106 protein-coding genes and 2 tRNA genes (2 of these 108 cut by a window edge) are annotated in these 115343 nt (G+C 41.1%); 55 read left to right on the top strand and 53 right to left on the bottom strand.

All coding sequences use genetic code 11. The annotated features are described in order from the left end of the window. The 8 genes from J0654_RS04225 to J0654_RS04190 form a co-directional block, all read left to right on the top strand. On the top strand, positions 1-59 hold the end of the coding sequence (locus J0654_RS04225) for an N-acetyltransferase (RefSeq protein WP_207026408.1). Its footprint begins 1060 nt before the window's first position; only the last 59 of its 1119 coding nucleotides appear in the window; its start codon lies beyond the left edge, outside the window; it ends in the stop codon at positions 57-59. Positions 60-337: 278 nt separating this feature from the next. Then, positions 338-1153 carry a helix-turn-helix domain-containing protein gene (locus J0654_RS04220; RefSeq protein WP_207026407.1) on the top strand — a complete coding sequence of 272 codons (816 nt, stop codon included), beginning with the start codon at positions 338-340 and terminating at the stop codon, positions 1151-1153. Between the two features lie 79 nt (positions 1154-1232). Next, positions 1233-1730, top strand: a complete 498-nt coding sequence (locus J0654_RS04215; RefSeq protein ID WP_207026406.1) for a VOC family protein — start codon at positions 1233-1235, stop codon at positions 1728-1730. A gap of 134 nt (positions 1731-1864) precedes the next feature. Further along, positions 1865-2194 carry a styrene oxide isomerase gene (locus J0654_RS04210; protein WP_470299768.1) on the top strand — a complete coding sequence of 110 codons (330 nt, stop codon included), beginning with the start codon at positions 1865-1867 and terminating at the stop codon, positions 2192-2194. A gap of 86 nt (positions 2195-2280) precedes the next feature. After that, positions 2281-2772: a Cif family virulence factor gene (locus J0654_RS04205; RefSeq protein ID WP_207026404.1), complete on the top strand. Its 492-nt coding sequence runs from the start codon at positions 2281-2283 to the stop codon at positions 2770-2772. Positions 2773-2944: 172 nt separating this feature from the next. Next, positions 2945-3229, top strand: coding sequence for a hypothetical protein (locus tag J0654_RS04200; RefSeq protein WP_207026403.1), 285 nt, complete (start codon positions 2945-2947; stop codon positions 3227-3229). Beyond that, on the top strand, positions 3198-3488 hold the full coding sequence (locus tag J0654_RS04195; protein ID WP_207026402.1) for a M20/M25/M40 family metallo-hydrolase: 291 nt from the start codon (positions 3198-3200) through the stop codon (positions 3486-3488). The genes J0654_RS04200 and J0654_RS04195 overlap by 32 nt, the downstream gene beginning before the upstream one ends. A 90-nt stretch (positions 3489-3578) precedes the next feature. After that, positions 3579-4406 carry a hypothetical protein gene (locus J0654_RS04190; RefSeq protein ID WP_207026401.1) on the top strand — a complete coding sequence of 276 codons (828 nt, stop codon included), beginning with the start codon at positions 3579-3581 and terminating at the stop codon, positions 4404-4406. 24 nt (positions 4407-4430) lie between these two features. Here the strand turns inward: J0654_RS04190 and J0654_RS04185 are convergent, their stop codons facing one another. The 3 genes from J0654_RS04185 to J0654_RS04175 all read right to left on the bottom strand — a co-directional run bounded on the left by J0654_RS04185 (position 4431) and on the right by J0654_RS04175 (position 9065). Further along, positions 4431-5690: a cysteate-C-fatty acyltransferase gene (locus J0654_RS04185; protein ID WP_207026400.1), complete on the bottom strand. Its 1260-nt coding sequence runs from the start codon at positions 5688-5690 to the stop codon at positions 4431-4433. A gap of 124 nt (positions 5691-5814) precedes the next feature. Next, positions 5815-6855, bottom strand: coding sequence for a cysteate synthase (locus tag J0654_RS04180; protein WP_207026399.1), 1041 nt, complete (start codon positions 6853-6855; stop codon positions 5815-5817). A gap of 71 nt (positions 6856-6926) precedes the next feature. After that, positions 6927-9065 carry a S9 family peptidase gene (locus tag J0654_RS04175; RefSeq protein WP_207026398.1) on the bottom strand — a complete coding sequence of 713 codons (2139 nt, stop codon included), beginning with the start codon at positions 9063-9065 and terminating at the stop codon, positions 6927-6929. 103 nt (positions 9066-9168) lie between these two features. Here J0654_RS04175 and J0654_RS04170 point away from each other — a divergent pair, with 103 nt between their 5' ends. Beyond that, the gene (locus J0654_RS04170; protein ID WP_207026397.1) at positions 9169-9495 is read left to right on the top strand and encodes a YbaB/EbfC family nucleoid-associated protein; all 327 of its coding nucleotides are present in this window, start codon (positions 9169-9171) and stop codon (positions 9493-9495) included. 99 nt (positions 9496-9594) lie between these two features. On the opposite strand, the gene J0654_RS04165 is transcribed toward J0654_RS04170, so the two are convergent. Together J0654_RS04165 and J0654_RS04160 are read right to left on the bottom strand one after the other, a co-directional pair. Continuing rightward, the gene (locus J0654_RS04165) at positions 9595-10620 is read right to left on the bottom strand and encodes a threonine aldolase family protein (RefSeq protein ID WP_207026396.1); all 1026 of its coding nucleotides are present in this window, start codon (positions 10618-10620) and stop codon (positions 9595-9597) included. 8 nt (positions 10621-10628) lie between these two features. Continuing rightward, positions 10629-13031 (bottom strand): zinc-dependent metalloprotease, encoded by a 2403-nt coding sequence (locus J0654_RS04160; RefSeq protein WP_207026395.1) that lies wholly within the window; start codon positions 13029-13031, stop codon positions 10629-10631. A 196-nt stretch (positions 13032-13227) separates the two neighbouring features. On the opposite strand from J0654_RS04160, the gene J0654_RS04155 reads away from it, so the two are divergent. From J0654_RS04155 to J0654_RS04125, 7 genes are all read left to right on the top strand, one after another. Next, positions 13228-14694: a circularly permuted type 2 ATP-grasp protein gene (locus tag J0654_RS04155; protein ID WP_207026394.1), complete on the top strand. Its 1467-nt coding sequence runs from the start codon at positions 13228-13230 to the stop codon at positions 14692-14694. Positions 14695-14698: 4 nt separating this feature from the next. Next, the gene (locus J0654_RS04150) at positions 14699-15646 is read left to right on the top strand and encodes an alpha-E domain-containing protein (RefSeq protein WP_207026393.1); all 948 of its coding nucleotides are present in this window, start codon (positions 14699-14701) and stop codon (positions 15644-15646) included. Positions 15647-15686: 40 nt separating this feature from the next. Further along, on the top strand, positions 15687-16544 hold the full coding sequence (locus tag J0654_RS04145; RefSeq protein WP_207026392.1) for a transglutaminase-like domain-containing protein: 858 nt from the start codon (positions 15687-15689) through the stop codon (positions 16542-16544). A 53-nt stretch (positions 16545-16597) separates the two neighbouring features. Next, positions 16598-17699, top strand: a protein-coding gene (gene prfB / locus J0654_RS04140; RefSeq protein WP_207026391.1) for a peptide chain release factor 2 whose coding sequence is annotated in 2 segments (ribosomal slippage) — positions 16598-16660 and positions 16662-17699 — 1101 coding nt in all. Because the reading frame shifts where the segments join, the coding sequence is not laid out codon by codon here. A gap of 10 nt (positions 17700-17709) precedes the next feature. Beyond that, the gene (arsC, locus tag J0654_RS04135; RefSeq protein WP_207026390.1) at positions 17710-18051 is read left to right on the top strand and encodes an arsenate reductase (glutaredoxin); all 342 of its coding nucleotides are present in this window, start codon (positions 17710-17712) and stop codon (positions 18049-18051) included. 68 nt (positions 18052-18119) lie between these two features. Then, positions 18120-18614 carry a hypothetical protein gene (locus tag J0654_RS04130; protein ID WP_207026389.1) on the top strand — a complete coding sequence of 165 codons (495 nt, stop codon included), beginning with the start codon at positions 18120-18122 and terminating at the stop codon, positions 18612-18614. Positions 18615-18715: 101 nt separating this feature from the next. Then, positions 18716-21226 carry a TonB-dependent receptor gene (locus J0654_RS04125; RefSeq protein WP_207026388.1) on the top strand — a complete coding sequence of 837 codons (2511 nt, stop codon included), beginning with the start codon at positions 18716-18718 and terminating at the stop codon, positions 21224-21226. A gap of 176 nt (positions 21227-21402) precedes the next feature. Here the strand turns inward: J0654_RS04125 and J0654_RS04120 are convergent, their stop codons facing one another. Then, positions 21403-21576, bottom strand: a complete 174-nt coding sequence (locus J0654_RS04120) for a hypothetical protein (RefSeq protein ID WP_207026387.1) — start codon at positions 21574-21576, stop codon at positions 21403-21405. A gap of 139 nt (positions 21577-21715) precedes the next feature. Here J0654_RS04120 and fumC point away from each other — a divergent pair, with 139 nt between their 5' ends. Beyond that, the gene (gene fumC / locus J0654_RS04115) at positions 21716-23113 is read left to right on the top strand and encodes a class II fumarate hydratase (RefSeq protein WP_207026386.1); all 1398 of its coding nucleotides are present in this window, start codon (positions 21716-21718) and stop codon (positions 23111-23113) included. Between the two features lie 79 nt (positions 23114-23192). Here fumC and J0654_RS04110 read toward each other — a convergent pair whose 3' ends face one another. Beyond that, positions 23193-24083: a hypothetical protein gene (locus J0654_RS04110; RefSeq protein WP_207026385.1), complete on the bottom strand. Its 891-nt coding sequence runs from the start codon at positions 24081-24083 to the stop codon at positions 23193-23195. Positions 24084-24251: 168 nt separating this feature from the next. Between J0654_RS04110 and J0654_RS04105 the strand changes: the two genes are divergently transcribed. Further along, positions 24252-25049, top strand: coding sequence for an MBL fold metallo-hydrolase (locus tag J0654_RS04105; protein ID WP_207026384.1), 798 nt, complete (start codon positions 24252-24254; stop codon positions 25047-25049). 65 nt (positions 25050-25114) lie between these two features. After that, positions 25115-25795, top strand: coding sequence for a hypothetical protein (locus J0654_RS04100; protein WP_207026383.1), 681 nt, complete (start codon positions 25115-25117; stop codon positions 25793-25795). An 11-nt stretch (positions 25796-25806) separates the two neighbouring features. Here J0654_RS04100 and ettA read toward each other — a convergent pair whose 3' ends face one another. The 3 genes from ettA to J0654_RS04085 form a co-directional block, all read right to left on the bottom strand. Beyond that, entirely contained in the window at positions 25807-27498 is a 1692-nt protein-coding gene (gene ettA / locus J0654_RS04095) for an energy-dependent translational throttle protein EttA (protein WP_207026382.1), read from the bottom strand. Between the two features lie 33 nt (positions 27499-27531). Continuing rightward, positions 27532-27714, bottom strand: coding sequence for a CAL67264 family membrane protein (locus J0654_RS04090; RefSeq protein ID WP_041801594.1), 183 nt, complete (start codon positions 27712-27714; stop codon positions 27532-27534). A gap of 66 nt (positions 27715-27780) precedes the next feature. Continuing rightward, a complete protein-coding gene (locus J0654_RS04085; RefSeq protein ID WP_207026381.1) occupies positions 27781-28764 on the bottom strand; it encodes a Gfo/Idh/MocA family protein in 984 nt (327 codons plus the stop codon). Positions 28765-28828: 64 nt separating this feature from the next. Between J0654_RS04085 and J0654_RS04080 the strand changes: the two genes are divergently transcribed. Further along, the gene (locus tag J0654_RS04080; RefSeq protein WP_207026380.1) at positions 28829-30457 is read left to right on the top strand and encodes an acyl-CoA carboxylase subunit beta; all 1629 of its coding nucleotides are present in this window, start codon (positions 28829-28831) and stop codon (positions 30455-30457) included. 3 nt (positions 30458-30460) lie between these two features. Here J0654_RS04080 and J0654_RS04075 read toward each other — a convergent pair whose 3' ends face one another. From J0654_RS04075 to J0654_RS04050, 6 genes are read right to left on the bottom strand one after another with little or no spacing between them, the layout of a single operon-like run. After that, the gene (locus tag J0654_RS04075) at positions 30461-32176 is read right to left on the bottom strand and encodes a carboxypeptidase-like regulatory domain-containing protein (RefSeq protein ID WP_207026379.1); all 1716 of its coding nucleotides are present in this window, start codon (positions 32174-32176) and stop codon (positions 30461-30463) included. Positions 32177-32193: 17 nt separating this feature from the next. Then, positions 32194-33924, bottom strand: coding sequence for a carboxypeptidase-like regulatory domain-containing protein (locus J0654_RS04070; RefSeq protein WP_207026378.1), 1731 nt, complete (start codon positions 33922-33924; stop codon positions 32194-32196). A 44-nt stretch (positions 33925-33968) separates the two neighbouring features. Beyond that, positions 33969-35315 (bottom strand): M24 family metallopeptidase, encoded by a 1347-nt coding sequence (locus tag J0654_RS04065; RefSeq protein ID WP_207026377.1) that lies wholly within the window; start codon positions 35313-35315, stop codon positions 33969-33971. A 35-nt stretch (positions 35316-35350) separates the two neighbouring features. Next, on the bottom strand, positions 35351-36424 hold the full coding sequence (locus J0654_RS04060) for an AMP-binding protein (RefSeq protein WP_207026376.1): 1074 nt from the start codon (positions 36422-36424) through the stop codon (positions 35351-35353). Then, complete coding sequence (locus J0654_RS04055) at positions 36402-37340, bottom strand: CPBP family intramembrane glutamic endopeptidase (protein ID WP_207026375.1); 939 nt, start codon at positions 37338-37340, stop codon at positions 36402-36404. The genes J0654_RS04060 and J0654_RS04055 overlap by 23 nt, the downstream gene beginning before the upstream one ends. Further along, a complete protein-coding gene (locus J0654_RS04050; protein ID WP_207026374.1) occupies positions 37331-38383 on the bottom strand; it encodes an o-succinylbenzoate synthase in 1053 nt (350 codons plus the stop codon). Before J0654_RS04050 ends, J0654_RS04055 begins: the two co-directional genes overlap by 10 nt. A 45-nt stretch (positions 38384-38428) precedes the next feature. Here J0654_RS04050 and J0654_RS04045 point away from each other — a divergent pair, with 45 nt between their 5' ends. Further along, positions 38429-39223 (top strand): SDR family oxidoreductase, encoded by a 795-nt coding sequence (locus J0654_RS04045; protein WP_207026373.1) that lies wholly within the window; start codon positions 38429-38431, stop codon positions 39221-39223. A 1-nt stretch (position 39224) separates the two neighbouring features. On the opposite strand, the gene J0654_RS04040 is transcribed toward J0654_RS04045, so the two are convergent. The 9 genes from J0654_RS04040 to J0654_RS04000 all read right to left on the bottom strand — a co-directional run bounded on the left by J0654_RS04040 (position 39225) and on the right by J0654_RS04000 (position 48724). Beyond that, positions 39225-41186, bottom strand: a complete 1962-nt coding sequence (locus tag J0654_RS04040) for a histidine kinase dimerization/phosphoacceptor domain -containing protein (protein WP_207026372.1) — start codon at positions 41184-41186, stop codon at positions 39225-39227. 536 nt (positions 41187-41722) lie between these two features. Further along, complete coding sequence (locus J0654_RS04035) at positions 41723-42475, bottom strand: LytR/AlgR family response regulator transcription factor (RefSeq protein WP_207026371.1); 753 nt, start codon at positions 42473-42475, stop codon at positions 41723-41725. Between the two features lie 33 nt (positions 42476-42508). Continuing rightward, entirely contained in the window at positions 42509-43417 is a 909-nt protein-coding gene (gene menA, locus J0654_RS04030) for a 1,4-dihydroxy-2-naphthoate octaprenyltransferase (RefSeq protein WP_207026370.1), read from the bottom strand. A 2-nt stretch (positions 43418-43419) separates the two neighbouring features. Then, positions 43420-44019 carry an SPOR domain-containing protein gene (locus tag J0654_RS04025; RefSeq protein WP_207026369.1) on the bottom strand — a complete coding sequence of 200 codons (600 nt, stop codon included), beginning with the start codon at positions 44017-44019 and terminating at the stop codon, positions 43420-43422. A 153-nt stretch (positions 44020-44172) separates the two neighbouring features. Further along, positions 44173-45003 (bottom strand): CvfB family protein, encoded by an 831-nt coding sequence (locus tag J0654_RS04020; RefSeq protein ID WP_207026368.1) that lies wholly within the window; start codon positions 45001-45003, stop codon positions 44173-44175. Positions 45004-45081: 78 nt separating this feature from the next. Continuing rightward, positions 45082-45423 carry a DUF2853 family protein gene (locus J0654_RS04015; protein WP_207026367.1) on the bottom strand — a complete coding sequence of 114 codons (342 nt, stop codon included), beginning with the start codon at positions 45421-45423 and terminating at the stop codon, positions 45082-45084. Positions 45424-45461: 38 nt separating this feature from the next. Next, on the bottom strand, positions 45462-47204 hold the full coding sequence (menD, locus tag J0654_RS04010; RefSeq protein WP_207026366.1) for a 2-succinyl-5-enolpyruvyl-6-hydroxy-3-cyclohexene-1-carboxylic-acid synthase: 1743 nt from the start codon (positions 47202-47204) through the stop codon (positions 45462-45464). 55 nt (positions 47205-47259) lie between these two features. Continuing rightward, complete coding sequence (locus tag J0654_RS04005; protein ID WP_237685882.1) at positions 47260-48321, bottom strand: chorismate-binding protein; 1062 nt, start codon at positions 48319-48321, stop codon at positions 47260-47262. Continuing rightward, positions 48302-48724: a PaaI family thioesterase gene (locus tag J0654_RS04000; RefSeq protein ID WP_207026365.1), complete on the bottom strand. Its 423-nt coding sequence runs from the start codon at positions 48722-48724 to the stop codon at positions 48302-48304. The genes J0654_RS04005 and J0654_RS04000 overlap by 20 nt, the downstream gene beginning before the upstream one ends. A gap of 61 nt (positions 48725-48785) precedes the next feature. Here J0654_RS04000 and J0654_RS03995 point away from each other — a divergent pair, with 61 nt between their 5' ends. Then, positions 48786-49433 carry an alpha/beta hydrolase gene (locus J0654_RS03995; RefSeq protein ID WP_207026364.1) on the top strand — a complete coding sequence of 216 codons (648 nt, stop codon included), beginning with the start codon at positions 48786-48788 and terminating at the stop codon, positions 49431-49433. A 2-nt stretch (positions 49434-49435) separates the two neighbouring features. Here the strand turns inward: J0654_RS03995 and J0654_RS03990 are convergent, their stop codons facing one another. Both J0654_RS03990 and J0654_RS03985 read right to left on the bottom strand, forming a co-directional pair. After that, positions 49436-50365, bottom strand: a complete 930-nt coding sequence (locus J0654_RS03990) for a hypothetical protein (protein ID WP_207026363.1) — start codon at positions 50363-50365, stop codon at positions 49436-49438. 77 nt (positions 50366-50442) lie between these two features. Then, positions 50443-51699: an NAD(P)/FAD-dependent oxidoreductase gene (locus J0654_RS03985; RefSeq protein WP_207026362.1), complete on the bottom strand. Its 1257-nt coding sequence runs from the start codon at positions 51697-51699 to the stop codon at positions 50443-50445. Positions 51700-51832: 133 nt separating this feature from the next. On the opposite strand from J0654_RS03985, the gene J0654_RS03980 reads away from it, so the two are divergent. Beyond that, positions 51833-53389, top strand: coding sequence for a M28 family peptidase (locus tag J0654_RS03980; RefSeq protein ID WP_207026361.1), 1557 nt, complete (start codon positions 51833-51835; stop codon positions 53387-53389). A gap of 107 nt (positions 53390-53496) precedes the next feature. Here the strand turns inward: J0654_RS03980 and J0654_RS03975 are convergent. Beyond that, a tRNA-His gene (locus J0654_RS03975) sits at positions 53497-53572 on the bottom strand. A gap of 307 nt (positions 53573-53879) precedes the next feature. On the opposite strand from J0654_RS03975, the gene J0654_RS03970 reads away from it, so the two are divergent. Beyond that, complete coding sequence (locus J0654_RS03970) at positions 53880-55916, top strand: tetratricopeptide repeat-containing sensor histidine kinase (protein WP_313783186.1); 2037 nt, start codon at positions 53880-53882, stop codon at positions 55914-55916. Here the strand turns inward: J0654_RS03970 and bshB1 are convergent, their stop codons facing one another. The 3 genes from bshB1 to J0654_RS03955 are packed head-to-tail and all read right to left on the bottom strand — an operon-like array spanning position 55917 to position 59259. Further along, on the bottom strand, positions 55917-56639 hold the full coding sequence (gene bshB1, locus J0654_RS03965) for a bacillithiol biosynthesis deacetylase BshB1 (RefSeq protein ID WP_207026359.1): 723 nt from the start codon (positions 56637-56639) through the stop codon (positions 55917-55919). 6 nt (positions 56640-56645) lie between these two features. Then, positions 56646-57815 (bottom strand): trans-sulfuration enzyme family protein, encoded by a 1170-nt coding sequence (locus tag J0654_RS03960; RefSeq protein ID WP_207026358.1) that lies wholly within the window; start codon positions 57813-57815, stop codon positions 56646-56648. A gap of 34 nt (positions 57816-57849) precedes the next feature. After that, a complete protein-coding gene (locus J0654_RS03955; protein ID WP_207026357.1) occupies positions 57850-59259 on the bottom strand; it encodes an MATE family efflux transporter in 1410 nt (469 codons plus the stop codon). Positions 59260-59490: 231 nt separating this feature from the next. Here J0654_RS03955 and J0654_RS03950 point away from each other — a divergent pair, with 231 nt between their 5' ends. After that, complete coding sequence (locus J0654_RS03950; RefSeq protein ID WP_207026356.1) at positions 59491-60786, top strand: M14 family metallopeptidase; 1296 nt, start codon at positions 59491-59493, stop codon at positions 60784-60786. A 1-nt stretch (position 60787) separates the two neighbouring features. Here the strand turns inward: J0654_RS03950 and J0654_RS03945 are convergent, their stop codons facing one another. After that, positions 60788-63955, bottom strand: coding sequence for a cytochrome c biogenesis protein (locus tag J0654_RS03945; RefSeq protein ID WP_207027969.1), 3168 nt, complete (start codon positions 63953-63955; stop codon positions 60788-60790). 133 nt (positions 63956-64088) lie between these two features. Between J0654_RS03945 and J0654_RS03940 the strand changes: the two genes are divergently transcribed. The 3 genes from J0654_RS03940 to J0654_RS03930 are packed head-to-tail and all read left to right on the top strand — an operon-like array spanning position 64089 to position 65947. Next, entirely contained in the window at positions 64089-64850 is a 762-nt protein-coding gene (locus J0654_RS03940; RefSeq protein ID WP_207026355.1) for a Rossmann-like and DUF2520 domain-containing protein, read from the top strand. Continuing rightward, positions 64834-65361 carry a KdsC family phosphatase gene (locus J0654_RS03935; protein WP_207026354.1) on the top strand — a complete coding sequence of 176 codons (528 nt, stop codon included), beginning with the start codon at positions 64834-64836 and terminating at the stop codon, positions 65359-65361. The genes J0654_RS03940 and J0654_RS03935 overlap by 17 nt, the downstream gene beginning before the upstream one ends. Further along, positions 65354-65947: a Maf family nucleotide pyrophosphatase gene (locus tag J0654_RS03930; protein WP_207026353.1), complete on the top strand. Its 594-nt coding sequence runs from the start codon at positions 65354-65356 to the stop codon at positions 65945-65947. The genes J0654_RS03935 and J0654_RS03930 overlap by 8 nt, the downstream gene beginning before the upstream one ends. Here J0654_RS03930 and J0654_RS03925 read toward each other — a convergent pair whose 3' ends face one another. Together J0654_RS03925 and J0654_RS03920 are read right to left on the bottom strand one after the other, a co-directional pair. Continuing rightward, complete coding sequence (locus J0654_RS03925) at positions 65948-66178, bottom strand: ferredoxin (RefSeq protein WP_207026352.1); 231 nt, start codon at positions 66176-66178, stop codon at positions 65948-65950. Further along, the gene (locus J0654_RS03920) at positions 66178-67422 is read right to left on the bottom strand and encodes a peptidase U32 family protein (RefSeq protein ID WP_207026351.1); all 1245 of its coding nucleotides are present in this window, start codon (positions 67420-67422) and stop codon (positions 66178-66180) included. Before J0654_RS03920 ends, J0654_RS03925 begins: the two co-directional genes overlap by 1 nt. Before the next feature lie 115 nt (positions 67423-67537). On the opposite strand from J0654_RS03920, the gene J0654_RS03915 reads away from it, so the two are divergent. The 3 genes from J0654_RS03915 to J0654_RS03905 all read left to right on the top strand — a co-directional run bounded on the left by J0654_RS03915 (position 67538) and on the right by J0654_RS03905 (position 72924). Further along, positions 67538-68482 (top strand): septum formation inhibitor Maf, encoded by a 945-nt coding sequence (locus J0654_RS03915; protein WP_207026350.1) that lies wholly within the window; start codon positions 67538-67540, stop codon positions 68480-68482. A 92-nt stretch (positions 68483-68574) separates the two neighbouring features. Continuing rightward, positions 68575-71106, top strand: a complete 2532-nt coding sequence (locus tag J0654_RS03910; RefSeq protein ID WP_207026349.1) for a PIG-L family deacetylase — start codon at positions 68575-68577, stop codon at positions 71104-71106. A gap of 111 nt (positions 71107-71217) precedes the next feature. Beyond that, complete coding sequence (locus tag J0654_RS03905) at positions 71218-72924, top strand: sodium:solute symporter family transporter (RefSeq protein ID WP_207026348.1); 1707 nt, start codon at positions 71218-71220, stop codon at positions 72922-72924. Between the two features lie 50 nt (positions 72925-72974). Here the strand turns inward: J0654_RS03905 and J0654_RS03900 are convergent, their stop codons facing one another. Then, a complete protein-coding gene (locus J0654_RS03900) occupies positions 72975-73829 on the bottom strand; it encodes a DUF2911 domain-containing protein (protein WP_207026347.1) in 855 nt (284 codons plus the stop codon). A 175-nt stretch (positions 73830-74004) separates the two neighbouring features. Between J0654_RS03900 and J0654_RS03895 the strand changes: the two genes are divergently transcribed. The 6 genes from J0654_RS03895 to J0654_RS03870 all read left to right on the top strand — a co-directional run bounded on the left by J0654_RS03895 (position 74005) and on the right by J0654_RS03870 (position 81222). Beyond that, entirely contained in the window at positions 74005-74502 is a 498-nt protein-coding gene (locus J0654_RS03895) for an SRPBCC family protein (RefSeq protein ID WP_207026346.1), read from the top strand. Position 74503: 1 nt separating this feature from the next. Continuing rightward, positions 74504-75196 (top strand): SDR family NAD(P)-dependent oxidoreductase, encoded by a 693-nt coding sequence (locus J0654_RS03890; RefSeq protein WP_207026345.1) that lies wholly within the window; start codon positions 74504-74506, stop codon positions 75194-75196. Next, positions 75196-76509: a cryptochrome/photolyase family protein gene (locus tag J0654_RS03885; protein ID WP_207026344.1), complete on the top strand. Its 1314-nt coding sequence runs from the start codon at positions 75196-75198 to the stop codon at positions 76507-76509. Before J0654_RS03890 ends, J0654_RS03885 begins: the two co-directional genes overlap by 1 nt. 100 nt (positions 76510-76609) lie before the next feature. Beyond that, a complete protein-coding gene (locus J0654_RS03880) occupies positions 76610-78037 on the top strand; it encodes an amidohydrolase (protein WP_207026343.1) in 1428 nt (475 codons plus the stop codon). A gap of 70 nt (positions 78038-78107) precedes the next feature. Beyond that, positions 78108-79112: a pirin family protein gene (locus J0654_RS03875; RefSeq protein ID WP_207026342.1), complete on the top strand. Its 1005-nt coding sequence runs from the start codon at positions 78108-78110 to the stop codon at positions 79110-79112. 142 nt (positions 79113-79254) lie between these two features. Next, positions 79255-81222, top strand: a complete 1968-nt coding sequence (locus tag J0654_RS03870) for a tetratricopeptide repeat-containing sensor histidine kinase (protein ID WP_207026341.1) — start codon at positions 79255-79257, stop codon at positions 81220-81222. Between the two features lie 9 nt (positions 81223-81231). Here the strand turns inward: J0654_RS03870 and murA are convergent, their stop codons facing one another. From murA to J0654_RS03855, 3 genes are all read right to left on the bottom strand, one after another. Next, positions 81232-82539, bottom strand: coding sequence for a UDP-N-acetylglucosamine 1-carboxyvinyltransferase (gene murA / locus J0654_RS03865; protein WP_207026340.1), 1308 nt, complete (start codon positions 82537-82539; stop codon positions 81232-81234). Between the two features lie 15 nt (positions 82540-82554). Next, the gene (locus tag J0654_RS03860; protein ID WP_207026339.1) at positions 82555-83202 is read right to left on the bottom strand and encodes a DUF4290 domain-containing protein; all 648 of its coding nucleotides are present in this window, start codon (positions 83200-83202) and stop codon (positions 82555-82557) included. Between the two features lie 82 nt (positions 83203-83284). Continuing rightward, positions 83285-83572, bottom strand: coding sequence for a DUF493 family protein (locus J0654_RS03855; protein WP_207026338.1), 288 nt, complete (start codon positions 83570-83572; stop codon positions 83285-83287). An 88-nt stretch (positions 83573-83660) separates the two neighbouring features. On the opposite strand from J0654_RS03855, the gene J0654_RS03850 reads away from it, so the two are divergent. From J0654_RS03850 to J0654_RS03830, 5 genes are all read left to right on the top strand, one after another. Continuing rightward, positions 83661-84224 carry an AAA family ATPase gene (locus tag J0654_RS03850; protein ID WP_207026337.1) on the top strand — a complete coding sequence of 188 codons (564 nt, stop codon included), beginning with the start codon at positions 83661-83663 and terminating at the stop codon, positions 84222-84224. After that, positions 84224-86116: a RecQ family ATP-dependent DNA helicase gene (locus tag J0654_RS03845; protein ID WP_207026336.1), complete on the top strand. Its 1893-nt coding sequence runs from the start codon at positions 84224-84226 to the stop codon at positions 86114-86116. The genes J0654_RS03850 and J0654_RS03845 overlap by 1 nt, the downstream gene beginning before the upstream one ends. Then, entirely contained in the window at positions 86097-87059 is a 963-nt protein-coding gene (gene fmt, locus J0654_RS03840; protein WP_207026335.1) for a methionyl-tRNA formyltransferase, read from the top strand. Before J0654_RS03845 ends, fmt begins: the two co-directional genes overlap by 20 nt. A 176-nt stretch (positions 87060-87235) precedes the next feature. Further along, entirely contained in the window at positions 87236-87508 is a 273-nt protein-coding gene (locus J0654_RS03835) for an HU family DNA-binding protein (RefSeq protein WP_100818110.1), read from the top strand. Between the two features lie 120 nt (positions 87509-87628). After that, positions 87629-88189 carry a YqgE/AlgH family protein gene (locus J0654_RS03830; protein WP_207026334.1) on the top strand — a complete coding sequence of 187 codons (561 nt, stop codon included), beginning with the start codon at positions 87629-87631 and terminating at the stop codon, positions 88187-88189. Here the strand turns inward: J0654_RS03830 and J0654_RS03825 are convergent. Next, positions 88186-89031, bottom strand: coding sequence for an aminotransferase class IV (locus J0654_RS03825; protein WP_207026333.1), 846 nt, complete (start codon positions 89029-89031; stop codon positions 88186-88188). The genes J0654_RS03830 and J0654_RS03825 overlap by 4 nt on opposite strands. A 54-nt stretch (positions 89032-89085) precedes the next feature. Then, entirely contained in the window at positions 89086-89469 is a 384-nt protein-coding gene (locus J0654_RS03820) for an START-like domain-containing protein (RefSeq protein ID WP_207026332.1), read from the bottom strand. Between the two features lie 209 nt (positions 89470-89678). Between J0654_RS03820 and J0654_RS03815 the strand changes: the two genes are divergently transcribed. Beyond that, positions 89679-89752 (top strand) — tRNA-Met (locus J0654_RS03815). A gap of 86 nt (positions 89753-89838) precedes the next feature. Here the strand turns inward: J0654_RS03815 and J0654_RS03810 are convergent. From J0654_RS03810 to J0654_RS03775, 8 genes are read right to left on the bottom strand one after another with little or no spacing between them, the layout of a single operon-like run. Beyond that, positions 89839-90090: a hypothetical protein gene (locus J0654_RS03810; RefSeq protein ID WP_116183674.1), complete on the bottom strand. Its 252-nt coding sequence runs from the start codon at positions 90088-90090 to the stop codon at positions 89839-89841. Beyond that, a complete protein-coding gene (locus J0654_RS03805) occupies positions 90087-90413 on the bottom strand; it encodes a hypothetical protein (RefSeq protein WP_116183675.1) in 327 nt (108 codons plus the stop codon). Before J0654_RS03805 ends, J0654_RS03810 begins: the two co-directional genes overlap by 4 nt. 5 nt (positions 90414-90418) lie before the next feature. Further along, positions 90419-91072, bottom strand: coding sequence for a hypothetical protein (locus J0654_RS03800; RefSeq protein WP_116183676.1), 654 nt, complete (start codon positions 91070-91072; stop codon positions 90419-90421). A gap of 37 nt (positions 91073-91109) precedes the next feature. Then, positions 91110-91889: a PRTRC system ThiF family protein gene (locus J0654_RS03795; RefSeq protein ID WP_116183677.1), complete on the bottom strand. Its 780-nt coding sequence runs from the start codon at positions 91887-91889 to the stop codon at positions 91110-91112. Further along, a complete protein-coding gene (locus tag J0654_RS03790; RefSeq protein WP_116183678.1) occupies positions 91879-92586 on the bottom strand; it encodes a hypothetical protein in 708 nt (235 codons plus the stop codon). The genes J0654_RS03795 and J0654_RS03790 overlap by 11 nt, the downstream gene beginning before the upstream one ends. A gap of 2 nt (positions 92587-92588) precedes the next feature. Then, positions 92589-93632 carry a hypothetical protein gene (locus J0654_RS03785; RefSeq protein WP_116183679.1) on the bottom strand — a complete coding sequence of 348 codons (1044 nt, stop codon included), beginning with the start codon at positions 93630-93632 and terminating at the stop codon, positions 92589-92591. Between the two features lie 36 nt (positions 93633-93668). Next, the gene (locus J0654_RS03780) at positions 93669-93890 is read right to left on the bottom strand and encodes a PRTRC system protein C (protein WP_116183680.1); all 222 of its coding nucleotides are present in this window, start codon (positions 93888-93890) and stop codon (positions 93669-93671) included. Next, positions 93887-94375, bottom strand: coding sequence for a PRTRC system protein E (locus J0654_RS03775; protein ID WP_116183681.1), 489 nt, complete (start codon positions 94373-94375; stop codon positions 93887-93889). Before J0654_RS03775 ends, J0654_RS03780 begins: the two co-directional genes overlap by 4 nt. 315 nt (positions 94376-94690) lie before the next feature. Here J0654_RS03775 and J0654_RS03770 point away from each other — a divergent pair, with 315 nt between their 5' ends. Genes J0654_RS03770 through J0654_RS03760 form a run of 3 tightly spaced genes read left to right on the top strand, consistent with a single transcriptional unit; the run spans position 94691 to position 97216 of the window. After that, on the top strand, positions 94691-95575 hold the full coding sequence (locus tag J0654_RS03770; protein ID WP_116183682.1) for a DUF488 domain-containing protein: 885 nt from the start codon (positions 94691-94693) through the stop codon (positions 95573-95575). A gap of 4 nt (positions 95576-95579) precedes the next feature. Beyond that, positions 95580-96401, top strand: coding sequence for a hypothetical protein (locus J0654_RS03765; protein WP_067030397.1), 822 nt, complete (start codon positions 95580-95582; stop codon positions 96399-96401). Positions 96402-96412: 11 nt separating this feature from the next. Continuing rightward, positions 96413-97216: an HNH endonuclease gene (locus J0654_RS03760; protein ID WP_116183683.1), complete on the top strand. Its 804-nt coding sequence runs from the start codon at positions 96413-96415 to the stop codon at positions 97214-97216. A 152-nt stretch (positions 97217-97368) separates the two neighbouring features. On the opposite strand, the gene J0654_RS03755 is transcribed toward J0654_RS03760, so the two are convergent. Genes J0654_RS03755 through J0654_RS03740 form a run of 4 tightly spaced genes read right to left on the bottom strand, consistent with a single transcriptional unit; the run spans position 97369 to position 104865 of the window. Then, positions 97369-102273: a helicase-related protein gene (locus tag J0654_RS03755; RefSeq protein WP_067030391.1), complete on the bottom strand. Its 4905-nt coding sequence runs from the start codon at positions 102271-102273 to the stop codon at positions 97369-97371. A gap of 40 nt (positions 102274-102313) precedes the next feature. After that, positions 102314-102763 carry a hypothetical protein gene (locus tag J0654_RS03750; RefSeq protein WP_141673213.1) on the bottom strand — a complete coding sequence of 150 codons (450 nt, stop codon included), beginning with the start codon at positions 102761-102763 and terminating at the stop codon, positions 102314-102316. A gap of 1 nt (position 102764) precedes the next feature. After that, entirely contained in the window at positions 102765-104039 is a 1275-nt protein-coding gene (locus J0654_RS03745; RefSeq protein ID WP_116183684.1) for a hypothetical protein, read from the bottom strand. Then, positions 104026-104865, bottom strand: coding sequence for a M23 family metallopeptidase (locus tag J0654_RS03740; protein WP_067030381.1), 840 nt, complete (start codon positions 104863-104865; stop codon positions 104026-104028). Before J0654_RS03740 ends, J0654_RS03745 begins: the two co-directional genes overlap by 14 nt. A 60-nt stretch (positions 104866-104925) precedes the next feature. Here J0654_RS03740 and J0654_RS03735 point away from each other — a divergent pair, with 60 nt between their 5' ends. From J0654_RS03735 to J0654_RS03695, 9 genes are all read left to right on the top strand, one after another. Beyond that, a complete protein-coding gene (locus J0654_RS03735; protein ID WP_147296615.1) occupies positions 104926-106152 on the top strand; it encodes a hypothetical protein in 1227 nt (408 codons plus the stop codon). 123 nt (positions 106153-106275) lie between these two features. Beyond that, positions 106276-107097, top strand: a complete 822-nt coding sequence (locus J0654_RS03730) for a hypothetical protein (RefSeq protein ID WP_166247891.1) — start codon at positions 106276-106278, stop codon at positions 107095-107097. Positions 107098-107172: 75 nt separating this feature from the next. Beyond that, on the top strand, positions 107173-108729 hold the full coding sequence (locus tag J0654_RS03725; protein WP_067030373.1) for a hypothetical protein: 1557 nt from the start codon (positions 107173-107175) through the stop codon (positions 108727-108729). Next, entirely contained in the window at positions 108726-108983 is a 258-nt protein-coding gene (locus J0654_RS03720) for a hypothetical protein (protein WP_067030369.1), read from the top strand. Before J0654_RS03725 ends, J0654_RS03720 begins: the two co-directional genes overlap by 4 nt. Before the next feature lie 35 nt (positions 108984-109018). Further along, entirely contained in the window at positions 109019-111550 is a 2532-nt protein-coding gene (locus J0654_RS03715; protein WP_166247890.1) for a type IV secretory system conjugative DNA transfer family protein, read from the top strand. 85 nt (positions 111551-111635) lie between these two features. After that, positions 111636-112034: a helix-turn-helix domain-containing protein gene (locus J0654_RS03710; protein WP_067030363.1), complete on the top strand. Its 399-nt coding sequence runs from the start codon at positions 111636-111638 to the stop codon at positions 112032-112034. Between the two features lie 42 nt (positions 112035-112076). Beyond that, positions 112077-112574 carry an ORF6N domain-containing protein gene (locus J0654_RS03705; RefSeq protein WP_067030360.1) on the top strand — a complete coding sequence of 166 codons (498 nt, stop codon included), beginning with the start codon at positions 112077-112079 and terminating at the stop codon, positions 112572-112574. A 101-nt stretch (positions 112575-112675) separates the two neighbouring features. Next, on the top strand, positions 112676-113083 hold the full coding sequence (locus J0654_RS03700) for a hypothetical protein (protein WP_141673212.1): 408 nt from the start codon (positions 112676-112678) through the stop codon (positions 113081-113083). A gap of 181 nt (positions 113084-113264) precedes the next feature. Continuing rightward, positions 113265-113552 carry a hypothetical protein gene (locus J0654_RS03695; protein ID WP_067030354.1) on the top strand — a complete coding sequence of 96 codons (288 nt, stop codon included), beginning with the start codon at positions 113265-113267 and terminating at the stop codon, positions 113550-113552. A gap of 43 nt (positions 113553-113595) precedes the next feature. Here J0654_RS03695 and J0654_RS03690 read toward each other — a convergent pair whose 3' ends face one another. Continuing rightward, a protein-coding gene (locus tag J0654_RS03690; RefSeq protein WP_067030351.1) for a relaxase/mobilization nuclease domain-containing protein crosses the window boundary here: on the bottom strand, positions 113596-115343 show its 3' portion. Its footprint extends 550 nt past the window's final position; only the last 1748 of its 2298 coding nucleotides appear in the window; its start codon lies off the right edge, out of view; its stop codon occupies positions 113596-113598.

The following is a 115343-nucleotide window of genomic DNA, read 5'->3' as shown; positions in this document are numbered from 1 at the left end:
GGAAGCATTTTGACCCCAAGGTGATCAAGCGTAGGCGGACCTACGTAAGAGATCTATAAGCCCTCTTCTTTTCACGTCTTTCGTTGGTCAATGCGACAGGGAGCAGCATCATTTAGAAAAAATCCAATTGGATTTTGTAATTTGACAGCTGTTATCGATTTCCATCGATATTTCCATAGCGCAGCATCCCCTTTACATCTTAAATTCGTGGTGATGAAAACCGTAAAATTGGTTCTGGAAAATCGCACTGGCCTTTGCCGTCGCTCACAAGCCCCAAACCACAACGAAATCATAGCCGAGACGGTTATGCCCCACGCTATGAAAACATCTTGGATAGATGAAGTATCAGACATATAAACCATATAAGGACTTAGCATCCATAGTTAAGTTTTATTGGACTTTGGAAGTGCCTTTTGACCCAAAAAATCAAAAGCAAAAAATTGTGCCTGACGGCTGTATTGAAATGACTTTCAATTTTGGCGACAAGATAAAAAGATATACTTCAGAAAATGACTTTATCCTTCATCCCAATGCAATGGTAATGGGACAGAGAACAAAATCATATGACATCTTACCCGTTGGTAATGTTGACACATTCGCCATCTGTTTCTACCCTGTTGGGTTTGTAAATTTTGTGAAATCACCTCTTGAAAACCTGGTTGATAAGGAAACTCCTATTGCGGAGCTTTTTGGGGAAGCAGAAGCCAATGAATTAGAGCGACAAATGATTCAAGCTATTGACACCCAAAAGAGAATTGATATAATTGAAACCTTTCTTCTAAAAAAACTTAATGAAAGAACCACAATTAGTAATATCGTGAAATCAACAGTTGATACTCTTCTCAAAACAAACGGAACGACTCCAATAAATGTCATTTTGAAGGATGATATTTCAAAAAGAAAACAACTTGAAAGACATTTTAAAAAACAAATTGGCATAAGCCCTAAGCAATTGGGCAAAGCTATTCGACTGCAAGCAAATTTACATTTGTTGCTCAATAAAAAATCAGAAACGTTGACAGACATTGCTTACGAGAATGAATATTTCGACCAAAATCATTTCATAAAAGATTTTAAAGAGCTTGTTGGAGTGACTCCAAAGGAGTTTTTGGGCAATGAAAATATGACTCTATCTGCACTTTTCTACAAATAAATTTTGAGGTGTCGCATTTCTACTATTTTGACTTTTTACCTACCCTTATTTTTGCAATTGAATTAAAATTAACACATCAATGGCAGGCAAAGGAATAATTTTAGCTTCGTTGGTTTCTGCAATATGTTTTGTTTCATGCACCAATTCGGACAGGACAAACTCTAAAGCAACAACAGAAGATACTTTATCAAATTCAAAAGAAAAAGATATGCAAAGCTATATTTCAATGTTTGAAATTCCAGCAACGGATATTTCACGAGCAATTAATTTTTACCAGGCATTATTGGACATCAAAATTGAAAAAATGGATGTTGAAGGAATGCAAATGGGAATATTTCCTTATGAAGGACAAATGGTAACAGGTGTCATAATTCAGGCAGATGGATACAAACCATCAGCGGACGGAGTAACAATGTACTTGAACGCAGGAGAAAATTTGCAAATAGTCCTTGACAAAGTAGAGAAAAGTGGCGGACAAACATTAGTGCCTAAAACCGCTCACGCTGACGAAAGTGGCTATTTTGCAATATTCCTTGACTCTGAAGGAAACAAAATGGCTCTTAACTCACCGAACTAAAGGAGAAAAGAAAAAGCGAACGTACAACAATATAAAAAGTAATAGCGGTTCGGGTGCAAACTCGGACCGTTTTTGCGTTCAATTAAGTATCTTTCTATGTAAATAGCAGTAATCCTTAATTTGCTAATCCGAGAATGGGGGTATCCAGTCACATTGAGGGAATACTTAACGGAATGTTCCTGATCATCCTTGGATTAATATGGAATAAAGTTGATTTATCAAACAAATGGTTAAAGATTACTTTTTGGTCTGCTGTTTATGGAACTTTTGCAAATTGTTTTGGAATTCTAATAGCTGCCATTTTCAATGCAGGGAAAATGCTGGGTATTGCAGCCAATGGACAAGAAGGTACTCCTGTCATTGAAGGAATTGTAACATTTTCACTAATATCATTATCAATTGCAATGCTGGTAGTTTCCGTTGCTGTTCTAGTTGGTTTAAAACACAAAATGAAAAGTAGCTAACACTATATATAAGCCATTAAAACGGCATACATACTAACCGTTGCGCTTTATTATTTTATCAAGATAATTGCCTAAAACCTATAATTATGAATAATCTCAAACTAAATGCACTAACAGTTATCATATCAAGTATCATCATGGTAGGGTGCCAAAACGAATCAAAATCAACTGCTATTGCTCCAAAAAAATCAGAATCCGAATTAAAAGAAATCATAAAACAGCAGGTGGACAGTCTGTACCTGGAATATGAGAAATTCGGTTTTGAGTGGATAGACTTTTATGAAGACGAATTTATTGCCATATACCCAGACAGTCCCGTAAAAAAAGTAACCAAAGACTCATTGATCGCCCAATGGGAAGGCATTTATAAGAAATACGATGTTCAACTTGTATCCAGAGGCAAACCCAATGTTATAGTTTCTCAAGATATGGCCGTTTCATACAATAGCTTTAATGAAATTTTTATCGATAAAACTTCCATGGACACCATAAAAAATGTGGGGACATACATTGTGAACTGGAGAAAACAAGAAGATGGTTCATGGAAAATAGCTTTTGAAACCTTGCAAAACAATTAATCTCTTCATTAAACTTAGCAGTAAGTTATAAATTGAGCTTTATCATGAAAAAACTCCTGTTGCTCTCGCTTTTGTGGTTAATTTCTGGTTGCTCAAAGGAAAATTTGGAAAAGGAGGAGCAAATAAAAACGTATTATGAAGGGTTCAAAAATTCGGATTATAATCAGATTATATGAGAGTGGATCTTCTTTTTGAGAAAACAGCCAACCGTGATGCCTTGTTTGAATTTGCAAAGCGGGCCATTTTATCCCTTGAAAATGTTGCGCCCGAAAGCAAGTTCTGGAACATGCAAAATATGGGTGACCCACAAATAGGCATTGCAGGGCCAAAATCCATCTACAAGAATTATACGACCGTGGACAAAAACAATTTTTCAATAAAGGAAACAAAGGAAGGGTTTAAAATTAGCGGATATCTTAGTTTTAGTGATAAGCAACAACGAGCGATTAGTAAATGAGAGTTTAAAACAGATATCCAGCATATATGGGGAGGACAGGGTGCTACGCTTGCATGGTGTAGTGGCCGATGGACGTAGCGATGATTTTGCCTATTTTCAGCCAAAAGTACCCAGCGTCTACTTTTTTATGGGAGGATCCAATTATGAAAAAGGGATTATTGCCCAAACACACTCACCAAATTTTAACGTGGACGAAAGTTGTATAAAAACAGGGGTAAATCTTTTTTCCTCGCTAATTGTAGAGCGTTTGAACCAATGAACCACTTTATTGGATCAATATATGCGGAACAACTAATTTTATTGTGGAGAAGGCTTCTTTTTGATAGCTTTATGGTATTAACCATTAGCTATGAAAAAGATTGCGTTAACCTTAATCACCATTGTGATTTCAGGATTAAGTTCCTTCGGGCAAAGCTCTGATTTTATCGGGACTTTTGTAAATGACACCCATAGCATTTCCATTCAGTTTAAACGAGTAGGTGATGAATATCATGGCATGCTTGCGGCCGTTGGGGCAAGTTTTGCGATTAGGGCAACCGGATCATTCAATAAAATAAACGGAGAATTATATGGGTTGGACGGCCCTGTGGGTTTTGAGGCCGTTTTGGATGGGACCAATATGAGCGTCCGTGCCACAGGGTACAATGAACCTTTTTATAAATATTCTGATTTGCACAACCTGGGAAATTTTGACCTGAGACCCTACATGAAGGACAATAGTGTTATTGCTGGAAACAATTCAGGAATACGGCCAAGCGGCCCACCTCCATCACAAAACAACAATACGCAGTATCCGGAACTGAACAACCAAGGTTTATTTAATGTTATTTCAGGGAGTCAACTGGTTTTTTATCAGCGTACCTCTTCTGTAAACGATAGTATGGCCAGTTCCATTACCTATGTGAATTTCTGTGCCAATGGAACATTTTCCATGAATACCGATGGCTCTTTCAGTGTTGAAGGAAGTTTTGGCGGAAATGCGCAAGGAACTTCCTATGGGAATAATTCGGGGACATGGCAATTGGTGTCATATCAAGGGCAGCCCGCCGTATACCTACAATACCATAACGGAAATACCAGCTTAAACCCCTTTAACGAAAACGAAGTGCGACAAGGTAGATGGAGACGGGGCAATACCCAATACGCATTGCAGCGGAACAAAGTCCGCTGCAATTAAATATTTTATAAAATATAGGGATTATTACTCTCCCATTGCTGCAGCTACCGCAGCCGAAAGTCTTTTGTAAGTTCCGTTCTCCAGACGTTCCCTGATCGCTGAAAACGCATCAAGGGTTTCCTCGATATCTTTCATCGTGTGGGTTGCTGTTGGAATCAAACGTAGTAGAATCAATCCCTTAGGAATTACGGGATACACTACGATTGAACAGAAAATTCCGTGGTTTTCACGCAAATCCTTAACTAAGGCCATTGCCTCGGGAATACTTCCATTCAAGTAAACAGGAGTTACGCAACTAGTCGTGGTTCCTATATCAAAACCTCTTTCCTTCAACCCATTCTGAAGCGCGTTCACGTTTTCCCAAAGCTTAGCTTTAAGTTCAGGCATGGTGCGCAACATGTCAAGTCTTTTCAACGCCCCTTTAACGTAAACCATGGGCAACGATTTGGCGAACATTTGAGAACGAAGGTTGTATTTTAAGTACTCAATAATTTCTTTATCTGCAGCTACAAATGCTCCAATACCTGCCATTGATTTGGCAAAAGTTGCCAAATACACGTCAATTTCATCTTGTACACCTTGCTCCTCTCCTGCTCCGGCACCTGTTTTACCCAAGGTTCCAAATCCGTGCGCATCATCGACCAAAAGTCTAAACTGGTACTTTTTCTTAAGGTCTACGATTTCTTTCAAAATCCCTTGCTCACCTCGCATACCAAAAACACCTTCAGAAATCACCAAAATCCCTCCTCCGGTCTCATTGGCCAATTTAGTGGCGCGCTCCAAGTTTTTCTCCAAACTTTCGGGATCGTTGTGCTTAAAGGTAAAACGCTTGCCCATGTGCAAACGGACTCCATCGATAATACAAGCGTGGCAATCCACATCGTACACAATAATATCATCTTTGGCCACCAAAGCGTCGATAACCGACATAAATCCTTGATATCCGAAGTTCAATAAGTAAGCTGCATCTTTATGAACGAATTCTGCCAATTCGTTCTGTAATTGTTCGTGATAGTCGGTATGACCGCTCATCATACGGGCCCCCATCGGGTAGGCAGCACCGTGTTCCATGGCAGCTTCACCGTCCACTTTTTTGATTTCAGGTAGGTTAGCGAGACCCAGATAGTCATTGATACTCCACGTTATTACGTCTTTTCCTTGAAACTTCATTCTGTTGGAAATAGGTCCTTCCAATTTTGGAAAAACAAAATAGCCTTCTGCCTGTGAGGCCCATTTGCCCAAAGGTCCTTTGTTCTCAATGATTCTATCGAATAAATCTCTCATCTACATTAATATTAATTCATCTGCAAAAGTATAGATTTTTATGAACCTCGCATAACGAAATTTTCATATAAAAAAACGGCAATGGATTTTCATTGCCGTTCTTGAGGTATTATAAGGTACTGGTTTATTTAATATACTTGATTTCTTCAGGAACCTCGGCATCTTGAATATCAAAAAAGCCTTGGTTGTCCATCCATTCGTTGCTATAAACCTTGCTCATGTATCTTGAACCGTGGTCAGGGAACACAACAACAACATTACTGTCCTCGGTAAATTCTCCTTCTGTGTTCAATTGGTACAACGCTTGAGTAGCGGCACCACTGGTATACCCTGCAAAAATACCTTCTGCATGGGCCAATTTACGGGCCATATGGGCACTTTCACCGTCGGTTACCTTAATATATCTATCAATACTATTGAAATCGGTAGCAGTAGGAATCAAGTTTTTACCCAAGCCTTCTATTCGGTAAGGATAAACTTCATTATGATCGAACTCACCGGTTTCGTGATATTTTTTCAATACTGAACCGTAAGCATCAACACCTAAAATTTTGATTTTTGGGTTCTGCTCCTTCAGATAACGAGCAATACCCGAAATGGTTCCACCAGTTCCGCTACAAGCTACCAAATGGGTGATCTGACCATTGGTCTGCTCCCAAATTTCCGGACCTGTACTGGAATAGTGGGCCTCAATGTTCAACTCGTTAAAATATTGATTGATGTAAATGGAATTCGGTGTTTCGCTATGCAAACGTTTTGCCACTTCGTAATAGGAACGTGGGTCGTCCGCACTTACATGGGCTGGACAAACGTAGACGTTTGCTCCCATAGAACGCAACATATCAATCTTGTCCGGGGATGATTTTGAACTTACGGCCAAAATACATTTGTATCCCTTAACAATACTCACCATGGCAAGGCTAAAGCCTGTATTGCCTGATGTGGTCTCAATAATGGTGCTACCCGGCTTAAGAATACCTTTACGCTCGGCTTCTTCTATAATATGAATCGCAATTCTATCTTTTGAAGAATGTCCTGGATTAAAGCATTCCAGTTTAGCATAGAAATTTCCAGTAAGAGGGGCGGTAATTCTGTTTAGCTTAACTAAGGGGGTACTTCCAATTAAGTCTAGGATATTGCTGTACGCATTTATCTGTGTCTTCATAACTGGTATTAGGTAGGGAACATTCCCATAACTATATTAGAAATGTTCCGTGCAAATGTAACATTTTATTTTTAAAGGGCTTTTCCTTCAAGGTCTAAAATAAACGCATATTCCTTTGCTGTTTCTTTCAAAGCTTCAAATCTGCCCGATGCTCCACCGTGCCCGGTATCCATGTTGGTATCCAAAAACAAGAGGTTGTCGTCCGTTTTATATTCCCTTAATTTAGCGACCCACTTAGCTGGTTCCCAGTATTGTACTTGAGAATCGTGCAGACCTGTGGATACATACATATGTGGATATGCCTTAGCTTCTATATTGTCGTAAGGTGAATAGGATTTAATGTAATCGTAATAATCCTTTTGGTTCGGGTTGCCCCATTCGTCATATTCCCCAGTGGTCAATGGGATGGTATCATCCAACATGGTTGTGACCACATCCACAAAAGGAACAGCTGCAATTACCCCATGGTACAATTCAGGTTCCATATTAATAATGGCGCCCATTAACAGTCCACCAGCGGAACCGCCCATGGCATATAAATGTTCCGAGCTGGTATAATTACGCTCTATCAGATATTTGGAAACATCGATAAAATCGGTAAAGGTGTTTTTTTTGTGCAATAATTTGCCGTCCTCGTACCAAGGCCTTCCCAAATACTCACCACCGCGAACATGTGCAATGGCGTAGATGAAACCACGATCCAACAAACTCAAACGAATGGACGAAAAATAGGGGTCGATGGTAGCCCCGTAAGAGCCATAACCGTATTGCAGCAACGGACTTGTGCCGTCCAAAGGGGTGTCCTTATGATAAATTACGGAGATAGGCACTTTTTTTCCATCCCTGGCCGTGGCCCACAAACGCTCGGTTTTGTAATTATCCTTATCAAACTTGCCGCCCAAAACCTCTTGTTGCTTCATAACCGTTTTGGTTCGGTTTTCCATATCAAAATCGATGATGGCATAGGGCTCGCCCATTTCGTTGTAGTAGTAGCGTAGTACTTTGGTATCAAAGTCCAGGTTGACGGATGGCCCGGCCACATACGTTTCACTATCAAAAGGCAGGTAATAGCTGTCGGAACCATCCCATTTGGCAATCTTCATTTGGTTGAGACCATTGTTACGTTCAGTAACCACGTAATAGTCTCTGAAAATCTCAACATCTTCCAATAGAACATCCTCTTGATGCGGTATAAATTCCTCCCAATGTTCTGATGATGTATTATTCTCGCTTGTTTTCATCAACTTAAAGTTGGTGGCACCGCCCTTGTTGGTAAGCACATAAAAATCACCCTCAAAATGGGAAATGGAATACTCCACTCCCTTTTCTCGTGGTGAGAACACCTTGAACTCCCCTTCCGTATCATCTGCGTCCAAAATTCGATATTCCGATGTAAGCGTGCTACTGGAGCCGATTACAATATATTTTCTGGATTTGGTCTTATACACAAAAGTGTTGTAGGTGGAATCCTTTTCATGGAAAACCAGTTCATCCTCCTCGGAAGAGGTTCCCAATACGTGCTTAAAAATCCGGTCCGAACGTAAGGTGACAGGGTCTTTCTTTGTGTAAAAAAGCGTTTTGTTGTCGTTGGCCCAAACGGAGCTTCCCGTTGTGTTTTCAATGATATCGGGATAAATCTCCCCTGATTTAAGGTTTTTTACCTGAATGTTGTACTGTCTCCTGGAAATGGTATCCGTTCCAAAGGAAGCCATGGTATTATCGGGACTGATGGAAACACCCCTCAAGTTGAAAAACTCGTGCCCCTCGGCCATTTGGTTGCAATCGAACAACAATTCTTCAGCCGCTTCCAAGCTTTCCTTTTTTCTGGAATAAATCGGATACTCCTTGCCTTCTTCGTATCGGGTAATGTACCAGTAACCATCCAATTTGTAGGGAACCGAAGAATCATCTTCTTTGATCCTGCCCTTCATCTCCTTAAAAAGTTCTTCCTGAAATTTCTCGGTATGGGCCGTCATTTTATGAAAATACTCGTTCTCAGCGTTCAAGTAATCCAGAACCTGTTGGTCTTCCCTGTTGTTCATCCAATAATAATCATCGATTCTAAGATCGCCGTGCTTCTCAAGTTGCGTTGGATGCTTAGGGGCCACAGGGGGATTTATATTCATGGATTCGTCTTTATTGTTTTTGCAAGCGGTCGCAAAAATAAGGCATAAAACCAGAATAGAAATTCTTGCATTCGTTTGTTTCATTGGAAAGTGTTTTAGCCAATTTACTACTTTTGATATTACATTTGATAAATATTAATGTATTGCTTGTTTTGACAGTGGTCCGACAAGCCTAAAATTTAAAGATATGTTTGGAGATCTAATGGGAATGATGGGTAAAATAAAAGAGACCCAAAAGAAAGTTGAAGAAACCAAGGAACGATTGAACACCGTGATGATCGATGAAGCATCCTCGGATGGGCTCCTCAAAGTTACCTTGACGGCCAATCGTGAAATAAAATCCATTGCCATTGATGATTCCCTTTTGGAAGATAAGGAGCAATTGGAAGATTATTTGGTACTGACGTTGAACAAAGCCATTGAAAAAGCCACGAAGGTAAACGAAGCGGAATTGGCGGCCGTGGCCAAAGAAGGTATGCCAAACATTCCCGGAATGGATGCTTTTATGAAGTAAAACACCCCTGAAATTATATTAAGGGGCATTTTTATACTTGTCTGGTCGAGCGCAGTCGAGACCTTTTTAGATTTCTCGACTGCGTTCGAATTAACATTCCTAACCAATACTTTTCAAAACCTTTAGGAAATGCTCATGCATGGCATTGGTATAGTCCAAATGGGTAACAATACGCAGTTTACCTTGCCCCATCCCGATAATGGACACTTCGTTTTTGGTCAGTTGTTCCAAAAATGCTTCGGACGACATTTTAGTTTCATTAATTTCAAAAATGATGATATTGGTCTCAATGGGCTCCACTTTTTTGATAAAATCCAATGATTCCAGTACTTCTCCTATTTCTTCTGCTTTTTTGTGGTCTTCAGCAAGTCGGTCGATATTGTTATTCAAAGCATAAATACCGGCAGCCGCCAAATAACCCGATTGACGCATTCCGCCGCCAAACACTTTTCGGATACGCAATGCTTTGTCTATATCCGCTTTGCTGCCCACCAAAACAGAACCTACGGGGCACCCCATGCCTTTGCTCAAACATACGCTGATGGTATCGAACAACTTCCCGTAAGCTTTTGGGTCTTCTTGCTTTTTCACCAAGGCGTTCCACAGTCGGGCACCATCCAAGTGGTATTTTAAATGGTGTTCATCGCAGACTTTTCGGATTTTTTTCAATTCCTCAAAATCCCAACAAGCGCCACCACCTTTGTTCGTAGTGTTTTCTATGCAGACCAACGTAGTCAATGGGCTATGGTAAAAATCCGGCGGATTTATGGAAGCCTCCACCTGTTCGGCTTTCATCATACCACGGTCACCATCTACCAATTTACAGGAAACACCACTATTAAAGCTTACTCCTCCCCCTTCATAATTGTACACATGGGCATATTTATCGCAAATTAACTGGTCTCCAGGTTGCGTGTGTATTTTTATCGCCGTTTGGTTGGTCATGGTGCCGCTTGGAAAAAAAAGGGCGGCTTCCATACCAAAATACTCGGCAACTTTAGCTTCCAATTCATTTACAGTAGGGTCGTTTTTAAATACATCATCTCCTACTTTTGCATTCATCATGGCCTCCAACATTCCTGTTGAAGGTCTAGTGACAGTGTCACTTATCAAGTTTATTTCCATAAAATATTTTAGTCCATGCAGTCCATTCCAATAGGTGAACCATCAGGGATTTTTTCAACAGGTATCAATTTAAATTCAGATGGTTTCTTCATAAACGCATCGATTCTTTTTACCATTTCTGCTGCTACCGCGTTTTTACCATCGCTCAACAATTGGGTTTTTAGATTGTTCAAAGCCTCATTGGCCATGGCATTCACTTGTGGATGCACATCATTGTGGGCCGCCAAATTCATGATGTGATAAAGAACTCTAAAATTGATGGTATGCTGTACTTCTTCTTCGTAATCATTACGGTGAGAAAGGTCAAAAGTACCTTTAATGGTCTCCTCCAATACTTCTTTTAGACCCATTTGGTTTTTGTCCAGACTTTTTTGCTGGATCAATCTTGAAGCACGCTCTGGATGAAGTAAAAGTTCCAAGGTCATATCTGCCGCTGTTTCTGCCGCTGAAAGGGCATCAAAACTAACACCTGTTCTTCCTTTAAAGGATTCCCTGGAACGACCAAAACCAACGGCTCTTGGAGGGAAAAGTTCAAGTTTGTTCTTTGGTATGGCAATAACCTCGGCATCCAATGTTTTTAAAATGGATTCCATTGCTGCTTCCTGCACAGCTTCGTCGACGGGCACCACAGGGGTTTGCCCACCAGCTTTAACAGCATAATTGTAATCCAAACCACCAATAACTTTGGATACCGCTTCGGTCTGGTATCTATGGAAGAAATAGATAGGGACAAAAACATCTTCCAAAACAGAATAAGCTTCACCTGTTCTAACATTGTCTATGGAAAAGTTTTCAATAGCTTTTTCCCGTATTTCCAACATGTCGTCCAATTCCTGACTAGCACTTTTTCCGTTGTCCCATAAGTGGGCCAACAGATGAGCTCCTCCTTTTGGACGGGCATCTTGATCGGAAATATATCGTAACCCATCGTCCTGTGCCTTTTTTAAAATAGCATTTAATGCATCTTGTTCATTGGTGCTATTTGGAAAATCAGAATAGGCATAGGCTACGGTTACCTTATCCCACTCCCCTATTCCTGTATCATAAGCATTGTCAAAACTGATTTCACCGCCTTCCAACTCAAACTGTGGGTGTGGGTAATCCATTACAGATGCTCTATTGTTGGTACTTGCTGCAAAATTATGGGCGAATCCCAATGTATGTCCTATTTCGTGTGCGGAAAGCTGACGGATTCTGGCCAATGCCAATTCCAACATAGGCTCATAATTATCATCCCTTTCCTCAAAAGGCTTGTTCATTAGCGCCTGGGCAATCATAAAATCCTGACGGATACGCAAACTGCCCAAACTTACATGGCCTTTTAAAATTTCTCCCGTTCTTGGGTCTACTACACTGGCGCCGTAACTCCATCCTCTTGTAGAACGGTGCACCCATTGCACCACATTGTAACGGACATCCAAGGGGTCGGCATCATCAGGAAGTATTTTCATTTGGAATGCATCTTTGTATCCTGCTGCTTCAAAGGCCTGATTCCACCATTTCCCACCTTCCAACAAGGCTGAACGCACTGGTTCCGGTGTACCGTTATCCAAATAATAAACGATCGGTTCAACCGCTTCACTAACCGCGGCGTTCGGATCTTTCTTTTTTAATCGGTGTCTTCTAATAAATCTTTTTACCAAAGATTCTTGCACTGGTGTGGCATAGTCGTAATAAGAAAAAGGATATCCTCCACTGCGTGGATCAAAAAGTCGTTTTTCAAAATTATCATCTGGCAGCTCCACAAGGGAATGGTGCTGTGCAACGGTTACCAAACTAGGTGTTGGGGTTACCGAACGAATCCAAGCACCTTGGGGTTCACCTTTAAAGGTAAGTGTCACATCGAACTCCACATTTTTAGGAAACGCTTTGGTACGTTCAAAAGCCCAAGCACTTTTGGACTTGTCCAAACTATAAGTACCCTGTTTAGCTCGTTTTAATCGGTTGGAGACACCATGGGCGTCACGCATTAAAAAATCAGTGAAATCTATGAGGTAACTACCTTTGGACTCTTCCACAATCTCAAAGCCCTGTAAAATGGACTTGGCAAAGGCTTGCTCTACTGATTTTCTTTCCAAATCGTTGTTGGTGATCGCCCTGTAATCCAGGTTAGGCTGAACCAATAGTAGTTTTTTCCCTGCTTTACGGAAGAAAACTACTTGCTCATTCCCCAATTGTCCGCGATCTAGTCCTATATCATTACTTCCTATACCGCTGCTCAATGCATACACGTATAAAAATTCCTTTCCCAAATCATCAACCTGGAGATAGATTTTATCCGTGGAGTCATCATAGTAAAAATTAAAATAGCCATTGAACTTTTGAAAATCCTTGGCCTTTTCAAATGTTTGGGCCCCCAATGAGGAGCATACAAAGTAAAATAATGCGATGAGTGTAGTCGTGTTCTTCATAATCTGGTTGAAATATTGCCTTTAAAATTATGGAAATCATTTTAAATAACCCCTTGAAAAATCTTCTATTCCATTAAACCGTAATTTCATAAAATTTGAAGGTGATTTTTGAATATTCTTTTCTATAACATGCGGATTTTTGAATATTGTTAACCTCTAAAGCCAAATGAATTGCCTATATTAAAAGAAAAACAATATGGGTACATCCGAGGATAAATCTATCTTTTCCAGTTACGTTAAAAAAGAGGGTTTGTATGATGAGGTCTTTGATGAAAATGGAGGGGTCAAGTCGGGCTACCAAAAGCTTTTAGATCTATATGGCACAAGATCCATAGATGACTATGTCTCCCTTAACAACAAAGCAAAATCATCGTTTTTTAACCAAGGCATCACCTTTCAAGTTTATGGCAACAAAAAAAGCCAGGAGAAAATTTTCCCTTTTGACCTTTTCCCGAGAATTATTACCTCAGAGGAGTGGGAAATCATCGAAAAAGGAGCCATACAACGCAATATTGCGCTAAATCATTTTTTATGGGACGTTTATCACGATAAAAAAATCGTAAAAGATAAGGTGGTACCCATTGAGCTGTTAAGTTCTTCACCCAACTATCTTCATCAAATGATGAATGTGGACCCGCCAAACAAGATCTATAACCATATTTCGGGTACGGATATTATAAAACATTCGGATGGCAATTATTATGTGTTGGAAGATAACATACGTTGTCCTTCTGGAGTAAGCTACGTGATTTGTAACAGAACTGCCTTAAAAAGGGCGCTGTTCGGGGTTTTTAACCATTATAAGACCCACTCGGTAACCGATTATGCAGAAAATCTTTTGCATTTGTTGGAAACCGCAAAGCCACATGGGGTAGATTCCCCCGTAACCGTGGTCATAACACCGGGAATGTTCAACTCGGCATATTACGAACATTCCTATTTGGCCAAAGCCATGGGGGTTGAATTGGTTGAGGGACGCGACCTCTTTGTTGAAAATGATTTCGTGTACATGAAAACCACCCAAGGTCCTGTTCGTGTAGATGTAGTTTACCGTAGGATTGACGATTTGTTCCTTGACCCCATGGAATTTAATCCAGACTCTACTTTGGGTGTTCCTGGAATTTTTGCCGCTTACCGCAAGGGCAATGTTACCCTTGCCAATGCCCCCGGAACGGGTGTAGCGGACGATAAGGCCATTTACACCTACATGCCCGACATTATTAAATATTATTTGAACGAGGAGCCGATACTGAAAAATGTACATACCTACCATTGTAGCAGGCCAAAGGAATTGCAATATGTGCTGGATAATATAAAGGACTTGGTTATAAAACCCGTGGATGAGGCAGGAGGATACGGTATTTCCATTGGTAATCGATTAACCAAGGATGAAATTGAACGCGTAAAATCCGAGGTGAAGGCGAATCCCCGTAAATATGTGGCCCAGCCCATTATGTCGCTATCCGTACACCCCACGTATATAGACCAAAAGGAATCCTTTGAGCAACGTCATGTTGATCTAAGGACATTCACCGTGCTGGGCAAAGACGAACAATTTGTATTGAAAGGAGGGCTTACCCGCGTAGCCCTGAAAGAAGGAAATTTGATTGTGAACTCCTCCCAAGGAGGCGGTTCCAAAGATACGTGGGTCCTAAAACAATAATCATATGCTTGCAAGAGTTGCCAATAACCTATTTTGGATGGGTAGATACATAGAACGTGCCGAACACATCGCTCGTTTTATGAACGTAAACTATTTTTCATCATTAGATGCTCCGAACCAACTTTCACATTCGCGGGATTTTGTGTTACAATCCATGTTGTTCATGGTCGGCGACCCCGTTTTAGATCCGCAAAAGGAACTTAATGAAGAAGCGGTGTTGTTCGATTTGGGACTAAACCCCGCCAAGCCCTACTCCATTATCAGTAGTATAAAAATCGCCAGAGAAAACGCGAATAGTTCCCGTGATCTCATATCAACGGAGCTGTATGAAAGTTTGAACAAATTTTATCACTTTGTGATGAATTACCACACGGATACCTACCTTAAAACCAACTTGTACGATTTTACCATGAACATTACGGAAATGACAGCCGTTTTACGTGGTAAAATTAGGGGTACATTGTTACACGATGAAGTGTATGCCATCATCATGATGGGCGTGAACATAGAAAGGGCCATCCAGATCACCCGTATCATCAATACCAAATACAACGATGCCCTCATGGCTAAAGGAAGCTACAAAGATCCCATCGGCAATAGTTATGAATGGAGCACTTTGTTAAAATGCGCCGAATCCTATGATATGATGCGAAGGTTGTACAAAAAAACCCCCAATGGCACATCTACATTGGAGTTTTTATTATTGAACGGCAAATGCCCAAGATCGTTTATGAATTGCATCAACCAAGTTCACAAGCATATTTTGGAAATCGACAAAAAGGTGGAGTACTCCCAAAGTTCCACAGCATTTTTGGTTGGAAAAGTCAAAGCAGAGTTTCAATTTAAACAGATTGATGAAATATTGGAGGATATCCAAGGAAACTTGGACATGATTCTAAATAAAATGTTCAAAATTAGTGAAAGCATGGAGAAAGAATTCTTCAATTACTGATCCTTTTTTGAGTACCTTGGCACGATTGAAATTCACCTAGATGCTGTATGAATATGAAATAGATTATGACACCCGAAACTCTTATGAAAAAGGGTTGAACGAGGCATTCTGGCAGTTTTTAATCATTCCGGAAGAGAATGACACCCAAGAACTTACTTATTGGCATTTTGAGAACGATCTTGACGAAAACAACAGCGTTTCCGAAAATGGACTGGGATTTAAAACCGTGCAGGTACGTTCCAAAAAAGTATTGGACCATATTAAGTTCAATGCACACTTTAAACTCACTAAAAAAGAGGTCAATCCGTTCGATTTTGATCTGCCCTTGGACATTGATGAAGAACGAAAATTAGTGGATAGCTTGGATTTTAGGGTCGATTACGAACCTTACCTGAGAAATACGAGGTTCACTCAATTGCTCGAAGAGCATAAGTCCATTTACGCCTTCGATTCCAAAAAATCAATTTTTGAAAATTTGACCGACCTCAATCACTGGACATATGACCATTTGTACTTTAAAACCGGGGTCACGGATGTCAATACCAATTTGGACGAAATCATCGAAAACCGACATGGTGTTTGTCAGGATTTCACCCATTTATTCTGTGCCATAGCCAAACATCATGGGGTTCCAGCCAGATATGTATCCGGTTATTTACATCAAGGGCACGGTTTTTTTGGGGATTCACAAATGCATGCCTGGGCCGAAGCCTTTGTACCCAACGTTGGTTGGGTAGGTTTTGATCCCACAAACAACGTTTTGGCTAACCAAAATCACATAAAGGTCTGTCATGGAAAGGACTACACCGATTGTGCCCCTTTAAAAGGAGTCGTGTATACACTGGGCGAAAACGAAACGGAATATTCGGTGTCGGTAAAAGCCGCACAACAACAGTAAAATACCTAAGGTATTCTGCAGAAAGAAACTTATTTTTACCCAAAATACATTACATGGTAACTACAGATCAGCAAAAAGATCTTATTGAGCGCCTTGGTGCGTTAAGGAGGTATCTTTGACATTGATGCCAAACTTATTGAAATAGAGAATGAGGAAGAAAAAACCCTTGCTCCAGGTTTTTGGGACAATCCACAAGAAGCCCAAAAACAAATGCAATCCATCAAATCCAAAAAAAAATGGGTAGAAGACTTTGAGGAAGCCAAAACATTGATCGGCGACCTAGAAGTGTTTATGGAGTTTCAACAAGCCGACGAGGTTTCCGAGGAGGAGGTCACCAAACAGTTCGACAAAGCATCAGCTGCCATTGAAAAATTGGAGTTCCGAAATATGCTCTCGGATGAAGGTGATGAGCTTACCGCCGTGCTTCAAATTACGGCAGGAGCGGGTGGTACGGAAAGTTGTGACTGGGCCTCTATGCTGATGCGAATGTATATGATGTGGGCCGAAAAGAACGGTTACAAAATCAAGGAACTCAACTACCAAGAAGGCGATGTTGCAGGAATAAAGACGGTAACCCTCGAAATTGAGGGTGAGTATGCCTTTGGATGGCTCAAGGGTGAAAACGGGGTCCATAGATTGGTACGTATCTCGCCTTTTGACAGCAATGCCAAGAGGCACACCTCTTTCGCCTCTGTTTACGTATATCCGTTAGTGGACGACAGTATCGAAATCGAAGTGAATCCGTCGGATATTGAGATAACCACAGCACGGTCAAGCGGAGCTGGAGGGCAAAACGTGAATAAAGTAGAGACCAAGGTGCAATTGTTGCACAAACCAACAGGAATCCAAATTTCCTGTTCCGATTCTCGCTCACAACACGATAACAGGGCCACAGCCATGAAAATGCTGAAATCGCAGCTGTACGAAATAGAGCTTCGGAAAAAACAAGAGGCCCGTGCGGAAATCGAATCTTCCAAAATGAAAATTGAATGGGGTTCACAAATCCGTAATTATGTGATGCACCCCTATAAATTGGTAAAGGATGTGCGTACAGGCGAGGAAACAGGTAATGTGGACGCTGTAATGGATGGAGACTTGGATGCATTTTTAAAAGCATACTTGATGATGATGGGACAGAAAGAAGAACAAGAATAAAATTATAATCATGATTAAAATATACCATAACCCACGATGCCGAAAATCCAGGGAAGGATTGGCCATCTTGGAAAAATCGGGAAAGGAATTCGAAGTTGTAAAATACTTGGATGATGTACCAAGCAAAGAAGAAATTAAGACGTTGATCGAATATTTGGGAATCGCCCCAATTGACCTGGTCCGTAAAACCGAAGCCATTTGGAAGGAAAAATTCAAAGGAAAAACATTGACAGATGATCAGGTGATAACAGCGATGGCAGAAAACCCAAAGTTAATTGAGCGGCCCATTGTGGTACATGGCAAAAAGGCAGTTGTGGGAAGACCTCCCGAGAATATTTCAAGTTTGCTATAATTCTGATAACCAGTTAGATTTAACAATGAACAGGGCTATTAATCAAACCTAAACATTATATTTACCCCATGAAAACTACGCAAACTCTGTTTTTTATAAGCTTATTAATCGGTGTGTTTGCCATTGGCGAGGTGTCCGCCCAATATGGTTATGGTTCTCCTTATGGATATGGATCTCGCAGTCTGTACGGTCGAGGACGAACTGCTATTCCACAAGCAGGGCCTGTAGATAATCAAAAGGAAGAAACTCCACCTACCGCGGAAGAAATTGTGGATGAGCAAATGCCCTCAATAACTGAAGCTTTGGAACTCGACCCTTTTGAACAAGCCGTTGTGCGTACAACTTTGGTACAATCCGTTCAACAAAGGATAGAACTTCAAATTTTGCAGCTGGAACCGCTAAAAATGAAGTCCGAGGTGGAAAAAATCAAAAGAAGGCAAGACGCGGAACTTAAGGCCGGTCTATCAGAAGATAAATTCAATGCCTTTATGGAGCTACAGGAAAACCGTTTCAAGGCCACAAAGAAAAAGAAGCGCAAAAAGAATAAAAAGAATAAGGATTAACAATTCTTTAAGGTCATTCGCAGGATCAAATATGTTGTTGAGGGATAAATATTTCTTGCCCTCTTATTTTACTCCAATTTTTGCATAGTAAAATTCAAACTATGCATAGGATAATTATCCCGATATTATTTTTGACTCTCTCCATTTTTCAGGGAACGGCACAACAGCAACAAAAACCCATTACAATTACGGGAAAGGTAGTAGATTCAGATTCCGGACAGCCTCTGGAATATGCCACGTTTGTATTGCAAAGTGCGGAAAACCCTGACCAGGTCACTGGAGGGATAACAGATCTTTCGGGTAATTTTGAGGTAGAAGCCAGTCCTGGTACCTATAATATCAGTGTTGAGTTTATATCGTACAAGACATACTCCCTTCAAGGACAAACTTACAATTCCGATACCAATCTAGGGTCCATCACATTATCCCCAGATGTGGCACAGTTGGCCGAAGTTGAGGTAGTTGGAGAAAAAACCACTGTTGAAGTTCGTTTGGATAAGAAAATCTACAATATTGGAAAAGACCTTACCACAAGTGGAGCAACAATAAGCGACGCTCTTAGCAACGTACCTTCTGTTAATGTTGATATTGATGGTGCCATCAGCCTTCGCGGAAACGAAAATGTTCGTATACTTATCAATGGTAAACCTTCTGCACTTGCAGGTTTTGGATCCACGGAAGCACTCCAACAATTACCTGCAGATGCCATAGAAAAGGTAGAGGTTATCACCAGTCCATCTGCCCGATATGATGCCGAAGGTACTGCGGGTATATTAAACATTGTTTTAAAAAGAGAAAAGACCCTTGGTTTTAATGGTTCTGTTAATGTATATGCAGGTCATCCGACCAATGGAGGTATCACCGCCAATGCCAACCTCAGAACTGACAAGTTCAATTTTTTCACCACAATTGGTTACCGATATAGAGAAGGTCCCGGTAACGGCTTTTTTGATACTAGATATTTTGACCCTAGACAGGATGCTTTTTTGGACAGTATTGCCTATGACAGGAATATCGAGGATCGAAATTATGACCGAATAAATCGCGGGATCAATACCAACTTTGGAATGGAGTATTTCTTTAATAAACAATCTTCCATTACCGCTTCGTATTTTTTTAGAGGAGGAAGCGACGAAGATCTTACCACCAACGCCAACGATTATCTATTGGCCAATAATCCTCAGGTGGGTACAACAAGAAGTGAGCTTGAAACCGAAAAAGATAAGACCCACCAAATATCGCTTAACTACATTAACCGATTTGATGAAGATGGACAGGTATTAACTGCAGACTTTCAATATGCCGTAGATTCTGAAGAACAAAATGGTTTTATATCGGAACCCGTTCGCTACAATAATACCGATAACACGGATATCAATATTCCAAGGGAAGAAACTTACGAAACGCAAGATCAAACGGAATATTTAATACAAAGTGATTATGTCTTGCCATTTGGTGAGGACTCCCAATTTGAAGCGGGGTATCGAGGGAACTTTGAAAATGAAGTTACGGATTACCGCCTTCTTCAAGAAAATGCAAGCGGCATTCTTGAGCTCAATGTGAACCAAACGAATATTTTTGATTACACTCAAAATGTACACGCATTATATTCACAATATGGATCAAAATTTGGTGCCTTCAATTTTCTTTTGGGCCTTAGAATGGAAAGCACTCAATTAAAGGGTAAAATAGAATCTGAACTTACCGAGGAGGAGCTGCAGGAAGAATTTTCATTTCCAATAGATACTGATTTTGACAATACGTATACCGGTCTCTTTCCTACCGTTAACCTCATATATGAGTTTAGTGAAACAGAGAATGTTTCTTTGGGATATAACAGAAGAATCAATCGTCCTAGAGGATGGTTTTTGAATCCCTTTCCCTCTAGAAGCAGTAGAACGAATATTTTTCAGGGTAACCCCAACTTACGACCTGCCTTTTCAAATGCATTTGATTTGGGATATTTAAAGCGATGGGGTAAAATGACCTTGACTTCATCCGTGTATTACCAAAGGGAAACCGACGCATTTCAAAGAGTTCAGGAACAGGTGTTCATTACCGGCCCGGGAGGCTCTCAAGTAGAGGTAGTACGTAACATTCCGTTTAATTTGGCAACCAATAACAGAACCGGTGCCGAACTAGGCCTTCTGTATAATCCTTTTAAATGGCTACGTTTAAATGGAAGCCTTAATTTTTTCAAATTCAGTCTTGATGGTGAATTCAATGGCGTTGACTATAGTCAATCCAATAATAGTTGGTTTGGTCGTTTTAGTTCCAAAGTTACATTGCCAGGGAAAATTGATTGGCAAACCAATGCTTTTTACCGTGGTGCATCTGATGAAGTCCAAGGACGATCAGACGGTATCCTATCCATCAATCTAGCTTTTAGTAAAGACCTTTTAAATGATAATGCCACCATTTCCTTAAATGTTCAGGACCTCTTGAACTCTAGAAAAAGAAGCTCGTTCACAACCACGGATTTTTATGATCAGAACAGTGAATTCCAATGGAGACAACGACAGATAAGAGTTTCATTTATCTATCGCATCAACGAACAGAAAAAACGTGGACGACCCGGCAGGCAGGAGGATTATGAAGAAGGACAATTTTAGAAAAATCCCAAGACTTAAATAAAAAAGCAGCCATTATATGGCTGTTTTTTTTTATAATTCCATATTAAATAATGAATATGGGCAAAAAAAAATAGTTTCCATTTGAATCAACGAAAACTATTTTTATAAACAGATTGAAAATAAAAAGAAGCCAATTTGGCTTCCTTTCGTGTATCTTATTCTTCTAGTTGGGCGCGTTTCGCCTCTTTTCTTTCTTTCATCATTTCCCTTAGGTTACCAATCAACCAGTAAGGTACTACAAAGGTCAATAGGAATATCATCAACCAAAAACCGATTGTCAAAATTGTTAGAAAAGCTAAAAAACCTAAATATTGGTCAAATTCGAACATCTTTACTCCTTTTGTTTTAACAAAGATACTTTCTTCTTATCAAAAAAAGCAAATAGATAGGCAAAAAAAGTGTATTTATCATGATCAGCTACCATATAAATGCCCTATATCCTACCTTTGTAGGACAAAATTTTAAACTATGAGTTTCAGGATTGAAAAAGACACCATGGGCGAGGTAAAAGTACCCGCCGATAAATATTGGGGCGCCCAAACCGAACGTTCCCGAAACAACTTTAAAATTGGTGCTCCGGCATCCATGCCCTTGGATGTGGTGTACGGATTTGCTTATTTAAAAAAGGCCGCGGCCTATACCAATCACGAACTGGGTGTGCTAAGCCAAGAAAAAAGGGACCTTATTGCACAGGTTTGTGATGAAATACTCGAAGGTAAGCACGATGACCAGTTCCCTTTGGTCATCTGGCAAACTGGCTCAGGTACGCAGAGCAATATGAACGTGAACGAGGTAATTGCCAATCGCGCACATGAAATTGCGGGCAAAAAAATTGGAGAAGGTGAAAAAACCATTCAACCGAATGATGATGTGAACAAGAGTCAATCTTCCAACGACACTTTTCCAACGGGAATGCATATTGCCGCCTACAAAAAAATAGTGGACGTGACTATTCCCGGTGTAGAGCAGTTGCGGAATACGTTGCAGAAAAAATCAGAAGAGTTCAAAGATGTGGTGAAGATCGGTAGAACCCATTTGATGGATGCCACTCCCCTAACCTTGGGACAAGAGTTTTCGGGCTACGTTTCCCAATTGGACCACGGCTTGAAAGCGTTAAAAAACACCTTGGCACATTTGAGCGAACTTGCTCTTGGGGGAACCGCTGTTGGTACAGGTTTGAACACACCCAAAGGATACGATGTGCTTGTGGCCAAGTACATTTCTGAATTTACCGGAAAACCTTTTATTACGGCTGAAAATAAGTTTGAAGCCTTAGCGGCACACGATGCAATTGTGGAAAGCCACGGTGCGTTGAAGCAATTGGCGGTTTCCTTGAATAAAATTGCCAACGACATCCGAATGATGGCTTCTGGTCCACGTTCTGGCATCGGAGAAATCATTATTCCTGCCAACGAACCTGGAAGTTCCATAATGCCGGGCAAAGTGAACCCGACCCAATGTGAGGCATTGACCATGGTATGTGCACAGGTGATGGGGAACGATGTGGCCATTGGCGTTGGAGGTACACAGGGACATTACGAGCTTAATGTGTTTAAACCCGTTATGGCGGCCAATATTTTGCAATCTGCCCAATTGATTGGGGATGCTTGTGTAAGTTTTGATGTAAACTGTGCCTCTGGTATCGAGCCAAACTACGATACCATTAAAACCTTGTTGAACAACTCGTTGATGTTGGTGACAGCCTTGAATACCAAAATTGGCTACTACAAAGCTGCCGAGATTGCCAACACGGCGCATAAAAATGGCACCACGCTCAGAGAAGAAGCCATTAACCTTGGTTATGTAACCCCAGAAGAGTATGATGAGTGGGTAAAACCTGAGGATATGGTAGGCAGCTTAAAATAAGTTGCTCAAAGATTGAAGCATAAAAAAGGCCCGTCCAATTTTGGACGGGCCTTTTTAGTATAGTGATAGTGTGTGTTTATTACTTCAATTCGAAGCTGGAAGTACCCAACAATTTCAATTTGCTGTCGTACACATTTACCATGTAGTTTCCATCTTGGAAATCTCCACTTGGCTTGTTTATGTAGTCACAAACATCCAAAGCATCGTTTTCGTAATAGAAGTTGGTTCCTTTACTATATGTTAGGGAAGTACCTTCTTCAGTAGTTTTAGTCAAACCTTCGCCCAAAACGTTACCTTGAGGTCCAAGAACTTCAATGTAGAATTCTCTGTCACCAGCTTCGGCAATTACGTTATCAGCAATAGTAAAACAAACTTTGAACTTATCAGTAGCTCTGGCTCTTCTTGTAGAAACCAATTTACCACTGTTTCTTTCCTTGATTGCATCAACACTAATAGTACTTAGGTTAAGTGCAGAACCTTTTTCAACGGCATCGGCCAATTGAGTGTTCTGGATAATCAAAGAATCGTTGAAAACAGTTTGTTGCTCCAATTCAGCAAAAGTACTGTCTCTTTGCATGGCCAACAAGCTGTTGGACTGAGTCAAGGAATCAACTTGCTTCAATAATTGTTCTCTTTCTTTCTTAAGAACGCTTACTTGTCTTCTGTAACGGGAAAGTGTTGCAATGTCAGCTTTCATGCTGCTTACAGAATCAATGTATTTTGCAATGTTATCTCTAGCTGCAACCAACTCTTCGTTAGTGGCATTGCTTTCCAAAATAGCTTTGTCGTATTCAGACTTCAGGTTGTTCAAATCCTCTACAACCAATTCTTTCTCTTCTGTAAGAGCTTTAGTGGTTTGTTTTTTATCTTGATAAAGACTTACAGTGTAAATAATGGTTCCCAAAAGAACTACACCCAACAGACCGGCAATTACTTTCAATCCGTTATTGTTATTTTTTGTTTCAGTCATAACTTTTAGTTTTAATTGATTCTCGTTTATAGTTTTTAATCAATCGTGTTTGGTTTATATACGCATTGGATTCGCTTTTGGATTATTTGGATAAAAATAATCTTGACAAAAATTATAATTCTGCCCATTATCCCTTATTTTTAAAGGGATTTAAAAAAAGAAATTACCATGAAAAAAAATATACTTTTAATTGCCAGTACCTTACTGATCATCTTGGTTTCATGTAAAGAAAAAGAAAAGAAACAAGAGGAAACTGCAGAGGTCAAGACTGAAATGGAAGAAATGGAGGCTCCTTCCCCTGCGGAAATTGTTCCTATTGAACATGCCACTGCAGTGATTGAATGGGATGGTAACACCATATATATAGACCCTGTTGGTGGCAAGGCCGCTTTTGAAGGTCAAGAATCACCGGACATGATTTTTATAACAGATGTGCACGGCGACCACTTTAATCCCGAAACCCTGAACGAATTGAATCTGGAAGGAGTTCAGATTATTGCTCCCGATGCTGTAAAATTACAAATGGAAGAAGGTTTATCGTCAAAAACCACCACTATGAAAAATGGTGAAACCAAAGAAATGGCCGGTTTTTCCGTAAAAGCCATTCCCATGTACAACCTTCGTGAAGAGGCAAAGGACTTTCACGTAAAAGGTAGAGGAAATGGTTATGTGTTCACCTTTGGTGATGAACGTATCTATTTTTCTGGCGATACAGAAGATATTCCAGAAATGCGCGCTTTGGAAAATATTGACAAAGCCTTTGTATGTATGAACCTACCCTACACCATGACCGTGGAAAGTGCTGCAGATGCCGTATTGGAATTTAAGCCCAAACAGGTATACCCATATCATTTTAGGGGAAGACCCGAGGTTAGTGATGTGGAAAAGTTCAAAAACCTAGTAAACGAAGGTGATTCCAACATTGAAGTAGTGCAATTGGACTGGTATCCTAACGAAGATTATTAGTCCTATGAAATAATAACGGGTTTTCCTCGTTAGAACAACAAACTTAATAACCAAAAAACTTGAATATGGCTCCCAAATCCCATGTTTTAGTAGTTTTGGCAATATTTTTTGCCATACAAGCTACCTACGCTAATCAATGTGATAATTTTTATTCCAAAGTAACTTATGCGCTCAGTCATGGTAAAAAAGCCATGGAAGCCACCAATTTTGAGCACCAAATGTATTATGCCGAAAGAGCTTTGACGGCTCTGGAAAAAGGTGAAACATTCATGGCAGATTGCTCTTGCGTTAAAGCAAAGAACAAAACATTGGATGCCATGGAAACATTGGACAAGGCTATTGACCCCGCTGACTGGGAAGCCGGTAGGTTCTTTACCAAAAAAGCATTGGGCGAAATCAACGAGTTGATTACCATTTTAGATCAATGTACGCTTGGAACTACAACCACCGAGCCGACAGTTGAAGCGGAAGTTGCCTATGAAGAAAACCCTGAAACTGAAGTTGTCGAAACCACTTCGGTAGCATCCATGGAACTGGAAATGATCAAAGTGTTCGAAAAACACGCCGATGATAAACTCCAATCCGCAGAACAGGCTATTGAGCAATTGGTGGAACTTTCCAATTCTATCGGTCCGAGTTCTAATAATGACCAGGACCCAAATAGCTTGGCAGCCCACCAAAAGGCTTATTTAGAGAAAGCGAAAAAGCTATTGGAAGAAGGAATCAAAAATCTCAGCGGGAAATAATTCTTCCTTTTTTAACGAATCAATTTTTTGTATTTGATACGCTTGGGCATGATATCCGTTCCCAAGCGTTTCTTTTTGTTCTCTTCGTAATCAGAGAAAGAACCTTCAAAGAAATACACCTGAGAATCGCCTTCGAATGCAAGGATGTGTGTACAAATCCTATCCAAGAACCATCTGTCGTGGGAGATGATCACCGCACAGCCTGCAAAATTCTCCAAACCTTCTTCCAAGGCACGGAGCGTGTTCACATCCAAATCGTTGGTGGGCTCATCCAAAAGCAATACGTTACCCTCTTCTTTTAAGGTCATTGCCAAATGCAGGCGGTTACGTTCACCACCAGAGAGCATGCTCACTTTTTTATTCTGCTCGCTACCAGAGAAATTAAATCGGCTGAGATAAGCACGGGAGTTCACCTGCTTCCCTCCCATCATGATCAATTCTTGGCTATCGCTAAAGTTTTCCCAGATGGTTTTCTCAGGGTCGATATTGGAGTGCGATTGGTCCACATAGGCCAACTTTGCAGTTTCACCAACAATAAACTCCCCTTTATCTGGCGTTTCTTCCCCCATGATCATTTTAAAAATGGTGGTCTTACCAGCACCGTTGGGACCAATAATACCTACAATACCGGCTTGCGGTAATTTAAAGTTGAGATCTTCATACAGTAATTTGTCCCCAAAAGCTTTGCTCACACCCTTGGCCTCAATTACGTTAGTACCCAAACGAGGTCCGTTCGGAATGTAAATCTCCAACTTCTCCTCTATTTGTTTCTGATCTTGGCTGAGGAGCTTGTCATAATTCTTTAAACGGGCCTTTTGTTTGGCCTGTCTACCTTTAGCGCCTTGACGGACCCAGTCCAACTCACGTTCCAATGTTTTTTGACGCTTGGAAGCTTGTTTGCTCTCCTGCTCCAATCGTTTTGCCTTTTGGTCCAACCAACTGGAATAGTTTCCTTTCCATGGAATTCCTTCTCCACGGTCCAGTTCCAAAATCCAACCAGCAACGTTGTCCAAGAAATAACGGTCGTGCGTTACGGCAATCACGGTTCCTTTATATTGCGCCAAATGGTGTTCCAACCAATGTACGGATTCGGCATCCAAGTGGTTGGTAGGTTCATCCAACAACAACACATCGGGCTCTTTCAACAACAAACGACATAAGGCTACCCTTCTGCGTTCACCTCCAGAAAGCACACTTATTTTTTTATCGGATTCCGGAGTACGAAGGGCATCCATTGCAATCTCCAATTTCGTGTCCAGTTCCCAAGCATTTGCAGCATCAATTTGATCTTGAAGCGCTGCTTGCTTGTCCATCAACTTTTGCATCTTATCGGCATCCTCATAAACTTCGGGCAGACCGAACATATCGTTGATTTTATTGTACTCATCCAAAATGGCCACGGTCTCGGCAACACCTTCCTTTACCACTTCAAGAACGGTCTTGTTCTCATCCAACTGTGGCTCTTGCTCCAAATAACCAACAGAATAACCTGGCGAGAACACCACATCACCTTGATAGTTTTTGTCTACACCTGCGATTATTTTCAACAAGGTGGACTTACCCGAACCGTTTAGACCCAAAATCCCGATTTTGGCTCCGTAGAAAAAGCTTAGGTAAATATTTTTAAGTACAGGGGTATTGGCCGTTTTAAAGGTTTTGGTTACCCCAGACATTGAAAAAATGACTTTCTTATCGTCTGACATTTACTGTAAATTAAATTGTTTATGAAAAAGAGGCTACACTCTACCTTTAAGGGCATTGAAAACCCAAGCTACGGCAAAAAATCCTATTCCAACAGCAGCAAAGCCCCATCCTGCTACTTCATCATATTTAAAAGCTCCAAGTGCGATCATTCCCAAACCAACCAAAATCATAATCCATGTGGCATAGGCCAGCACTGTGTTCTTATTCATTCCCATTGTATAATTTTCTGAAGAATTTCAAATATCGTAAAAATCGGTCTAATGTAAAGTTATTATTAAGGATTATGTTTCAAAAGGAAAGCTTACCCCACATTTTTTCCTTACAGTGTCCAACAACTCCGACAAATCCAGACTGTTTTGATGCGACCAGAGTTCACTCTCGATTCTGTTTTCCTTCAAACATTTATGGACCTCCTGTATTTCGTAGTAATAGCCAATACCGGTTAAAGGCAAACTGACTTCATTGCTTTCATCATCCTTGACCAAGGTATATCCGTCAGCTTCGTGCCATCGTGGGTTCAAGAATAGCTCCCCGGCCGTACCGGATATTTCTGCCTCCATTTTAGAATGGCTTGTAAGTCCACTATAGAGTACTGATTGGGCATCTTTATAATCAAAGATCATACTGGTCTGCAGCTCTGTACCGTTTTTATGGAATTTTGATGTGGCCATGATTTCGTCGGGCATACCCAAAAACAAATAGGAAAGGAAAATGGGGTAAATACCTATATCCAATATACTTCCTGATGCCAAATCAGGGTTCAACAACCTGGAATCCAATTCTTTGTCCAAAGCATAGAAAGCAAAATCGGCGTGAATGTATTTTAAATCCCCAATAACACCATCATCAACAAGTTGCTTGACTTTTTGAATCGAAGGATTGAATCGAGACCACATAGCTTCCATCAAAAAAGCATTGTGCTTCTTTGAGGCATTTACTTGTTCCACCACTTCTTCCCTATTCACACCTATTGGTTTTTCGCATAAAACCCCAATGCCATTCTCCAAGGCCATCACAGATAGGTCTTTGTGAAAATTATGTGGCGTGGCAATATAAACCACATCCACTGTTCCCGACGCAAAGAGCTCATCGTAACTTCCAAAAGCATTTTTTGCACCATATTCTTTTGCAAATTCCTGTGCCCGTTCCAAGGACCGGGACGCTACCGAAGTAACCTCGGCATCCTCCACCTGTTGAAGGTCTTCGACAAATTTCCTAGCTATTTTTCCAGGGCCTACAATGCCCCATCTTATTTTGGTTTCCATATAAATCAAAAGTAATAATTATAACTACGTATCTTTAACCAACTAAAATGAATTCTCGAAAAGAATGGATATAAACTTCAATAAAAACGAAGACCAAAATAAATTAAAGCTTTCCGAACTTAAGCGAAAATTGGCAAAAGTAAAACTTGGTGGCGGTAAAAACCGTATCGAAAAACACCATGCCAAAGGCAAAATGACAGCAAGAGAGCGTATTGAGTATTTACTGGACGATGATGCGGAATCCATTGAAATAGGCGCCTTTGCCGGAGAGGATATGTATGAGGAGCATGGTGGATGCCCATCTGGCGGTGTTGTCGTAAAAGTTGGATATGTGCAAGGCAAACAATGTGTGGTGGTCGCCAACGATGCCACGGTAAAGGCAGGGGCTTGGTTCCCCATTACGGGAAAGAAGAATCTACGTGCCCAAGAAATTTCCATAGAAAACAGGCTCCCGATTATTTATTTGGTGGACAGTGCAGGGGTTTACTTGCCCATGCAAGATGAAATATTTCCAGATAAGGAACATTTTGGCCGCATTTTTAGGAACAATGCCGTAATGAGCAGTATGGGCATCACCCAAATTGCTGCGGTAATGGGCAGCTGTGTTGCCGGGGGTGCATACTTGCCCATTATGAGCGACGAGGCCCTGATCGTGGACAAAACGGGAAGTATTTTTTTAGCAGGAAGTTATTTGGTGAAAGCTGCCATTGGGGAATCCATTGACAATGAAACCTTGGGCGGCGCTACCACACACTCGGAAATTAGTGGGGTAACCGATTACAAAGCCAAAGACGATAAAGATGCCTTGGACAAAATCAAAAACATCGTAGATAAGATCGGAGATTTTGACAAAGCAGGGTTCAACAGGGTCGAGGCGAAAAAACCAGCAGAAAATCCTGACGATATTTTTGGACTGTTACCTGCATCACGTAGTGACCAATACGATATGCTTGAAATTATAAAACGTTTGGTGGACGATTCCGAATTTGAACAGTACAAAGAAGGATACGGACAAACTATTTTAACGGGCTATGCACGTATAGACGGTTGGGCCGTGGGCATTGTGGCCAATCAACGAAAAGTGGTGAAGACCAAAAAAGGCGAAATGCAGTTTGGTGGAGTCATCTATTCGGATTCTGCGGACAAGGCCACCCGGTTTATCGCCAATTGCAATCAAAAGAAAATTCCGCTTGTTTTTTTACAAGATGTTACCGGGTTTATGGTGGGCAGTAAAAGTGAGCACGGCGGCATTATTAAGGACGGTGCCAAAATGGTAAATGCCGTGAGCAATTCGGTTGTGCCCAAATTCACCATTGTGATCGGTAACAGTTATGGAGCCGGAAACTATGCCATGTGCGGTAAAGCCTATGATCCACGGTTGATCGTTGCCTGGCCCAGCGCGGAGCTTGCCGTAATGAGCGGAAATTCGGCGGCCAAAGTGCTTTTACAAATTGAAAAAGCCAGTTTGGAGAAAAGCGGTAAACCTGTTGATGCCGAAAAGGAAAAAGAGCTTTTCGATAAAATTAAAAAGCGCTACGACGATCAAATATCACCCTATTATGCGGCTGCACGGCTTTGGACCGATGCCATCATAAATCCTTTGGATACCCGTAAATGGATTTCCATGGGAATAGAGGCAGCAAACCATGCCCCAATTGAGAAAAAGTTCAATATGGGTGTACTTCAAGTATAATCCTTATCTGCTACTTTGCACAAGTCTTGATGGGAGATTAAAATCGAACAAATGTTGGTTGGCCCCTTTTGTTCCCAACCGATATATGTTGATTTCCTTGCTCTGCAACTTGCTACCATAATTTCGATAGATGGTCACTTTAAGGTAAGATGGTGTCAATTGTTTGTTGCCGTGGTATGTGGTATTTACCTTCCATGTTCCCTGTAATTCATCATCCAATAAAAAGTCGGACATGGAGTACCCTAATTTTTTTTCCGATCGTATGCGTTCCGGCATTTCCACCAAAGTATGCTTCCAGTTGAAATATTGGTTATCCGGGTTTACAAACTGCAGGTCGAATTCCGCTTCGGAATCGTTCCATTCAAACACCAGTCTTGTGGAAAATTGTTCCAACAAACCCTTTGTATTGGATTCTTTTTGTGTTTCGAACAGGTCTTCCATTTCTCTTTCTATCATTTGAGAAAGCTCCGTGCTATCGGAAGAAATCAATCCTTTGTCAATCAAATAGGCAAGTCTCGCAAATACTGAATTTGCTTGGTCCCTATCACCAATATTTTGGTAACTTTTCGCCAAATCAATAAAGCTTTGTGTATAATCTGGTCGCAACAGATATGCCTTCTTGTACATGTGGTGTGCATGCTCGAATCTAGATTGGGATTCATAAATAAATGCCAATGTTTTTATCCAAACTGGATTTGATTCAAAATATGGTAATCCGTCCTTCAAGATGGTATCTGCGGATACCTTGCCGTATTTTTCGAAAAACAATTTATAGGAGTCCAAATAAAAATATGGGATGCCCGAGAAATCTTGTCGATACTTTTGATATACCCTAAAAGCGTTTTCAAGATTGGAGGAATTTTCCATTTCCTTTAAATAGGTTGGCAATTCGTTTTTTATTTCCGACCGAGAAACCACTTTACCGGTTACAAAATTGTTCCTGAGTCTAGCCTGATCGTAGTGTTTTGAACTATTCTTCTCTCTTAATCCATGAACTCCATTTGAGGTGTTTATAATCACCACTCCCCCTCGAGCAATGGGACCATATCGCCAAACCGCTTGAACACCAGGAATTATGCCAACTCGCTTAATATTGGAAATATCTAACCAAATTGGTGGGTCGTTAAAAATATTACCGTCGACCTCGAACAAAGCTGGACTTTTGTTGTTTGATGTAGCACCTCCCCTTAAAAACAGGGTGCGAACAAATTGTCCAGTGAAAGAATTAAAGTGATTTTCCACTTTTATACCCGACCTTCGACTTGCAATGGCATACAACACATCGGAACCTTGATTGAACTCGGATCCATCTATCACCTTTAGGTGATAGGCCGTGCTTGCAGGGCTTAAGTATCCAAATGACGTATTTACAATTGAAGAATCCTTATTGTAATTCATAGCGAGATTCTTCTGCTTGCTGATTTTCTCTGTAACCACAACTTCATCCAACATTTCCACCTTGGGCAGCATGGCAATATTTAAAATCCTGGTCACATCCTCAACAATAATGGTGATTGTGTCCATACCCACGTATGTAAAACGCAATTCCTCACGAGGGGAGGCCTTTATGTTGTATCTACCCTCCTTGTCGGTTGACGTGCCTGTTTCAGTGGTTAAATTGGTCACATGTACATTGGACAACGGATTATCACCATCCGTCACACGTCCGGTAATGGTATTTTGTGCCAGACCTGAGGTCAGGGTAAATACAAGAAACATTATGGAACAAACAGCTTTCAATTATTGGCTACCTTGGTTGTGAGGTTAAAATCGAACAAATGCTGATTGGCCCCTTTGGTACCCATACGAAACACTTTAATTTCTTTGCTTTGCAATTTGCTGCCGTAGTTACGGTAAATGGTCACTTTTAAGTAAGATGGCGTTAATTGTTTGTTGCCGTGATAGGTGGCATTTACTTTCCAAATACCCGGCAGCTCCTCATCCAATATAAAATCGGCCATAGAATAGCCAAATTTCTTTTCGGACCTGATTCGTTCAGGCATTTCTGCCATAGTATGCTTCCAATTGAAATATTGGTTAGCCGGGTTTACAAACTGCAGGTCGAATTCCGCTTCGGAATCGTTCCATTCAAACACCAGTCTTGTGGAAAAGTCATCTTCCTCGTATTTCTTCCTGTTTTTGATCTTTAGAGTGCTGTTTTCCAATTTGAACAAATTCTTGACCTCTCGCTTCATGATCATGCCCAATTCCATACTATCAACGGGCAGCATTCCCTCATCCTGAAGATAGGCATGTCTTGCATACAGGGTGGTAGCCGATTTTGGCTCGCCCACATTGCGATAGCTGTTGGCCATATCGATAAAGCTTTGGGCATAATCCGGACGTAAACAGTATATTTTTTTATAAATGTCATGGGCCTTATCGAACCGCTCTTCTTTTTCCAAAGTATAGGCGAGAGCTTTTAACATTACAGGGGTTTTATCCATTGCTTCAATAAACTCCTCCATAATTTTATTGGCAAAGTCCTCTTCTCCTTGTTGCTCAAAAAAATAAGCGTAGGAATCCAATAGAAAATGAGGATGACTACCATAGATAGCCCGTTTGTTGTTGTATATGGTTTTTGCTTCTGCCACCGAGCTACTTTTTCGAAGTTGTTTCGAATAATTGGGCAATGTCTGATTGGTCACGTTTCCTGTAACATCGCCTTTCTTTACAAAGTTGTTACGAAGCTTTGCATGATCATAAGGCTTATTGTTTTCTCTAGGGGTAATGGTTCCAGTTTTCGTGTTGATGACCACAACACCCCCTAAACCAAGTGTACCATAAAGAGAGGTCGCGATCAATGAAGGAATAAAAGCCATCCTTTTTATATTTCCAACGAACTGAAAGCAATCCACTTTACTTAAAACCATGCCATCCACATCAAAAACCGCTTTTCTTGGGAAATTTATACTTTGAAGCCCTCTCATGGATACAATAAGTTCACCCTTTGGGCTGCAGTATGATTTTACTCCAGCAAATTGACCTTGAATGGCCAAACTTAAGTTGAGTTCTTGATTTAATTCTTCCTCATCGAGAATTCTCATTGAAAAGGCTGAGGCTTCCTTATCCATAAAACCAAAAGCTGATTTTATAATATTTGGATTGGAATCATATTCCAATTTCATTTCCTTTTGACCTTTTAAGATCGTTTTAGATACCGTTACCTCATCCAGTTCCTCGACCTTGGGGTTCATTTTAACATTGAGAATTCGAGTAACATCCTCCACCATGATCGTTACGGTATCCATACCCATATAGGTATATTGGAGTTCTTGACGGGGTTCGGCCATGATTTGATATTGTCCCTCAGCATCAGAAGTCGTCTTACTTCCCGAAGCTAAATTGGCAATCTGAACATTGGACAATGCCGATTTACCATCGGTTACACGACCCGTAATCGTTTTTTGACCGAAAGTCAAACCAGAAAACAAAAGGAAAAAACCTGCGAAAATCAGTAATCTCATAGCAACTTGAAAATTAGATGATTACTAAATTTACGAAAAAATAATCAGTTCCCTAAATGTGATTTTGGTCTTGGAATAAGCAATAATTCGGTTTGTCTGCCATTTATATACCTGAAGCCATCTTCCCCGAAAAAACCAGGCTCCTCCAACATAATTCTAATGTCCCTGTTCCATTCCGGAATGTTCACCGTTGCATTCAGTTCAATGGCATAAGCGGTATTTGGGTTCAAAGGATAATTTTCACCATCATCCTTCATCACTCCACCCTGGGCATCCCACATTCCGATGGTGGTTCCTGCAGAGTGTCCGTACATTCCCAAGGGATGTGTATAAATGGCTGGTCGGAGACCTGAATCCTTTGCATCTTGCAAGGCTTTTGCCAGGATTTCGTTTCCTACCCTGCCCTCGACCATGTTCTGCGTCAAAAAATCCTGTACACGATTACCATCATACAAGGCATTTACCAAAAATGATGGTGCTTCGGTTTCTTCTGGTTTTAAAACGTAGGCCAGTTCCTGACAGTCGGTATTCAAACGTAAATAGGTGATTCCAAAGTCGCAATGCAGCAAATCGCCCCGTTGGATCACTTCATCATCCGGTCTTCCGGAAAATGAATACAAGTGCCCTACCAATTCTTCGCTGGTCCTTTGGACATCCACTGTAGGATGAAACCACGTTTCCAGTCCTAAATCGGTTACCTTTTGGCGCATCCACCATTCTACTTCGGTAGTCGTGGTAACCCCTGGTGTAATCACTTTCTCCGAAAAGGCTTCGGCGATAATATCATGTGTAATATCCGTTAACTGATTAAAAATGGTCATTTCCCTGGGTGTGCGAGTCTCAATCCAACGCACAGCCAACTGTTCAGCAGATACCACTTTGGACTGATATTTTCGGGGAAGGTTGGCCATAAACTCATCATAATCGGTTTTGTCCAGTCCATCGGCAATATTATGGTCTTTGGAAAAATTAAGTCCTATTTTATCCGGATTACGTTCCGCGATCAATTGCATTAAACGTTTCCACTGATCGGGTTCTTTCTCTTTGTCCCAAGCCGATGTAATGCTTTTACCAATATTGTAGCGCGCTACAGCCAATTTATCGATGGTATCTTTATCCTTGTCCCTGTAAAAAAGTAGGATAGTTCTTCTTCGGGCATTCAACCAAGTTGCAGGCAGCATGGTTCGGAGCACGGGGTCTTCATTATATTCGCGGGAAATCAAAACCCACATATCCAACCCTGCATCATCCATTAATTGGGGTAGCAATACATTGAATCGTTCTTCAAGAATTTCATCCACTACCCTCGCCCTTTCCACTTCGGGGAGTATTTGTTGTGAGGATACAATAAAAGGAAGGAGCAGTAACGCTAGTTTTATGGTTTTTTGCATGGTTGATTTTTTTAAAGATTTTGAATGTACAAAACTTATATAAGTTGTTGAAGCGTTTTTTTTCGGTCTACCTTTTTAGTCGAAGTCTCCTCAAATGTTTTTACAAAGTAAATAGCCTTGGGCACCTCATATTTTACGATTCTTTTTTCCCTTTTGATGGCTTGTAGCAATTCTTGTTTGTTGTCTGATTCCCCCTCGATAATCAACACTAATTTTTGACCTAAAGTCTCATCGGAAATACCTGCCACAAAAAAACGTGACTGGATTAGGCTTGATAACTTTTCCTCTATTTTCTCCGGAACCAATTTAATTCCTCCAGAATTGATGATGGAATCATATCGGCCCAACCAATGAAATTTTGTTTTCCCACTCAGTGCTACCAAATCATTGGTGATTATTTTCCCATCTGAAATGTTGGGGGCATCAATCACTAGGCATCCCCTACCATCTTGTGAAACGGTAACATTTGGCAAAACTTCAAAAGGATTGGAAGGTTTTGCATCGATTCTTTTTACTGCAATATGGGTAACGGTCTCCGTCATACCATAGGTTTCATACGCTTTAACGGGTAGCTTGGCAAGCGATTTCCGCAAACTTGAATCCACCGGTGCCCCACCAATAATCAATTGTTTTACCCTGCCCATTTCATTTAGCGAATTTTGGGCTTGAAGGGGGACCATCGCTACAAAATCATACACTTTGTTATTACTGGGCAAGGGATTTGATGATGGTTCCACATAATCCAAATGCAGTCCGAGAACCATAGCACGAACTAACATCATTTTGCCTGCTATTCCTGTGCAGGGCAAACATAAAAGTACTTTTTGCCGGGGTTGTAAACCAAAATATACTCCCGTAGCCCATGCGGAATTGACCATGTGTTGCTTTTTAAGCTCAATGGTCTTTGGGTTGCCAGTAGAACCCGATGTTTGCACCTCTATGGTCGGTGTGCCCGAAATCCAATCCAATAAAAACTTCCCTATTGTCTTTTCAAAAGGCACTCCTTTTTTCACCAATGCTTCGGCCGCCTTGCCAAGTGCTGCAATCGTGCAAGAATCATTGTTCAGTTTAAAATCTGGGTGAATACTATGCCAAGTCGGACTCTCCATCGGTCAATGCTACAAATTCTTCTTTGGACAATACGCGCCCAAAAAGCCTTTCTTTCCAGTTTTTCCAACCATATTTTTTGGAAAAGAACAATAATAAAATAGGATAGACCACAAAAACAGGAATCAATACATCCCAACCCAATACCGGTTCGGATATATCCCTATAAATGGAATTGGTCTGGAAAGCGGTCCAATCAGCTGTTACAAGCAAGGCTGTTATCAAATTATTGGCCGCATGGAATCCAAGTGCCAGTTCAAGGCCTTCATCCATCAGCGTTAAAATCCCCAAAAAGAAGCCTGTTCCTATGTAGTAAATCAAGATGCCCAGACCTAGTTTTTCCACTTCTGGGTTTGCGATGTGCATTAAACCGAACAAACTGGATGTGATTACCAATGGCACCCATCTGTTCTTGGCCATAAGTCCAATTCCCTGCATCATGTGCCCCCTGAACAGGTATTCTTCAAAACTTGTTTGTAACGGAATCAACAGGATGGCTATAATAGCCAATGGAATAAATTTTGAAAGGTTAAAATTAAGTTCGTATTTCTCCGGTGAAAAATAAATATCGATTCCCGTAAGTAAAATGGTAACACCTCCCCATAGTAAAAAGGAATATATAATTCGCTTCCAATCGATATTTTTCCGTGAGGTAGTCAATGATGTAATGGATTGTTGATGGACCAATAATGTCCAACCCAAAACAACAAAAAAACCAACGACCAGTGGCGCCAATAACAGAATCAGCACAAGGTTACTCCCAAATTGATCTATTATTTGTTGCATGGCATCTTCAACATTAACACCTGAGTTTACGGTAATAATGTAATTCCATACCATAAATCCAATGAAACCTACGGGCAGCACCAAGTACTTCCATAAACCTTCATTTCCCTTATATCCTTGCTCTATGTACATATTTTCCGTATTAAGTCCATATCCCAAACTTTTGATTGTCTGTAAAAAAGTTTGCCCTCAGATACTTCCAAGGGACTCTCAATATTATTGGTGAACAGACTCCCTGTTCCCAAACCTTGTGGCATTTTTGTATCCAGAGCGTAGGTAAACTGTGCTATCGCGTTCAATCCAATATTACTCTCCAACGCACTGGTAATCCACCAGCCTATATTCTGCTTTTCAGCCAAAGCTATCCATTGTTTACAACCGTTAATACCACCCACCAAACTTGGTTTCAATATGATGAATTGGGGTTGAATTGTTTGTAGCAATTTCTCCTTTTCCGTTACATCAAAAACCCCGATCAATTCTTCGTCCAGGGCAATTGGAAGCGGTGTTTTTTTACATAGCTCGGCCATTGCTTCCCATTGGCCCGCTTTAATGGGCTGCTCAATGGAATGTATTTTAAAGGCTGATAACCCATTCAATTTGGACATAGCCTCATCTACGGAAAATGCACCATTGGCATCTACCCGAAGTTCTATATCATCTGGCGAAAAATTATCGCGAATGGATTTTAGAATGGATATTTCTTGTTCAAAATCGATAGCACCAATCTTCATTTTGATGCATCCAAAACCAACCTTTAGCTTTTGTTCAAGCTGTTGCAGCATATATTCCGTATCCCCCATCCAAATAAGGCCATTGATCGGAATTGGTGATTCCCTTTTAGTGAAATCCGAAGGAAACAGTTCAAAAGGGTTTTTGGATTGAAGGGATAAAAACGCCTGTTCCACACCAAATTGAATAGAGGGAAACTCGTTTAATTCACTCAAGAGTACATTTTTTCCCAAATGTATGTTGTTACAGGTCCAGGCAAGTTGTTGTTCGTAATCCGGGCGGTCATCCACACTCAACCCGCGTAAAATACCACACTCCCCAATACCTAAAGCATCTTTATCCTCTAAAATGATATACCAAGTTTCCTTTTGGGTCATAACCCCGCGCGAGGTACCGCTGGGAACTTTAAAATCGAGGGTGTACTTTTTATAGCTTGCTTTCATGAAGTAGTCCAAATTTAAGTATATTTTAAATCTAAAAAAGCACTTATGGGAAGTATCCAAGGAAAAACCATTTGGGTGACGGGAGCATCTTCAGGAATTGGAAAAAGTTTGGTATTGGCGCTAAGTTCATATTCCTGCAATTTGATTCTCTCATCCAGAAGGGAAGAAGAACTTATCAAAGTAAAGGCTTTGTGCGGTGACACAGACAACATTTCCATTTTGCCATTGGACCTTAAAAACCATGTGGCCATGGAGATGATTGCAAAAAAGGCTATTTCCTTTTATGGAAAGGTGGATATTTTGGTAAACAATGCGGGAATAAGTCAGCGTTCTTTGATAAAAGACACAAAATTAGAGGTCTATGAACAGCTGATGGATATCAATTATTTGGGCACTGTAGCCCTTTCCAAGGCAATTCTCCCTCATTTTATTACCAACAAAGCCGGACATTATGTAACGGTTACCAGCTTAATGGGAAAGTTTGGGTCTCCCTATAGGTCGGGCTATTGCGGTGCCAAACATGCACTGCACGGGTTTTTTGATGTAATGCGTATGGAACATGAAAAAGATGGCGTAAAAGTAACCATGGTGTGCCCGGGGTTTGTACAGACCAATGTGGCCAAAAATGCTTTAACGGCGGATGGTTCCCCACAACAAAATGATGATGTTGCCACAGAGAACGGCATAAGTCCAGAACTAGCGGCAAAAAAAATAATTACAGCAATAGAGAAAGATAAGTTTGAAGTGTATGTGGGTGGAAAAGAAGTAAAAGGAATCTATTTGAAACGTTTTTTTCCTAAACTATTGCACAAAATGGTACTGAAAAGCCAAGTACGATAAATCAACTGAAGTTGAACCAGAAACGAACACCCTCCACTTGCCTATCAATATTTAATTTGGATTGCAGCTGGTTTACCAAACGATTGATCAGACGGATCCCCATAGAGGAATGTGCACGTTCATCCGTGTCTTCCGGAAGACCTATACCATTGTCCGTATATTCAAAATAGCCCTGGTCCCCATTTTTGCGCAAATGAATATAAATTTTTCCATTTTCATCGTTTTCCGGGAAGGCATACTTAAATGAATTGGATACAAGTTCGTTAAGGATCAGGCCAAATGGAATAGCTCGGTCAATGTCCAACTCCGTGCCTTCTGCATCAATGGTGATGCTAATATTGTGACCACCTTTTTTATAAACAGATTGTACACTATTGATCAAACTCTCTATATACCCTTGCATTTCTATTACCGAAAGGTCGTCGTTCTGATATAATTTCTGGTGGATCAATGCCATGGCCTTCACCCGGCTTTTACCTTCCTCCAGCGCTTCAATGGCAGCCTTACTTCGTGTGTTTTTAGTTTGTAGGCTCAATAAGCTCGATACCATTTGTAGATTGTTCTTTACCCTGTGGTGTATCTCTTTTAAAAGAGAGTCCTTTTCCACAAGCGAATTTTCAATGATATGTTTTTGTTCAGCGATCAAACGTTGGTTCTTGATACTTTTAAGATAGGCATAAACCAAACCTGCAAAACCTAATAGGGTAAAGATCAAAGAGACAAAGACCAGGTTTATCCGTTCATCTTTAGCTTTCATTTCACTGCGGTTCAACTCATTTATCCGCTTTTGTTCATCTATCAATCGCTGTGAGTTCTCGAGGTCCTCGTTGGCCACTATAGTTACCAATTGTTGTTTTATAAGTGCTGACTGCTTTTTCGCCAACGAATCTTTGATTCTCTCATTTCGCTTATAATAGATGGAAGCATTCTTGTAGTTTTCAACCTTATCGTAAAAAGCAGCCAATAAGCTGTTCTTTTTTATGGTCTGTAGCACGGTTATATTTTCAAACTCTACATCCAGATATTTTTTTGCCTCCGAAAAACGGTCCATTTGCAAGTTGGCCTCGGCCAAGTAGAGCGTATTTTCCACTACCTCACTCTGATCGTTGTTATTGGGTGATTTCTTTAGGGTTTCTATACTGGTTTCCAAGAGTGGTAGTGCCTGTTCGTACTCTCCGAGCATTACGTGGCATTTAGCTATATTCCCTTCTATTTCGGCTTGTAGTAATTCACTCTGAAAAATATCTGACTCACTTTTTTGAGTGGAAATGTCGTTCATGTAAACTCCCAAATAGGAATTGGCCTTTTTAAGTTCACTCAAAGCCGTGGGGGCAGAATCATCCAATCTCAAATAATTTCCCACTTTGCTGTGATACTTTGCCAAACCATAGGAATCGTTGTCAGCAATAGTAGGCTTTACCTCCATAATGTATTGGTTTCGAGCCTTTCGATACAACCCTAGGTTACTGTAAATATCGTAGAAAGAAATATTTTCGGTAATGCCAAGCTCACGCTTTTGCTTTCTGATTTCAATTTGCTTATCGAACAATTGGAGATTGGCATAATTATCGTCCAATACATCCAAAACAATTTTTTGGGAATCTGTGTCCAAGGAATCCTTTACCCCATAAAGTTCTTTGGCAATAGCGGTACTCTTGTCATATTCACCCAAGTCGTTGTATACTTGGGCCTGCATAATTTGATATAATCGGATTGCAGAGGTGTCTTGGGTTTTTTCGGCGTTGGACAAGTAAATTTTGATGGTATCCAGCCAATCATAAGCAGAATTTACATTGTACCTGTCCAATGAATTAAAAAAGACATCGAACCGTTGGGTAGGCTGATTGGTATCCTGAAATTCCTTGAGAACACTTTCCTCTTCAGTGGCAATAGTCTGAGCCGATGAGGTAAAGAGAAAAACAAAATATACCGTGGTAAATAAAAATCTTACGTAACGTCCCATTAATTTAATTGATACAGCGACCCAAAATTGTTTTTAGACCCTATATTATTATCGTGCCCTTTTTTCCTTTATTGCCCCGATAACCAATTCAACTCAAAAAATGGAAAATTGTACTGAATCTTAACTGTATGGGGTATATAAAGAACGTTAGTCTTGTCACAAAATTAAATCCAATAGGAAAGAGTTGATGGTTATTGTTGTGAAAGTGCCGTTTTCTGTTGTGAAATAATCAAACTTGTATGCCAAGTAGCATTTTATCGATGTTTTGTGCTTTTCATGGAGTTTCCAAATAATACAAAACCTCTAAAATTGAAAAAGGCCCTGCTTTTTACAAACAAGACCCTTTTACGAGAACACTATATGAAAATGAAAAAATTACTTTCTGAATTATTACACTGCTAAAGTATGGCTGTTTCATCCAGTTCAGAAAATATTGTTGTGAACCATTAAAAATTTGTGGTCTTCCTCGTTAAAAAGGTTGCGCATAAAAAAAGCGCCCTTGTAGAGCGCTTTTATATTATAGTTCTTTCTGAACACTAGCTGTTCATTGAAGAAAGAATAAATTCTTTGAAATCTTTGGAAATAGGAATCAAGTTATTGTTGATCATAATATCCTTGGAGTTGATAGCGTCTATATGATCTACGTTTACTATGTACGATTTATGTGCTCTATAAAATTTGTTCTTAGGTAATTTTTCCAAATAATCTTTTAGAGGAGAACGTACCAAAAACTTTTTATCGGCGGTATTTACTTCCAAATAAACATTGTCGGCCTTGATAAACTGAATATCACTAAACTGAATTCGGTAATATAAGTGCTGTTTTTTGACAAAAATGGAATCTTTGAGTACGGAATTGGAAGTGATTTCATCCGCGACTTCATCCTCCGCTTTTTGAACACCCTTCTTTTCGTAATTAAAGTTGGAAAGTGCAATTTCTATAGAAGTATATAGATCTTGTTGCTCAAAAGGTTTTACCAAATAACCATCTGGTTTTACCGTCTTTGCATTTTCCACCGTTGCTCTATCGGAGTTGGAGGTTACAAATATAAATGGGATGTTATAGGTTTCACGAATGTGCTTTCCAAGGTCTATACCTGTTTTGTCCGAAGCCAAAATAATGTCGATCAACACGAGGTCCACATGGTTGTCCTTCAATACATCCACAGCCTGTTCGTAAACAATCACATTGTCCACGATCTCGTAGCCGATTTCCTCTAACATGGATTGCATATCATCAGCAATGATGACATTATCCTCTACGATTAAAATTTTTATCGGGTGTTCCAAGTTACCTAAAGTTTATTTGGTTGTAATTCAAATTTACAAAAAAATATTGACTGAAATTAAGAATAAAATCGCCAGCAGAAAGGTACTCAGAGCAACTTTTTTTAATTCTGTATCCAAATCTCCGGGGTTTTGGGTCAGCATCACTTTACGCAGATGAATCAATAATGGAACAAAGGCCAACATAAAAATGGAAGGTTGCCACCCGAAATTTTCAATCCAAATAAATATTGAAAAACAGATCAGTGCCATCAAAATCAAGAAAAAATGATAACGTTTCCCATTTTTAAAACCCATTTTAACGACCATGGTGATCTTACCGTATTTTTTATCGGAAACTACGTCTCGTAAATTGTTCAAGTTCAATACGGCAACACACAAAAAACCAATGGCTATGGCAGGTAGAACAGCGCTCCAGCCCAAGGATTTTGTATAGAGGAACATACTGCCCAATACCCCCAAAAGCCCAAAGAACAAAAACACAAACAGGTCTCCCATACCCCGGTAACCGTAAGCATTGGAACCTACGGTGTATTTTATTGCCGCCCATATACTTAACAAGCCCAGTACAAAAAACAATACGATATAGAGGAAGTTTTCCATGCCAAAGGCCAAATAGATCAATGCCACGGCTATCAACATGCTGATAATGATGGAGATGATTATTCCTTTTTTGAGAGCACCTCTTGTAATGGAACCACTTTGCAAGGCTCTTGCAGGGCCTATTCTATCCTCATTATCGGTCCCCTTTACCCCATCGCCATAATCATTGGCAAAATTAGAGGTGACCTGAAAACCGACCGTGGTTAGCATGGCCAAAACAAACAATGCCCAATCAAATTGATTTTCCATAACGGCCAAGGCCGTTCCTACTATGATTCCCGATAAAGAGAGTGGAAGTGTACGAAGTCTAGCAGCTTGTACCCAAGCCTTTGTATTTTTCAAGATTAATACGGATCTTCTATTTTAACTCGTTGACCGCCTTTGTAAGAAGCAACAAAAGCATCTTCAAATCCCATTTGTACCAATTGCTTTCTAAATTTTTGTGCTTCTTCCAGAGTTTCAAAATTGCCAAGGGAATAGGCATAAAAGGGATTGGTTTTTACAAAAAGTGTGTTTGTCAGTGCCTCGGAAGCCAAGGTCACGTTGTTTTCCACAAAGGATTTTACCTGTACGGAATAGATTTTTTCCTTATTCAAGAACTCTTTGGCCAAATAAAACTCTTTCACCAAGCTCAATTCCTCATTCTGGGATTTAAGATTGTCTATCCTAGCCTTGATCACATCCAAACTATCAATGGATACCAGCACATTACTTTGGTTTTCAAAAGATTGTTTACTGCTAAGTCCTGCAGTGAACGATGTAATTGCCAATGTACCTATCACAAACAAACCCACAAACCCAAGAAGAATGTTCCGTTGAAGTTTAATTTTACGGAGGTCCTTGTTCTTGTATTTTATCTGATCTAAAAGTCTTTCGTTAATGATTTGGGCCTTATCTATATCCTTATGAAGGTCCAACAAATCACTTTCTTCAATAAAAGGCATATTGTGAAGAGGTTTGAATTAAATGTTATGCTTCTAAAAACATAGCAACCAATAAGTTAATCTGAATCCTTACAAAAATAGAGTTTTTGTAGAAAGAAAAAAACTTTACGACTGTAAAGGTGTAAAGAATCCAACCTCAATGATCATAAAAGATTACAGCATACGGATACCATCGTCCTGAATATTGATTTTTCGTTGTCGATATAAGATGCCTACGCCCTTTTTAAAAGCCTTTTTGCTCAAGTGTAGGGTGTTCTTTATGTCCTCTGGTGATGACTTATCGTGCAGTGGCAAAAACCCCCCGTTTTCCACAAGTTTATCCAAAATCATTTTGGCTGTTGGCTCCAACATTTTGGCCCCAATCGGTTGTAAGGAGATATCCAATTTCTTATCCTCCCTAACATTTTTGATAAATCCTCTTAAACGGTCGCCAACCTTGACCGGATTAAAAATATCACTATCAAAAATGAGTCCTTTATGACGTTCGTCCACAATAACTTCCCAACCTAAAGGAGTTTTTCTATGCACCAAAAGATCAACAGGATCATTCTGTTCATATACTACATTCTCATTGGACAAAAACTTATCTACCCTACTCGACCCCGTCAAACGCATACTCTCCTCGTCCATATAACAATGGACAATGTACTTGTTGCCTTCCTCCATTCGTTGCGACTGTTCCCTAAAGGGAACAAGCAAATGTTTTTCAAGACCCCAGTCCATAAAAGCTCCATAGGCACCCACTTCTACCACTTCCAAACAGGCAAACCCATTCCGGATAATCTTTGGTTTTAAGGTGGTGGATATGGGACGTTCGGCATTGTCCAAATAACAGAAAACTTCCATTTCTTGGTCAATCTCAAAATCTTCCGGTACATATTTGTTGGGCAAAAGAATTTCCGTGCCCTCATCATCACCTAAAAAAAGTCCTATACTAGTGCTCCTGAGCACTTTAAGGGTATTGTAATTTCCCAATTCTATCATAGGGCAAAGGTAGCTGTAAATTATGGGGATAAAAAAAGCTGTCCGTATTTGGACAGCTTCTTTACATTGGTCGTAATCTTAATTATAAACCGATTCCTTTCCAAAGTGCTTCGTCAACATGTAGTAAATGACAGCACGGTGTTTATTCTTTTCCGATTTTCCGTACGCATCTATAACGCTATTAATGGACTCTGTCAAAGCTGGTGTTTCCGCCAATCCCAACTTTTTGATCAAAAAATTGTTCTTTACTGTTTCCAATTCCTTTTCGTCAGATCCGGAAACTTTGGAAGCATCCAAATTATAAATGGCTGGACCCAGGCCTATGGCCACTTTAGTAAGCAAATCCATGTCCGGAGTTTGTCCAAATTTCGTTTTGATGTCCTCTGCGTACTTTTCTATCAGTTCGTCTCTTTTGCTCATAATGTGTTAGTGTTCTTATTGAGTTTATAGCTTTGCTCCTAAGATATGAAATCGAAGTACCCAAGCAAAATTTTATTGTTCAAAACCCTTGGTGTGGCTACTTCCAGAATTTTTGGCCTTTTGGATGCTGAATAAAAATCCCTTAATGCATCATCCAATTCGGCCTCATCTTTAGCTGAAATATGTTCAAAACCATACATGTCCGCCAAATGTTTTGCCGACAGCTCATGACTCGTCTCAAAAAAGGTCTCAAATTCTTCAGTATCCTCCTTGCCGGGCAAAATTCTAAAAATACCTCCACCGGAATTATTGATGAGTACAATCCTAAAATCTGTGCGCATATATTTGTTCCACAAGGCATTACTGTCATAAAAAAAGCTTAGGTCTCCCGTAAGCAAAAGTGTGGGTTCCTCGCTGTGAATGGAACTGCCCACAGCTGTTGATGTAGAACCATCAATGCCGCTTGTGCCACGGTTACAAAATACTTGTAGTGATTGGTCCATTGTGAAAAGCTGAGCGTACCTAACCGTGGAACTATTGGCCAAGTGGACCTGATACCCTTTGGGTATATCTTTAATGACACGTTCAAAACCGATAAAATCCGAAAATGGGATTTCTTGTAGATAGGCCTTGCGCTTTAACTCGTATTTTTCCTTTTTATCTTCCCAAAATGCCTTGTAATCACTGGTAGCATCAATTTCTTCAGAAACGATTTCCTTGAAAAACTGATTGGGGCTTGTTCTGATATGTTTTGTTAAACAATAAAAAGTATCGTTGGCCTTCTTAGCATCGATATGCCAATGCTTTTCGGGTGTGTACTCCCGTAAAAAGGCTTTTATTTTTTTGGACACGATCAATCCTCCAAAGGTTACCAAAAGCTCAGGTTGTAATGCTTTGAACAGCTTTTCCCTTTGTTTGGATTTTTCAATGGGAGCTATAATACTATCTATACTCTCAAAAAATTCTGGATGATGTAGGTTCGATGTCGTTTCTGTAAATAGCACCGTGTTAGGATCGTTGGCCAAAATCTCCAAGACCTCTTCATCAATGGCATTGGGATGATCAACACCCACCAAAACCATTTTTCGGGAACTGGTCTTCCAAATCTCTGACAATTCGTCCCAATTTTCTTCCATTGAACTATCTGCAGTTGCAGGAGCTTCCAGATTTTGAATTTTGATGGTGGGCTCCTCTACCCTTCCATATAAGGGTTCTTCAAACGGAATATTGATATGAACGGGATATTTTTCATCAAAAGCAACTGCCAGTGCCTTGACGATTTCCTTTTCGTTATGCTCCTGTACATCCGCTTGACTCTCCTCCAACAAAGACTCACCAAATTTTGATATGGTTTTTGTTGCGTGGGACACGTCCTGCTTCAAATTAGCGGAATATCCAATATGTTTTTCCAGTACATTTTCCTGTCTTATGGTCTGCCCATCACCAATATCTATACGATAATTAGGTCTGTCCGCAGAAACCACGATCAATGGAATATCGCTATAATAGGCCTCGGCAACAGCTGGATAGAAATTGAGCATAGCACTACCAGAGGAACAGAGCACAGCCACAGGTTCCCGTAAGTGTTGCGCCATGCCCATGGCAAAAAAAGCAGCACAGCGTTCATCCACAATACTGAAACAGTTAAAAAATGGGTTTTTGGTAAAACTTATGGTCAATGGGGCATTTCTGGACCCTGGAGAGATAACTATATTTTTAACACCCCTTGATTTAAAGTACAAAACCAGGGTTTGTGCAGCGGGTATATCTGAGTACATCATGGACTACAAAAATACATCATCTGGATGGTAAAAAACCAAAATAAGGAACATCTATTTAGAGTATGCTCAACATCGTCTTGCTTTTGTTTTGGGTCTCGACCCATTCATTTTCTGGGTCCGATGCCTCAGTAATTCCACCACCCACAAAAATGGAAGCTTTATCATTTTCCAGCTGCATACACCTAAGGTTGACGAACAAGGACAACTCTCCTTGACCCTTTAAATTCAATTCTCCTAAAAAACCAGTGTAGAACGTCCTTTTGTAATTTTCATTGGCCTGAATAAACTTTGCTGCTTCATCCGTTGGTATACCGCATACTGCTGGGGTTGGATGCAAAGCCCTGATTACTTCGCTAACCTTTAGGTTAGGTAACATGTTTCCACGTACTTCCGAGCGAAGGTGCCATAGATTTCCTGCCTTTACAGATTCGGCGTCATCTATTTCCAAACGTTCCATGGTATGGGCCAATTTATCTCCTATGTACTCGGATACCATTTGTTGTTCCTCGATTTCCTTACTGCCCCAGTTGGGTTTTTCATTCTCTATATATGGCAAGGTAGCGGCCAAGGACATGGTCAACAGTTTTTTGTCCTTCACTTTCATCAAGGTTTCTGGAGTTGCCCCGCACCATGTCCCGACCTTTGGGTGATGAAAAAGGTATCCAAACGCGGTCGGGTAGGTATTCAAAAGGGTTTTGAATATTTTGATGGGCGACTTTGAAATGGGCACCTCGATTTTTCTTGAGAGCACTACTTTTTGAAGCCTTCCCTTTTCAATTTCCTTGATGCCGCTCTTCACCAAATCAATATGGGCTTCTTTCCCTGACTCATCCGGCGAAATCGCAGTAGTGGCCCGCAAGTTTTCAGCTTTTACGGTCCCCTCCCATACCTCATCAGGTTGAATAAGGATTACATTGTTTTCAGAATCAAATGGTGCAAAAAGAAACCCTTTCTCGGTGAAATCTTTGGAATGATGGAGTGCGTTGTTTGATTGAAAAACACCGAAAATTTCTTTTTCATCCGGTTTTCTATATAAAACAAAGGGCAACCCCTTTTCCAGATAGGCCTTTGCCCTATCCCATATTTCCTGAAGGCCTTTAGTTTTTGGGTAACGCAATGGTGGTAAGTTTACAGTTGGAAATCAAACGGTCCTCCTCATCGGTGATTTTTATCTCCCACAATTGCGTGGTTCGGCCTTTGTGCAGAATAGAAGCCTTGGCATAAACAAAGCCTTCCTTTATGGAGCGAACATGGTTTGCTGCAATCTCGATCCCACGTACAAAAAACTTTTGTCCGTCCAAGAAAATGTAGGATGCCGCACTCCCTACACTTTCTGCAAGGGCTACGGATGCACCGCCGTGCAGAACACCATCTGGTTGGTGAACTCTTGGGGTCACGGGCATTTTGGCCAAGAGAAAATTTTCACCTACATCAATATAGGTGATGTCCAATGTTTCCATTAATGTGTCCTTGCAAATTTCGTTGCAAACGGACAGTATCTTCTCTTTATGTTCGTTCATCCTTCTATTTTTTGTAAAATTACACAAAGCTTTGCCAATATCTAAATCAGCGATTTTAAACATGTCCAACAAAGAGAAGACTGTTACTTACACTACTGAAAATACATACCTGACCCAGAACCAATTAAGCTCAAAAACCAAAAATGTCTGGCTGGTTTTTCATGGTATAGGTTATTTGAGTCGTTACTTCGTCAAATATTTTAAAGGTCTGGATCCCGAAGAAAACTACATTATTGTTCCACAGGCCCCATCAAAATATTATTTGAAGAATGAATACAAATACGTTGGTGCCAGTTGGCTCACTAAGGAAAATACCGCCACCGAAGTAAAAAATGTACTCAACTATATTGATGCGGTACTCGAATCTGAAAAAATCCCGGAAAATGTAAACCTGATGCTCTTCGGGTTTTCCCAGGGTGTTTCCGTGGCCACTCGATGGTTGGCCAGCAAAAAGACGAATTGTAAATTGGTTGTGCTCTATGCCGGCGGTATTCCCAATGAATTGACGGCGGAAGATTTTGAATTTTTGGATTTCGATGCAACAGCGATAAAAATAATATACGGGGACCAAGACGAATTTTTGACTCCAGACCGTCTCAAAGGAGAAAAAAATAAAATTGATATGCTATTTCAAGGCAACGCGGAAACCATCACCTTTAAGGGTGGGCACGAAGTGAAACCAGAAATTATTGAGGAGCTGATCAAATAAGGTCAATTATTGGGTTCCTCCTCGGGTGTTTCCTCTTCGTAATATTCAATGGTTCTTGTGGTGTAGGTGTTATCAGGAGTTATAATCTGTTTTACCCAGTTGCTCGGTGTGTGGTTATCGAACTGAAAAATATATTTATCCGTAGATTCGGTGTTTACCGTTTTTTTAACCATTCTGCTCAACTTGCCATCGGTGTAATAGTAGAATCGCTTTTGCTGCGAAACAAATTCCTTTTCAGCTATATCGTATAGAAAATCCTCGCTGGTTTCCAACTTGCCTTCGGCATTAAAAACTTCTTCCAAGGCAGTATTGGGCTCTCCATCAATGTATTCTTTGGTCAGTACAACCTCTTTGGTGCCATTGGGTCCCTTTTTGGTCGATGTCCTAACGGATTTTTGTAAAATGCCATTGGTAAAAGTACTTACCGTATATTCGTTTTTTACTTGGGAATATTCAAAAGTGGTTTCGTCCACCCCTTCTCCATTGGAAGAAATTATTTTCACCAATTTCCCCTCATCATCATAATGGTATTGTTGCTGCTCCAAGAACTGTTTGTCGTAGGAAATGATTTTTTCCACAACCTTCCTGTTCGGAACAGTATCTATCTCATAAAAATTGGCCATGGACGTGGATTCATCCAAAACGTTACCTTTATAACTCTCCATACGTTTTTCCAACAGTTCCCCATTATCGTTGTACTTATAATAGGTGATGTCCTGATCGGTATCGTTATACTGGGTCACGGTTTTGGTAAGGACGCCCTCCCTGTCAAATTCAAACAATTCCTTTCCGTAATCGGTAGTGACCAGACAGGATTTTACCTTTCCCTTAAGATCAAAGTCTTCCACGGTAAAAATCTGTACCTCTTGCGACCATGTTCCAACGATATGGAAGAATGAAAAAAGTAGTAATGTGGTATAGTGTTTTTTCATACTGTAAAATTAGTCGTTAAAAACGCAACTGAAAAATCTAAACAGCATATATCCTGCCATGATCGACAAGAAGTCAATTAAAATTTGCGTTCGGGGTCGAATGGCGAAATAGACATGGAAAGCTTATCCCCTGAGATAAGTTCCGTGACCAATTTGCCAGTTGCCGGCCCCATGCTCCAACCCATCATCGCATGACCTGTTGCAATGGTCAAATTGTTTATGCTTTTCGGTTTTCCTATGTATGGAAGACCATCTGGCGATACGGGACGAAGGCCGCATTTTGCATGTTTCTTGGCCTCATCTGGAATTTGGAGTCCATTATAGTAGCTTTCAACACCTTTTGCAATGGCCTCCACTCTTTCTTTTCGGATGGTATGGTTGATTCCAGAGAATTCCATGGTTCCGGCAAAACGAGTAAAGCCTTCCATTGGAGTAACCGCGATTTTTTTCTCCATTAAAATGGCTGGCATACTTATGTTGGTGGGCTCCTCTACATTAATTCCATATCCCTTGCCCGCCTGTAATGGCAGTTTTAGGTTTAATTTTTTGGAAAGTCCCGAAGTCCATGATCCAGCTGCAAAGACCACTTCGTCCGCGGTATAGCTTGCTTTTTCGGTTATAACTTCTGTTATATGCCCGTCTGAGATGGATACATTGGTTACCGCTTCGTTCTTATGAATGTCCACCCCGACCTTTTCCAAATGTTCCACCATTCGTTTCATAATGAGCGGTGGGGTGGTGTGGCGGTCACATTCCCAAAGAATGGCCCCTTTGGCATTAAAGTCGACCTTGGGCTCTATTTTCTTCAATTCTTCTTTTGATAGATGCCTGCCTACCAATCCCAATGTAGCTGCCTTTTCAACAACTTCCATTTCATGATCGCGGGATTTCTCGGTTTGGTAGACCATCATCAAACCTTGTTGTCCTATTTGAAAATCTCCCAAGTCGCCGGAATCCTTTATGCCTTTGTACAGTTCCCTGCTCAATATATTGATATCACGGATAACGGACATGGATCGCTCCACCTTGGCTTGGGTAGAAGATTTTTTAAAGTACCATGCCCATCGTATAAAATCAGGGTCCAATCGTGGTTTCATGTAAAATGGGCTCGAAGAATTGAACATATATTTCAATCCTTGTGTAATCATCCCCGGTGATGCCAAAGAAACAATATGGCTCGGGGTAAGGTACCCTGCATTGACGAACGAAGCTCCCGAAGTAATGTCCGATTTGTCCAAAACAGTTACCCGATGACCTGCTTTCTGCAAAAAGTAAGCAGTGGAAAGCCCAACAATTCCACCTCCAACTACAATTACACTTTTATTCTTGCCCATTACTACAACTTTAGGGTGTTCATCAAAAGAAGCGCCAAGATACATAAAGGGTGGGAAAATGTTAATCTGTACCATGGGAATTCTTTAGCAAACTTTTGACTACTTTTGAGGGATTTTGAAAACTATCAAACGAATGAAAAAACTTTCCTTATTGGCATTGGGATTGGTGTTTGCCTGTAATTCCTACCACAAAACAGTAACAGAAGCAGCAAAGCCAAAACCTGTAGCAAGCCCTGTACCCTATGCGGAATCCATTACTCAAAACGATCTTAAAGACCATTTGTACACCTACGCCTCCGATGAGTTTGAAGGAAGGGAAACCGGTACTCCCGGCCAAAAAAAGGCCGTGGCCTATATTCGGTCCACATATGAATCCTTGAACATTCCTCCTGCCCAATCCGATGGTGATTATTTTCAGAAGGTACCCTTGGAGGTTTCCAACGTTCCAAAAGGAAATCTTGGCATCAATGATCAAGAATTTGAATTGGGCGAGCATGTTGTCTCCTATTCAACTGCAAAAGGAACATTTGATCAAATCGTGTATGCCGGATATGGAATTGAAGAAGGCGCCTATTCGGATTACGCTAATATAAATGTCACCGGAAAGTTGGTACTGATCAAAGCGGGTGAACCCAAAAATACTGATGGGAGCTACATAATTTCTGGATCTTCGGAAAAATCTGATTGGAGCAACATGTCCGAAAGCATGCCCAAAAAAACAAATTTGGCCATAGAAAAAGGTGCCAAAGGAGTTCTTTATTACGATACACAGAATTATCCGCGTTTTAGAGGCTATTTTCAGTTTATGAAGTCCAACAACAGCGGTCGTATGCAGCTGGCAGAAGACACCAGTGATGAAACACTTATTATTTTGGACGAAAAAGCAGCTACTACCTTAAAAAGTGATATTGAGGAAGACAATGTTCCCAAAACAATTGTAGCCAATATTGAGCTGGACATTACCGGGGGTAACGATAAAATAGATTCTGAAAATGTTGTTGCCTTTTTAAAAGGAACAGAAAAACCCGAGGAGTATGTGGTCATCTCTTCCCACTTGGACCATATTGGAATTACGGGTGATGGACAAATCAATAACGGAGCCGATGATGATGGTTCGGGAACCGTTGCCTTATTGGAAATTGCACAAGCTTTTAAAAAAGCTGCGGATGAGGGCAATGGTCCCAAACGTTCCATAGTTTTCTTACATGTAACCGGGGAAGAAAAAGGTCTTTTGGGGTCTAGATATTATACCGATGTAGATCCGATTTTTCCATTGGAAAATACCGTTGTGGATTTAAATATTGATATGATAGGACGAATAGATCCGAAATACACCGGCTCCAGAAACTACCTTTATCTTATAGGTTCAGATAAATTAAGCACCGAATTGCACAACCTATCCGAAGAGGTAAATAAAAAATATTCCAATATTGAGTTTGATTACAAGTACAATGATGAAGACGACCCCAACCGTTTTTATTACCGAAGTGACCATTACAACTTTGCAAAGAACAACATTCCGATCATATTCTATTTTAACGGTACCCATGCAGATTACCACCGACCTGGAGACACTCCTGATAAAATAAATTATGACTTGTTGGAGAACCGTGCCCGTTTGATTTTCCATACCGCATGGGAAATCGCAAACAGACCAAGTAGACTGTTGGTCGACAAAGCGGCGGATTAACCTAAGATGCTAAACAAATAAAAAGCCCTCAATATGGAGGGCTTTTTATTCAGGTCATAGAACAAAAAAATCCCAAACCAAAAGGCTCGGGATTTTTAAAAACTCAAGGGTGGAAGACCGGGTTCGAACCGGCGACCTCTGGAACCACAATCCAGCGCTCTAACCAGCTGAGCTACAACCACCATTTAAAGCGGATGCAAAAATACTTTTTTGTAATGATTCAACCAAAATATTTTTCAAATTCCACCGATTAAAAATTATACTTGATTTTTATCAAACCTATTATCGTGTCGCAACTGGCATAAAACCAAAGCGGTACAATTTCCCGACAAAATGCACGTTTTTAAGACCAAACACACGTTTTTGGACATTTCACAACATTTAATTCTCAAAATGGTGGCTTGAAATTACATTTACGTCAAATATTTTCAACTAAGTGTTGTCAGAAAAAAACCTCATTCTAAATTCTAAAAACCCACTGGCTCTATTTGTGCTTTGTGTTATCGCTCTTTGCTCATCCATTGCGGTCTCTGCGCAGACCAGTAAAAGGGATAGCTTGGCTTATAAACTACAACGGCTGGAATCTACAAGCAGATTTAATCCAAAGGATACCACACATATTAACCTTCTCGTACGTTTAGCATTTTCTTACAGGTATTTGGATGCAGATAGCCTGTATTCCGTTGCCAAAAGAGCTTTGGATTATAGTACCGAAATTGACTTTACCTATGGGAAAATAAAAGGTTTGGATGCTCTTGGTATCTATTATTACGATAAAGGTGAGCGAAAGAAATCCATGCCATTGTTCAAAGAAGCTTTGGAGTTGGCCAAGGAAATTGATGATATTGAATCTGAAGTATCCATTATAAATACCCTCGCCCAAAACTACAGCTTTGAGGGCAATTATGCCGAAGCATTAAACTGGAACCTTAAGGGAATCGATTTGGCCAAAAAGATCGAGAACCAGGAAATGCTATCCATCCTTAATGAAAACATTGCCGGATTATACGCAGAGCAAAAAGATTTTAAAAATGCCCTGATGTTCTATGACACCGTGCAAAGAATCAACCGAGGTCTTGGCAATGAAGTAATTGATGCTGAAACTCAAAGTAATATGGCATCACTTTATAAGGATGCCAAGGATTTTAAAAATGCGATGTTCAACATCAACAGGAGCATAAATACTTTTGAGAAAAACAAGATTTACGATTGGCTGGCCTATGCCTACGAGGTGAAAGGGGATATTTACCTTGATCAGGAAAAATTTAAATGGGCCCTTTATTGGTACGACCAGAGCAATATGCTATTTAAGCACCAAATAGAGGACGACAGGATAAAGATTCAATTAATGAACGGTATGGCCAAGGTGTATTTTGGCTTGGAAAAAGATAGCCTTTCCCTGGAATACGCTAAAAAAGGACTTGCCCTTTCCAAAAAAATAAAATCCCTACAAGGTCAAATCGACTGTTCGGAAACATTATACAAGGTTCACAAAAAAAATGGGGACAACCCCGAGGCACTGGCCTATTTGGAAACTTTCAAAACCTTATCCGATTCGTTGTCAAAGGACAAGAACAAACAAAGTCTCTCTCTTTTAGAAACCAAATTGCACTACGAACAGGAAAAACAAGAACTTATTGAGTCCAATGAGGCGGCTCTTGCCAAGCAACGTAACTATATCTATTTCTCCATTATTATTCTTCTTATTCTTAGCATCATAACCTTTGTGATCCGTAGGAGTGAAAACATCCAAAGGAAACTGAACAAAGAACTCAAGGAGAAATCACAAGCGATAACCCAACGGGAAGCCCAATTACATGAGATAAACAAGACCAATACAAAGTTGTTCTCCATTATTGGTCACGATCTTAGAGGTCCTATCGGCGGATTGCAGGGAATACTTAAAATGTTTACTGATGGGGAAATTACGACAAAGGAATTGGTCTCATTTATTCCTAAACTTAAAACTGATGTAGAGAACATATCCTTTACCTTGAACAACCTATTGTCCTGGGGGATAAATCAGCTCAATGGCGTAGTTACCAAGCCTAAAAGAGTATCACTGTCACAGCTTGTTGTCAACAATATTCAACTTTTATCGGAAATTGCCAAGAGCAAGTCTATTAAAATAATAAATCAGCTTCCGGAAAATCCACGTATTTGGGCCGATAATAACCAAATAGATATTGTCATCAGAAATCTTCTGAGCAATGCCATCAAGTTTACCCCGGATAACGGGCTTATCACTATTGATGCCAAGGAGAAAGATAATATGTGGCAAATATCGGTTAGAGATACCGGGATAGGTATGGCCCCCGAAATGCAAAAATCGATTTTCAAGGATTCTTCCAATGTTACCACTTATGGTACCAACAACGAAAAAGGAACAGGGCTTGGACTTTCTTTATGCAAGGAAATGGTACACAAAAACAAGGGCAAAATATGGGTCGAAAGTGTTCCGCGCAAAGGAACAACCTTCTTTTTCACCGTGCCCAAAGCACAAAGTAGGTACCAAAAAGCTTCTTGATCAGATCAGATCGTCAAGACTGTCCACCCCAACATACCGTTCCACAGTAAAACCTTCGGCAAACTCTACGCCGATCAACCTACCTAAATCCCTAGCTCGGTAAATTACACTGTCCGTAAAATTCTTACTGCTGATGGGTGTCTCCGGTTCTTCACTGTCAGGATCATAAAATTGGGAGCTATAGGCCTTGATTGCGTCTGTTTTTGTTTCGATAAATCCAGACACATCAACCACAAAATCAGGTTTCAAATTTTTCCATTGGATAAAATGATAAACCAATTTAGGTCTCCAGGCCTCTTGCCACTGATCATCTCCATCCATTTTGGTATCAATTTTCACCAAACCACTTAAAAAGCAGGCATCACTGACGAGTTTACTTCCTTTTCCATGATCAATATGACGGTCATCAACAGCATTGCAGAGTACAATTTCTGGTTGATATTTTCGAATTATTTTGATGAGTTCCAGTTGATGTTCCTTATCGTTAACAAAGAAACCATCGGCAAACTCCATATTTTCCCGAACGGCTACACCTAAAATTTCGGCTGCCTTAGCGGCCTCTTTGTCCCTGATTTCGGCAGAACCGCGCGTTCCAAGTTCACCACGGGTCAAATCCACGATTCCAACCTTTTTTCCTTTGGAAACTTCTTTTGCTATGGTGCCTCCTGCCCCCAGTTCGGCATCATCAGGATGCGCACCGAATACTAAAATGTCTAATTTCATATACCTTTATGCCGTTACGGTCATGGATTTCACCTTGGCAATTGCCTGTTCAATATCCGCTATTAAATCTTCCGTCTCTTCAATACCCAACGAGAATCGAATCAATGAATCCTTTATCCCTTGTTTGGCCCTGTCTTCTGGGCTCATTAATGCATGGGAAGTTTGTGTAGGTGAAAGCATCGTACTTTCAATGCCCGCCAAACTCATGGATGGCTTTATCAATTTCAACTCCTTAAAAAACAGGGAAGCATTTATCTCCGGATCCAGTTCAAACGATAACATCCCTCCAAAACCTTTCATTTGAGATTTGGCCAACTCATGCCCAGGATGATCTTTCAGTCCTGGATAGTACACATTATCCACATCTTTACTTTGGCTCAAATAAGTGGCCATCTTCATTGCATTTTCATTTTGGGCCTTTACACGGATTGCCATGGTTTTTAAACTTCTTTCCAAAAGCCAGACCGTGTACTCGCTCAAACTTCCACCAAAACAAATTCCTGTCTGCCAAACCTTGTCCATAAGCTCTTGGGATGCCGCAACGACACCTGCACAAATATCGGAGTGTCCCCCCATATATTTTGTTGCGCTGTGTACCACTACATCAATTCCAAAATCAATTGGGTTTTGATTGACAGGACTAGCGAAGGTATTGTCGATCATGGAAAGGATTCCTTTCTTTTGTGCCAAATCGGCCACTCCCTTTACATCGGTGATGGTCAACAATGGGTTCGATGGGGTTTCCAAATACAATACTTTGGTGTTCGGTTTGATTTCTTTTTCAAAATCTTCCACTTCCCATCCTGTAGTGAAGGAATATTCAATACCGAATCTTTCAAATTGGCTTACGGCAAAATGGTACGTACCACCATAAATGGTTTGTTGCAAAACCACATGATCGCCAGCTTGAAGAAAGGTCATCAATGCCGTACTAATGGCGGCCATTCCACTACCAAAAATCAAAGCTGCCTCGGTGTGCTCCAAAGCCGCCAGTTTTTTGCACAATGCCTCTTGGTTGGGCGTGTTGTAGTATCTGGGGTATCTTTTTACCGCAACGTCCTCAAATTGATAGGATGTACCCATGTATAGCGGGGACACTGCTCCTTTGAATTCCTTATCTTCCAATTCCCCTACGTGGGTACAGATGGTATTGAGTCCTTTTTTATCGTTTTTCATGTTGGTTTTCTTTAGCATAAAGATACGAAACACATCATACTTGGACTTTCTTCCACTTTCCTTTTTTAAACCAAATCATGGCCAACACCGCAATCAGTATTTCTGCCAAGGTAATAGCCACAAAAACCCCCGTAGCCCCCCAGCCTAAAACCAAAGAAGAAATGTAAGCCAAAGGCAATTGAAACAACCAAAAAGAAATAAAATTGATCTTGGTGGGCGTACGTGTATCCCCTGCCCCATTAAAAGCCTGGGTCATTACCATGCCATAGGCATAGAATATATAGCCCAAAGCTATAATTTGAAGACAAAGTGCCCCGCTCTCTACCACCTTAGGGGTTGTATTGAACCAAGATATGATGGTATTCGCAAAAATGAGATATCCCAAAGAAACCGTTCCCATAAAATAGGCATTGTACTTCCCCGTTTTCCAAACGGACCGTTCGGCCCTGTCGGGTTGTTGGGCACCAAGGTTTTGACCGACCAAAGTGGCAGCGGCGTTGCTCATGCCCCAAGACGGCATCAAAGTGAACATCATTACCCGAATGGCAATGGTATAACCCGCCAATACTTCGCTTCCGAATTCGGACATGATGCGCATCAGGAAAATCCAACTGGAAGTGCCGATCAAGAATTGGGCAATTCCGCCCATAGAAATCTTGATCAAATTAAACATCACCTTAAAGTCCAGCACCAAATCCTTTATCATCAGTTTGATCTTGCCCCAACCAAAGAATAAAATCCCCAGTTGAAAAAGTACTGCCGTTCCCCTACCTATATTGGTGGCTACAGCCGCTCCTTTTACTCCCATTTCCGGAATGGGACCAAAACCAAAAATGAACATGGGGTCCAAGATAATGTTGAGTCCATTGGAAAGTACCAGGGCCCACATGGCAATGGATGCATTGCCCGCACCACGAAAAATGGCATTGATCAAGAACAATAGCACTACCGTAATGTTCCCTCCTATCATAAATTGCGTGTAACCGTAACCTTCGGCAATCAAATCGGGTTCACCCCCCATTAACGCCAGAATATCTTGGGCATAGATAATCCCAATGATTCCGATGGAAATTGAAATTACCAGGCCTAAACCAATGGCCTGCACAGCGGCAATACGAGCACCATCCACATCTTTTTCGCCAATCCTACGGGCAACAACTGCGGTGGCGGCCATACTCAACCCAATGGCCAGGGCGTAGACCAAAGTAATCACGGATTCGGTCAACCCAATGGTGGCTACGGCATTTACGCTTACTTTGGATACATATGCAATATCCACCAGAGCAAATATGGATTCCATGAGCATTTCCAAGATCATGGGAATGGAAAGCATAAAAATGGCCTTTCGGATACTTCCAGAAGTGAATTCCGTTTCCTTTCCGGAAATAGCTATCCAGAAATACCGGATAAATTTTTTAAATGTATTTGTATGTTGATGATTCATTTTCAAAGAATTATGTGTAAAAAAAGAAGTGATATGTCAAATAACCGAGAAGAGTTCGGTTACATAAATCGGGTTCCCCCAATGGTGACATCTATCGCGTACATAATTCTTATAGCTTCATGATGATGCAAATATGCGAAAAATACCGATATATTATTACTATTTTTTTATGTACAACTCCAATCCTTGTTGCTACCTTCGTAACCAAACCAACTCAAATATTTCAAAACCATGCGTATTAAAAGTTTGATTGCCATCGGAATATTCTCCTCCATGGTACTCTCATCATCTTGTAAAAAGAACCCAGAAACTGCCGAAACAGAAGAAAAAACAGGTTACCAAGGGCAGGGAAAAAGCCCAGTTGTACCCACGGTGGACAAGCCCATTCAAAAACAATGGAGAGGCGTTTGGGCCTTTAACGACAGTACCACTTTCTTTTCCAATAAGTTTGAAGGTGCCCGTTTAAATGGTGTTGCCCACGACGGCGATGATCATTATACCATTTGGGTGACAGCGGAAAACACTCCCATAAATGTGAGCCCGTGGTACGCCTTTCAGGTATGGTCCAAAGAGCCACGCGACATTACGGTTCAATTAAATTATCAAGATTCAAGAAGTAGATATTATCCGAAGATCAGTACAGATGGAAGAAACTTTACTCCGCTGGATAGTACAAAGTTTAAGGCCATTGGCCCTGGAGAGGGTGAATTTGGAATCAAAGCCGCTCCGGAATCTGCCGAGTTGACCATTAGTGTTACCGAAGAACCTACATGGATCTCCGCCCAGGAACTTTACACCTCCTCCGTAGTGAAAGAATGGGTAGATTCCTTGAGTCAGAAGCCATTTATTGAAAATTATCCGATAGGGCTTTCCAAAGAAAAAAGAACCATGCACTTAATGGAAATCAATGGAAATGAAGAAGCAAAAAAAGCTTTGATGATCATTTCCAGACAGCACCCACCCGAAGTTACAGGGTTCTTAGCAATGAAATCCTTTATCGAAACCATTTCGGGGGATTCCGATCAAGCCAAGGAATTTAGAAAAGAGCATGCCATTTTTGTTGTACCATTGATGAATCCCGATGGTGCCGACAACGGACATTGGAGACACAATATGGGCGGTATTGACCTAAACAGGGACTGGGAAAACTTTAATCAGCCGGAGACCAGAAACGTTCGTGATTTTCTTATGGAAAAAGATAAAACATATGATTTTGTTTTCGGGGCGGATTTCCACTCCACCTGGGACGATATCTACTACCCTATTGATACTACCGTAACGGGTGATAAAGGAAAAATCATCTTCGATTGGATAGCGAATATCAGCGAAAGATTACCACAAAAGAAAACCAATGTAAGTGCTTCCGATGAAATTGATCCTACCATGGTATCCAGCAAGTACTTTTACGTAAACCACGGAATGCCCGCCATTGTATTTGAGCTGGGCGACAATACTTCCAGACCTTTCCTAAGGGAAAAAGGCAAAGTTGCCGCCGAGGAAATCATGAAACTTTTAATGGAGGAATGATCTATTTTTTGGCATAGTGCACTTTGTACCGCCAAAAACTGATACCTCCCAGAATAAAGACCCCAAGTACTGTATACCAAACAAAGCTTGGGGTTATTACTTGGTCCCCACTGGCATAACTGTGCAGTCCGACCAAATAGAAATTCACCCCAAAATAGGTCATCATGATGCTGGCAAAGGCCACTATACTGGCAAAATTATAGATCCACTTGCCACGCAGACCCGGAACCAACCGCATGTGCAGCACAAAGGCATATACCATAATGGAAATTAGGGCCCATGTTTCCTTTGGATCCCAGCCCCAATAGCGGCCCCAGCTTTCGTTGGCCCACTGGCCACCCAAAAAGTTACCTATGGTAAGCATCACCAAACCAGCAGTAAGCGCCAATTCATTGATTACCGTTAGCTCCTTAATATTGAGGTCCATTCGTTTTTTGTTCTTTTCCGTGGTAAGTACCATCAATAACAATGCTACGACTCCTAAAATCATTCCAACCGTTAATGGGCCATAGCTTCCCACAATAACGGCAACGTGAATCATTAACCAATAACTGTCCAACACAGGAACCAGGTTGGCAATCGCAGGATCCACCCAACTTTGATGGGCAATCCACAACAACATGGAGGTTACAAAAGCACTGGCGGCAATGGTAAGCTCACTCTTTCGACCTAGGGCCAAACCAATGCCCATGGTTGCCCATGCCACATAGAGGATACTTTCATAGGCATCACTCCAAGGAGCGTGGCCAGATATGTACCAACGCAATATCAAACCTATGGTATGCCAGACAAAAAACAGGACGATGGTCCCTTTTAACAGGTAAGCGAAAGCATCCAAAAATTTTCTTTCCTTGAAAATCTTGCCAATCAAAACAAAGAACAACAATACTCCGACCATGGCGTAGTACTTGTACAAACGATTGAACAAGTCCAGCTTGTTGTAAATAATCTCTGTTTTTATCTTGTTTTCTGATGGTAATACTTCTTCCCCATGGTTCTTTTGGTTCTGTTTGAAGGCTTCCAACAATCTATTGGGCTGGGAATAGTCCCCAGTTACGATGGATTGTTGCAGGGAGTTCAAATAATAGGGCATCGCATTTTTGATGAAATTGGCATACAACGAATCCTGAACCTGATATTCCCCTCCACGATATTCAACAGCGGAAATCCATTTATTGTTCTCGTCGTTCAGCAAGGGAAATATTTTAACAATACTTCCACTCAAAGCAATGTCGAGTAAACTCAGCCGCTCTCCTACTTTTTTAAAGTCTTTTTCAAAGTTGGATGGATTATTGGTGGAGGTCGCCTTTTCCAAGTAGGGTCTCAATTTATACGCCCCTTTAGAATCAAAAAAGTCGGTCGCCTTTACAAACTCGGTACCTTCGGGAACTCCGATAACCTTACGTATGCTATCGTTTTCCTTTTTGCCCAGGGCAATAATATCCGTTGCATACCAAACTCCCGGGTTCAGCATCATGGATAGAAAAACTTGGTTGGCAGAAAGGTCTCTAAATTTATCGTCACCGCTCAACTTTCGCAATAGTTCAGACGCAAAGGTGTTTACGGGTTTCATACGTCCGCCCTCATCCTGTATCACCAAAGTGCCAAACTTTTCTGCATGCTCCTTGGCCACCGTTGTAGCTTGAATTACGGAGTCTATTTGCGCTTTTGTGGCGGCGGTAGAATGCTCATGGGTTTCCTCTTGTGCATTGGTCGATACAAGGGCAAAGAAAATTGCAATGGTTGTCAATGCCGCTTTCTTTTCCTTTATTTTTTCGAGCATGGTCTGTAAGTCCCTAAAACGTGTTTTTCCAAAGAACATAATGCCCATCAAACCAATATAAAGCAGAAAATAGCCAATGTAGGTAATCCAAGTGCCCCACCAGTCGTGATTTACGGAGAGAACGGTTCCTTTTTCATCGGGATCAAAACTGGATTGAAAGAATCGATATCCTTGATGGTCAAGAACATGGTTCATATAAATATCATAATCAAACGGTCGCTCGTCGTGTACCGTAACTTTACTCATAAATGAGGCGTATCCCGCTTCGGTTCCAGGGTATTTTTCCGCAATAAAATCATTCAATTCAATAGAAAAAGGAAGCTCGTACACTTTGGAGCCATAACTCAATGAAAAATCCAATCCACCCACATTGATCTTATCCGAGAAATTGGAAGTTCCCTTACTTCCCAACAATTTCACCTCTTTACTTTCCCCATTTGCGGAGATAGAAACAACCAAAGCATCTTGTGTAACCTTGGTGATCTCCTCATCAGGTACTTTAACAATGCCGTAGCGCCCTTTTATTATTGGGTCCGGAACCACAAACTGCATCCCCCCCATATTGTAGAGCGAGCGCAGTTGTAACGGCTGGATACTATCGCTGGCCACTTCGCCTTGAAACTGGTCTGCCATGCGCATAAAGCTCCCTTCGAAAGGCGATTTGATGCGATAACCGTTTTCTTCATCATAAAAAATATTGATGGCACCGTCGGTTTCATTGTTAAGGGCAAAAAGAATGTTGTGAACACTGGCTATTTTACCATTTTCCAGATAATGTTCGTGGCGTTGTCCATTACCTGCCTCCACAATTTGAAGGTATTCGGTTCCATTTTCATCGGGAATCAATCCTTTTTCCGCTCCTTTGATAAAATCCACGTAATTGATGGAAAAAGGTTGTCCATTGAAGTCGGATTTCCATGGTAAACTGGATCGTTTTCCTTCCGGGGTCACTAAAATATCATCTTCCAGCACCCTTCTTCTGGTTTCTCCATTGATGTCTCCATCTACAAAAGCAGTCAGGTAGGTTTTGTCCGAATAAAATATTTTCTCAGTTGCGCCTTCCCTGATCGGCATCATACCTTCGTAACTAATGTAACGGGTTACAAAAGCACCTACAATGATCAAAATCCATGAAAGGTGAAGAATCAGTACGGGCCATTTTTTCCATTCCAACAAACGATACCTGTAAATATTTCCGAAAAAGTTGATCACGAAAAAGACCATAATGGCCTCGAACCAGGTTGCGTTGTAAATGTAAATTCGTGCGGTTTCGGTACTGTACCAGCTCTCCACAAAGGTTCCGATGGCCATTGCTGCAGCAAAAACCAAAAACAGAACAGCCATAAGTCTAGTGGAAAAAAGCGTTTTCTTAAGAATATCGATCATGGAAATTCGGTCTACTTTCGGCTTGCAAAAATAAGGTCTTTTTAGAACTTCTTTGTTGCTTAAAAGGATAAAAATCATACAGATTTGTTAATTCTTACTATAATCCATCAACCCTAAATTTGTAGTTTTGGGCATGCTTAGGATTGTGATTTTGGGGACAGGGAACCTCGCCAAACATCTTTATGATGCTTTTATAAAAGCAAGGGATGTTGATGTAGTCCAAGTTGTTGGCCGCAATCGAGAGGACTTACAGCAATTTTCCGGACACGCTACGATTTCCAATGATTTTGATGCCATTGCCGACGCCGATGTATATTTGGTCGCCGTAAAAGATGACGCTATTGGCGAAGTGTCCAAGTATCTATCGAATAAAAAAGGATTGGTGGCCCATACATCGGGTGCCATGGGTTTGAATGCGATACAGACCACAAACAAAGGGGTTTTTTATCCGCTACAAACTTTTACCAAAGGCAAAGCCGTTGATTTTTCCAATATTCCCATCTGTATGGAAGCTGAAGAAAAAGATTCTTTGGAGACCTTAAGGACCCTGGCAACATCCATATCGGAAAACGTGCATTATATTGATTCCGATCAGCGAAAAAAATTGCATCTTGCAGCGGTTTTTGTGAACAATTTCACCAACTACCTATACCATGTTGGGGAAGAACTTTGTTTGGAAGAAGGCCTTTCATTTGAACTTTTGAAACCTTTGATTTTGGAAACGGCGAATAAAGTGCAAATTATGTCGCCAACTGAAGCACAAACGGGACCAGCGCGCAGAAACGATGTAAAAAGTATGGGGAATCACCTAGAACTTTTGAACAAAGAAGAACATAGTACACTCTATAAATTATTGAGTCAAGCCATAAAACAAGCCCATGAAGAAGAATTATAAAGAGCTTTTAAGCAGTATCACCACCTTTGTTTTTGATGTTGATGGTGTATTTACCGATGGAACGGTCTTGATTACCACCGATGGGGAATTGCTTCGCAAAATGAGCGTAAAGGATGGTTATGCCCTAAAAACAGCCATAAAAAAAGGGTACAACGTTTGTATCATTACAGGCGGGACCAACCAAGGTGTAAAAGAACGCTTAAAAGGTCTTGGCGTAACCGATTTTTATATGGGCGCCCATCATAAACAAGAACCGTTGGAAGAATATTTGGACATTCACGGTATAGACCCGCAATCCGTGGTTTACATGGGAGACGATGTCCCAGACATTCCCCCTATGAAAATGGTAGCTCTTGCCACTTCCCCTCAGAATGCGGTACCTGAAGTAAAGGCTATTTCGGACTATGTTTCCCATAAAAATGGGGGCGATGGCTGTGTTCGGGATATTATTGAGCAAGTCTTGAAGGTTCGCGGGGACTGGAACGATAATTTCAGTGCCAAGAATGACTAAAAATCCACTCAGAGAAAAGCTCAAGGACAAAAAAATCATTTTGGGCTCTGGTTCACCAAGGCGCAAAATGTTTTTGGAGGAGTTGGGACTGGACTTTGAAGTTCGACCAAAATCGGTAGAAGAGGTCTATCCTGAGCAATTGCAAGGGCAAGAAATATCCGAGTATCTGGCCAAGCTCAAAGCCACTCCATTTTTGAAGGAGCTGGAACCTGGTCAAATTGTGATCACTTCGGATACCGTGGTTTGGCACAACAAAATATCCTTGGCCAAAGCTGCTGATAAAGCCGAGGCGTTTGAAATGCTTCGTACACTCTCGGGGGATTGGCACGAAGTGATCACCTCTGTTTGTTTTACCACAAAAGATTCCCAAAAAACTGTAAGTGGCATCACTAAGGTTAAGTTGAAAGATTTCTCGGATGACGAGATCAACTACTACATTGAAACTTGCCAACCATTTGATAAAGCCGGTGCCTACGGGATACAGGAATGGATCGGAATGATAGGTATTACTGAAATTCAAGGTTCTTATACCAATGTAGTGGGGCTGCCCACAGATTTGGTCTATAAAGCTCTTATGGAGCTGTAATCAGGTTTGTTTTACCGAAATAATTTTTACAGGGCAGGCTTTTGACGCTTGTTCACAAGACTCAAAAATACCTTCGTCATGGGATTTTATGGTATGGAAGCCCTTTTTGTTTTGGGAATGCAGCAAAACAGATTTTCCATCTTTTTTGGACATGGCAAATTGCTCTGGGGCCATCTCCACACAGTAATTGCATCCTATACATTTTTCGCGCTGAAGCGTAACTACAACCATTAAGCCTCTACCTTATTTTCCACGATTTTGTACAACTTGTCCGATAGTCGAATTCTGAAATCCAAAGGAATGGTTACGGAATCGCCCTTTTTGGCGGTGGAAAGTTTAGTGTCATTCACCAACATTTCGGTGACTTTCATTTCTTTGGCTCCTGTTGTTGGCCCTGTTACCAAAATAGTGTCACCAATAGAGATATCGTAAGCTTCTATGGTAAACTCACCAATATTACTCTTAGGGAAGAAGTGAGCTCCTTTTCCAATGTAAACTTTCTTTTGTGTGGCGGATGAGCCAGGAATTTTACTCCATTCCCCTAATTTCTGGCCCAAATAGTACCCACTCCAAAAACCTCGGTTGTAGACTTTTTCCAGTTCCTGCATCCAAGCAATCACTTTTTCCTTGTCGTAGTTGCCCTCGTATAAACTATCCAAAGCCTGACGGTAACATTTGATGACTTTGGCCACATACTCGGGAGCACGCCCCCTACCCTCTATCTTCAATACCTTAATACCTGCATCGGCCACTTGATCTAGAAAATCGATAGTACATAAATCCTTCGGGGACATAATGTACTCATTGTCCAGTTCCATTTCAAAACCGGTCTCTTGATCAATAACCGTGTACTTTTTACGGCAATTTTGTTTGCAAGCTCCCCTATTTGCCGATGAATTGTACGAATGTAAGCTCATGTAACATTTACCCGAAACAGCCATGCACAGAGCACCATGACCGAAAACCTCGATTTCCACCAAACGGCCTGATGGTCCTTTGATCTGTTCCTTTTCTATCTGTTCCGTAATCTTCTTTACCTGGCGCAAACTCAACTCCCGGCTCAATACCATAGTGTCGGCGAACATGGCGTAAAACTTCACCGTTTCAATATTCGTTACATTGATTTGGGTTGAAATATGGACTTCCAATCCCAACTCCCTGGCGGAAGCAATCACAGCTTGGTCCATGGCAATAATCGCAGTCAGCCCTACCTCTTTGGCTTTTTTCAACAAGGTTTTAACGATGGAAAGGTCGTGATCATATATAATAGTGTTCAAGGTTAGATAAGTCCGTACCCCTTTTGCATTACATCGCTTCGCAATCTCGGGCAAATCATCCAAAGTAAAGTTCATAGTGGCTCTCGCCCTCATGTTCAATTGCTCCACGCCAAAATATACCGAATCGGCCCCATTGTCCAACGCAGCCTGTAAGGATTCAAAATTACCCGCAGGTGCCATCAACTCAATCTGTTGCATACCAAAAAGTTTAGCTTCCGAAATATTTTGCAAAACTACATTTTTCCGTGTATTGGAAAAAGTTAAGTATATTGATATAAACCGACTTTACCTATAACTTTGAAAAAATACGCTTATGAAATTCTTTAACTCAACCTTTGGCACTTCTTTTTTATTGTTGATTCTCCTATTTGTAGGGTGTAAACAGGAAAACAAAACGGAAACATCAACAGATACCGCTCCTACCACAAAAACCAAAGAGCAACCTCCCAAAAATCCACTTTCAGAAAATTTTAAACAGTACTGGTATGCGGGAGAGGCGGAAATTACTTCTTATCAATTGGAACAGGCAAGATATGGAGAGCTTCGGGATGGCAAGGCCGTGTTGATTTATGTTACCGAACCATTTTTGCCCACAGAACAGGTAAAAGCAAACAACAGCAATCCCGAAAACGTATCGGTCTTAAAGTTGAATGCCACTAAAAAGTTTTTGACGGGCATCTATCCCTACTCCATCATGAGCAGTACTTTTTATCCCGTTTACGATAATCAGCATGCGCTTAAAACAAGTTTATCCGTTCAAGAATGGTGTGGTCATGTGTACTCCCAACTGAACAATCGTGAAAAATTTGACTTCACCTCCCATTCTTATTTTGAAGGAGAGGCCGATCGAGCGTTCTCCATGGAAAAAACTATTTTAGAAAATGAAATCTGGACCAAAATCCGAATCAATCCCGATCATCTTCCATTGGGTGATGTTTCCATGATTCCTTCTTTAGAGTTCCTTAGATTAAGTCATCAAGAAATAAAAGCATATAATGCCAATGCCCAACTTTCATCCAAAGATGGCATTTCCACTTACACCATTTCCTACCCGAAATTGGAACGAAATTTGATGATACATTTCACTGCTGATTTCCCCTATTCCATTGAAAGTTGGACAGAGGAATTAAAAAGCGGCTTTGGCTCTGATGCAAAAACATTGACAACATCGGCTACCAAAATCAAATCATTAAAAACTGCCTATTGGCAGCAAAATGACAACAAGAATTTAATCTTAAGGGACAGTTTAGGTTTATAACAGTAAGCAATTGCAATGTTAAAAGTCTTTTAAAGAATCGGATGACTGCCTACAAACTACCTATATTTGAAATAACCACTAAACAACCAAGTATGAAGCATTTTTGGGTATTCCTCTCCATAACCACGTTATTTTTAACAAATTCATTTGCCCAAAAACCAGATAAGCTAACCTCCGCAGAGCTATTTCATGAAATCCAAAAACTTAATTTTTTAGGAACGGCACTTTACGTAGCGGCGCATCCCGACGACGAAAATACCAGCCTAATTTCTTATTTGGCCAACCACGAAAAAGCAAGGACCGTGTACCTTTCCATGACTCGTGGTGACGGCGGGCAAAACTTGATCGGTTCTGAGTTAGCTGAGCTTTTGGGCGTTTTGCGTACACAAGAACTTTTGGCCGCAAGACACATGGATGGTGGCGAACAACGGTTTACCCGAGCAATCGATTTTGGGTTTTCCAAACATCCGAAGGAAACCTTAAAAATTTGGGACAAGGAAAAAGTGCTGTCGGATGTGGTCTGGGCCATTCGAAACATTAAGCCCGATGTGATCATCAACCGTTTTAATCACAGAACACCTGGTTCCACCCATGGTCACCATACATCTTCTGCTATTTTGAGCATGGAGGCTTTTGATCTTGCCAACAATCCCAATGTGTACTCCGACCAATTGCAATGGACTACGCCCTGGCAACCTAAACGTATTTTTTACAACACGTCGTGGTGGCAATATGGAAGCAGGGAAAAGTTTGCCGAAGCCGATAAGTCGGGTATGGTAAAGTTAGATGTTGGCACCTACTACCCGGAACTTGGCCTATCCAACAACGAAATTGCCGCCATGGCTCGTAGTCAACACCTATGCCAAGGATTTGGCAGGTTGACCGATAGAGGATCATCTGATGAATATATTGAACTCCTTAAAGGTGACATGCCCCAAAACAACAATGTTTTTGAAGGTATCAACACCACTTGGTCGCGTGTGGAAGGAGGCGAAGCCGTCGGTAACATTCTTTATGATGTTGAGGAAAATTTTGATTTTCAGAACCCATCAAAACACATCCCTGAGCTTGTAAAAGCATATGAATTACTGCAAGAAGTGGAAGATGAGCATTGGAGAACCCTAAAGTCCGAAGAATTGAAAAAAATTATTTTGGCTGCCGCAGGACTGTATTTGGAAGCTAGTTCTGCAAGTGCTTCCGCTACTCCTGGTAGCCAAACAGTGATCAACATTGAAACCATCAATAGGTCATCTCCAAGTGTTACTTTAAAACAAATCGAAATTATTGGGGCCGATGCCAAATTAACTCCCAATAAAGTATTGGTCGACAATCAAAGAGAAAATTTTGAAATAAGCTTTAAGGTGCCCGAAAATATATCGTATACCAGTCCTTATTGGTTGAACAAACCAGGAACCTTGGGAACATATACTGTTACAGACCAAAGTTTAATTGGCAAACCTGAAACACCAAGTGCTTTCAAAGCTATTTTTACGGTAGAGGTCGATGGTGTTGAAATTCCATTTGAGAAATCCGTTGTTCACCGCTATTCCAGACCTGATAGAGGTGAATTGTATGAGCCTTTTGCCATATTACCTGATGTTACCTCCAAAATCGACGAGAAAGTGCTGATTTTTGCCAACGCCGATACCAAAGAGGTCCAAGTCAAAATTAGAGCTGGAAAGAATGATGTGTCCGGTACCGTTGCCTTGAACCATCCTTCGGGTTGGGTAGTTTCTCCAAGCAGTATTCCCTTTTCCATATCACAAAAAGGAGAGGAAATATCCGTTGCATTTAATGTTACCCCTCCCGATATGGAAAGCGAGGGCAAATTGGAGCCCAAAATCACTATGGGCAACAAAGTATACGATAAAGAGCTTGTAGAAATTGATTATGACCATATCCCCAAGCAATCTGTCCTACTTCCTTCGGAAGCCAAAGTGGTGCGCATGGATATAAAAAAGTCCGGTGAGCATATTGCCTACATCATGGGAGCTGGTGACAATGTTCCCGAAAGTTTGGAGCAAATCGGTTATCAAGTCCATTTAGTGGACCCGAACGATATTCAAAATGGGGATTTGGACAAATATGATGCTGTAGTGGTCGGGATCAGGGCCTACAATGTTGTGGGCGCCCTAAAGTTCAAGCAACCTGTTTTATTTGATTATGTTGAAAGGGGCGGCACCATGATCGTACAATACAACACTGCAGGAAGGTGGGCCAGTCAATTTGAAAATATTGCACCTTACGATGTGACACTTTCACGTGATAGGGTCACCGACGAAAATGCTGAGGTAAAAATATTGGCACCGAATAATTCGTTGGTTAATTTTCCGAATGCCATCACAGAAAAAGATTTTGATGGTTGGGTGCAAGAGCGAGGATTATATTTTCCAAGCGAGTGGAGCTCAGAGTTTACACCGATTCTATCCATGAAAGATGAAGGGGAAACCGATAAACAAGGTAGCCTTATTGTAGCACCTTATGGAGAAGGTCACTATATTTACACCGGTTTAAGCTTTTTCAGGGAATTGCCTGTTGGGGTTTCGGGAGCATATAAACTCTTTGCAAATATGCTTTCGGTAGGAAAAGATGAAGTAAAAAGAGACAGTAATGTCAAAGGATAATATGGATACCAAATTTGAATGGAAGAAGGAATACAGCATCGTAATCCTTTTAAATGCCATATATATTTTGGTGTTTTACCTCATAATGATTTTAAACAACTAGTATCCTGAATGGCATTACTCGACTGGATTATTCTTGGTAGCACCCTACTCTTTATCGTTGCATACGGTGTTTGGAAAACTCGTGGCAACAAGAACGTGGATGACTATGTTCGCGGCGGGGATAACGTAAAGTGGTGGACCATTGGTTTATCCGTTATGGCCACACAGGCAAGTGCCATTACTTTTTTGTCTACACCGGGCCAGGCCTTTCATTACGGAATGGGGTTCGTCCAGTTCTACTTTGGGCTTCCCTTGGCCATGATCGTCATCTGCTTGATATTTATTCCCATCTACAAAAAATTAAAGGTCTTTACTGCTTATGAAATGCTCGAGGGGCGTTTTGACCTGAAAACACGTACCCTTACGGCATTGTTGTTTTTGGTGCAACGTGGATTGGCCGCAGGAATCACAATTTTTGCGCCTTCCATCATACTTTCTGCGGTATTGGGATGGGATCTAAGAACTTTGAACATTATCATTGGAATTTTGGTGATCATATACACAGTTTCTGGTGGTACCAAAGCTGTTAGTGTTACCCAAAAGCAACAGATGTTCATCATAATGTTGGGAATGTTTTTTGCCTTTTTCTTTATAATGGGCGCTCTTCCGACTGATATTTCTTTTGATAAAGCTTTAAAAATTGCAGGGGCCAACAACAAGCTGAATATTTTGGATTTCAGTTTTGATACCAATAATCGATACACTTTTTGGAGTGGTATTACTGGGGGATTCTTTTTGGCTTTGGCTTATTTTGGGACAGACCAAAGTCAGGTTCAGCGGTATTTATCAGGTAGATCCGTACGTGAAAGCCAATTGGCACTTGTTTTCAATGGAATTTTTAAAATACCGATGCAGTTCTTCATCCTTTTAGTGGGTGCTATGGTATTTGTTTTTTATCAGTATAACACTTCTCCTCTAAATTTTAATCCCGCTGCCACAGAAGCTGTTATGCAATCGGAATATGCCAATGACTATCAATCCTTGGAAGAGGACCATAAAGAATTGGAGAAAGAAAAGAGAATGGCCCAGCATTCTTTCTCAGCCGCATTGGAACTTAAAGAATATAATGCCATAGAACAGGCAAAACAGGATATCATAAAAATCAATGAGAAGGAAAATGCTAGCAGGGAAGCTGCCAAAAGTTTAATTGCCAAAGCGGATGGTTCCGTTGAAACCAATGACAAGGATTATGTATTTATTCATTTTATCCTGAACAATCTACCCATGGGACTTATTGGACTTCTTTTAGCGGTAATCCTCTCAGCGGCCATGTCATCCACCGCTTCAGAATTGAATGCCCTAGGTACCATTACCGCTCTTGACCTTTACAAACGCAACAGCAACAAAGAACATACACAGGAGCATTACTTAAAGGCTACCAAGGCCTTTACCCTACTTTGGGGGATTATTGCCATTTTGATCGCCAATGTGGCCAACCTTTTTGACAACCTGATACAATTAGTGAACATCATCGGTTCCATTTTCTACGGAAATGTACTGGGTATATTTTTGTTGGCCTTTTTCTTCAAATTTGTAAAAGGAAATGCTGTTTTTGTAGCCGCCATTGTAACCCAGATCATCGTTATTATTGGTTGGTATTTTGATTGGATGTCCTACCTGTGGTTAAATGCATTTGGTTGTGTATTGGTCATTATATTGGCCACAATTACTCAAATATTTGATAACTTCCTTGGCAACAGCACTATAGAGGAATAAAAAAACCCACTTCAAAAGTGGGTCTTTTACTATCTTGATATAAGTATCAATTACATCTTAGCCCATTCTTTTAGGGAGTCTTTGTTCATTTTAACATAATCCTGGTTACCTGCAGCTTGTGCAGCGGCCAAAGACCTTTTAGCAGCTTCGATAGCGGCTTCTTTATCTCCCATTTTAGCATAGATCAAAGACTGGGTACGCATCATCCAATAGGCACTTCCATCACCCATTTCAACAGCTTTGTCGACCCATTCCTTGGCCTGCTCCATATTCACTCCCTCAGAGAAATAGTAGGAACCTGCGGCAAAGTAGTCATTGGCTTCGAGGTCCTCTTTGTTGGCCATGGTCTCTTGAATGCTCTTCATCGCTTTATCAACCGTGGGAACCACAAAGTCGACTCCAACATATGTGTTCTCCCACATAATGCCCAAAGTAGCACCATTGTTATATAGGTCATCGATGGTTATGGTAAAGGACTCAATGGGCATTGGTACTTCCATAGTTTCAACTTTTACCGTAGCAGCAACCTTGGATGCGTCCCATTCCTGTGGAGTACCCCAGTTTTCTGTGTCCGTGTAAAAGAAGACTTCCCAAACCGCCTCGGCCGGTCTGGTGTAAATGGCGTAGCTTCCAGCCTTGAGTTCTTTTCCTTTTACGGTTACATCATCACTAAAAGTGATAACTGTGTTTTGATTGGCTCCTGTTCTCCAAATAGCGCCATAAGGAACCAAGTCACCAAATACTGTTCTACCCCTCATGGCAGGGCGGGAATATTTAACGGTAACATCGGTCAATCCAACTTTTTGTTCCAAAGTGGAAAATGGACTGGGTGCTGGCGTTTGTATTTGTGCTTCCAAAGAAAAACACGTTGCCATTGTAAATAGTAAGAGTGCAAATTTTTTCATAGTTGTAATATGTATTAATTGTTCAGCTAAGCAAAATTAAGATAAAGCGATGCCCTATTTGTTAATTAAACCTTAAAACAAAAGTAGCAAATAAATGACCTCTATTTAATTTTTGTTTAACTTTTTAATATTTTTATGAAACATTTTACTGCTATCTTTGTGTAAATTAAAATGGATGCAACTTTATCAATTAAAATCAAAGCAAATATTTCCTATAAGCAAAAAAGAAGCTTGGGATTTCCTTTCAGACCCTAAAAATTTGGCAGTTATCACTCCGCAGCATATGGGTTTTCATATTTTGGCGGGTGCCGACAGACCCATGTTCCAAGGTCAGGTAATACAATATATTGTAAAGCCATTCCCTCTGATCTCCACAAAATGGGTTACCGAAATTACCCATGTAAAAGATGGCGAATACTTTGTGGATGAGCAGCGTTTTGGTCCCTACTCCCTTTGGCACCATAAACACTTTTTGAAAGAGGTTCCCGAAGGTGTGGAAATGGAGGATATTATTGATTATAAATTACCCTTTGGTTTTTTGGGACAACTAACACACCCCCTTTTGGTAAAAAAACAGTTGCAGAAGATTTTTGAATTTAGGGAAAAGAAGCTAGCCGAGTTGTTCGGTCAAGTGGATGGGAGAGAAAATTTTTTAAGCATTGGAAAAGTATAACATGAAAAAGAATATATTATTGATTGGTGGCTCTTATGGAATTGGATTGGAACTGGCCAAGAAACTTTCCAAAAATAATCAGGTATATGTAGCCAGTCGAAGTAATGAGGATCTTTCAGGTTTGGACATCACCCACATTTCTTTTGATGCCCTGACCGAGGACATCTCCGAAAAGGCAATCCCCGAAAAATTGGACGGCTTTGTATATTGCCCGGGGAGCATCAATCTGAAACCATTTAAAACAATGGGTGTCGATACCATTCAAAACGATATGGAAATCAATTTTATCGCTTTGGCAAAAACGGTAAAATCCATCATCAACAGAATGAACGAAGGTTCAAGCATGGTATTTTTCAGTACTGTGGCCGTGGGAACGGGAATGCCATTCCACACCAGTGTTTCGGCGGCAAAAGGAGCTATCGAGGGATTTGCCCGTGCCCTGGCGGCAGAATACGCACCAAAAGTAAGGGTGAACGTAATCGCCCCTTCCTTGGTGGATACTCCCTTATCGGAGCGGCTGTTGAGCAATGACAAGAAAAAAGAGATGATGGCCGAAAGACATCCCATGAAAAGAGTCGGCAATGCAGCGGATATTGCGAACATGGCTACCTTTTTACTGGATTCCGATAATTCATGGATTACAGGACAGGTTATTGGGGTAGATGGCGGAATGTCCAGTTTAAACGTGAGTTAATGAAAGATAAAGTCATAATTTTTTGGTTTAGACGTGATTTACGGTTGGATGATAATGTAGGGTTGTATCAGGCACTTCAAAACGATGTTCCTGTATTGCCGATATTCATTTCTGATACCGAAATACTTGAAAATCTCCCAAAAAATGATGCAAGGGTAACCTTTATCCATGAGCAACTACAAAAAATAAGCAATCAGCTCGGTACAAACCATGATGGCGGAATCGCACAGTTTCATGGTACACCCAAAAAGGTTTTCCAACAATTATTGGAAAACTACACTATCGAAGCGGTCTACACCAATCACGATTACGAACCATATGCCAAAGAACGGGACGGTGAAATAAAATCATTTTTAGAGGAAAATGATGTGCAGTTCAACACCTTTAAAGACCAAGTGATTTTTGAAAAGGACGAAGTGGTGAAGGACGATGGAGATCCTTATGTAGTGTACACCCCATTTATGCGGAAATGGAAGGAGAATTTCAATCCATCCATCCATCTGGTGGAATACGATACGCTTAGCGATCTCGGTAAAAAACTATATCAATCCAATAACTTACCGCAACTATCCTTACAAGATATGGGGTTTGAGGAATCTTCCATAAAAGTTCCCGATTTTACGGCTACTTCCGATTTGATTCAAAAATATGAGGATACACGGGACTATCCCGCCAAGGAAAAAGGAACTTCCCGACTGGGGCCGCATTTACGTTTTGGCACTGTTTCCATCCGGAAAATGGTTAAGAAAGCCATAAATGAAAAGAACGAGACCTTTTGGAACGAGCTCATCTGGAGGGAATTCTTTATGCAGATTCTTTGGCATTTTCCACATACTGTAAATGAGGCCTTTCGATCTAAGTACGACAGAATCGAATGGCGAAACAATGAAGAAGAGTTTGAAAAATGGAAAAATGGAAAAACAGGGTATCCTTTGGTGGATGCTGGAATGCGCCAGTTGAATGAAACAGGTTATATGCACAATCGTGTTCGTATGTTGGTCGCCAGTTTCCTTTGTAAACATCTGTTGATTGATTGGCGCTGGGGCGAGGCCTATTTTGCCGAAAAGCTTTTGGACTACGAAATGGCCAGCAATGTAGGTAACTGGCAATGGGCCGCAGGCAGCGGAGTGGACGCCGCTCCATATTTCAGGATATTTAACCCAACCACACAGATCAAGAAATTTGATAAGGACAAGAGGTACATCAACAAATGGGTGCCAGACCTTCAAGAATTGAGTTATCCCGACCCCATTGTTGATCATAAAATGGCCCGTGAAAGATGTTTAAAAACATATAAAGAAGCGGTCAGTTAAAGCTTTTTCGTTAATTTTAGTTCTCTGTTGAAACCGTTTTGCTTTGTCTCTAAAAAGCTTGACCAATCCAACAGGACATAACTAACTCAAAACCTTTAAAATGAAGAAACTTTCAACCTTACTCCTTTTGGGATTGATATCGCTGAACTTATCGGCCCAAAAGATGACCAAGGACAAAAAAGCCGTCGTTGCTTCGGTAGAAAAGCACAAAGAAAATCTAATTAAAATCAGCGATTCCATTTGGGCACTGGCCGAAACCGCTTTTGAAGAATCCATTTCTTCAAAATTACTTGCAGATTATGCCGAAGAAAACGGGATGAACGTTACCCGGGGCGTGGCCAACATTCCAACTGCATTTGTAGCCACTTATGGGTCCGGTTCTCCGGTAATCAGTGTATTGGGCGAGTTTGATGCCCTTCCAGGCCTTTCGCAGAATACCGTTCCAACCAAAGACCCAAGGTTTGAGGGCGAACCTGGACATGGATGCGGTCATAACATGTTCGGTACTGCCAGTTTGGGAGCTGCCATTGCGATTAAAGAACAAATCGAAGCTGGAAATATCAAAGGAACCGTGAAATTCTTCGGAACGCCGGCCGAAGAAAAATTCTTCGGAAAAGTTTGGATGGTAGAAGCTGGACTTTGGGACGATGTGGATGTTAACGTAAGTTGGCACCCTTCTGCCGAAATTGAAGCCGATGTACAGAGTGGATTGGCCTTGGTGGACTTTATGGTAGAATTCTACGGACAGGCTGCCCACGCATCCGCCGACCCTTGGAATGGTCGTAGTGCCTCCGATGCCCTGGAATTGTACACGACCGGAATCAATTATTACAGAGAGCACATTAGACCAACATCCCGTATCCATTATCATATTCAAGACGGTGGACAAGTAGTGAACGTGGTTCCGGATTATGCCCGTTTATGGGTGAGGGTTCGTGACCCCAAAAGAGATGTTATGCTCCCAACGTTTGAACGCGTAAAAGCAATGGCCGAAGGTGCCGCTATAATGGCCAATGTGGATTATAAATATTCTTTGATCTCCGGTATTTACGAAACCTTGGTCAACCGTGAAGGAGGAAAAATAATGCAGAACAACCTAGAGCTTTTGGGCCCTATTACCTATACCGTTGAGGAAACCGCCTATGGTAAGGCCATACAAGAAGCTACAGGAAAGCCTCAAGTGGGCATGGATGGAGAGGTTCATCCCTTAAAAGAAACAGAGGAACTACCTGGCGGAGGCTCTACGGATGTAGGTGATGTTAGCTGGAATGTACCCAACATTAACCTTGGTGTTACCGTTGCTCCAAAAGGAACTCCTTGGCACTCATGGGCCGTGGTTGCCTGTGGTGGAATGAGCATTGGGCACAAAGGAATGGTCTATGCCTCCAAGGCCATGGGAATGACCATGTTCGACCTTTTTGACGATTCTAAATTGGTGGAGAAAGTAAAAGAAGAATATAAGACCAGAAAAGGTGATGTAAAATATGAGGCCATGATCGATGGTCCACCACCGATCCCTGGTAAATAAACTGAATTACAATGTAATTGAAAAGCCTGCCAAAAGCAGGCTTTTTGATCTTAAACTATAAAATTGCGCTATGAAAGACCCTGTTTTGCAAACCTTTCCGTTAAGTTCTCCTTGGCAAACGTTGGATCCATTTTTGTTCAGCGTGTACCATTTGGACCATTTTCCAAAAGGCAATGGCGACATGGGGCCTGACCCTTCTTTGCTTAAAGGAAGAAACTTGGGAAGTGATTTTGATCCGACTAAAGAATGGCGCATGTACCACGGACAAACCATACCAGGGTTTCCTTCTCATCCCCATTGTGGGTTTGAAACTATAACCATTGTGAACAAAGGCTTTTGTGATCATTCCGATTCCTTGGGAGCTGCTGGCAGATTCGGAAAGGGCGATGTTCAATGGATGACCGCGGGAAGAGGTGTACAGCATTCCGAAATGTTTCCGTTATTAAAAGATGATGAGGGAAACACTTTGGAATTGTTTCAAATCTGGTTAAACCTACCGAAAACCGGAAAATTTGTAGACCCTCATTTTAAAATGCTCTGGAACGAAGATATTCCGGTTGTAGAAGAGGAAAGCGCTAAAATCAAAGTGGTGGCCGGCACATACAAGGATGTTGACCCTGTTGCTCCCGCTCCCGATTCTTGGGCTGCCATCCCCGAAAACGAAGTGGCTGTTTGGAACATTCATGTAGATGCAGATTCGGAATATATATTGCCCAGTGCAAGCGACACAGTAAACCGTGTACTGTATTTTTATGATGGTGATGAAATCCATATTGGCGAAAAAAAAATCCAACCTAACTTTGGAATCGTTTTGGACCCAACCCAAGATGTCCACATTAAAGTAGGCTCCAAAACTGCCCATTTTATGTTATTGCAAGGAAAACCTATTGGTGAACCCGTTGCCAAATACGGCCCCTTTGTGATGAACGCGCAAGCCGAAATACAAAAAGTGATGGAAAATTACCGCCTTACGCAATTTGGCGGATGGCCTTGGCCACACCCAGATAATGTGCACGATAAGGACAAAGGCCGCTTTGCACTATACCCAGATGGGAAATTGGATGTAAAAAAATAACTCTTTTCTTACAGAGGTGGCTCTTAGGTATATTACTTCAATATTTTGAGGGTTTTTAAATAGAATTCTTATAAATTGAAACCGTGACAGAGTATGTATTGAACATAAGCTAACCTACGCTATTCTGGCTTTAAAGTATTGTATGAAGACCCCCGGTTTCCTGATTTATCCTACCATTCTCTTTTTCTTATTAGTGCACATCTGTTCTGCTCAAACCAAGGAGATAGATAGCCTTCGGAACTTACTGGAAACTGCTGATGATACTACTCAAGCAAACATCTTAAGGCTTTTAGGGATAAAATTCAGATTTATCGATAAAGAAAATGCCGTAGCCTACGGATTGCAAAGTTTGGAAAAATCAAAAGAAATCGATTTTGCTACCGGTAAAGCCAATGCGCTCTACTCCCTAGGCCTTACCCATGGGATGACGGATAATTATGCACGTTCCCTGGAGTATTTGAACAAATGCCTTCCGGTGGCGAACCAAAATAAGGATCATAGCATGGTTTGCGATATATACAATTCACTTGGAATCGTATACAAACGTATCGGGGATTATCCCGCAAGTCAGGAAAGCTATCTAAATAGCCTTAAAATAATTGATTCGTTCGACCTAAAAAGAAATGCCGCTTCCGTTTACAACAACTTGGGAGTTTTATATGACCTGATGGATGAAAAGGACAAGGCCATTGCCAGTTATAAGAAGGCTTTGGAAACTTACAACGGGCCAGATCGCGAGGCCATGCAGAACGACGTTGAGGCAAATATAGCCGTAATGGATTTTACGGATGGCAACTACCGAGCAGCTCTGGACAAGTTTTTAAAAATAGTCCCGTATTGGGAACAACAAAAGAACAACATTAAATTATTCGACCTTTACAGCAATATTGGTGATTGTTACCTGCAGTTGGAACAATGGGAATTATCCCAAGAATACCTTTTGAAAGCATTGGATTTAGCTAAACAACTTTCCCTTGAACAAGGAAAGGCAGTGGTGTACTATAATTTGGCCAATCTGATGTTCCATCAAAAAAAATTCGATCGTGCCATAGTGTATTCCAATAAAAACATTGAGGTATTGAAAGGCCTACAGGGAGCCTATGAGAAAAAACGGGAAGCGCACGAAAAAGCATTTGAAATTTATAATACCATAGACCAATTCGAAAAAGCGATTTTTCATTCAAATCAAGCCATGGCCTATAAGGATAGCCTAATGAACGAGACCAAGGTCAAGGAAATCCAAAACCTCCAGATAAAGCACGAAGTCTATTTAAAGGATAAAGAAATTAAAGAAAATGAGTTGGAATTGGCCTTGTTGAACACCAGGGTCGAATCGAACAAAAAACGCATAATCTATCTTGCAATCATTTCCGCTTTATTCATGTTTTCGGCCAGCTTACTATATTATCGTTATCGTAACAAACGGAAATCAAATACGATCCTTAGAGAAAAAAACACATTGATTTCCGAGCAAAAACAAGTTATAGAGGAAATGAACGTGGAATTGGAAAAAAGAATGCTGAGGGCCCAAATGAACCCTCATTTTATCTTTAATTCCCTTAGCTCAATTCAACACCTTATCAACTCGGACAACAAAAAAGGAGCTCTCATATATCTCAGCAAATTTTCAAAACTGTTACGGCAAGTTTTAGAAAGCTCCATCAACGTGAGCTTGGTACTGCGGGAAGAAATTGAGCTCTTAAAAATATATATTGAATTGGAAGCCCTTCGTTTTGATGATTCCTTCAGCTATTCCTTTGATATTGATGAAAATTTGGACCTCGACAAATATGAAATTCCCATGCTTTTGGTTCAACCTTACATTGAAAATGCCATTGTTCATGGCTTGATGCCGAAAAAAGGTTCGAAACACCTGACCATCACTTTTAATGACAAAGGAAATCATATGGAATGTGTTATTGAAGACAACGGTTTGGGGATAATAAAGTCCAACGCCGCGAAAGACCACAATAGGATATCCAGAGGAATGTACCTTACAGAAAAAAGGATTAATGCATTAAAGGGTTTTTCAAATCAGGATTTGGTAAAAGTGGAAAACTTAAACAACAATACGGGTACACGTGTGACCATACTGATCCCAAAGGATTAGTAAATAATATTACAACCTCACTATATTGGCTCCTATGGCGCGTAAGCGCTCATCTATATTTTCATAACCACGATCTATCTGCTCAATATTATGTATAGTGGATGTACCCTTAGCGGACAATGCAGCGATCAAAAGGGATACTCCTGCCCTAATATCGGGCGATACCATGGTGGTGGCCTTTAAAGTGGAATTAAAATCGTGACCAATGACTGTGGCACGATGGGGATCGCAAAGAATTATTTTTGCTCCCATATCAATGAGTTTGTCCACAAAAAACAATCGGCTCTCGAACATCTTTTGATGAACAAGTAATTCACCCTTTGCCTGAGTGGCAACAACCAAAATAATGCTCAACAAATCAGGAGTAAGCCCAGGCCATGGCGCATCGGCAATGGTAAGGATAGACCCGTCAATAAAATTTTGTATTTCGTATCCCTCTTCGTGTTTTGGAATAAAGATATCATCGTTTTTGCGCTCCAGCGTAATTCCCAATTTCCTGAAAACAGTCGGAATTTGACCCAGATCGTCCCAACTTACATTTTTTATGGTAAGTTCACTTTGTGTCATGGCGGCCAGACCTATCCAACTACCTATCTCGATCATATCGGGCAACATGGTATGTTCGGTGCCTCCCAAGGAATCCACTCCTTCAATTTTCAATAAGTTGGATCCGATGCCGGTGATCTTTGCCCCCATGCGATTCAACATTTTGCATAATTGTTGCAAATAAGGTTCGCATGCAGCATTGTAAATTGTGGTTGTTCCTTCCGCCAGAACAGCGGCCATAACAATATTGGCAGTACCTGTAACCGAAGCTTCGTCCAACAACATGTAAGTTCCCGTGAGCTTATCGGCTTCTACACCATAAAAGTGTTCTTCTTTGTTGTAACGGAACTGTGCTCCAAGCTTTATAAATCCTTCAAAATGGGTATCCAATCTTCGCCTTCCGATCTTATCGCCACCAGGTTTCGGAATGTATCCTTTACCAAACCTTGCCAATAATGGTCCTACCAACATAATGGAACCCCTAAGTCCGCGACCATCTTCCTTGAACTTTGCGGATTGCAGGTAATCCAAATTGACATCGTCTGCCTTGAAGGTATAGGAACCCTTGCCTTTCTTTTGGATTTTAACTCCCAAATCCTCAAGAAGGGCAATCAATTTATTGACATCTACAATGTCAGGTATGTTGTTTATGGTAATTTTTTCTTCTGAAAGCAATACGGCACAAAGAATCTGCAGTGCTTCGTTCTTTGCCCCTTGAGGCGTAATTTCACCATGCAACTGGTGTCCGCCCTCTATTCGAAATGTACCCATTTATTCCTTTGGAATTTAGTATCGTTTTTTGCGACTTCTTTGTCCTTTTTTACCGCGGTTACTGCTGGACTTGGATCTGCTTGGTCTGTTCTTTAGGAACTGTCCGCTTTCCGTCAAACTCTCATCGCTTTTGGCCAAATCAATCTGTCCATCGCTCAATTCCTTTAAGTGATTGAATATCACAATATCTTCGACCGTATCCTTGTTCCAGGTCAAATAACATTTTTTCATGTGGTTGGCAATGGCATATTCCAAACCAGACCTCTTATCACCTTCTTCCCACTTTACGGCCACATCGATCATTCTTTTGATGTTGTTACCATAAAAACGGTATTTCGGATAGTTTTGCGGATACTCCAAAGGTTCTGGTCGTTGTTGCAAAACCTCTTTTGAGGTAATGGGGAACGGGGAATCCACGTCCAATTTAAAATCGGCCATAATAAACAACTGGTCCCAGAGCTTATGTTGGAAATCTGGAACATCCCTTAGGTGGGGCTGTAAATTTCCCATTACACTGATGATGGACTTGGCCACCCTGTTTCGTTCATCACGGTCTTCTATGGTAACTGCATAGTCCACCATTTTCTGAAAATGACGGCCATATTCGGGAATAAAGAGTTTTGGACGCTCTGTATTGTATTCTAGGTTGTATACTTCGTTCAAACTAATGTGTTTAGAAATTTGATAATTGGAAAGTCAATCCGATAACGCCTGCAAATTAATAAAATTATGGCAAACAAAGGGTTTACAGGGAAATAACCCCTTCTACAACGGAAACTTCCTTGTATTTCAGGATAACTTCATCAGGATTCTGTAAATGAACCGTAATGGATAAGCTGGTATAAGTCCCTTTCTTAGATTTTTTGGACTCTATAACGGCTCCGGTGTTGTCAAAAATTTCATGAATTTGAGAGATTCGCTCCTCGTCGGTTGGTACAATGAATTTGTAGAGGTAGATGGATGGCCAACTCGTACTATCCAACAATTTCTCCTTTAGCTTCTCGTAGAATTCTTCTGTATCCTTCTTATCCATACCTCAATTTTATACAAATATATGGCTTACCCATCAATTTTTTTTCCTTCCGACGATTTCATTACTTTGTAGTATTAATTAAAGGTCTTTGGGCAAGAGTAAAATAGTTATTACGGGAGCACCCGGTACAGGGAAAACATCTATAGTAAATGGATTGGAAAGCAAAGGTTTCCATTGCTTTCACGAAATTATCAGGGACATGACCTCCAAAGCAAAGGAAGAGGGACAGTCCGAGGAATATATTTCCAACCCACTTGTATTTGTAGATGATGCGCTGCAGTTCAACAAAGATTTGTTGAAGGGCAGAACTTCCCATTTCAAGGAATCGCTCCATATTGATGCCCCCATTAGTTTTTTTGACCGGGGCATACCGGATGTACTGGCCTATATGGACTTTTTCGGTCAAGAATACGACCACTTTTTTATTTCACATTGCGAAAACCATAGATACGATTCGGTTTTTATTGTTCCCCCTTGGAAAGAAATTTATATTTCCGATAATGAACGGATGGAAACCTTTGAAGAAGCAGAGAGCATTCATCATTCCTTGATGAAAGTCTATACACAATTTGGCTATAACCCCATCGAAGTGCCAAAAGATGAAGTCCTAAATCGGATTGATTTTATTTTGGAAACACTTAAAAATTTATAGTGCAAAAGGACACTACAAGCATTTTAAAACAATTTTGGGGGTATGATGATTTCAGAGGATCCCAAAAGCAGATCATAAACACCGTTCTATCTGGGCAAGATGTTTTGGCCCTGATGCCTACGGGCGGTGGTAAATCCATTTGCTACCAAGTGCCTTCACTGGCCATGGAGGGTATCTGCATTGTGGTTTCTCCTTTGGTGGCACTCATCCAAGATCAAGTTGCCCAATTAAAAAAACGAGGGGTCAAAGCCATTGCTCTAACGGGGGGTATACCGCCCAGCGAGTTGAACGATCTGTTGGACAATTGCCTGTATGGCAACTATAAATTTTTGTACCTGTCCCCCGAACGCTTGCAACAAACCATTGTTAGGGAGCGGATTCAACAAATGAACGTTAATCTCATTGCTATTGATGAAGCCCATTGTATTTCGCAATGGGGAAACGATTTTAGACCGGCCTATTTAGCGTGTTCCATTTTAAAGGAACTCGCTCCCAATGTTCCAATGATTGCCTTAACAGCAACAGCCACACCAAGAGTTGTAGATGATATCGTAGAGAATCTGGAACTGGAAAATGTCCGCGTTTTTAAGGACTCCTTCTCTCGCTCCAACATTAATTTTAGAGTAAAACGTTCCGAGGACAAACTTTACCAGCTCAATAAGTACATGGACAAAATTCCAGGAAGCGCCATTGTATATGTCCGCTCCAGAAAAATGTCCATTTCATTGGCTAACTTTTTGATCAAGAAAGGTATTTCAGCCTCTTTTTTTCACGGTGGTATTCCAAAATCGGATAAAGAAGAAAAGCTTAACCTTTGGTTAAGTGGAAAAGTTAGGGTGATGGTGGCCACCAATGCATTTGGCATGGGAGTGGACAAACCAGATGTTCGTTTGGTGGTACATTATCATATACCGGATAGTCTGGAAAGTTATTTTCAAGAAGCAGGAAGAGCTGGGCGTGACGGGGAACCATCAACCGCTATCATCATAACTTCAAAAGAAGACGAAGACAAGGCCAAACAACAATTTTTGTCCACCTTGCCCAATGTTGCCTTCGTAAAACAAGTATACTCCAAGCTCAACAATTATTTTCAGATATCCTACGGTGAACTTGTTTCCGAACCAATGGCTTTTAAATTCAATGAGTTTTGTAAACGCTACGAATTCAATGCGAATATGACCTTTAATGCGCTCCGTATTCTAGACCAAAATTCAGTGCTATCGCTTGCCGAGAATTTTAAGGAGAAAACCACGCTTCGATTTGTGGCCTCCAAAGCCGAGATTTTCAATTATCTGGATAAAAACAGGAAAACAGCACCCATCATCCAAACTATTTTAAGAACCTATGGGGGCATAACCGAATACGAGACCAAAATCAATCTGTACATGTTATCCCAAAAAACAGGGACAAGCGAGGAAAGGTTAAAACAGCTACTCCAACAACTGGCCGATGATAGCATTGCGGAGTACCAAAACAATACTTCTGACCTGGAAATCAGTTTTTTGGTGCCAAGGGAAGATGACCATACCATTAATTTATTTGCCAAAAAAATAAAGGATTTCAATCAGGTTAAGCAAAATAACATGGCGGCAATGTTGGGATATATTTCCAATAAGAAAGTATGCCGTAGTATTTACTTGCTGAATTATTTTGGAGAAAAAAATGCGGAAAAGTGTGGCACATGCGATATTTGTACCAAGAAAGAGAAAGTGACCTCTCCGTACGATTTGGAGAAAAGAATCATGGAACTCTTGGAAATCCGTCCCCACACATCCCGACAGCTGGAAAAAGAAATGGGGGCCGATGAAAAACAACTTTTGAAAACATTGGAAAGACTACTGGAAGATGAGTTGGTCTCCCTAAACTTTAAGAATGAGTACATCAAAAAATAACACATTGCGAATCGTATTTATGGGCACCCCCGATTTTGCCGTGGGTAGCCTAAGGCAGCTTTTGGAAGCTAATTTTAATGTAGTTGGCGTTATTACCGCACCCGATAGGCCTGCAGGACGTGGCCGCAAGGTTCAGGAATCGGCCGTAAAACAATTTGCGGTCAAGCATAACTTAAAGGTGTTGCAACCCACCAATTTAAAGGATGAAGCTTTTTTGGAAGAGCTCAAAAGCTTGGATGCCAACTTACAGGTGGTAGTTGCCTTTAGAATGTTGCCCAAAACGGTTTGGCAAATGGCCGAGCACGGCACCTTTAATCTTCACGCCTCCCTCCTGCCCCAATATCGCGGTGCAGCACCCATCAATTGGGCGATAATAAACGGAGAAATGGAGACTGGCGTAACCACTTTTTTTATTGATGAAAAAATAGACACGGGCAATATTATTCTTCAAAAAACGGAAAAGATACTACCAGACGACAGCGCAGGCACCTTACACGATAGGTTGATGGAACTTGGCGCCCATTTGGTCGTGGAGACCTGCAAGCAAATTGAAGAAGGAACGGTCACCCTACAAAAGCAGGACGAAAGCCTTGAACTTAAACCTGCTCCGAAAATCCATAAGGACACCTGCCGAATTGATTGGGATGCCGGGATTGAGGACATTTATAACCATATCAGGGGATTAAGCCCCTACCCTGGCGCTTGGACCAAATTGGTAAATGGAGGAAAAGCCGAACCCATGAAGATTTTTAAAACTGAAATGGAACGGGCAGACCACAACTACAACCTTGGGGAACTGGTCGCAGAAAAAAAATCGTTGAAGGTAGCCGTTAAGGGGGGATATATTTCCCTTCTTGAACTACAACTGCCCGGTAAACGAAGAATGCAGGTCAACGAGGTTTTGAATGGCCTAAATCTGGAAAATGAGGCGCACCTTCGCTAAAGCCTTGCTATGATTGGGCTGGGAAAATTTGTCATTTTTTTCCGACTTTATCAACAAACGTTTCAAGTTATCAACAAAATCCCCGATTTCCCTTGGTTTTACTTGCGTGAGTGGCAAATCCATATAAATTTGTTCAGCATTAAAATTATATTAACAACAATTAATTTAATTCCATTATGAACAAAACAGAATTAATCGATGCTATGGCAGCTGATGCTGGCATCACTAAAGCAGCAGCAAAAAAAGCATTGGAATCTTTCTTGGGAAATGTAGAAGGAACGCTTAAAAAAGGAGACAGAGTTTCCTTGGTAGGTTTTGGTTCTTGGTCAGTTTCTAGAAGAAGTGCTAGAGAAGGTAGAAATCCACAAACTGGAGCTACTATTAAGATTGCCGCTAAGAACGTTGTAAAGTTCAAAGCAGGTGCTGAATTGAGCGGTGCAGTAAACTAATCAATTATTTTATTTAATATATGAAAGCACTCCTTTTGGAGTGCTTTTTTAGTTTAATATGGCCTCTGTTTTTGTATATATTGAATAATATGTTAAATTTAAATACAAGAAATCAGGTAAATGGTAAGTCAAAAGCCAAAAAAGGGGAATTTACTTGTAGCGGAACCTTCACTTACTGGAGATGTTTCTTTTAACAGGTCCGTTGTACTCATCGCCGAACACAATAATGAAGGTTCGGTAGGTTTTATTTTAAACAAGCCGTTGGACTATACCATTTGTGACCTTGTTTCGGATATTACCATTCCCTTTCAAGTATTTAATGGAGGGCCTGTTGAACAGGACAATCTCTACTTTATCCATAAAGTACCGGACCTCATTGAAAATAGCATCGAAATTTCCGACGGAATATTTTGGGGTGGTAATTTTGAAATGACCGTTGAACTCATCAATAACGGAACCATTACCGAACAAGATATCAGGTTCTTTTTAGGGTATTCCGGTTGGGGCATAAGTCAGTTAGATCAAGAACTCTCTTCAAAATCATGGGTGGTTTTGCCCAACGAATACGAAAGCGATATTTTGGAGAAATCGGCCAATGCCTTTTGGAAAGAAAAAATGGTGGAACTTGGTGGCGACTATCTTTTATGGTCCAATGCCCCAGAAAACCCCACGCTCAATTAACCAATCCTTGCCTTTGCATTCAGCTTACCGATCAAGCTCTTAGCCACTTTGGTGTCATATTCTTTTTTTCTGTACTTACTGATAGGCTGTATGCCCACAATGGAATTGGTAATGAACAACTCGTCTACTTTTTGAAGCTCGAAAGGAGATATGGAATCTTCAACCAAATCGTACTCTTCGGAGCCTGCTATGATTTTCATAAGGTTTTTTCTTATGATGCCATCCAAACATCCATCGCCCAAGGGCGGAGTCTTAATTTCATTGCCCTTCACCAAAAATAGGTTTCCGTTAATGGCCTCCACCACCTTTTTGTCCGTATTTACCAATAAACAGTTTGCATAACCATTTTCTTCGGCATAAACACCAGCCACCACATTCAAAATTTTATTGGTGGATTTTAGATTGGAGATCATGTCCTTGTTCACATAATAGTCCTTGAACAATTCCACTTCATAGTCATCTTCATTCAGAATAAAGAAAGGAGATTCCATTGGATTGGTCTCGATTACGTATGACACGTCGTTGGTGCTTGGTGTGTACAATCCGCCTTCGTTTCTAAATACGGTCAAACGTACACGGACTGCACCATTTTTCTGATCGTTGGATGTAATGGTCTTCTTTATCTCCTCTTCCAAAAACTCCAAGGTAAACTCCATTGGGATTTCCATCCTCAGAATACGCATGGAAGCCATCAATCTAAAGTAGTGGTCTTCCCAAAAAAAGAGGGTGCCATTTACGTAACGAACCGTTTCAAAAAGTGCATCGCCATATTTGAACGCCCTGTTGTTGTGGCTGAAAATCGCTTTATCCTCTGCTAAAAGTTCTCCGTTACAATTGACCATAAAAAAGTCCCGATTTTAATCGGGACCAAAGATACGGTTTACTTGAGAATAAGGCTAGGTTGAACCAAGAACCTGTTTAAGGTCCGAAACCTGGTTTTCCCAGAGCATTTTTGCTTCGTCCACCTCATCTTCTTCAGCAAAGTCTGTTATGAACAAGGATACATCCTTGGTTATTTCATCAACTATAATGCGCATTTCAAAAAAGGAATCATCCTCATTTTCTTCCCATGCCAGTTTCACAAATTCTTCACTCTTACGTTTAAGCATTTTAGCTCTCTCTTCTGCACCATCCCAAATAAACGTGAATATTTCCCCACGGGAATTAACGTTGTCGGCATACCATTCAGATAGTCCCGAGGGCGTGGAAATATATTGGTAAAGCAACTGAGGCGAAGCCTGGATTACGAACTCCAGTTCAAATTTAACCTTATCACTCATTGTCGTGTTCTTTAAATCGTTTTTCAACTTTAGTATAGTTTGGGAAGATATAAAAATAAATATCAAATAATAAATTAATAATGAATTTTGATTCAGCGAAAATTTAAACATATATTTGCACCCGCTTATCAAAATCACGGCGAGGTAGCTCAGCTGGTTAGAGCGTCGGATTCATAACCCGGAGACAAAATTGAAATATTGTAGTAAATGGCGAGGTAGCTCAGGTGGTTAGAGCGTTGGATTCATAACCCAGAGGTCGGGGGTTCAAGTCCCCCTCTCGCTACTTTTTGATGATAAAAAACCCAAGACGAAAATCTTGGGTTTTTTTGTTCTGTACAACATATGTACAACATTTTTGGTTTTTCCTTATCATTCCACATAGTCTCTAAAAATAGTGTGCCTACCGTGCTTGACCACCAAATTCGGAAGCTGTTTCAAAGGGCTAATTTTTTCGACTATATCCACACGGTAGAATTTGCCATCAATTTTGAATAATTCTTTTTTTCTTGCCCCAAATGCTGCGGATTGAAAAGACCTTTCCTCAAAATAGGTAAACTCCCAATACAGTTTTTCTGGGTCGATTTTTCTAAAAATCGTGATTAAATGTGCATACATGGTCATTGCAATGGTGCTTTTGATTTGCCAGTATTACCCAAAAGCCGAAGCGCAACGGTCTGCAATTTACACGGAAAGAAAGCTTTTTTTGAAAACCCCGTTCTGATAAAACCTATGAAATCCCTATCGGCATATTCTATAACCTTGACATTATAGAATTTATGGTCAGTCGGAAAATCAAGAGGTTTTCCCTTCCATTGCACCAATCGGTACAAGGCTTCCAACTTTTTACCATATAATCCTGTCCTTTCGTTGTGGTAGACGAAATTGTGAATTGTCCCGTAATGCTGTTCTTTGATGTTAGATCTGTTCTTTTTATTTGTTTTCATTTTTGTTATTTAGAGTAAAAATGAATTTGGCCAATTGATTGCCTATATATTAATGGAACTTGTGACCTGATCCATCTTTTCACTTTAATAGCGTGTTTAACGATCTTTTGCCTTAAGTAATGCTCATCATTTGATTTTGCTTCCCCGATCATATCTTCCTTTCCCAAATCCCCATAATAGCCATAACAACTGTCCAAAGTATTTCCACTGGAATCGGCAATGGAGTAACCGAATACATTACCCGTCAAATAATCATCGTACAACCGAACATTGTCCCTAATCATTTCTTCCAATTCCTTGGCAGTTTTATCCCCTGCCCGTAAACCCCATTGCTTCAACGTAGGAATATCTATAAAGGCAAAACCGATTTGGCTGCTATCCCAACAGCAAATAAAAGGGCTAGTCTTAATAGTAATGCCACCGTGGTCGTACATGAAAACTGACAATATGGCCAAGGGGCAATATTCATCTTCAATAGCTTCTCTTATAGCTTCCCAACTCTCAAATTCATTGGTATCAAAATCGGTGTTATTATGCAAATCATATCGTTTGTGGTTTAGACAAAAAAGTACATGCCCATCCCAATCCCTAAGTGGATTTTGGGGAAAATCATCCCGCTCGATTTTGATTTCATATCCTTTATAATGCAACGTTTCCATGTCTGATATTTTTTAGCGTCAATATTTTAATTCTCAATTAGACCAAAATCGAATTGACCTTCCCACTCTCCAAATTCACAAATGCCCCATGCTTTTGAATCTGCTTGTGGTACAATAACCGAAATAGGCAATCGGAAGCATGGGCGACCAGTACATCGTTGATGAAAAGTGATTGCTCGTTCAGCTTATCGGAATAGGCACATCCCGCACCTTGAAGACGGGGAATGTCATGGGCATCCAAATCGGGAAAAAAATCGATGATGTTTTTGAGTTTGTCCACCATTTCAAAATCTTCCCGTTCCATATTTCGTTCTTCCTCGAACAAAGTTCCTAACACGAATTGCCCACTATCCCTACAGTTGCCAATGTCCAGCCAATAGAACATGCTTTGATATTCAGACCCCTTGAAGGGAAATGCAAGCGATTTTGATAACAGCGTTCTAAATCGGGCATTATCGACACAAGTGATGATGATGTTCGCCCGAATATCCTCGCCATCGGGAAGTGCATCCATGGGAATTCCTTCCCATTGCAGACCAAAGGCAATATTTACCTTATTGACGGCATTGACCACTTTATACTCCCCTACATCACTAAGGGCATAGAGTTGTCTGCCAACATTGTTGTTTTCAACCATATCCGAATCATAGGCGATTATGTGCAAACCTGGGTGTCCGATTTGGCGCAGGGCAAAATCCATCCGTGCCAACCGTGCCAGCATCAGGGAACCTGTACCCCCTACCCCGATCAATGCAATGGTTATGGGATGTGTTGGATTGTAAAAGTAGTTGGGAGCGAAATGAATTCTAGTTTTCATATAAATCCTTTAAGGTCAATTTGTTTTTTTTCAGTAGAGCGTCATCAAAGAATGTTTTCCTGAAATTCCGTTTCATTACATCCACAATGTTCCCTTTCGCAATGTTGTTGTGATGGGTAGCCGTAAAAACGGAACGAAAGAATTGCTGCTCGACAAACCCCATGATGTCCTCGTAATAGTCAAAGCCGTCATAATCCATCGAGGCATTGCCCATACATACATTTCCTTGCCTCCCTACGTTCAATAACGGTGCGTGGTACAATGAAACGGTGTCGGTCAATGTATCCTTTCGATGGAGGGCAAAGACTTTAAGGGTGTTCCCTTCAAGCTTGAAGATCAGTTTTGGCAAGGGATAATTTCCCGAAGCGATACCCGTTCGTGTATCGAAATACAGGGTGTGCTGTTTTGGATGGACGTACCATACCAGTTGGAGATTTCCTTTGAAATCAAAATGAATAAGGTTCTTGGGCAACATTCCCTTAAACCTGAACTTTATCAAATCCCCTTCCAAACACCTAAAGAGGTTTCGGGCGGTATCCTTGGTCAGCGGCATCCCTGCCGTAAGCTTTGCCCCTACGATGTTGTGATATGAAAAGTAGTGCCCCCTGTTGTAATAATCTTCTTCTTGGGAATAACCGATAATGGCAAATTTTGGAAGAAAGTGTTCATCGGGCCGTAAATTGGCAATCTGTTCCATGTTCAAAGCAGTCTTAAAAGTTCGTTGAGATCGGTAAGAAATTCTTCCAATCGATTAAGTTTGTAGGTCGACCCTTCCTCAAAGGGCTGTAGGTTACCTTTTTCGACCGTAGTTAGTTCATAGGCAGAAATAATGTCATATTCGTTGGAACATTCGTTGAGCATTTCGATATAGGAACGGGTAAATTCACTGTCCGCATCGTCAACTATCAGGAAAGATTCCCAATGCTCGAACATACTTTCATAGGCATCCCTTGTTCCGATACGGAACGGCACCCGAAAATCAATGGTATCGGCTTTTGATAACAGTTCCTTGATTCCCTTGTGCAGGGGTTTTCGAGGACGGTATTTTAGTAAAAGGAATTTCCAATCCTGTGGTTCGTATTCGTCGAACAGCTTTTGGTAGCGACCAAAGAACCTGACCGAGTTACAATTACCAAAAACACTCCCGTTTTTCCTATGGTAGGCTTCTTCCTCAAATAGATATTCCCAAAGCCAGTCCACCCTATCCTCTCCCGTATGGAAAAGATTGATATAGGGTAGGCTTTTGATAAAGGACATTAGTATATCAAAAAGCATAGGGTTTTTCCATCGAAGGGGCATAACGGGTCGCAACGGAATGCAATAGACCGTGCTACGATTCCCGATATGGCGTTTCAAGACCAAGCGCAGGTCGGCATCTTCCCGTAAAACTTCGATATGGTCAATTCTTGCCCTTTCTTTCAGCCGATTGGCACATCGCAATATCAAATCATCCAAGCTATCGGATGCCGAAAACCGCCAGTCGTCAATATTTCCCGAAAAGTTACGGGTGGCATCCACCATTAAACTGGCAAGTGCCTTTATATCAACCGATGATCCGTCCTCGATTATCGGCTTGGAAAGAATAGGCAGAACGCTCAGGTCAGAAAGGGAAAAACCTTTGGTTGCAAGACTTTCGGTCTTTGCGTTCCGTACCTGTAATGGGATTGTTGAACCGCCTTGAACAATCGGGCGTGGAACTCTTTGAGTTCTTTCGATAAAAGGGGTGTCGGTTTGTGGGTGCATCTTTCGTGATTTAGAAATTCGTCTACGTTCATCGGTCTATCCCTTTGTTCCTGCCAAGGTCTTGAAATGGATTTCATGATGGCCATTGACTATGCCCTTGTCCATGATATTGGCGTTGGTCAGTTCGGCATAGATCTGCGAATAGTGTTCCATCACTTGCTGATGGGTCAATTGGCTATCCAAATCATCCAACTCAATGGCATTGTTGTTGCCGTCTTGGTAGATGTACTTGCGTTCTATCGTTGCGATTTCCATCATTGAAAAAGTTTTGGGGATTCGTATGCTTTCATATCCTTGATGACCTTTTGCGCTTCCTTGTGGTTCGGGTCTATCTTCAAGATTTCGTTGGCAATGTCCGTTGCCTTCTTATGGTCGCTCATGGGGTTAAAGTCCTTCTCTTTTAGAAGTTGCTTTAACTCGGTGACCTTTTTGGTAGTCGATTCTTTTTTCTTCTTGGCCTGTTGGGTCTTTTGTTCGGTTTCCGCCAAGGCTTTTTCAAAAGCAACGGTGTTTCTGAAAAGTGCCTTGGTCTGCTCCAATGGTTTTTGAAGAACTTGAAAGAATTTCTCGTCCACTTCCGTTACGTTTCCCCGTAGGGTAAGCGGTTTTATGGATTGGAGGGCCTTGTCCTTGGCACTCGATTTGGGCAAAACGGACACGCTGACCGAATCCCCATCAAAAGAGACACTTATGCCATATTGTTCTATACCCGTTTGCCGTAATGTTGAAAAGAAGTCTGTCATAGTAACGGTATTTATAGTTCTTAAAAAAATTTAGTTAAAAGCGGGGCTTGGTTTGCACCGTATTAATTTGCCCCGCTCCTTCCTTAACTCTCTTTCAAGATACGCCCATACCCGTGGGAATCCTCGTAAAAACAGGCTAAAATCCACCCTTTTCTTCCTTCTCCCTGTCCACAAAAAAGCGCCCGATAGGGCGCTGGATTCTACATCCGAAATAACAATCAAAACGCTTATTCTACGTTTGCATTCATGTAGTTCTTTTTCATTAAGGAATTACCTTGATATTTCTGTTTGTTTATTAATAAGTAATTTTACATCATGTTTTATCGAAGAAAGTTGGTTTTTGCTTTACTGGAAAAGTTTGAAGATGGATTGGAAAGCACTCGTCTTCAAAAACTTATGTTTTTGTTGACCCAAATGCAGAAAGAACCCAACTATGATTTCGTTCCTTATCGATATGGGTGCTATTCGTATTCTCTGAAGGCGGATTTGGCGGCTATGGTAAAACATGATTGGTTAGTTGAATCAGAGAAAACCTATAGTCTTAATGTAAAGAAGAAATATTATAAAGAACTTACCCCAGTAGATAAGCAACTTGTCAACGAAACTTTCGAGCTTTACGGAAGCATGAAAACGGATGTCATTACAAAACATACATATATCAATTTTCCGTATTATGCCACCAATAGCATTATAGCAGAGAGAATTCTTCCAGAAAAGTTTTTTGAAAGAGTTGTAACTGCACGTCATAATGATGAATCTACAGTTTTATTTACTATTGGGTATGAAGGTATTTCGCTAGAGGAATACTTAAACAGGTTACTAAAAAACAATGTCCATCTTCTTGTAGACGTCAGAAGAAACCCCTTGAGCCAGAAATACGGTTTTAGCAAAAAGTCTTTAAGTAGTTTTTGTAGTCGATTGGGAATTGAGTACATCCATATTCCGGATGTAGGCATTGATTCTAGTAAAAGGCGAGAATTAAATACGCAAGAAGACTATGATTTGCTTTTCGATGAATATAAGGCGACCGTACTAAAAGAGGCCATTGAAAGTCAAAATTTTATACTCAGTTTGTTGGAAAAACACAGGCGTATTGCCCTTACTTGTTTTGAGGCCGATACCTGTCAATGCCATAGAACCCACCTAGCTGAAAATTTGAAGAAGTCTCCTAATTTTAAATACGATTTGAAGCATATTTAAAAAAATGGCGCTTACAAAAGTACTTATCACTGTAAAAACCTACCCTTCCCTTTCGGCGAAATACGGAGAACTTGTGTGTACGGCAGGTTTTCTAGAAGACGGTTCTTGGATAAGACTATATCCTATACCATTTAGGAAGCTAAAAAAGGACGAGAAGTATACAAAATACCAATGGATTGAATTAGATATTGTAAATAACGACAAGGACTTTAGACCTGAAAGTTTTCGACCGGCCACTATTGACACACCGATTACACTTCTGAATACAATTGATACCAAAGGCAATTGGTATAAACGCAAACAAATTGTTCTTGGAAAAGTTTATACGGATATCAAGGCACTTATAGCCGAAGCACACGATAAGGACATCTGCACATCCCTAGCCGTCTTTAAACCTGCTAAGGTAACCGATTTCAAAGTCGAGAAAGTTTCGGCCGAATGGGATAAGAAAAAATTAGATGAACAAAAAGCGCTACAAGAACAAGGGAATTTATTCGAAATGGAAGAAGAACCCTTCGAGGTTGTGGCAAAACTTCCATATAAATTCTCTTATGTAATTGAAGATGAAAACGGGGTGTCAAGTACAATGATGATTGAAGATTGGGAAATTGGAGCACTATTTAGAAACACACTTGCGGCAGCAGAAGGAAATGAAGCGGTTGCCGTTGAGAAAGTCAGGCAGAAATACTTCGACTATTTTGCTTTGAAAAAAGATTTGCATTTGTATTTGGGCACAACCAAGGCATTTCATTATCGTTCTAAAAATCCATTTATGATAATTGGAACTTTCACACCGGGTATTGAAATACAAACTAGCTTATTTTAATTTTTTGAATTATGCGTTGTATTTTCTGCAAGAAATCGTCCGGCAGGTCTTCAAGTATTCAGCATATCATTCCAGAATCGTTAGGCAATAAAGAATTGATTCTTCGACCTGGTGTGGTATGTGATGAATGTAACCAATATTTTGCCGTGAAAATTGAGAAACCATTATTGGAGATGAAGTATTTCCAAAATGTAAGATTTAGAAACAATATCAAATCTAAAAAAGAGCGTAACATCCCATACAAAACCCTATTTCCGCATAAAGATGGTGGCTGGTTTGATATGTATATGGATGGGGATAGTTTGGGTTTTAGAGGCGATGATACTAAAGTAATAAACTTAATACGCAACAAGAAGGTCAATAAATTAATGTTTGAAGTGGTGGATATGCCTGAAAACAAAAACTACCAAATGTCCCGTTTTCTTGCAAAGACCGCTCTGGAGTTATTTGCTTTAAAAGCAGGTCATAACCAGTCAAATCTGAATGAAGTTATTGATATGTCCGAATTAGACCCATTACGTGAATATGCCCGGTTTGGAAAAGGAGAACAATGGATTTATAGTCAGCGTAGAATTTATTCCGAAGAGGCGCGGTTTGTAGACCCTATATTCAATCCTAAACCCTACGAAGTACTTCACGAATTGGATTTCTTAATCATCGAACCGGGCATATATTATTTCGTTCTTGTAATTATGGGTGTTGAATATGTAATTAACTGTGGAGCTTCTGAGCTGAATTTATTTAATGATTGGTTAGAACGAAATGAAAATCAATCGCCTATAAGGCGTTTTACGGAGAGAATGGTCAAGGAGTAAAAAGCAAGCGTTAGGGATAGCAGCGGCATCGAACGCGGCGGGCCGTTAGGGTTCGTTGCCCAAGAAAGCGACAACGGAGCTCTTTTTGGGCTTACGAAACCTTGGGGCCCGCAAGGGCGATATAGCGGATAGCCCGGGCAACGCCCTAAACCTTACATTGAAATTTCTTGGTTCATGTTTATATTCTGTGACCGTGCACTTTGTGAGTTACATTTCTCTTCTTTTTCCTCCGGTTCGGCATCGTACTTTTCATCAAGGTCGGTATTGATTTCTACGAGCCTTTTCTGAACCAATGCCAGTTTTTCGGTCTTGTCGAATTCAAGTTCCAATACTTTCCGGTTGGCCTTTATGGATTTTTTGTACTCGGCCAGATGTTCCTTTTGTGCCAAGAGGGATTTCGGGATTTTGGATAGGGCATTGTAAACATAGTCGGTCAGGCTTTGCCAGTTGGCCACGATTCTCTTGGAACCATAACCATAGGAGGCATTCGGGGTAAGTACCAATAAGCGGTGGTGCAATTTGTCTTCTACGTCAAGAACCAGTCTTGCATTGGATATAGTCATAATGGTATGCTGGCCAACTTCTTCCCGTTTGGCCTGTAACCTCGAATTAAGTATTTGGCCCAACATATTGGCATCCATGGTATCGGGGCTATCAAGTGCCTTTCCCAATGCACTATAGTAAACGTCCTTTTCTTGCAGCGTGGTCCACAAGGACAGGTCTTTTTCAAGTTTGTCAATATTCTTTGTCGTTCTTGTCAGTTCGGTTTCATAAAAGGCGATATTGTTCTTGGCCTCCAAACGGTTCTTCTTGAAAATGGATCGTTCCAGTTCCAGTTCGTCCAATTCTTTGCCCAATTCCTCTTTTTCCAGATACAACGGGTCGTTCTTTGCGACCGCCAAGAGCGTTTTGTAATCTATGGTGCCCTCATCGTTTACCGCGCCCATATCCAGCCGATTGAACTGTATGGTGCCATTGGTCAATTGCTCGATAAAATTTTTCTTGATGTTGACGTTGTTGAGCATGAGGGCATCGGTACAGTTTTCGACAATGTAAAAGGAAACAACGACCTTGTCCCCAAAATGCTGCTTTGCGCCAATATTGCCTTTACGGACTCCCCTACCGTTTCGTTGGTCGATGTCCGTCGGACGATAGGGAATGTCCACGTGATGGATGCGTACCAATCTTTCTTGGATATTGGTACCGGTCCCCAACTTTTCAGTAGAACCGATGATGACCCTATAAGTGCCTTCGTTCACTTGCTTAAAGCATTCCAGCCGCTTGTTGTCGGTCTTGAAATCATGGATAAATACCACTTCTTCTTTGGGAATATCGAATTCTTCGGTCAGAATGCGTTTGAGTTCATCGTAAATATTAAATGTGTCTTTCGGTACGCCCAGGTCCGAAAAAATGGCCTGTGTACCTTTAAAAGCGTCCGTTTTCCTATAGGTGTCATATACCTCGGAGGCTATTTTCTGCAGTTTGGCATCGCCCGGATCTTCTAGGTTCTGGTTCAACATCCTTGGGTCTATGGAGGCGTTTCTCATGTGGTGCAAGGCAATCAGTGAGAGGGCGCTTTTTTGGTCTTCCGTATAGTCCTTATCCCCATATAATAGGCTGCTGTCCCCCGTTCTTAGAAATTCCTTGATCTGTTCAAAATATTCCAATTGGGCCGCCGTGGGTTTTAGCGTGTGCACATCGAGCTGCATTTTGGGCCTATCGATTTGGTGCGTGGTTCCGTTGACAATTATGGAAATCTCATTGTACAGTGAGGACAACAGTTTCATTTTCTTGAACGAACGAAAGCGTTCGCGAACTTTATAATCCCCCGAGACGGTAGGTTCAAATTCATAGGATTTGTTGGCGAAGACCTGTGCCCATTGGTCGAATGATGTAATGTTCATCTGTTCCATTCTATGCGGGATTAGATATTTGAACAGCACATAGACCTCCGTAATGGAATTGGAAATGGGCGTACCCGATAGAAAAGTGGTCTGAAAATCCCTTGTCTTTGCCCTCTGCAGTGTTCGGATGGCCACCAAAAGGTTTTTACTGCGTTCGGAGCCTTTGTTGGTATTCAGCCCCGCAACCCTGTGGTGCCTTGTTGTGTACATCAGGTTCTTGAACTTGTGGGATTCATCTACCATAATATGTTCAAACCCCATCTGCTCAAAATCGATGGCATCGTTCTGTTTGCTTTTGATCTGGTAATAGACCTGCTCCAAGGTTACGTTCAGGTTTTCCTTTCGTTTCTCCAGACCTTTGAGCACCCTTTTGCCTACATCGTATTTATTTTCGTTGATTACGCTAAGGTCGCGTTCAAGGTTTGCCAGCTCCTCGCTTATGATTTCATGGATGATCTCGGGGGATTGGGGTATGAACTTAAACGTGTCATGACTCATCAGCACGACGTCATGCCGGCCATTTTTTATTTTCTTAAAAAAGGTGTCTCGCTTTGTCTTCCCGTTTACTACCTTATCATGGGCCACCAATAGTTTCATCGTGGGAAATGCATTTAACAACTCCCGTTCCAATTGCACCACGGTGGAGCGAAGACCGATGACCAATGTCTTTTCCGAGAGGTTCAGCTCCTTTAGTTTCTGGGTCGTAAGGGCAATATCCAAGGTTTTTCCAAAACCGACTTCCTTGTTGACCAAAAGGCCTTGGTTTACGATGATTCCCGCAACCGTATCCATTTGGCTTTTGTACGGGGTAAAATATTGCAGCCCTTCAAAATGAAGGTAGTCACCGTCGTATTTCGGATGGACCTGGGCATCGTAGGTATTGTAAAAAATACGCTCCAATTGCGCCTTGATTTCAGGCTTGCCCAAGATGTATGCGGTAAACTCCTTGTAAATAAGGTCGAACTTGATGCGTATTTCCTGCATTTTCGCCTTGTCCGTGCGCTTATATTGTTTCGAGCCTTTTGTGACGTAGGGTATGGTGGAGTTCAATGCGCCTTCCAATATCTCTTTGAAATTGTAATAGCGATGTTCCGTACGCACGCTGAATTTTTTGATATACTCATAATCCGTCTTTTCGATTTTGACCATGTACTTGGAGGTACTCTCGTTATAGGCGATATGTACCAAGGAGCGGTAGGTGTCGAAAATGAAGGCTTGGGTATATTCAATGGGAAACCACGGTTCATGGAGTTTGATATCCAGATCCTCGTAAGGGGTCATCGGTGGCTTTACCTTTTCCAAGGCAACAACAGTACGTTCGATATAGGATTTGTCCACATAGGACTGATATTCCCCAAAATCGTTTTTGCGATAGGCATTCAGTTTTTCGTAAATGGTTCCCGATAAAAACAGGAACTTGGGGGCCAGTTCCCATCCCTGCTCCTTCGGGTCCAAAAACAATAGTTGCAGATCCAAAGCCTTTTTTATGATTTCGTCCTGTTCCATGCCCGTGTTCGAAACCAGGGAATCCAATTTTATTCGATTGAATTTGTTCAGGGAATAATAAATGGCATCTTCCAAGCTGAGCACTTTCTTCGGCTCTTGCGGCTTTTCTTTTGAAATCGACCGGAATGATTTATTGAAAACCTCCGATTTGATAAAGTTTCCGTCTTTCGGTGTTTCCAGCCCCAAAATCAAAGGCCCCTGAATATCCAAGGTCACAAAGGGATAGTTGGCTTTGTCATGGAGCCGCCCGTACTGGAAATTGAAGGCATCGTATTGATAGTCTAGCTCGTCCCTTACCTTGTCGATCTGTTCTTCGGGTGCCCGTAAAAATTTGAAATAGGTATCCCGCAGCGCTATTATTTTTGACAGCCTATCGAACTCCCGGGGCTTTACTTTCAATAACCGTAAACCGTTTTCCTCTTCTACTTTATAGAGTTTTTGTTGCTTGATGGTCAGATTTCCAGGTTTAAGTTCGGGATCGTCAGCACCGGAAATACCGATGGCCGTTTCTTCCGCCTGCGAGGTTTCTTTAGGTTTTGGGGCAATGGCCGGAATTGTGGCCTTTTTTTGCGCCTTTGGTTGCACGGTAAATCCTGCCATCAACGCTTTGATTTCAAGAGCGATATGCGCCAAGCCTTTATCGCTTTTTACGGTGTAGTCCGCATTGTTGTAGAGACCGCCTTCTTCGATAGTTCCAATAATTTGGGAGGTATATTCGGTATAGTAGTCGTTTATCTGAACATTATTTTTCCCTACGGTTTGCTCTGAACTGTTGGCAAACAAGCTGTTTATTTTCTTCTGTTCGTTCGAAGTTTCAATACGCCGGTTATTTTGGAAAACCAGAATATCCGTTACAATAGCCGTGTTCTCTTTGGAAAACGTAGTATCGGGCAGACGCACCCCACCCATAAAATTGTTTCGCTTGATGATATGCTCCCGAATTGGAACGTATTTGGTCCTGTCCATAAAATTCTTGGTGCATATCAAAATGGAAACACCTGAAGGTTTTAGACATTCAAGACTTCTGTAGACAAAATAGGAATGGATATTTCTGGAAATCTTGGTTTGTAACGGATGGCCCATTAGACCGCTGTCGAATATTTTATTGTCCCCAAAGGGCACATTGCTGATGACCAGGTCATAGCTTTTCGCAGCATCGGTCCGGGAAAGGTTTTCAAAGGGAACGCCGAAGATTTTGACCCGCTGCCGGAACCTGAAGTTGTGCTCCAATATTCGTACGGTTAGTATCTCCTTTTCAAAAGCGGTAAACTTCGCGGAGGGATAGCGCCTCAACAATTCCCGAATGAACAGCCCGTTACCGGCGCTTGGCTCAAGAATGGTTTTAGGAGTAAAGGACCCTTGGGTTTTTAAATAGTGGGATATTGCATCGATAATCGGCTCGGGGGTGTAAAAAGAATTAAGCGATCCTTTTTTTAGGCTACCGATAATGGTGTTTGTGTATTCTTCGCCATAATATTTCTCCAATATCCTAATGAGCTGTGCCCGGTAGGCATCATTTTTTAGAATGTCGAAGATATTTCCGAATCCTGGATTGTTGATGAAAAAATGGGATTGATTTTCAGGACTGTGGAGTGCTTCAATCGTCCTGACCAAATAATCCAGGTACTTCTTTTTTGAGTATTTCATTTTGAGTGAGTGAGTTAAGGAACTTGATCGGATGGTTATGTTACATAATTAATCCTTTGTTTTGGTTACTGTTCAGAAGCTTGCGAACTTCTTGCAGATCATTTCTTGAGAGCGTAAAACCCAAGTCCTTTTGTAAAGCCATATTGCATTTGTCCGTTATATTTTCAGACCTGCAAAGAATTCCCTGGAACTCTTTTTCATGTTTGAGAAAATATTCCTTGGCAAGGTCGATTCCGTGTTCTTCGACCATACATTTTCTGGCATATCTGAGCCTTTTACAAATCCATTCGTAATTGTAGTACAAAAGGTTTTCGTACAAATCACGGTTCGCCATATAGTTATCCGAAACCAACTTTTGTGTTTCCCTATCGAATAGAATAACACTGCCGTTATCGTCCCCTTCGCTAAAATCCATGTAGTAGGTAAAATCGATGGTTTCCATTACCTTCTCAAAGGTGTTGCCCTGATGTATAAGCATATTCCGATCCATGCTATTGTTGTTTTATTTGTGCAGTTTGTATGGTTTGATTTTTTTGAAGTTTTGCCAACGCAGTTTGGAAATTAGTACTTCGGGAATAGGTTCGGTTGATGTGTTCCAATACCGAGTCGTCAACCGGTCTGGAATTCATTGCTGACCGATGATGTTTCCCTTCCAAAAAATGCCATTTTCCTGTGCCATAGTGCTTTTTTAGACTGGCCTCATTGGTGTCGGATTTCAAGGAAATGGCATCCGTTTCGACCAAAAAGTTCTTTTTTGAAATGACCTCTTTCGATATATAGTACTTTTCAATGGCCGAGAGCGAACCCGATTGCATCCGGCTTTCAAAATTTTCCCAGCGTAAACGCCCCTTTCCATTTGCCCCGTCATGTTTCCCTATCTGTAACGTTCCATTTTGAACCCCTAGGCGGAGTCCATGTTTAAGATGGGCCAATACTATAATTCCGCTATCGAGAAATCGCTTCTTAAACTCTTGCTTTTCAAAATAAATGGATTCCTGTTTCGGTGCCGTTTCCATAAATGACTGAAAAACAAAATAAAGGTCGGTCGCCTCGGTCAATGTCATTATGGTTTCCTTCCCTTGCGACAAGGACAGATAAAATTGCTGGCCAAAATAGTTTTTGGGGTTCACTAATAGGTCTTCCTTTGGGGAGGAAATACTATTTTGAAAATAGGTGTTGCTATGAAATGTTTGCCGAACGGCATCATTATAGACCCGACAAATCGCCAATTTGTAATCTTGGCCGACTTTCAGAGCACCTATATCGAAAAAAATATGGCTTAATTTAAGTTTATTGCCCATTTCCGGATGCAGTGCACCAAAGTACCGTTCCAATCTTACCGTGTCATAAGGTTTCCATAGGGGAATATTTTCATGATTGCGATAGGCTACGCAGAAAGTTTCGTTAAGGGTGTCAAAGCCCAATTGCATCATGGCCACTAGCTTTTCCCCTTCCATGACCCGAAGATTTCCGAAGGGAACAATCTTGTGGTCTTGTTCTATAAAACGTTCTTTCCGTTTTGCGGCTACCAATTGTAATTTAAGGTTCTTATCTACATATCCCCTTTTTGCAAGCTGGAGTTGTTTCATGAAACCCAATCGTTTCGCATCGTTTACCTCTTCAGGTGTTACTTTGTCGTATTCCAGAAGGCTGAAATCCCTGAAATCGGGGTCTTTAGCGCTCATCCTATAGTTATTTACGGAATGGTACAGCCTTCTTGCCGAACGCAGTACCTTCTGCCAACGTTTTATGCTATTCTTCTCCATCTTTATTTGGATTTATTTGGATTACATGTTCATATATCTTCTTCTTTAAGGCAAGTGAGGGTCTCGGATCGATCTTTACTTGATTTTTGATGGTCTCGTAATGTAAGTGGTAGCCAGTGGAACTTCCCGAACTTCCCACGGTAGCGATGAGTTCATGCTGTTCGACCTTTTGGCCCTTATGGGCCAAAACTTTATCCAGATGCCCATAAAGGGTCTGAAAACCGAATCGGTGCTTGATTATGATATGGGTTCCATAGCCCTTATCGGAATAGAAAATATCGGTAATGATACCGGAGGCCGATGCGTAGACGGGTTTGCCGTTGGATGCGGCCAAATCGATTCCAAAATGTTTTTTTGTCTTTCCGGAAATCGGATGGCTCCGAATACCGTAATCGCTCGAAAGTATATAATCTCCTTTTTCCAAGGGAACGGCGGAAGGGAGTTGCTCCAATAGTACGTGGCGACATTTCAAGTACGTTTCCAGTGAACCTATATAGGAATAATCGGGAATTTGATAGAGATACGTCACGATGCGTTCCTCGATGGCCATCAGTAGTTGTTCCCGCTCTTTTTGAACGGTCAGTGAATCGCCATAATCGGAATTTATATTCAGTTTTAGGCGTTCTTGATACTGGGCCATGGCAACGGTGGCGTCATGCAGTCTCGTTTCCGACATCTTGTGATCTCCCTGTACAAAATACACAAGGCATACAAGCGTCAATAAAAGAAGATAGGCCAACTCCTTTCTTCCCAATTGTTTCAAGCATTCCCAAATGCCCAAGATGATATTTTTTGTTCGAAATGTTGTGAATTCAAAAAAATTCATATATTTGTATTTATAAGCAAATATATTATTTTAATGCAAATACACAAACATTAATAGGATATGATGAACAAATGGCTTGTGGAAGACTATAGGATTCATCTCCCCAAACTTTTTGAACACTTGGGTTTCCAAAGTATTCGAACGGAAAAGACCCATCGCATTTTCGAAAATGCCGGACTGTATTATATAGTCATATATACAGAAGAGGGCTTTTTGTACTATAAGGCCCAACGTCCGAAGGAAAAACTCTCGGCAACAGATCTGATCACCGAACACGTCTCGAAAATTGAGGGCGTACAAAAAGAAATGCTATGGGACAAGGTAGCGGCCTACCATACAAAGGTATTGGAGACTGACGCTTTGACCATATCAAGGGATTGGAAGGGTGAGTTCAAAAAAGTGCCCAAGGATTTCAATCATTTCGATTCTTATAGACTTCCCATCCAAAATAATGGCGAAGGCCTGTACGGTGATGCTGCCGATTTACCCTCTTTTACCGGCCGTATGTTCCTAAACGAAAAAGGGGAGATTCTTTTCCCCCTGTTCAATATGCAGAATACCGTTTGCGGGTATTTCGTCGACGCGGGCAAAAATGTGGCCCCCTACCGGGAATCAGCTGCGAAGCATGCCTTATGGTATTCCAATATACCCAAGAAAATTGACGGACTCTTTCTTTTCAAGAATCCCAAGGAGGCCTTGGCCTTTCATAAAAAATTCCAATTGAAAAACGTGGTGTATATGGCGTTGGGAGAAATAAATTCACAAACAACCGATATTCTTTTTCAAATACGGCAAACCGTTAAAGTGGACAAGATTATGCTTAGTTTTACCGGAGAAAAGAAAATAGAAGGTTATTTACGGGACCTTCATTTCATAACCTTCATAAAGGATTCCGGATTCAAATTGTCGTTGACGGACAGGGATATGGTACTAAGATTCCCTATTGGCGACAAAAAAGCCTTTTCCAGATTTTATGACCATACGAAAAGGTACAATAAGGAACTGGCCCAAAGCTTTTTAAGATATAACAACATACTCGACCAGCATCGATTGAACCGGTACGGAATCTCGGTTTCCAAAAACGAGGAAAGTATCAAGGTGCGATTGCCCTTGGAGACGAACGCCATTAAACTTTTGGTCTGGTCGTACTATAAAAACTATTTGAACAAGGCGATAGATATTCTAAAACCCAAGTCCGGTAATTGGTATTCGGAATGGGAGACCATGGAACATCGATCCAAAAGCGGAAAGGAGGTGCAGTTGAAAGAATATAGAATCGCACTATAAAAAAAATGGAAAAAGGGCGCTCCCGCCCCTTTTCCGTTCCTTAACTAGCAAATCACTCCTGAAATGCTCGTTACTCAAAAGTACTTAATTAAAAATTCCTTAACAATTAAAAATCACTCAAAAATGGAAAAACAAGTAGAAAAAGTGTTCGTAAAACTCAATCAGGCATGGCAGAAAGGCGATGCGGTCGCCGTCAACGACACAACGTACAAAGTGAAGACGGCCGACAATCTGACCTTTGAAATCGATAAGCAGAGCGAATATCTCGAAATGCAAAAGTCTCCTGCGCAGCGATTTGCGTTGGGCGAGGCCAAAGAACGGCTTGAAGGTGCGTATATCAGTTTTGCCAAGCTCCCCGAGAATGTGCAGGATGCCATCGTAAGAGGGGAAGAATACCTCCATAAATCCGCGTATCCAAAAGATGGTGTCATCAAGGAAAGCGTTAAAATGGTGCAAATGGTATACAGCCCCACTTCTGGTTCCCGATTGGATGTTCAAATCAAGCGCAAGGAGGAGGTAACCTTGGCCCAGGCCAAGGCATACAACCACCAGTTTACACAGGCCGAGTTTGACAAAATGGTCAATGAGGGCCGGTTCGTTTCCTTTGAGGGCCGTTCCTCCAATGGAGAATCGTTCACGAAACTGGCCTATTACGAGCCAAAACTGAACGACATCCGTACAAAATCGGCTTTGTCGTCCAGCACCTATCTCTATGGGCAACAATTGACCCAAGAACAGGCGGATTCCTTAAATCAGGGCAAGGAGACGAAAATAACGATCAAGGCAACCAAGAAGGGGCCCTTGACCTATATGGTCAGCTACAGCCCGAGAGCCGAGCGCTTTATTACTAAATCTTTGGAAAAAGCAAAGGTCAAGGATATGGAAACCAAGGATGCGATAACGGTAAGCGGCGAAAAAAAAAGAAACAGCCTAGCAACGCCATAAGTATGTAATCCAATAATTACCAACTCAATGTAATGGCCGACATGCTTGGTGTGTCGGCCATTTTAAAACCTTTCCATGCAAAGTCCAAACTACGGGGATAACCCGCAACACTATAAAAATTTGATTGCCCAGATCAATGAAGAGGCTAATTTTCCGATGTACCTACATCAGAACGGATACAAGTTGGTACAACAAAGTGCCGGGTCTATGGAGTTTCAAAATGACGAGGACCGCATTGTACTGCAGACGATGCGCAAACCCATGACCTACTTCAACCGGAACGATTCCTGCGACAAGGGCCTGTTCTTTAAATACCTTTTGCAACGTAGTGCCAATTTCTACAAAGCCATAGAAAGCGGTTTGGAAATAACCAATCGAACCTACGATCTAGGGAACACCGTTATCAAAATCACAAAATCGAATGCTTTCTTAAAATCGTTGGAAGAAAAATACAATATAGTCCCGTTACGGAATTCAAACTATTTACGGATCCATCGGGGAATCTGCAAAGCTACCATAAACAGTCCGCTCTTTAGGGGCCGCATTTTCAATGCCTATCACATTAGGGACAACGGCGGTAGAATCGCCAACATCGCCTTTCCCAAATATGATTTGGCGGGCGACCCAAAAAACTATATCCTCTATAACAAGCCCTACCGCAGAAGGGCCGACAATAAAGTAAAAAAGTTCCGTCTTGTATTGAATCAAAAAGATCATTTTCTTTTTCATTCCAAAATCATGGCAAGGCCGACCAGAATTATTTTCGGGGAAAGCGGTATAGACCTTCTTTCCTACCAAGAACTTCATGGCAAAAAGGATGATTTCTACGTTTCCTTCGGTGGGAACGTGCACAGGGAAAAACTACAATTCTTCATGCAATTGATTACGCCAATGCTACAAAATAAAGGCCTCGAACTCAAATCCATCATGGACAATGACATATCTGGCCATGAGTATGACCTAAAGATCTTTACGGCCCTGATCAATCAAAACAATACGGACCTCTATGCGGAAGCCTCGTTCAAAAATGGCAATGTCAGTTTGAGCATCCATTATACTGAAAAAGTGCGAAATCGGATTGCATCCCACAAAAATCTCTTGGAGGAAAAATTGACCTCTGACCTCCGTAGGGATAACCATGTTTTTGGTTTGGTTCGATGTGTGGGGTTCTCCGATAAATTGCTTTTGGAATTCTCTTTACAGGAAGTAATCAATACTACCCATATCATACGGCAACAAAATGTATTCAAGACCTTACTCGACGCCATTAACGGCCTGTATCTCCCTTTTACCGCCAACATCCATAAATCAAACGGAAAGGACTGGAACGACGACCTCATGGTTTCGAAAAAAACAAAATTTATAAAAATGGAAAAAGTCGTACCCAAGGAATTGGGGATTGGCGATCAAATCGAATTGAAATCGCCCAAGGGTCCAGAGGGCGCAACGAACAAAGGAACCATCAAGTCCATAAAGCCAAATGGCGTCGAATGTGATTTCGGGTTGACCTATACGTATGCCATCCCCTATTTGGCCATTGTCTCCCATTTTAAGAACACCGCTTTTCTTTCCAGGGAAAGGGAGGATGAAAGAACAAAGAAAAACGATAACTTACAAAACCATATCGCATGAATATCATGGAACCACTATCGGAAGAACTACAGGACAACCAATATTATGTCGCCCTCTTGGACGAACTCGTCGAAGAGAACGATATCGAACTAAAGCACCGTCTGCAAAAAGCGGATACCTATGCCCAATTCATCAACGATCAGGCCGGTCTATTGATGGATAAGACCATAGACTACATAAAGTCGAATGAAGTATCTTTCGTCCTTGCGTCCAACATAGTGGTAGAGCAATGGAAGGAACGTATGTTCAATTAGTCCTTCAATTTCATTCCAACCCTGAAGTTTTCAACATGAAGGACAAGAATCTGGCTTTTTCGGCAATGCTACTATCCGTGCTGGTATTTACGGTAATAGGTTTTACGGGCTACTATCCCATCCTGCAGGACCGGCAGTTGGATTCCAATCTTTCCGAAATAGTTTATCGGTTCTTGATGCGATTTGGACCCTTACAAAGCCCCCTGAAAAGCAGGGGATTGTTGGTGATGTGCATTTTTGGTGCGGTCTTGTTATACAACCCTAAAAAACAGGAAGGCAAATCGCTCTCCGGTGGCCTTTCGTATTTTGGTATGGGCTGTATGCTTCTTTTAATATCTGCATATTTTAAAACGAACCATATCGGTATGTTGTGGTTGTCCGCAGGTCTCTATTTTTTAGGGTTCCTATTTACCGTGTCCGGTACGGTTCATATTTTCCAAACGATGAATTTCGGCAACATGGTCGATGACGACCCTTTCAATGACCGGAACGAGATGTTTCGGCAAACGGAAAAACGTGTGGACACCGAACATTCGGTAAACATACCTTATGAATATAGGTATAAAGGGAGATTAAGAAAGGGCTGGATAAATTTTGTCAACCTTTTTCGCGCTTTGTTGATTATCGGTACGCCAGGTAGCGGAAAGTCCTTTGCCTTGATCGAGGAAATTATCGAGCAAATGATAGAAAAGGATTTTACCATGCTGCTCTATGATTTTAAATTCGACACCCTGAGCAAAATCGCCTACAACTACCTCAGAAGAAAAAGGGAACGGCCCGAAAATGACAAGGTCCCCCGAACCGTAAAAATTCCGGAATTCTACGTCATAAGTTTTGATAACATCGAAAAGTCGAACCGTTGCAATCCCATCGATCCGTATTTGATGAAGAACCAGTCCGATGCTGCGGATGCGGCCACCGTTATCATGAAAAACCTGAACAAGGATTGGATAAAGCGCAGCGATTTCTTCGCGAAGAGCGCCATAAGTTTCGTTTCGGGACTGATTTGGTACTTGAAGAAGAAATCCGAGGAATTGGGCAAGAACATATGTACGCTTCCCCACGCCATTACCTTATCCATGGTCAACATCGAGTACCTGTTGGAAATCATGATGCAGGACCTGGAGGTACGCACCTTGATGATTCCATTTAAGGATGCCATGGAAAGACAAGCGGGCCAGCAATTGGCAGGGCAGACCGCGAGCGCACAAATTTCACTATCGATGTTGGCCAACAAGGAAATCTACTATATCATGACCGGTAACGATTTTCGCCTGGATATCAACAATCCCAAAAAACCTAAAATCGTGTGTATCCAAAACAATCCTGACCGTTCGGAAGTCTACGCGGCCCCTATCGGCCTCTACATCAATAAGACCTTGCAAGTAGTCAATAAACCCGGGGGAAGACCGTTAGGATTGATTTTCGATGAAGTCCCGACTGTCTTTATTATGGGGCTTCGAAAGATAATCGATACCGGAAGGTCGCACTATATCGCTACCATATTGGGCATCCAGAGCGTCACGCAACTGATCGCGGATTACGGTAGAGAACTTGCGGAGGTTATATTCGACAATTGCTCGAACGTTTTCAGTGGGGCCGCCAAAGGAGAAACCGCAAGACGGATAAGTGAAATATTCGGTAGGATACATCAGGAAAAAAAGAGCAAAACGGTTTCCAATAACGACACTACGGTCAATTATAGTACCATTCTCTCCGAACTGCTGCCGAAGAGTAAGATTACGAGCATGTCCACAGGTCATTTTGGGGGAATCGTTGCCGACACCTTTGAAAATCCCATTGAACAAAAACTATGTTTCGGCCAGATAAGACCTAATATGGCCTCGAAGAAAATTCAAGGTAGATACGATATTCCCGTACATACCCATTTTAAATGCAAGAACCATAAAGAGTTGGTCGAAGGAAAGCTACGACTTATTGGGACCCTTGATTTTTTCGATAATGTCCATGCAATCGATTTCCAGCAATTGGACTATATTGATTTTTACAATGTATATCTAAAGGAGTTTGCCCATAAGCACTATTCCAATACCATAAAACGTATGCAGTTCATAGCATTGGTACGTGAACTGAAACTTTTTGACCACCTGCCCCGTTTGGAAGAGCTTTCAAGAAGGAAAACTTCAAAAGAAGATCTAAAGGCTTTCATTTTTAAGTTAGTGGACCGGATGTACATTGACAAGGAAATCGATAATGTGTTGGATATCAATTTTTTGAAAGTCATTAAGGATATCGATACTTTAGTTCAGGAGGAATATTTGATAAGCACGGGAAAGCAACTCGAATCCACCGTTTTCGATAAAAATAAAATGGGTGATCAGATCGGGGAATCCCTAGAGAAGGAAGAGGCCATCGCAGCGCATTTCATGAAAGAATATCGTAAGAAGCCGAGCAGGGAATTGGCAGATGCGTTCTTAAAGGTCCATCAAATCCCGACATTCGAAAAGGTGTCGGCAAGCCAGGAAGTGAATTTGTTCGCCGCTGCCGAACAAGAGGATCTGGAGGCTTTATATTCGAGTTTTCCGGTCGAAACCAAAGAAGAATAATGAATAGCAACTTAGCATAGCCTCAAATTCACCAATCAAGAATGCCGATAGCTGAAGTGTCATATAAACTAGTAAACTAAATAGTATGGAAGATATAGAAAAAATCATGAAAGGGTCAAAGAAGGACTTTGCTTACATCGGGGAGCGTTTGCGTATGATACGCGAAGAACTGGTCAAGAAGGACACCGACAATCAAATTACGAGTCAATTCTCAATGAAAAAACTTGCGGAGCGTTTTGATATGAATCCCATGACCATCGCGAACGTCGAAAGGGGAACCATTTCCCTTACCACTATAAAGCTGGCACTATATTATTATACGTTGGGCTATAATATGATGTGGATCTTTTCGTACGATAACGAGTTTATCGAAAAGCACAATATCGGCGAGAACGTGGTGTACCAAACGGATGTACAGGAGGAATATAAGGAATTGGAGTCCTCTATAGTGGATGCCTTAATGACCTTCAAGAAGAAAATTTAAAGAGGGGTATCACAATTTGTGATACCCCAAAACCGACCAAATATGACAAAGATCGTATCAGAAACCATTGCCGAAACAATCCATTATTTAAGGGGGCACAAGGTAATCTTGGATTTTTATTTGGCAAGATTATACGAAGTGGAAACAAGATCGTTAAAACAGCAGGTCAAACGGAACCTCGACAGGTTTCCGGAGGATTTCATGTTCGAGCTCAGCGTCCCTGAGATAGATGAACTGGTATCACAGAATGTGATACCCAACAGAAGTATTTTAGGTGGGGCCGTTCCCATGGCCTTTACCGAACAAGGGGTGGCTATGCTTTCCAGTGTACTTAGAAGCCAAAAGGCACTTGATGTCAATATCGCTATAATGAGAACCTTTGTCCAACTCAGAAAGCTTTTTCAATCGAACAAGGAGCTGGAGAAACAAATACTGGCTATGGAACGGAAATACGACCAGCAGTTCAAAGTGGTCTTTGACGCGATCAAAAAGCTTATCGTCAAAGAGACCGGGCCCAGAAAACGTATTGGATATAAGTAACCAGGTTACGATGGGAAATTTAAACTCGTGTACCAATTCAATATTTCAATGACTTTATATTTCAAACCAATAAAATGAAGCGTCCCGCAAAAAAGTTTACCATGGAAGAATTACTTGAGTTCGCCGATTGGTGTAGAAATGGATTGACCAATTCGGAATATAAATCCTTATCAAGTTCAGGACTTCTTTACCCAAATTGGCGTAAAAGTAAGGAAAAAGCCAAAGTTGAGGAAAATTTGAAACAGGCCAGACTATGGTTCAATGCAAGACCTGGGGATATTCTAACAGTAATTTCAAAGGACCCTAGATCAAAAATAGAGCTGGGAGAAAAACTCGTAGTCCAAAAGATATGGCACTCAATACGAGAACTAAACGACGAAAGAGCAAATGTCTATGATGTGAGATTAAAACGGACTAGAAAATCCTCGATAAAAAATATAAAAATCTCGGCATGGAGTGATGGAGTTTTGGTTAACTCCAACTGGCTTTTCGAAAAGTCAAGCTCTTAGGGATAATTAAAGAATTTGGGATATTTAGTTGAAAATAAGAGGCGCAAATAATCAATTTTTATTGCGTCCCCAAAATCATGACATTGGCTTCAACTTCTAAATTAACGACACTAGCCATGTTTTTTGAAACACTTTATTAATAAAATTCTCCGTGATACAAGGAGCTTAAAATAAGCAGGGTATGAATTCTGATGGTCTTTTAAATATTTACGAACAATACTACGAAGCTGAATTGAAATATGGGTTCTTCATCAAGGCGAAATCATGGCAATCCATAGGCCAGGTCATGTTCATAGCCGGAATTGACGAAGGGCAGCCCTTGAGAGGGGAACCACCCTATTTCAACAACCCAAAAGTTATCGTAAGACTATTCTATGCCGACAGTGTTTCGCAGATTACCGAGTCGACCACGTCGCGGGTCGTAGCTTTGGTGGATGGTGGTACTTATAGGTACCAGCCTGTTGTCTGAAAAAGTGTTTCGCCAAAACCAAATCCCGATAAGGTGTCTTTTCCTAGATAAATAAAGATTTATATTTCGAGTAGTCAGTAAACTCGTCCTTAAACCCGTTAAAGACGTCTTCTTCTTTATAATCGCCACCTAGAAGTGAACTGAATGCATAAACACTTTTTCGTAGCAATGAGGCCTGTTCGGCACTAACTTTTCGGTTTGACATCTCGATCAATTTTTCCCGTAAGCCGTTTTCCATATGGTACTCCATCGTTTCAGGATGTAAATTGGGTTGAATACCTTCATAGACCATTATGTAGGCAACCTTTCCGTACCACTGCTTTTCCATTAAATAAGAGACCCATAGGTTTTTAAGCTGCCCTCGTCCCTGCTTTTTTATACTATCCATGGCCGTGCGTTGTTCTTTCAGTACATCATCCAAATTTTTCAGGGAACTGAGATATTCATTAGTGTTTTTACGTAATGGAACACTGACCGGATATTTGGAATAGATGGATGCTACATGGATTTTATCTCCCCGTGCTTCAAAAAAGAAACCTCTGGCATTGAAAAGCCTTATATAATCGGTTGGGGATTTTTCAAATAGGATATTGAATCCTTCCATTGCCTTATGAAAGGCCTTTAAACTCTTTTTCTCGTAACCCGTTCGAAACGTTTTGGTCATGCTCCCATATAATTCCGGCATCAATATCGGCAGGAAAAATGATGTTGGATTTAAATCCATGGCTTTTGTGCTATCGTCCGCTGTTAGCATTTCCAACACCTTTTCATTTTGGTTGATGGACCCGGTGGAAATATAGGCTTCATCGGAATTGGAGGGAATTATTCCTTGCAATGTAAGGGGAATGGAATGTGTGCCAGAATTCAAAAAGGTAACGTTGCCGTGATGATATTTTAGACCTAACCCCCGTAGTAGATAAAATGCGATGTTCGTATCGTTGGTTATGTCAAAAACCGATTTTTCCAGCACCTTTTTAATCAACCCCGTCCTTATTTCCAGTTTTTTGATTTCCCTTTTCGATTCGGTCTTCGCGAATTCGGCTCGAATGTCATCAAACCTATTTTTAAGGGTCTTGGGCAACATTTTTCCGTTATTTGCACCTAGATAGTGGTTCAAAAAAGAATAGTGCTCAGTACGTGCTATAAGTGGCAGCAAGTCCTTAAGATTTCTGTTTACAACAAATTCCGACAATAGCTCCTTGCTTTTATTTGTGCCCAGATACGATTTGTAGAAAGCGTTCTTTATCAGTTTTTTGATTTCAAGGCTAAACTGATTACTCCCAATATCAATGTGGGTCTCGGAGGACTGGTCTCCACTCAATCGGGAATTATTGGGCCAATCGTGTTGCAGGCTTATCTCGGATGCCTTAAAAGTATATCCCGACTTATCATATATAATAAAGTCCGCCAATTGCCTATTCCTTCCATATAGTAGCTGACAATCGATGTTCTGATAAGATTTCAGGACATCGGGCAAATCCTCGGTCTTAATATTATTGAAGAGTTTAAATGTGGTCAGCAGTTGCTTTTCCAAACGTTTTTTGTGCATGGGTAAAAGCTTTGATTTGCTGTATTTTTCAAAGATGGTCCTTAGTTTTGGCCCACTCAGTTCAGGATGGACGACATAGCCGTTTATGAACTGGGTATTGTATTGTTTTTGGTTGTCGATGCCGTAGGCCACCCCTACCCTTCCGCTGGCATGGGTCATCGTCCTTACGACGATATGGTAAGGTTTTGCCAATCGCGCCAGCTCTTCAAAACCCCGAACTTTATATTTCTGCAACAGGCCGT

It is taken from the genome of Flagellimonas profundi (genome assembly GCF_017313275.1).
Classification (GTDB): Bacteria; Bacteroidota; Bacteroidia; order Flavobacteriales; family Flavobacteriaceae; genus Flagellimonas; species Flagellimonas profundi.
The sequence above is the reverse complement of the archived record's forward strand: the minus strand, read 5'-3'. Positions and strand labels throughout refer to the sequence as shown.

Bases quoted from the DNA above. Each gene is read 5' to 3' on its own strand.
- J0654_RS04220 (WP_207026407.1), top strand. From the start codon at position 338: ATGAAGTATCAGACATATAAACCATATAAGGACTTAGCATCCATAGTT.
- J0654_RS04215 (WP_207026406.1), top strand. From the start codon at position 1,233: ATGGCAGGCAAAGGAATAATTTTAGCTTCGTTGGTTTCTGCAATATGT.
- J0654_RS04210 (WP_470299768.1), top strand. From the start codon at position 1,865: ATGGGGGTATCCAGTCACATTGAGGGAATACTTAACGGAATGTTCCTG.
- J0654_RS04205 (WP_207026404.1), top strand. From the start codon at position 2,281: ATGAATAATCTCAAACTAAATGCACTAACAGTTATCATATCAAGTATC.
- J0654_RS04200 (WP_207026403.1), top strand. From the start codon at position 2,945: ATGAGAGTGGATCTTCTTTTTGAGAAAACAGCCAACCGTGATGCCTTG.
- J0654_RS04190 (WP_207026401.1), top strand. From the start codon at position 3,579: ATGAAAAAGATTGCGTTAACCTTAATCACCATTGTGATTTCAGGATTA.
- J0654_RS04185 (WP_207026400.1), bottom strand. From the start codon at position 5,690: ATGAGAGATTTATTCGATAGAATCATTGAGAACAAAGGACCTTTGGGC.
- J0654_RS04180 (WP_207026399.1), bottom strand. From the start codon at position 6,855: ATGAAGACACAGATAAATGCGTACAGCAATATCCTAGACTTAATTGGA.
- J0654_RS04175 (WP_207026398.1), bottom strand. From the start codon at position 9,065: ATGAAACAAACGAATGCAAGAATTTCTATTCTGGTTTTATGCCTTATT.
- J0654_RS04170 (WP_207026397.1), top strand. From the start codon at position 9,169: ATGTTTGGAGATCTAATGGGAATGATGGGTAAAATAAAAGAGACCCAA.
- J0654_RS04165 (WP_207026396.1), bottom strand. From the start codon at position 10,620: ATGGAAATAAACTTGATAAGTGACACTGTCACTAGACCTTCAACAGGA.
- J0654_RS04160 (WP_207026395.1), bottom strand. From the start codon at position 13,031: ATGAAGAACACGACTACACTCATCGCATTATTTTACTTTGTATGCTCC.
- J0654_RS04155 (WP_207026394.1), top strand. From the start codon at position 13,228: ATGGGTACATCCGAGGATAAATCTATCTTTTCCAGTTACGTTAAAAAA.
- J0654_RS04150 (WP_207026393.1), top strand. From the start codon at position 14,699: ATGCTTGCAAGAGTTGCCAATAACCTATTTTGGATGGGTAGATACATA.
- J0654_RS04145 (WP_207026392.1), top strand. From the start codon at position 15,687: ATGCTGTATGAATATGAAATAGATTATGACACCCGAAACTCTTATGAA.
- arsC (WP_207026390.1), top strand. From the start codon at position 17,710: ATGATTAAAATATACCATAACCCACGATGCCGAAAATCCAGGGAAGGA.
- J0654_RS04130 (WP_207026389.1), top strand. From the start codon at position 18,120: ATGAAAACTACGCAAACTCTGTTTTTTATAAGCTTATTAATCGGTGTG.
- J0654_RS04125 (WP_207026388.1), top strand. From the start codon at position 18,716: ATGCATAGGATAATTATCCCGATATTATTTTTGACTCTCTCCATTTTT.
- J0654_RS04120 (WP_207026387.1), bottom strand. From the start codon at position 21,576: ATGTTCGAATTTGACCAATATTTAGGTTTTTTAGCTTTTCTAACAATT.
- fumC (WP_207026386.1), top strand. From the start codon at position 21,716: ATGAGTTTCAGGATTGAAAAAGACACCATGGGCGAGGTAAAAGTACCC.
- J0654_RS04110 (WP_207026385.1), bottom strand. From the start codon at position 24,083: ATGACTGAAACAAAAAATAACAATAACGGATTGAAAGTAATTGCCGGT.
- J0654_RS04105 (WP_207026384.1), top strand. From the start codon at position 24,252: ATGAAAAAAAATATACTTTTAATTGCCAGTACCTTACTGATCATCTTG.
- J0654_RS04100 (WP_207026383.1), top strand. From the start codon at position 25,115: ATGGCTCCCAAATCCCATGTTTTAGTAGTTTTGGCAATATTTTTTGCC.
- ettA (WP_207026382.1), bottom strand. From the start codon at position 27,498: ATGTCAGACGATAAGAAAGTCATTTTTTCAATGTCTGGGGTAACCAAA.
- J0654_RS04090 (WP_041801594.1), bottom strand. From the start codon at position 27,714: ATGGGAATGAATAAGAACACAGTGCTGGCCTATGCCACATGGATTATG.
- J0654_RS04085 (WP_207026381.1), bottom strand. From the start codon at position 28,764: ATGGAAACCAAAATAAGATGGGGCATTGTAGGCCCTGGAAAAATAGCT.
- J0654_RS04080 (WP_207026380.1), top strand. From the start codon at position 28,829: ATGGATATAAACTTCAATAAAAACGAAGACCAAAATAAATTAAAGCTT.
- J0654_RS04075 (WP_207026379.1), bottom strand. From the start codon at position 32,176: ATGTTTCTTGTATTTACCCTGACCTCAGGTCTGGCACAAAATACCATT.
- J0654_RS04070 (WP_207026378.1), bottom strand. From the start codon at position 33,924: ATGAGATTACTGATTTTCGCAGGTTTTTTCCTTTTGTTTTCTGGTTTG.
- J0654_RS04065 (WP_207026377.1), bottom strand. From the start codon at position 35,315: ATGCAAAAAACCATAAAACTAGCGTTACTGCTCCTTCCTTTTATTGTA.
- J0654_RS04060 (WP_207026376.1), bottom strand. From the start codon at position 36,424: ATGGAGAGTCCGACTTGGCATAGTATTCACCCAGATTTTAAACTGAAC.
- J0654_RS04055 (WP_207026375.1), bottom strand. From the start codon at position 37,340: ATGTACATAGAGCAAGGATATAAGGGAAATGAAGGTTTATGGAAGTAC.
- J0654_RS04050 (WP_207026374.1), bottom strand. From the start codon at position 38,383: ATGAAAGCAAGCTATAAAAAGTACACCCTCGATTTTAAAGTTCCCAGC.
- J0654_RS04045 (WP_207026373.1), top strand. From the start codon at position 38,429: ATGGGAAGTATCCAAGGAAAAACCATTTGGGTGACGGGAGCATCTTCA.
- J0654_RS04040 (WP_207026372.1), bottom strand. From the start codon at position 41,186: ATGGGACGTTACGTAAGATTTTTATTTACCACGGTATATTTTGTTTTT.
- J0654_RS04025 (WP_207026369.1), bottom strand. From the start codon at position 44,019: ATGCCTTTTATTGAAGAAAGTGATTTGTTGGACCTTCATAAGGATATA.
- J0654_RS04020 (WP_207026368.1), bottom strand. From the start codon at position 45,003: ATGATAGAATTGGGAAATTACAATACCCTTAAAGTGCTCAGGAGCACT.
- J0654_RS04015 (WP_207026367.1), bottom strand. From the start codon at position 45,423: ATGAGCAAAAGAGACGAACTGATAGAAAAGTACGCAGAGGACATCAAA.
- menD (WP_207026366.1), bottom strand. From the start codon at position 47,204: ATGATGTACTCAGATATACCCGCTGCACAAACCCTGGTTTTGTACTTT.
- J0654_RS04000 (WP_207026365.1), bottom strand. From the start codon at position 48,724: ATGAACGAACATAAAGAGAAGATACTGTCCGTTTGCAACGAAATTTGC.
- J0654_RS03995 (WP_207026364.1), top strand. From the start codon at position 48,786: ATGTCCAACAAAGAGAAGACTGTTACTTACACTACTGAAAATACATAC.
- J0654_RS03990 (WP_207026363.1), bottom strand. From the start codon at position 50,365: ATGAAAAAACACTATACCACATTACTACTTTTTTCATTCTTCCATATC.
- J0654_RS03985 (WP_207026362.1), bottom strand. From the start codon at position 51,699: ATGGGCAAGAATAAAAGTGTAATTGTAGTTGGAGGTGGAATTGTTGGG.
- J0654_RS03980 (WP_207026361.1), top strand. From the start codon at position 51,833: ATGAAAAAACTTTCCTTATTGGCATTGGGATTGGTGTTTGCCTGTAAT.
- bshB1 (WP_207026359.1), bottom strand. From the start codon at position 56,639: ATGAAATTAGACATTTTAGTATTCGGTGCGCATCCTGATGATGCCGAA.
- J0654_RS03960 (WP_207026358.1), bottom strand. From the start codon at position 57,815: ATGAAAAACGATAAAAAAGGACTCAATACCATCTGTACCCACGTAGGG.
- J0654_RS03955 (WP_207026357.1), bottom strand. From the start codon at position 59,259: ATGAATCATCAACATACAAATACATTTAAAAAATTTATCCGGTATTTC.
- J0654_RS03950 (WP_207026356.1), top strand. From the start codon at position 59,491: ATGCGTATTAAAAGTTTGATTGCCATCGGAATATTCTCCTCCATGGTA.
- J0654_RS03945 (WP_207027969.1), bottom strand. From the start codon at position 63,955: ATGATCGATATTCTTAAGAAAACGCTTTTTTCCACTAGACTTATGGCT.
- J0654_RS03940 (WP_207026355.1), top strand. From the start codon at position 64,089: ATGCTTAGGATTGTGATTTTGGGGACAGGGAACCTCGCCAAACATCTT.
- J0654_RS03935 (WP_207026354.1), top strand. From the start codon at position 64,834: ATGAAGAAGAATTATAAAGAGCTTTTAAGCAGTATCACCACCTTTGTT.
- J0654_RS03930 (WP_207026353.1), top strand. From the start codon at position 65,354: ATGACTAAAAATCCACTCAGAGAAAAGCTCAAGGACAAAAAAATCATT.
- J0654_RS03925 (WP_207026352.1), bottom strand. From the start codon at position 66,178: ATGGTTGTAGTTACGCTTCAGCGCGAAAAATGTATAGGATGCAATTAC.
- J0654_RS03920 (WP_207026351.1), bottom strand. From the start codon at position 67,422: ATGCAACAGATTGAGTTGATGGCACCTGCGGGTAATTTTGAATCCTTA.
- J0654_RS03915 (WP_207026350.1), top strand. From the start codon at position 67,538: ATGAAATTCTTTAACTCAACCTTTGGCACTTCTTTTTTATTGTTGATT.
- J0654_RS03910 (WP_207026349.1), top strand. From the start codon at position 68,575: ATGAAGCATTTTTGGGTATTCCTCTCCATAACCACGTTATTTTTAACA.
- J0654_RS03905 (WP_207026348.1), top strand. From the start codon at position 71,218: ATGGCATTACTCGACTGGATTATTCTTGGTAGCACCCTACTCTTTATC.
- J0654_RS03900 (WP_207026347.1), bottom strand. From the start codon at position 73,829: ATGAAAAAATTTGCACTCTTACTATTTACAATGGCAACGTGTTTTTCT.
- J0654_RS03895 (WP_207026346.1), top strand. From the start codon at position 74,005: ATGCAACTTTATCAATTAAAATCAAAGCAAATATTTCCTATAAGCAAA.
- J0654_RS03890 (WP_207026345.1), top strand. From the start codon at position 74,504: ATGAAAAAGAATATATTATTGATTGGTGGCTCTTATGGAATTGGATTG.
- J0654_RS03885 (WP_207026344.1), top strand. From the start codon at position 75,196: ATGAAAGATAAAGTCATAATTTTTTGGTTTAGACGTGATTTACGGTTG.
- J0654_RS03880 (WP_207026343.1), top strand. From the start codon at position 76,610: ATGAAGAAACTTTCAACCTTACTCCTTTTGGGATTGATATCGCTGAAC.
- J0654_RS03875 (WP_207026342.1), top strand. From the start codon at position 78,108: ATGAAAGACCCTGTTTTGCAAACCTTTCCGTTAAGTTCTCCTTGGCAA.
- J0654_RS03870 (WP_207026341.1), top strand. From the start codon at position 79,255: ATGAAGACCCCCGGTTTCCTGATTTATCCTACCATTCTCTTTTTCTTA.
- murA (WP_207026340.1), bottom strand. From the start codon at position 82,539: ATGGGTACATTTCGAATAGAGGGCGGACACCAGTTGCATGGTGAAATT.
- J0654_RS03855 (WP_207026338.1), bottom strand. From the start codon at position 83,572: ATGGATAAGAAGGATACAGAAGAATTCTACGAGAAGCTAAAGGAGAAA.
- fmt (WP_207026335.1), top strand. From the start codon at position 86,097: ATGAGTACATCAAAAAATAACACATTGCGAATCGTATTTATGGGCACC.
- J0654_RS03835 (WP_100818110.1), top strand. From the start codon at position 87,236: ATGAACAAAACAGAATTAATCGATGCTATGGCAGCTGATGCTGGCATC.
- J0654_RS03830 (WP_207026334.1), top strand. From the start codon at position 87,629: ATGGTAAGTCAAAAGCCAAAAAAGGGGAATTTACTTGTAGCGGAACCT.
- J0654_RS03825 (WP_207026333.1), bottom strand. From the start codon at position 89,031: ATGGTCAATTGTAACGGAGAACTTTTAGCAGAGGATAAAGCGATTTTC.
- J0654_RS03820 (WP_207026332.1), bottom strand. From the start codon at position 89,469: ATGAGTGATAAGGTTAAATTTGAACTGGAGTTCGTAATCCAGGCTTCG.
- J0654_RS03810 (WP_116183674.1), bottom strand. From the start codon at position 90,090: ATGACCATGTATGCACATTTAATCACGATTTTTAGAAAAATCGACCCA.
- J0654_RS03805 (WP_116183675.1), bottom strand. From the start codon at position 90,413: ATGAAAACAAATAAAAAGAACAGATCTAACATCAAAGAACAGCATTAC.
- J0654_RS03800 (WP_116183676.1), bottom strand. From the start codon at position 91,072: ATGGAAACGTTGCATTATAAAGGATATGAAATCAAAATCGAGCGGGAT.
- J0654_RS03795 (WP_116183677.1), bottom strand. From the start codon at position 91,889: ATGAAAACTAGAATTCATTTCGCTCCCAACTACTTTTACAATCCAACA.
- J0654_RS03790 (WP_116183678.1), bottom strand. From the start codon at position 92,586: ATGGAACAGATTGCCAATTTACGGCCCGATGAACACTTTCTTCCAAAA.
- J0654_RS03785 (WP_116183679.1), bottom strand. From the start codon at position 93,632: ATGCACCCACAAACCGACACCCCTTTTATCGAAAGAACTCAAAGAGTT.
- J0654_RS03780 (WP_116183680.1), bottom strand. From the start codon at position 93,890: ATGATGGAAATCGCAACGATAGAACGCAAGTACATCTACCAAGACGGC.
- J0654_RS03775 (WP_116183681.1), bottom strand. From the start codon at position 94,375: ATGACAGACTTCTTTTCAACATTACGGCAAACGGGTATAGAACAATAT.
- J0654_RS03770 (WP_116183682.1), top strand. From the start codon at position 94,691: ATGTTTTATCGAAGAAAGTTGGTTTTTGCTTTACTGGAAAAGTTTGAA.
- J0654_RS03765 (WP_067030397.1), top strand. From the start codon at position 95,580: ATGGCGCTTACAAAAGTACTTATCACTGTAAAAACCTACCCTTCCCTT.
- J0654_RS03760 (WP_116183683.1), top strand. From the start codon at position 96,413: ATGCGTTGTATTTTCTGCAAGAAATCGTCCGGCAGGTCTTCAAGTATT.
- J0654_RS03755 (WP_067030391.1), bottom strand. From the start codon at position 102,273: ATGAAATACTCAAAAAAGAAGTACCTGGATTATTTGGTCAGGACGATT.
- J0654_RS03750 (WP_141673213.1), bottom strand. From the start codon at position 102,763: ATGGATCGGAATATGCTTATACATCAGGGCAACACCTTTGAGAAGGTA.
- J0654_RS03745 (WP_116183684.1), bottom strand. From the start codon at position 104,039: ATGGAGAAGAATAGCATAAAACGTTGGCAGAAGGTACTGCGTTCGGCA.
- J0654_RS03740 (WP_067030381.1), bottom strand. From the start codon at position 104,865: ATGAATTTTTTTGAATTCACAACATTTCGAACAAAAAATATCATCTTG.
- J0654_RS03735 (WP_147296615.1), top strand. From the start codon at position 104,926: ATGATGAACAAATGGCTTGTGGAAGACTATAGGATTCATCTCCCCAAA.
- J0654_RS03730 (WP_166247891.1), top strand. From the start codon at position 106,276: ATGGAAAAACAAGTAGAAAAAGTGTTCGTAAAACTCAATCAGGCATGG.
- J0654_RS03725 (WP_067030373.1), top strand. From the start codon at position 107,173: ATGCAAAGTCCAAACTACGGGGATAACCCGCAACACTATAAAAATTTG.
- J0654_RS03720 (WP_067030369.1), top strand. From the start codon at position 108,726: ATGAATATCATGGAACCACTATCGGAAGAACTACAGGACAACCAATAT.
- J0654_RS03715 (WP_166247890.1), top strand. From the start codon at position 109,019: ATGAAGGACAAGAATCTGGCTTTTTCGGCAATGCTACTATCCGTGCTG.
- J0654_RS03710 (WP_067030363.1), top strand. From the start codon at position 111,636: ATGGAAGATATAGAAAAAATCATGAAAGGGTCAAAGAAGGACTTTGCT.
- J0654_RS03705 (WP_067030360.1), top strand. From the start codon at position 112,077: ATGACAAAGATCGTATCAGAAACCATTGCCGAAACAATCCATTATTTA.
- J0654_RS03700 (WP_141673212.1), top strand. From the start codon at position 112,676: ATGGAAGAATTACTTGAGTTCGCCGATTGGTGTAGAAATGGATTGACC.
- J0654_RS03695 (WP_067030354.1), top strand. From the start codon at position 113,265: ATGAATTCTGATGGTCTTTTAAATATTTACGAACAATACTACGAAGCT.